This is a genomic window from Acidovorax sp. SUPP2825, assembly GCF_030158995.1.
Lineage (GTDB): Bacteria > Pseudomonadota > Gammaproteobacteria > Burkholderiales > Burkholderiaceae_C > Paracidovorax.
Map to the genome: position 1 here is coordinate 388,876 of NZ_BQXK01000002.1, position 105,867 is coordinate 494,742.

At 68.3% G+C, this 105,867-nt stretch carries 92 protein-coding genes and 1 riboswitch (1 of these 93 only partly in view); of the genes, 52 read left to right on the forward strand and 40 right to left on the reverse strand.

All coding sequences use genetic code 11. The annotated features are described in order from the left end of the window. Positions 1-448: the 3' portion of a ferredoxin--NADP reductase gene (locus AVAK2825_RS04345; RefSeq protein WP_272549805.1), read on the forward strand. Its footprint begins 326 nt before the window's first position; 448 of the gene's 774 nt are visible here — the last part of the coding sequence; the start codon falls outside the window, past its left edge; its stop codon occupies positions 446-448. 278 nt (positions 449-726) lie between these two features. Here AVAK2825_RS04345 and AVAK2825_RS04350 read toward each other — a convergent pair whose 3' ends face one another. Then, a complete protein-coding gene (locus AVAK2825_RS04350) occupies positions 727-1,530 on the reverse strand; it encodes an outer membrane lipoprotein (RefSeq protein WP_284394671.1) in 804 nt (267 codons plus the stop codon). A gap of 215 nt (positions 1,531-1,745) precedes the next feature. On the opposite strand from AVAK2825_RS04350, the gene AVAK2825_RS04355 reads away from it, so the two are divergent. Then, entirely contained in the window at positions 1,746-2,654 is a 909-nt protein-coding gene (locus tag AVAK2825_RS04355; protein ID WP_284394672.1) for a DUF72 domain-containing protein, read from the forward strand. A 37-nt stretch (positions 2,655-2,691) separates the two neighbouring features. Here AVAK2825_RS04355 and AVAK2825_RS04360 read toward each other — a convergent pair whose 3' ends face one another. The 4 genes from AVAK2825_RS04360 to metH form a co-directional block, all read right to left on the reverse strand. Continuing rightward, positions 2,692-3,612: a YihY/virulence factor BrkB family protein gene (locus AVAK2825_RS04360; protein ID WP_502870480.1), complete on the reverse strand. Its 921-nt coding sequence runs from the start codon at positions 3,610-3,612 to the stop codon at positions 2,692-2,694. A 66-nt stretch (positions 3,613-3,678) separates the two neighbouring features. Beyond that, positions 3,679-5,952: a phosphocholine-specific phospholipase C gene (locus AVAK2825_RS04365; RefSeq protein ID WP_284394673.1), complete on the reverse strand. Its 2,274-nt coding sequence runs from the start codon at positions 5,950-5,952 to the stop codon at positions 3,679-3,681. A 50-nt stretch (positions 5,953-6,002) separates the two neighbouring features. Then, a complete protein-coding gene (locus tag AVAK2825_RS04370; RefSeq protein ID WP_284394674.1) occupies positions 6,003-6,185 on the reverse strand; it encodes a hypothetical protein in 183 nt (60 codons plus the stop codon). Between the two features lie 87 nt (positions 6,186-6,272). Next, positions 6,273-9,029 (reverse strand): methionine synthase, encoded by a 2,757-nt coding sequence (metH, locus tag AVAK2825_RS04375; RefSeq protein WP_284394759.1) that lies wholly within the window; start codon positions 9,027-9,029, stop codon positions 6,273-6,275. An 11-nt stretch (positions 9,030-9,040) separates the two neighbouring features. Then, a riboswitch (S-adenosyl-L-homocysteine riboswitch) is annotated at positions 9,041-9,138 on the reverse strand. 114 nt (positions 9,139-9,252) lie between these two features. On the opposite strand from metH, the gene AVAK2825_RS04380 reads away from it, so the two are divergent. Further along, positions 9,253-10,092, forward strand: a complete 840-nt coding sequence (locus tag AVAK2825_RS04380) for a transporter substrate-binding domain-containing protein (protein WP_284394675.1) — start codon at positions 9,253-9,255, stop codon at positions 10,090-10,092. A 37-nt stretch (positions 10,093-10,129) separates the two neighbouring features. Here the strand turns inward: AVAK2825_RS04380 and AVAK2825_RS04385 are convergent, their stop codons facing one another. Continuing rightward, complete coding sequence (locus AVAK2825_RS04385) at positions 10,130-10,819, reverse strand: hypothetical protein (RefSeq protein WP_284394676.1); 690 nt, start codon at positions 10,817-10,819, stop codon at positions 10,130-10,132. A 344-nt stretch (positions 10,820-11,163) separates the two neighbouring features. On the opposite strand from AVAK2825_RS04385, the gene AVAK2825_RS04390 reads away from it, so the two are divergent. Together AVAK2825_RS04390 and AVAK2825_RS04395 are read left to right on the forward strand one after the other, a co-directional pair. Further along, a complete protein-coding gene (locus AVAK2825_RS04390) occupies positions 11,164-12,108 on the forward strand; it encodes a DMT family transporter (protein WP_284394677.1) in 945 nt (314 codons plus the stop codon). A gap of 159 nt (positions 12,109-12,267) precedes the next feature. Beyond that, positions 12,268-14,505 (forward strand): NADP-dependent isocitrate dehydrogenase, encoded by a 2,238-nt coding sequence (locus tag AVAK2825_RS04395; protein ID WP_284394678.1) that lies wholly within the window; start codon positions 12,268-12,270, stop codon positions 14,503-14,505. Positions 14,506-14,620: 115 nt separating this feature from the next. Here the strand turns inward: AVAK2825_RS04395 and AVAK2825_RS04400 are convergent, their stop codons facing one another. From AVAK2825_RS04400 to urtA, 9 genes are all read right to left on the reverse strand, one after another. Next, entirely contained in the window at positions 14,621-14,992 is a 372-nt protein-coding gene (locus tag AVAK2825_RS04400) for a hypothetical protein (protein ID WP_284394679.1), read from the reverse strand. A gap of 31 nt (positions 14,993-15,023) precedes the next feature. Continuing rightward, on the reverse strand, positions 15,024-15,509 hold the full coding sequence (locus AVAK2825_RS04405; protein WP_284394680.1) for a hypothetical protein: 486 nt from the start codon (positions 15,507-15,509) through the stop codon (positions 15,024-15,026). Positions 15,510-15,649: 140 nt separating this feature from the next. Continuing rightward, complete coding sequence (locus AVAK2825_RS04410) at positions 15,650-16,006, reverse strand: FmdB family zinc ribbon protein (protein WP_284394681.1); 357 nt, start codon at positions 16,004-16,006, stop codon at positions 15,650-15,652. A gap of 26 nt (positions 16,007-16,032) precedes the next feature. Beyond that, positions 16,033-17,259 carry a formamidase gene (fmdA, locus tag AVAK2825_RS04415; protein WP_272566030.1) on the reverse strand — a complete coding sequence of 409 codons (1,227 nt, stop codon included), beginning with the start codon at positions 17,257-17,259 and terminating at the stop codon, positions 16,033-16,035. A gap of 75 nt (positions 17,260-17,334) precedes the next feature. Beyond that, the gene (gene urtE, locus AVAK2825_RS04420; RefSeq protein ID WP_284394682.1) at positions 17,335-18,024 is read right to left on the reverse strand and encodes an urea ABC transporter ATP-binding subunit UrtE; all 690 of its coding nucleotides are present in this window, start codon (positions 18,022-18,024) and stop codon (positions 17,335-17,337) included. Positions 18,025-18,075: 51 nt separating this feature from the next. After that, positions 18,076-18,819 carry an urea ABC transporter ATP-binding protein UrtD gene (gene urtD, locus AVAK2825_RS04425; RefSeq protein WP_284394683.1) on the reverse strand — a complete coding sequence of 248 codons (744 nt, stop codon included), beginning with the start codon at positions 18,817-18,819 and terminating at the stop codon, positions 18,076-18,078. A 24-nt stretch (positions 18,820-18,843) separates the two neighbouring features. Then, a complete protein-coding gene (gene urtC / locus AVAK2825_RS04430) occupies positions 18,844-20,046 on the reverse strand; it encodes an urea ABC transporter permease subunit UrtC (RefSeq protein ID WP_284394684.1) in 1,203 nt (400 codons plus the stop codon). 49 nt (positions 20,047-20,095) lie between these two features. Next, positions 20,096-21,010, reverse strand: coding sequence for an urea ABC transporter permease subunit UrtB (gene urtB / locus AVAK2825_RS04435; RefSeq protein WP_284394685.1), 915 nt, complete (start codon positions 21,008-21,010; stop codon positions 20,096-20,098). Between the two features lie 204 nt (positions 21,011-21,214). Next, a complete protein-coding gene (gene urtA / locus AVAK2825_RS04440; RefSeq protein WP_272549824.1) occupies positions 21,215-22,480 on the reverse strand; it encodes an urea ABC transporter substrate-binding protein in 1,266 nt (421 codons plus the stop codon). A gap of 173 nt (positions 22,481-22,653) precedes the next feature. On the opposite strand from urtA, the gene AVAK2825_RS04445 reads away from it, so the two are divergent. From AVAK2825_RS04445 to AVAK2825_RS04455, 3 genes are all read left to right on the forward strand, one after another. After that, positions 22,654-26,091 carry a hybrid sensor histidine kinase/response regulator gene (locus AVAK2825_RS04445; RefSeq protein ID WP_284394686.1) on the forward strand — a complete coding sequence of 1,146 codons (3,438 nt, stop codon included), beginning with the start codon at positions 22,654-22,656 and terminating at the stop codon, positions 26,089-26,091. Continuing rightward, on the forward strand, positions 26,075-26,992 hold the full coding sequence (locus AVAK2825_RS04450) for a response regulator transcription factor (protein WP_284394687.1): 918 nt from the start codon (positions 26,075-26,077) through the stop codon (positions 26,990-26,992). Before AVAK2825_RS04445 ends, AVAK2825_RS04450 begins: the two co-directional genes overlap by 17 nt. 240 nt (positions 26,993-27,232) lie before the next feature. Further along, positions 27,233-27,778: a hypothetical protein gene (locus tag AVAK2825_RS04455; RefSeq protein WP_284394688.1), complete on the forward strand. Its 546-nt coding sequence runs from the start codon at positions 27,233-27,235 to the stop codon at positions 27,776-27,778. A 45-nt stretch (positions 27,779-27,823) separates the two neighbouring features. Here AVAK2825_RS04455 and AVAK2825_RS04460 read toward each other — a convergent pair whose 3' ends face one another. Both AVAK2825_RS04460 and AVAK2825_RS04465 read right to left on the reverse strand, forming a co-directional pair. Beyond that, positions 27,824-28,633: an alpha/beta fold hydrolase gene (locus AVAK2825_RS04460; protein ID WP_284394689.1), complete on the reverse strand. Its 810-nt coding sequence runs from the start codon at positions 28,631-28,633 to the stop codon at positions 27,824-27,826. 96 nt (positions 28,634-28,729) lie between these two features. Then, positions 28,730-29,635, reverse strand: coding sequence for a LysR family transcriptional regulator (locus AVAK2825_RS04465; RefSeq protein ID WP_284394690.1), 906 nt, complete (start codon positions 29,633-29,635; stop codon positions 28,730-28,732). Between the two features lie 126 nt (positions 29,636-29,761). Between AVAK2825_RS04465 and AVAK2825_RS04470 the strand changes: the two genes are divergently transcribed. The 3 genes from AVAK2825_RS04470 to AVAK2825_RS04480 all read left to right on the forward strand — a co-directional run bounded on the left by AVAK2825_RS04470 (position 29,762) and on the right by AVAK2825_RS04480 (position 31,852). After that, a complete protein-coding gene (locus AVAK2825_RS04470; RefSeq protein WP_284394691.1) occupies positions 29,762-30,202 on the forward strand; it encodes a DoxX family protein in 441 nt (146 codons plus the stop codon). A gap of 58 nt (positions 30,203-30,260) precedes the next feature. Beyond that, positions 30,261-31,085, forward strand: a complete 825-nt coding sequence (locus AVAK2825_RS04475; RefSeq protein WP_284394692.1) for a DODA-type extradiol aromatic ring-opening family dioxygenase — start codon at positions 30,261-30,263, stop codon at positions 31,083-31,085. A gap of 77 nt (positions 31,086-31,162) precedes the next feature. Next, positions 31,163-31,852, forward strand: a complete 690-nt coding sequence (locus tag AVAK2825_RS04480; RefSeq protein WP_284394693.1) for a hypothetical protein — start codon at positions 31,163-31,165, stop codon at positions 31,850-31,852. A gap of 17 nt (positions 31,853-31,869) precedes the next feature. Here the strand turns inward: AVAK2825_RS04480 and AVAK2825_RS04485 are convergent, their stop codons facing one another. Then, positions 31,870-32,346, reverse strand: a complete 477-nt coding sequence (locus AVAK2825_RS04485; protein WP_284394760.1) for a PACE efflux transporter — start codon at positions 32,344-32,346, stop codon at positions 31,870-31,872. A gap of 117 nt (positions 32,347-32,463) precedes the next feature. Here AVAK2825_RS04485 and AVAK2825_RS04490 point away from each other — a divergent pair, with 117 nt between their 5' ends. Then, positions 32,464-33,411: a LysR family transcriptional regulator gene (locus AVAK2825_RS04490; protein ID WP_284394694.1), complete on the forward strand. Its 948-nt coding sequence runs from the start codon at positions 32,464-32,466 to the stop codon at positions 33,409-33,411. Between the two features lie 60 nt (positions 33,412-33,471). On the opposite strand, the gene AVAK2825_RS04495 is transcribed toward AVAK2825_RS04490, so the two are convergent. Beyond that, complete coding sequence (locus AVAK2825_RS04495) at positions 33,472-34,290, reverse strand: fumarylacetoacetate hydrolase family protein (RefSeq protein WP_284394695.1); 819 nt, start codon at positions 34,288-34,290, stop codon at positions 33,472-33,474. A gap of 85 nt (positions 34,291-34,375) precedes the next feature. Here AVAK2825_RS04495 and AVAK2825_RS04500 point away from each other — a divergent pair, with 85 nt between their 5' ends. Further along, a complete protein-coding gene (locus AVAK2825_RS04500) occupies positions 34,376-35,302 on the forward strand; it encodes a PPK2 family polyphosphate kinase (RefSeq protein WP_284394696.1) in 927 nt (308 codons plus the stop codon). 166 nt (positions 35,303-35,468) lie between these two features. Next, positions 35,469-36,770, forward strand: a complete 1,302-nt coding sequence (locus AVAK2825_RS04505; RefSeq protein WP_284394697.1) for a Glu/Leu/Phe/Val family dehydrogenase — start codon at positions 35,469-35,471, stop codon at positions 36,768-36,770. A gap of 111 nt (positions 36,771-36,881) precedes the next feature. Here AVAK2825_RS04505 and AVAK2825_RS04510 read toward each other — a convergent pair whose 3' ends face one another. Further along, positions 36,882-38,006, reverse strand: coding sequence for a hypothetical protein (locus AVAK2825_RS04510; RefSeq protein ID WP_284394698.1), 1,125 nt, complete (start codon positions 38,004-38,006; stop codon positions 36,882-36,884). 227 nt (positions 38,007-38,233) lie between these two features. On the opposite strand from AVAK2825_RS04510, the gene AVAK2825_RS04515 reads away from it, so the two are divergent. Next, entirely contained in the window at positions 38,234-38,764 is a 531-nt protein-coding gene (locus AVAK2825_RS04515) for a GNAT family N-acetyltransferase (RefSeq protein WP_284394699.1), read from the forward strand. A 69-nt stretch (positions 38,765-38,833) separates the two neighbouring features. Here AVAK2825_RS04515 and AVAK2825_RS04520 read toward each other — a convergent pair whose 3' ends face one another. Continuing rightward, a complete protein-coding gene (locus AVAK2825_RS04520; protein ID WP_284394700.1) occupies positions 38,834-39,844 on the reverse strand; it encodes a LysR family transcriptional regulator in 1,011 nt (336 codons plus the stop codon). 180 nt (positions 39,845-40,024) lie between these two features. Here AVAK2825_RS04520 and AVAK2825_RS04525 point away from each other — a divergent pair, with 180 nt between their 5' ends. From AVAK2825_RS04525 to AVAK2825_RS04540, 4 genes are all read left to right on the forward strand, one after another. Further along, complete coding sequence (locus tag AVAK2825_RS04525; protein ID WP_284394701.1) at positions 40,025-40,927, forward strand: oxidoreductase; 903 nt, start codon at positions 40,025-40,027, stop codon at positions 40,925-40,927. A 583-nt stretch (positions 40,928-41,510) separates the two neighbouring features. Next, positions 41,511-42,569, forward strand: coding sequence for a SagB/ThcOx family dehydrogenase (locus AVAK2825_RS04530; RefSeq protein ID WP_284394702.1), 1,059 nt, complete (start codon positions 41,511-41,513; stop codon positions 42,567-42,569). Positions 42,570-42,572: 3 nt separating this feature from the next. After that, entirely contained in the window at positions 42,573-44,165 is a 1,593-nt protein-coding gene (locus tag AVAK2825_RS04535) for a carbamoyltransferase C-terminal domain-containing protein (RefSeq protein ID WP_284394703.1), read from the forward strand. Between the two features lies 1 nt (position 44,166). Further along, complete coding sequence (locus tag AVAK2825_RS04540; RefSeq protein ID WP_284394704.1) at positions 44,167-45,390, forward strand: MFS transporter; 1,224 nt, start codon at positions 44,167-44,169, stop codon at positions 45,388-45,390. A gap of 51 nt (positions 45,391-45,441) precedes the next feature. Here the strand turns inward: AVAK2825_RS04540 and AVAK2825_RS04545 are convergent, their stop codons facing one another. Further along, complete coding sequence (locus AVAK2825_RS04545) at positions 45,442-47,811, reverse strand: ATP-dependent DNA helicase (protein WP_284394705.1); 2,370 nt, start codon at positions 47,809-47,811, stop codon at positions 45,442-45,444. Then, positions 47,811-48,719, reverse strand: coding sequence for a hypothetical protein (locus tag AVAK2825_RS04550; protein ID WP_284394706.1), 909 nt, complete (start codon positions 48,717-48,719; stop codon positions 47,811-47,813). Before AVAK2825_RS04550 ends, AVAK2825_RS04545 begins: the two co-directional genes overlap by 1 nt. 204 nt (positions 48,720-48,923) lie before the next feature. Between AVAK2825_RS04550 and AVAK2825_RS04555 the strand changes: the two genes are divergently transcribed. Both AVAK2825_RS04555 and AVAK2825_RS04560 read left to right on the forward strand, forming a co-directional pair. After that, positions 48,924-50,156 (forward strand): serine hydrolase, encoded by a 1,233-nt coding sequence (locus tag AVAK2825_RS04555; protein WP_284394707.1) that lies wholly within the window; start codon positions 48,924-48,926, stop codon positions 50,154-50,156. After that, positions 50,038-51,210 carry a serine hydrolase gene (locus AVAK2825_RS04560; RefSeq protein WP_284394708.1) on the forward strand — a complete coding sequence of 391 codons (1,173 nt, stop codon included), beginning with the start codon at positions 50,038-50,040 and terminating at the stop codon, positions 51,208-51,210. Before AVAK2825_RS04555 ends, AVAK2825_RS04560 begins: the two co-directional genes overlap by 119 nt. A gap of 92 nt (positions 51,211-51,302) precedes the next feature. Here the strand turns inward: AVAK2825_RS04560 and AVAK2825_RS04565 are convergent, their stop codons facing one another. Together AVAK2825_RS04565 and recQ are read right to left on the reverse strand one after the other, a co-directional pair. Beyond that, on the reverse strand, positions 51,303-52,346 hold the full coding sequence (locus tag AVAK2825_RS04565; RefSeq protein WP_284394709.1) for a hypothetical protein: 1,044 nt from the start codon (positions 52,344-52,346) through the stop codon (positions 51,303-51,305). A gap of 7 nt (positions 52,347-52,353) precedes the next feature. Next, positions 52,354-54,225, reverse strand: a complete 1,872-nt coding sequence (gene recQ, locus AVAK2825_RS04570) for a DNA helicase RecQ (protein ID WP_284394710.1) — start codon at positions 54,223-54,225, stop codon at positions 52,354-52,356. A gap of 280 nt (positions 54,226-54,505) precedes the next feature. Here recQ and AVAK2825_RS04575 point away from each other — a divergent pair, with 280 nt between their 5' ends. From AVAK2825_RS04575 to AVAK2825_RS04595, 5 genes are all read left to right on the forward strand, one after another. Next, positions 54,506-55,477 (forward strand): Bug family tripartite tricarboxylate transporter substrate binding protein, encoded by a 972-nt coding sequence (locus AVAK2825_RS04575; RefSeq protein ID WP_284394711.1) that lies wholly within the window; start codon positions 54,506-54,508, stop codon positions 55,475-55,477. Between the two features lie 171 nt (positions 55,478-55,648). Next, positions 55,649-56,899, forward strand: a complete 1,251-nt coding sequence (locus AVAK2825_RS04580; RefSeq protein WP_284394712.1) for a CaiB/BaiF CoA transferase family protein — start codon at positions 55,649-55,651, stop codon at positions 56,897-56,899. Continuing rightward, positions 56,896-57,291 carry a cupin domain-containing protein gene (locus tag AVAK2825_RS04585; protein ID WP_284394713.1) on the forward strand — a complete coding sequence of 132 codons (396 nt, stop codon included), beginning with the start codon at positions 56,896-56,898 and terminating at the stop codon, positions 57,289-57,291. The genes AVAK2825_RS04580 and AVAK2825_RS04585 overlap by 4 nt, the downstream gene beginning before the upstream one ends. Beyond that, positions 57,288-58,451, forward strand: a complete 1,164-nt coding sequence (locus AVAK2825_RS04590; RefSeq protein WP_284394714.1) for an acyl-CoA dehydrogenase family protein — start codon at positions 57,288-57,290, stop codon at positions 58,449-58,451. Before AVAK2825_RS04585 ends, AVAK2825_RS04590 begins: the two co-directional genes overlap by 4 nt. Positions 58,452-58,503: 52 nt before the next feature. After that, positions 58,504-59,415: a LysR family transcriptional regulator gene (locus tag AVAK2825_RS04595; RefSeq protein ID WP_284394715.1), complete on the forward strand. Its 912-nt coding sequence runs from the start codon at positions 58,504-58,506 to the stop codon at positions 59,413-59,415. 70 nt (positions 59,416-59,485) lie between these two features. On the opposite strand, the gene AVAK2825_RS04600 is transcribed toward AVAK2825_RS04595, so the two are convergent. Next, the gene (locus AVAK2825_RS04600; RefSeq protein WP_284394716.1) at positions 59,486-60,322 is read right to left on the reverse strand and encodes a carbonic anhydrase; all 837 of its coding nucleotides are present in this window, start codon (positions 60,320-60,322) and stop codon (positions 59,486-59,488) included. A 181-nt stretch (positions 60,323-60,503) separates the two neighbouring features. Here AVAK2825_RS04600 and AVAK2825_RS04605 point away from each other — a divergent pair, with 181 nt between their 5' ends. From AVAK2825_RS04605 to AVAK2825_RS04635, 7 genes are all read left to right on the forward strand, one after another. Further along, complete coding sequence (locus tag AVAK2825_RS04605; RefSeq protein WP_284394717.1) at positions 60,504-61,568, forward strand: homocysteine S-methyltransferase family protein; 1,065 nt, start codon at positions 60,504-60,506, stop codon at positions 61,566-61,568. A 149-nt stretch (positions 61,569-61,717) separates the two neighbouring features. After that, positions 61,718-63,175, forward strand: coding sequence for a sensor histidine kinase (locus tag AVAK2825_RS04610; protein WP_284394718.1), 1,458 nt, complete (start codon positions 61,718-61,720; stop codon positions 63,173-63,175). Further along, the gene (locus AVAK2825_RS04615; RefSeq protein ID WP_284394719.1) at positions 63,160-64,548 is read left to right on the forward strand and encodes a sigma-54-dependent transcriptional regulator; all 1,389 of its coding nucleotides are present in this window, start codon (positions 63,160-63,162) and stop codon (positions 64,546-64,548) included. Before AVAK2825_RS04610 ends, AVAK2825_RS04615 begins: the two co-directional genes overlap by 16 nt. A gap of 151 nt (positions 64,549-64,699) precedes the next feature. Continuing rightward, positions 64,700-65,395, forward strand: a complete 696-nt coding sequence (locus AVAK2825_RS04620; RefSeq protein ID WP_284394720.1) for a hypothetical protein — start codon at positions 64,700-64,702, stop codon at positions 65,393-65,395. A 61-nt stretch (positions 65,396-65,456) separates the two neighbouring features. After that, positions 65,457-66,014, forward strand: a complete 558-nt coding sequence (locus AVAK2825_RS04625) for a hypothetical protein (protein ID WP_284394721.1) — start codon at positions 65,457-65,459, stop codon at positions 66,012-66,014. Between the two features lie 4 nt (positions 66,015-66,018). Continuing rightward, positions 66,019-67,350, forward strand: a complete 1,332-nt coding sequence (locus tag AVAK2825_RS04630) for an MFS transporter (RefSeq protein WP_284394722.1) — start codon at positions 66,019-66,021, stop codon at positions 67,348-67,350. A 162-nt stretch (positions 67,351-67,512) separates the two neighbouring features. Beyond that, positions 67,513-68,982, forward strand: a complete 1,470-nt coding sequence (locus AVAK2825_RS04635; RefSeq protein WP_284394723.1) for a methyl-accepting chemotaxis protein — start codon at positions 67,513-67,515, stop codon at positions 68,980-68,982. A 24-nt stretch (positions 68,983-69,006) separates the two neighbouring features. Here AVAK2825_RS04635 and AVAK2825_RS04640 read toward each other — a convergent pair whose 3' ends face one another. The 4 genes from AVAK2825_RS04640 to AVAK2825_RS04655 form a co-directional block, all read right to left on the reverse strand. Then, on the reverse strand, positions 69,007-69,330 hold the full coding sequence (locus AVAK2825_RS04640; protein WP_272566083.1) for a non-heme iron oxygenase ferredoxin subunit: 324 nt from the start codon (positions 69,328-69,330) through the stop codon (positions 69,007-69,009). Between the two features lie 13 nt (positions 69,331-69,343). Beyond that, entirely contained in the window at positions 69,344-69,835 is a 492-nt protein-coding gene (locus AVAK2825_RS04645; protein WP_272566084.1) for an aromatic-ring-hydroxylating dioxygenase subunit beta, read from the reverse strand. Positions 69,836-69,838: 3 nt separating this feature from the next. Next, positions 69,839-71,104 (reverse strand): aromatic ring-hydroxylating dioxygenase subunit alpha, encoded by a 1,266-nt coding sequence (locus AVAK2825_RS04650; RefSeq protein ID WP_284394724.1) that lies wholly within the window; start codon positions 71,102-71,104, stop codon positions 69,839-69,841. An 83-nt stretch (positions 71,105-71,187) separates the two neighbouring features. Continuing rightward, the gene (locus AVAK2825_RS04655) at positions 71,188-72,180 is read right to left on the reverse strand and encodes a 2Fe-2S iron-sulfur cluster-binding protein (RefSeq protein ID WP_284394725.1); all 993 of its coding nucleotides are present in this window, start codon (positions 72,178-72,180) and stop codon (positions 71,188-71,190) included. A gap of 113 nt (positions 72,181-72,293) precedes the next feature. Here AVAK2825_RS04655 and AVAK2825_RS04660 point away from each other — a divergent pair, with 113 nt between their 5' ends. Together AVAK2825_RS04660 and AVAK2825_RS04665 are read left to right on the forward strand one after the other, a co-directional pair. Beyond that, positions 72,294-73,205, forward strand: coding sequence for a LysR family transcriptional regulator (locus AVAK2825_RS04660; RefSeq protein ID WP_284394726.1), 912 nt, complete (start codon positions 72,294-72,296; stop codon positions 73,203-73,205). 345 nt (positions 73,206-73,550) lie between these two features. Beyond that, positions 73,551-75,533, forward strand: coding sequence for a P-loop NTPase family protein (locus AVAK2825_RS04665; RefSeq protein WP_284394727.1), 1,983 nt, complete (start codon positions 73,551-73,553; stop codon positions 75,531-75,533). A gap of 418 nt (positions 75,534-75,951) precedes the next feature. Here AVAK2825_RS04665 and AVAK2825_RS04670 read toward each other — a convergent pair whose 3' ends face one another. The 7 genes from AVAK2825_RS04670 to gtdA all read right to left on the reverse strand — a co-directional run bounded on the left by AVAK2825_RS04670 (position 75,952) and on the right by gtdA (position 82,649). Continuing rightward, positions 75,952-76,707 (reverse strand): OmpW/AlkL family protein, encoded by a 756-nt coding sequence (locus AVAK2825_RS04670; RefSeq protein WP_284394728.1) that lies wholly within the window; start codon positions 76,705-76,707, stop codon positions 75,952-75,954. Positions 76,708-76,792: 85 nt separating this feature from the next. After that, a complete protein-coding gene (locus AVAK2825_RS04675; RefSeq protein ID WP_284394729.1) occupies positions 76,793-77,521 on the reverse strand; it encodes an alpha/beta fold hydrolase in 729 nt (242 codons plus the stop codon). Between the two features lie 199 nt (positions 77,522-77,720). Continuing rightward, on the reverse strand, positions 77,721-78,731 hold the full coding sequence (locus AVAK2825_RS04680; protein ID WP_502870483.1) for an AraC-like ligand-binding domain-containing protein: 1,011 nt from the start codon (positions 78,729-78,731) through the stop codon (positions 77,721-77,723). Between the two features lie 53 nt (positions 78,732-78,784). Continuing rightward, complete coding sequence (locus tag AVAK2825_RS04685) at positions 78,785-80,110, reverse strand: MFS transporter (protein ID WP_284394730.1); 1,326 nt, start codon at positions 80,108-80,110, stop codon at positions 78,785-78,787. A gap of 61 nt (positions 80,111-80,171) precedes the next feature. Continuing rightward, complete coding sequence (gene maiA / locus AVAK2825_RS04690; RefSeq protein ID WP_284394731.1) at positions 80,172-80,816, reverse strand: maleylacetoacetate isomerase; 645 nt, start codon at positions 80,814-80,816, stop codon at positions 80,172-80,174. Between the two features lie 16 nt (positions 80,817-80,832). Beyond that, on the reverse strand, positions 80,833-81,531 hold the full coding sequence (locus tag AVAK2825_RS04695; protein WP_284394732.1) for a fumarylacetoacetate hydrolase family protein: 699 nt from the start codon (positions 81,529-81,531) through the stop codon (positions 80,833-80,835). A gap of 47 nt (positions 81,532-81,578) precedes the next feature. Then, complete coding sequence (gene gtdA, locus AVAK2825_RS04700) at positions 81,579-82,649, reverse strand: gentisate 1,2-dioxygenase (RefSeq protein WP_284394733.1); 1,071 nt, start codon at positions 82,647-82,649, stop codon at positions 81,579-81,581. Between the two features lie 163 nt (positions 82,650-82,812). On the opposite strand from gtdA, the gene AVAK2825_RS04705 reads away from it, so the two are divergent. Further along, positions 82,813-83,739: a LysR family transcriptional regulator gene (locus tag AVAK2825_RS04705; protein WP_284394734.1), complete on the forward strand. Its 927-nt coding sequence runs from the start codon at positions 82,813-82,815 to the stop codon at positions 83,737-83,739. Positions 83,740-83,827: 88 nt separating this feature from the next. Further along, positions 83,828-85,495 carry an acyl-CoA dehydrogenase family protein gene (locus AVAK2825_RS04710; protein ID WP_284394735.1) on the forward strand — a complete coding sequence of 556 codons (1,668 nt, stop codon included), beginning with the start codon at positions 83,828-83,830 and terminating at the stop codon, positions 85,493-85,495. A gap of 209 nt (positions 85,496-85,704) precedes the next feature. Here the strand turns inward: AVAK2825_RS04710 and AVAK2825_RS04715 are convergent, their stop codons facing one another. Beyond that, a complete protein-coding gene (locus AVAK2825_RS04715; protein ID WP_284394736.1) occupies positions 85,705-87,303 on the reverse strand; it encodes an NEL-type E3 ubiquitin ligase domain-containing protein in 1,599 nt (532 codons plus the stop codon). A 346-nt stretch (positions 87,304-87,649) separates the two neighbouring features. Here AVAK2825_RS04715 and AVAK2825_RS04720 point away from each other — a divergent pair, with 346 nt between their 5' ends. The 14 genes from AVAK2825_RS04720 to AVAK2825_RS04785 all read left to right on the forward strand — a co-directional run bounded on the left by AVAK2825_RS04720 (position 87,650) and on the right by AVAK2825_RS04785 (position 102,590). Then, on the forward strand, positions 87,650-88,858 hold the full coding sequence (locus AVAK2825_RS04720; RefSeq protein WP_284394762.1) for a threonine ammonia-lyase: 1,209 nt from the start codon (positions 87,650-87,652) through the stop codon (positions 88,856-88,858). 128 nt (positions 88,859-88,986) lie between these two features. Then, positions 88,987-90,588, forward strand: a complete 1,602-nt coding sequence (locus AVAK2825_RS04725) for an OpgD/OpgG family glucan biosynthesis protein (RefSeq protein WP_272566101.1) — start codon at positions 88,987-88,989, stop codon at positions 90,586-90,588. Between the two features lie 82 nt (positions 90,589-90,670). Next, positions 90,671-90,826 (forward strand): hypothetical protein, encoded by a 156-nt coding sequence (locus AVAK2825_RS04730; RefSeq protein ID WP_272549895.1) that lies wholly within the window; start codon positions 90,671-90,673, stop codon positions 90,824-90,826. Positions 90,827-90,902: 76 nt separating this feature from the next. Further along, positions 90,903-91,613 carry a 7-cyano-7-deazaguanine synthase QueC gene (gene queC, locus AVAK2825_RS04735; protein ID WP_284394737.1) on the forward strand — a complete coding sequence of 237 codons (711 nt, stop codon included), beginning with the start codon at positions 90,903-90,905 and terminating at the stop codon, positions 91,611-91,613. Positions 91,614-91,827: 214 nt separating this feature from the next. Next, positions 91,828-93,474 (forward strand): long-chain-fatty-acid--CoA ligase, encoded by a 1,647-nt coding sequence (locus AVAK2825_RS04740; protein ID WP_284394738.1) that lies wholly within the window; start codon positions 91,828-91,830, stop codon positions 93,472-93,474. Between the two features lie 112 nt (positions 93,475-93,586). Further along, a complete protein-coding gene (locus AVAK2825_RS04745) occupies positions 93,587-94,810 on the forward strand; it encodes an ABC transporter substrate-binding protein (RefSeq protein WP_284394739.1) in 1,224 nt (407 codons plus the stop codon). 36 nt (positions 94,811-94,846) lie between these two features. Beyond that, on the forward strand, positions 94,847-95,755 hold the full coding sequence (locus tag AVAK2825_RS04750) for an SMP-30/gluconolactonase/LRE family protein (protein ID WP_284394740.1): 909 nt from the start codon (positions 94,847-94,849) through the stop codon (positions 95,753-95,755). Continuing rightward, positions 95,752-96,507 (forward strand): SDR family NAD(P)-dependent oxidoreductase, encoded by a 756-nt coding sequence (locus AVAK2825_RS04755; RefSeq protein ID WP_272566107.1) that lies wholly within the window; start codon positions 95,752-95,754, stop codon positions 96,505-96,507. Before AVAK2825_RS04750 ends, AVAK2825_RS04755 begins: the two co-directional genes overlap by 4 nt. A 22-nt stretch (positions 96,508-96,529) precedes the next feature. Further along, a complete protein-coding gene (locus tag AVAK2825_RS04760) occupies positions 96,530-97,285 on the forward strand; it encodes an ABC transporter ATP-binding protein (RefSeq protein ID WP_284394741.1) in 756 nt (251 codons plus the stop codon). Then, positions 97,278-97,997, forward strand: a complete 720-nt coding sequence (locus AVAK2825_RS04765) for an ABC transporter ATP-binding protein (RefSeq protein ID WP_284394742.1) — start codon at positions 97,278-97,280, stop codon at positions 97,995-97,997. The genes AVAK2825_RS04760 and AVAK2825_RS04765 overlap by 8 nt, the downstream gene beginning before the upstream one ends. Positions 97,998-98,031: 34 nt before the next feature. Next, on the forward strand, positions 98,032-98,913 hold the full coding sequence (locus AVAK2825_RS04770; RefSeq protein WP_272566111.1) for a branched-chain amino acid ABC transporter permease: 882 nt from the start codon (positions 98,032-98,034) through the stop codon (positions 98,911-98,913). 8 nt (positions 98,914-98,921) lie between these two features. Beyond that, a complete protein-coding gene (locus AVAK2825_RS04775; RefSeq protein WP_284394743.1) occupies positions 98,922-99,878 on the forward strand; it encodes a branched-chain amino acid ABC transporter permease in 957 nt (318 codons plus the stop codon). Between the two features lie 9 nt (positions 99,879-99,887). After that, complete coding sequence (locus tag AVAK2825_RS04780) at positions 99,888-100,679, forward strand: SDR family NAD(P)-dependent oxidoreductase (RefSeq protein ID WP_284394744.1); 792 nt, start codon at positions 99,888-99,890, stop codon at positions 100,677-100,679. A gap of 207 nt (positions 100,680-100,886) precedes the next feature. Beyond that, positions 100,887-102,590 (forward strand): flavin-containing monooxygenase, encoded by a 1,704-nt coding sequence (locus AVAK2825_RS04785; RefSeq protein WP_284394745.1) that lies wholly within the window; start codon positions 100,887-100,889, stop codon positions 102,588-102,590. Positions 102,591-102,620: 30 nt separating this feature from the next. On the opposite strand, the gene AVAK2825_RS04790 is transcribed toward AVAK2825_RS04785, so the two are convergent. Next, positions 102,621-103,388, reverse strand: coding sequence for an IclR family transcriptional regulator (locus AVAK2825_RS04790; RefSeq protein ID WP_284394746.1), 768 nt, complete (start codon positions 103,386-103,388; stop codon positions 102,621-102,623). A gap of 218 nt (positions 103,389-103,606) precedes the next feature. On the opposite strand from AVAK2825_RS04790, the gene AVAK2825_RS04795 reads away from it, so the two are divergent. Next, entirely contained in the window at positions 103,607-104,404 is a 798-nt protein-coding gene (locus AVAK2825_RS04795) for an SDR family NAD(P)-dependent oxidoreductase (protein ID WP_284394747.1), read from the forward strand. Between the two features lie 179 nt (positions 104,405-104,583). On the opposite strand, the gene AVAK2825_RS04800 is transcribed toward AVAK2825_RS04795, so the two are convergent. Beyond that, the gene (locus AVAK2825_RS04800) at positions 104,584-105,732 is read right to left on the reverse strand and encodes a porin (protein WP_284394748.1); all 1,149 of its coding nucleotides are present in this window, start codon (positions 105,730-105,732) and stop codon (positions 104,584-104,586) included. Positions 105,733-105,867 lie beyond the last annotated feature (135 nt).

Sequence of the window (105,867 nt, forward strand, 5' to 3'; positions counted from 1 at the left end):
CCTGTATTTGATCTCCACGGGCACGGGCCTCGCGCCCTTCCTGTCGGTGATCCGCGACCCGGACACCTATGAGAAGTTCGAGGAAGTGGTGCTGGTGCACGGCGTGCGCCAGGTCAAGGAGCTGGCCTACCACGACTTCATCACCGAAACGCTGCCGCAGCACGAGTTCCTGGGCGAGACGGTGTCCAAGCAGCTCAAGTACTACCCCACGGTGACCCGCGAGCCGTTCCGCAACCAGGGCCGCATCAACGACCTGATCGAAAGCGGCAAGCTCTTCACCGACCTGGGCGTACCCCCGCTGGACCCGCTGGTGGACCGCGTCATGCTGTGCGGCAGCCCCGAGATGCTGGCGTCGCTCAAGGCCATCCTGGAGCACCGCGACTTCGAGGAAGGCAACACCACGAAGCCCGGCGACTTCGTGATCGAACGCGCGTTCGTCGAGAAATGAAGTGACGCGCCGGGCGCGGGTGGGCCCGGGATGGCAGAGGCCGGCCCTACCCGCGAGGCACCGGCTTCACGCAGTGCCGGCCCGTGGACAAAGCCACCCCTTCAATTGCTATTAAATTAATAGCATAATGCCCTAGTACTGATTGTGCTGGAGGCACAAAACACGGGATACCGCCCCGGTGGCCGGCGGCCCCGGAACCGCCGCCCCCAATGGCAACGGGCGGCCAAGGCCGCCCGTGGGACAGTGATGAGGCAAGGGGCCTGCGCAGGCCCCGCCGATCAGTAGCCGTTGTTGGCCACGCGCATCGACTGCGCGCCCTGCGTGTAGCCGGCCTGGCCCTGCGGCCGGTTGTCCACGCGGAAGCTGCGGCCCTCCACGCGCACCGGCGTGCCCTCGGCCACCGGCTGCGAGCGCGTGAAGGTGCGCACCGAGCCGTCATCCATGCGCACGCGCATCTGGTAGGCCGTGGTGGTGCGGGTGCGCTGCTCCACCGTGTGGCCCAGGTAGCCGCCGCCGACCGCGCCCAGCACGGTGGCCGCCGCGCGGCCCGAGCCCTTGCCCACCTGATTGCCCACGACGGCCCCCAGCACCCCACCCGCCACGGCACCCACGCCGGACGCGGGAGCGGCCTGCTGCACCGTCTGCACCGACTCGATGCGGCCGCAGGTGCTGCACACCGGCGCCTGGGCCGGCATGGCCACCGGCCGGCCGGCGTCCGCGGAGGCGTCGTACCCACCGCCCGACCCGCTGCCGTACTGCGGCGAGGCAGGGGCCCGGTTCACGATGTTCTGGGCCAGGGGCTGCGGCTGCCGTGCGGGCTGGGCGCCCGCCCGTTCATTGATGACTTCGGCCTCGGGCGTGCGCGTGGCACCGGGGGCCAGTTGCGCGACCTGCGCAGCAGACTCGGCGGGGGCGCTGCCGCCGCGCTGCTGCATGACCAGGGTGGCGCCCAATGCCAGCACGCTCACGCCCAGCGCACCCACGGCCGCCCACAGCCATTTGACGGAAGCGCCCCCGGCGGGAGCTGCGGAGGCGCCGAGCGCCGGCGCGAGGGAGGGATTGTTTCGGACGATGAGACCCATGGTGTTCTCCTTTTTCAGGTGTTTCGAAGGCAGGGTACACGCGGGTCCGCTTCACACGGCAGGGCGTTCTGTAAACGAAGTAAGTAGCTGTTTGCCCAAAGGGTTTGTGCGAATGCGCCTACCACCAGGCGCGCCGACAGGCGGTGGCGGGAATGTCGGCCACACACCACACTGGCGCCACGCATGCCATCCGGTGTGCGTGAGGAGGCACACAGATGGCTGCACAGATCCGCATCGGGGTGTCCGGCTGGCGCTATGCGCCCTGGCGGGGCGCGTTCTATCCAGAAGATCTGGTCCAGGCGAAGGAACTGGCTTTCGCATCGCACCAGTTTCCCGCGATCGAGCTGAACGGCTCGTTCTACGCGCTGCAGCGCCCGTCCAGCTACGCCCGGTGGGCGGCGGACACGCCCGAGGGCTTCGTGTTCACCGTCAAGGCGCCGCGCTACATCACCCACATCCTGCGGCTGCGCGAGGCGCGGGCGGCGGTGGCCAACTTCATGGCGTCGGGGTTGTTCGCGCTGGGCGCCAAGCTCGGTCCCATCCTGTGGCAATTGCCGCCGAGCCTGCCATTCGATGCGGCGCTGCTGGAGGACTTTCTCGCCCTGCTGCCGCACGATACCGACGCTGCCGCCACGCTCGCGCAGGCGCGGGAGGACCGCATGCACGGCCGCGAGCTGCTCCAGCCGTCCCGCCCCTGGCGCCTGCGCCATGCCCTGGAAGTGCGGCACGCCAGCTACCGCACGCCGGAGTGCATCGACCTCCTGCGACGCCACCGCGTGGCCCTGGTGGTGGCCGATACCGGCGGGCGATGGCCCGAACTGGGCGATGTGACGGCGGACTTCCTCTACCTGCGGCTGCACGGCGCGCAGCAGCTCTATGCCAGCGGCTACAGCGATGCGCAGATCGCGCAGTGGGGCGAACGCCTCCGCGCCTGGGCCCACGGCCAGGCACCGAAGGGGCTGGAGACGGCCGCGCCACCGGACACGGCACCGCGTCGGACCGGACGCGACGTGTTCTGCTTCTTCGACAACACCATGAAGATCCACGCGCCCGAGAACGCCCTGCGGCTCGCACGCTATCTGCAACTGGGCACGCACCTGCAGGCCGCCCCGCCCCGGGCCTGACACGGCGGCCCCGGTTTGCGAGTGCCCCTCGGCCGCCTCAGCGATGCCGGGCCGGCGGCCCTTCCAGGTTTTCCTCCCGCACCTCCTGGAAGGCCCGCGCGCAACTGGCGGAAAACAGCAGCACGGCCGACGAAAAGTAGATCCACATCAGCACCACCACCAGGGAGCCGGCAGCGCCATACGCCGACACCACCGCCGCGGTGGCCAGGTACAGGGCCAGCAGCTGCTTGCCCACGGTGAAGAGGATGGCGCCCACCACCGCCCCGAACACCAGGCAGATGAGCGGCGGCTTCTGCCCGCCGCCAATGCGCATCAGCCCCACGAACAGCAGCACGGCAATGCCGAAGGCGACCAATTCGTTCGCCAGCTGCAGCAGAGGGCCCGTGGCCATGGGCAGCCGCGCGCTGGCCCAGGTGGCCACCACGTGGATCACGGTGGACACCACCAGCGAGATCAGCAGCAGGAAACCGATGGCCAGCACATAGGCCAGCCCCCGCACCCGCAGCGACGCCATGCGCCACCACGCCTTCTGCTCCGGCACCGGGGTCGAATCCCGCGCCCACAGCCGCTCCAGCGCCGACTGCAGCTCCACGAACACGCCCGTGGCGCCGGACAGCAGCAGCACGAAGCCAACGATGGAAGCGATCCGCCCTTCCGACGGCGCCCGCGCGCTGGACAGCGCCAGTTGCACCACTTCGGCCACGCGGTCGCCCATGACGCCGCGCACCTGGCTGACCATGGTGCTTTCCAGGTAGGACTTGTCGATCCACCAGCCCAGCACCCCCACCAGCAGGAGCAGCACCGGCGCCAGGCTCAGCAGGCCGTAGAACGACATCGCCGCGCTCATGCGCAGGCCGTCCGCATCCAGCCAGAGATTGGCCGCCCGCACCAGCGGCATGATGGGGCTGGCGAGCGCTTTCGCGCGCTCGATCCATGGCGTGAGGAACGATGGGGACATGGCGCCCATTGCACACCAGGGCCGCGCGGCCAGGTGTCGGAACAGTTCGCCAGTCCGCCTGCAGCCTCAGCCAGCGTGGCCCATGGCAGGGTCGGACACCGAGTCCTTGCCGGTCTCGATGCGGCCGGCGAAGCGGCGCTGGAACGTGGGCGCCGCACTGCAGCGCACCACGAAGTCATACCAGTTGCCGCTGTCGCCCAGGGGCCAGGCGAGTTCCTCCACGCCGCCGGGCGCCACGCTGCGCGTCCAGGGCCCGTCGCCGCGATAGGCCCGTGCCTCGGCGGAGAACGTCATCGCGCTGCTGCTGCGGTTGTAGAGCTTGACCCGCACCTGCGGCGGCTCGCACAGCTCGTAGCAGACCTGCACCTCGGGGCCACCGGTGGCCCCCTGCTGCTGCAGGTCGCCGATGAATTCGCGGTGGTAGCCGTTGGGACCGAGCACCCACAGGTCGTACCGCCCGCCATCGGCTGCGGCGTTCCAGACGCCGCTCAGGGCCTTGCCGGCCTCCACGACGTAGCGCCGCGGAATGCGGTCGAGGTGGTTCTTGTCGTACACGTGGAACACCGCCGCCGCGGTGCCCGCTTTGCCGGTGTGGGCGAACAGCAAAGTGACCGTGCCGGCACCGGCGCTGGCCTGGGCCGTGGTGTGCAGCTCATAGGGCAGCGCCCGCGAGGGCCGCACGCCTTCGGCCTGCACCGGCAGGGCGGCATCGGCCGTGGCCTTGGGCTGGGGCAGCTTGGCAGCCTGGGCCTGCGCCGCCACCCGCGCGTCCACCGCGACCTTGTTGGTGCGGCCCGCGAGGGTCGGCAAGGTTTCGCTGTTGGGGTTGACGAAGTTGAAGCAGCTCGTCAGGTCGCCGCAGACCGCGCGGCGGTAGGGGCTGACCTGCGGCTCGGCCACGCCGAAGCGCTTTTCCAGGAACAGCAGGGTGGAGGTGTGGTCGAACACCTGCGAATTGACCCAGCCGCCCCGGCTCCAGGGCGACACCACCCACATCGGCACGCGCGGGCCCGGGCCGTAGGGCTTGCCGTCGGCCGCCGGCTGGCTCGGCGTGGCGGGCTGGAAATCGTGGTACTCCACCGCCACGTCGGCGGCGGGCAGCGTGCAGGCACCGGCCAGGCTGCCATCGGGATTGCGCGACGGTGCGGCGGGCGAAGGCAGGTGGTCGAAGAAGCCGTCGTTCTCGTCGTAGTTGATCAGCAGCACGGTCTTGCTCCAGACCTCGGGGTTGGCCGTGAGCGCGTCCAGCACCTCCTGCACGTACCAGCCGCCCTGTGCGGGGCTCGACGGCCCGGGGTGCTCGCTGTAGACCGAAGGCGGAATGATCCAAGACACCGCCGGCAGCGTGCCCTGGCGGATGTCCTCGCGGAACGTCTCCAGAAAGCCCTGCGGCATGGTGTTGCCGAAGCCCTTGGCCAACGGGCTCAGCGGATCGTCGATCCTGGCGTTGTAGAACGGCCCGGCCAGATCGACCGGCTGCGTGATGTCGGTCTTGGCGACGTAGATCGGCTTGCGGTCCGCGGGCATCTTCTCGATCTCGGCGCGCCAGTGGCGAAAGCCCATCATCTCGTTGCAGCCGAAGTTGTCGATCAGGCTCTGGTAGACCTTCCATTTCACGCCCGCTTTCTCCAGGCGGTCCGCGTAGGTGGTCCAGGTCCAGCCGTCGGTGGAGGCGCCGATGTCGTTGCCACCGTTGAACTGGTTGTTCAGGCCCGCGACACGGACCCTGGAGCCATCGATGGGGCTGACACCGTTCGGGCCGTTGGTGCCGGTCCAGTAGAAAAGCCGGTTGGCGATGGTGCCGGTGTGCATGCCGCAGTGGTAGTGGTCGCACAGCGTGAAGGCGTCGGCCAGCGCGCGCTGGAACGGCACCTCCGCCGTTTCGTAGTAGCCCATCGACAGAGGCAGCTTCGCGTCGGGCCACTGGGACATGCGCCCGTGGTCCCAGGCCGCCTGCGAGTCCAGCCAGGTGTGGGGCGTGCTGCCGGCGCGCTGCGCGTTGCCCTTGGCTTCGTCCAGGCGATAGGGCACATAGGTGCTGGGCGGCGACGTCTTGGTGTAGGTCTGGTAGAAAACGTTGCGGCCGTTGGGCGTCGGGATCGGGAAGCGGTCACCGAAGCCGCGCACGCCCTTGAAGGTGCCGAAGTACCCATCGAACGAGCGGTTCTCCATCATCAGCAGGACGACGTGCTGCACGTCCTGGATGGTGCCGGTGGCGTTGTGGGCCTCGATGGCCAGGGCGCGGCGGATGGCCGGCGGGAAGGCAGTGAGCGTGGCCGAAGCCGCGCCCACGCCGAGCGCGGTCGTGAGGAAATTGCGTTTGGAGGAATCGACGGTCATTTGGAGGAGTCTTTCTTGTCCGTGGGCGGGGTTCCGGGGGGCTACCCCGTTCAGGGCTTGGGCGCGCAGTGCGTGTCCGGACTGGCGCACGTGGCCGCCGCGGCGGGAACGGTGGCATCCGAGCCACCGCTGCCACCGCAGCCCGCCAGCAGCAGGGCAAGAAAGAGCGCGCTGGCGCCCGGCAACGGGCGGCCGATCAGAGGCAGCGGCGAGCGCTGCAGAGGGATGGTCATGGCGTGGGAAGAAGAGAAGGAATGAAGTCCTTCATTCTTCCCGCCGACTGTGGCGCCAGAGTGACGTCAGCGTGACGCTGCCGCCCGTCAGAGGTTGGGTGCGAGCAGGCGCTGCAGGATGCCTTCATCCATGCCGCGCCGCGTGGCCAGGTCGTGCACCTGGTCTTCGCCGATCTTGCCGACGTTGAAGTACTGGCTCTCGGGATGCCCGATGTAGAAGCCGCTCACGCTGGCGGCGGGCGTCATGGCCAGGCTTTCGGTGAGGCCCATGCCGATCTCGCCGCACTGCAGCACGCGGAACAGTTCGCTCTTGGCGCTGTGGTCCGGGCAGGCCGGGTAGCCGGGCGCGGGACGGATGCCCTGGTACTTCTCGGCGATCATGTCGTCGTTGCTCAACTGCTCGCCGGCCGCATAGCCCCACAGGTCGGTGCGCACGCGGTGGTGCAGGCATTCGGCAAAGGCTTCGGCCAGGCGGTCGGCCAGGCTCTTGAGCATGATGGCCGAATAGTCGTCCAGCGCATCGACGAAGGCCTGCTCTTTCTTCTCCACGCCCAGGCCCGCCGTGACGGCGAACAAGCCCGCGTAGTCGGCCACGCCGCTTTCCTTGGGCGCCACGAAGTCGGCCAGGCACCGGCTGGGCCGCGGCACGCCATCGATCACGTGCTTTTCGGTCTGCTGGCGCAGGCCGTACCAGGTCATGGCGACCTCGGTGCGCGATTCGTCGGTGTAGAACTCGATGTCGTCGCCCACGCTGTTGGCGGGGTACAGCGCCAGCACGCCGCTGGCGCTCAGCCAGCGGCCCTCCACCAGCCGGCGCAGCATGGCCTTGCCGTCGGCGAAGACGCGCGTGGCCTGCTCGCCCACCACCTCGTCGGTCAGGATCGCAGGGTACGGGCCGGCCAGGTCCCAGGTCTGGAAGAACGGGCCCCAGTCGATGTACCGGGCCAGTTCGTTGAGGTCGAAGTTCTTGAACATGCGCCGCCCCAGCAGGCGCGGCGTGGCCGGGCGGTAGGCCGACCAGTCAATGGGCGTGCGGTTGGCGCGGGCCTTCGCCAGCGGCCACAGGGGCGTCTGCTTCTTGTTGGCGTGCTGGGTGCGCACCTTGTCGTAGTCGGCGTTCAGCTCCTGCACGTAGTGGTCGGCGCCGTCGCCCAGCAGGCTCTGCGCCACGCTCACGCTGCGCGACGCATCGGGCACGTAGACCACGGGGCCTTCGTAATGCGGCGCGATCTTGACGGCGGTGTGCACGCGGCTGGTGGTGGCCCCGCCGATGAGCAGCGGGATCTTCTTGATGCGAAAGTGCTCGTCCTTCTGCATCTCGCCGGCCACGTATTGCATCTCTTCCAGGCTGGGCGTGATCAGGCCCGACAGGCCCACGATGTCCGCGCCCTCGACCTTGGCGCGCGCCAGGATCTCGTGGCACGGCACCATCACGCCCATGTTCACCACCTCGAAGTTGTTGCACTGCAGGACCACGGTGACGATGTTCTTGCCGATGTCGTGCACGTCGCCCTTCACGGTGGCGATGATGATCTTTCCCTTGCTGCGCACGTCGCGGCCGGCCAGTTCGTCCTGGCGTTTTTCTTCCTCGATGTAGGGGATCAGGTGGGCCACGGCGGACTTCATCACCCGGGCGCTCTTGACCACCTGCGGCAGGAACATCTTGCCCGCACCGAACAGGTCGCCCACCACGTTCATGCCGTCCATGAGCGGGCCTTCGATCACGTGCAGCGGCCGCCCGCCCTTGGCGACGATGGCCTGGTAGGCCTCTTCGGTGTCTTCGACGATGAAGTCGGTGATGCCGTGCACCAGCGCGTGCGACAGGCGTTCGCCCACGGTCTTCGGGTGCTCGGGCGTGCCGCGCCATTCGAGCCGCTTGCTTTCGTCCTTGGCACCGCTGCGGGCCGTCTCGGCCACCTCGACCAGGCGTTCGCCGGCATCGGGGCGGCGGTTGAGCACCACGTCTTCCACGCGATCGCGCAAGGTGGGTTCCAGGTCGTCGTACACGCCGACCATGCCCGCGTTGACGATGCCCATGTCCATGCCGGCCTGGATGGCGTGGTACAGGAACACGGTGTGGATGGCCTCGCGCACCGGGTCGTTGCCGCGGAAGCTGAAGCTCACGTTCGACACGCCGCCCGAGACCTTGGCGCCCGGCAGGTTCTGCTTGATCCAGCGCACGGCCTCGATGAAATCGACCGCGTAGTTGTTGTGCTCTTCGATGCCGGTGGCCACCGCAAAGATGTTGGGGTCGAAGATGATGTCCTCGGGCGGAAAGCCCACCTCATCGACCAGCACGCGGTAGGCCCGCTCGCAGATCTCGATCTTGCGCTCGTAGGTGTCGGCCTGACCCACCTCGTCGAAGGCCATCACCACGGCGGCGGCGCCGTAACGCTTCACGAGGCGCGCCTCGTGCTTGAACTTCTCCACGCCCTCTTTCATGGAGATGGAGTTGACGATGCCCTTGCCCTGGATGCAACGCAGGCCGGCCTCGATCACGTCCCACTTGGAGGAGTCCACCATGATCGGCACGCGCGCGATGTCGGGCTCGGAGGCGATCAGCTGCAGGAAGCGCACCATGGCCGCCTTGCTGTCGAGCATGGCCTCGTCCATGTTGATGTCGATGACCTGCGCGCCGTTCTCCACCTGCTGGCGTGCAACGGCCAGGGCCTCTTCGTACTGGCCGTTCAGGATCATGCGGGCGAAGGCCTTGGAGCCGGTGACGTTGGTGCGCTCGCCGATGTTGACGAACAGCGTGCCCTCGCCGATGGAAACCGGTTCGAGGCCCGAGAGCTTCATGGGAGGCGGGATAAGGGGGGCGGACATCAGGCTCACCTGCGCAATCGGTAGTTGGGAACAGGCGAGCGTCGTTGGACAGTGGGGCCATCGCCGCCCGAGCCTGACGCCTGGTTGAGCCGGTTGATCGGCAGGCGCTGCAACGCTCCTCGGGGGCGGCCGGATTTTACGCGCCCTGCGACCGGGCCCTCACCGCGCCCCGCCTCCCGAGCGGGTTCTCCGGACAGCGGCATGGAAAGTGCTTGGCCGCTTCCCAGGAAGGAGCCCTCCCATGCAATCGCCCTTCGATGGTGCAACGCCCAGCCTGTGGGCCGGTGAGATTCTGCAACGCCGCCGCCTGGTGTGCGGCTCCATTCTGGCCCTGGGCCTGTCGGGCCCGCTGGCGGCCGCCGAACATCGCGATCAGCTGGAACGCATCCGATCCGCCCGGGTCCTTCGCGTGGCGGTCCCGCAGGACTTCCCACCGTTCGGCTTTCCGCAGGGCAGCGAGTTGGCGGGCTTCGACATTTCCATCGCCAAGATGCTTTCGATGCACCTGGGCGTGTCGCCGCAGATGGTGCCGGTGCCCAGCGGGGACCGGCTGGCGGCACTGCTGGAAGACCGCGTCGACATCATCATCTCCAGCCTGGGCAAGACGCCCGAGCGCGAGAAAAGCATCGACTTCTCCAGTGTCTACGCCCCGACCTACCTCGGTGTCTTCAGCCAGCAGAAATTGAGCCGCGACGAATTGCTGAAACTTCCAGCCCCGGTCGTCGGAGCGGCGGAAAACAGCCTCGAGGAATCCCTGGTCCGGGCATTCCTGCCGACCGCAAAAATCCAGGGGTTCAAAGGCAGCGCCGCGTTGCTGGACGCCTATGCCGCAGGCCATTTCGAATTCTTCGCGGGTGGCAACGTGCTGGTGGAATCCATCAAGGATGTCGGTTTGCGGACCCGTGTGCACCAAGTGGCGCTCCTCAAAGAGAGCCCATGCTACATCGGCCTTCGGCAAAACGAGGCACGGCTGAAGGACGAGATCAACCGCTTTCTCGCCAACATCCGTTCGTCAGGCGCCCTCATGGTCAACGCCATGAAATGGTTCCGACAGAGCTTCTCGGCCGATATGTTCAAGTGAGCAGCACCGGAAACAACGCCCACCGCCACCCTCTGATTCAGCGCACCGGCAAGAACTGCAGGAAAGAACCGCCCACCAGCCCCTGCACATAGGTGATGGCGGCGCGACGGTACTTTTCGGTGGCCACCGCCGACAGCAGGTCGAGCCGTCCGATGATCTTGCCGAACTCGCGCTCGAAGCTCAGGTTGCGCCCCTGCGGACCGATCTCGTCGGCCAGCAGCAGCGGCTGGCCCGCCGCGGTGCGGCGCTGAGAAAGCATCCACACGGCGATCTCCACGTTGCGCGCCGCGTTGTACAGGTGCTGGGCATCCAGGCTGTCGAGCAGGAAGAACTCGATCTTTCCGTCGTGCGCGGTGATCAGCATGTCTGCCGTGGCGTAGATGAACGCCGCCACGCGGTCGCCCGCGAATTCGGGCGCCAGGGCCGCGGCCATCGCCGCGATGTCGCGCCGCCCCTGCAAGGGCGCCCAGACCCCGCCCTTCTCGATGGTGGTGCGGACCTGCTCCATGGCCTGCTCGCGGCCCACGGCGCTGGTCTTGCGCCATTCGGCAGGGTTGCGGCGGTAAAGCTTGTCCATCAGCCGGTAGAGACTGTCCAGGTTCTCGCGCATGGCCAGCGTCGCCATGCGATTCACGTCGGACTGCCCCAATTCGCTGCCATTCGCAGACGCGCCTTTGACCTCGCCATGGGGCGCAGGCGGGCTGCTGCAGCCGGACAGGGCCACCATCGCGCAACAGGATAGGAGGAGCGGAACGAAAGTCGATCGCATGGCGCCGCATTATCGACAAGGCTGGAAAGCACCCGAGGGTTCCTGAAACTGCCGAGGCATTCCTTGCGTATCTGCACCGGCCTCGCAGGATCGCCTGGGCAGGGCACCGACTGTCGGCAGTTGCCGCCCACAGGGCTGGATGTCCACGGTCACTGCGGTTTTGGATAGTCATCGGACAATAAGGCGCAAATAGAGCCAAACGAGGCCGCATTCCGCCAAGGCAGGATATTTTCACGCCGAGTTGTCGTACAACTTGTGCAAAATTCACCTTTTTGGGGCACCACCCCGTCTGGAAAGAAGCCATGTCGCCCCCCATCTCCCCCTTAGCGCAACGCAGGAACGTCTTCCTGTTGGCGTTGTTTTGCTGCCTGCTCTGGGGCAGTTCGTACCCTGCGATCAAGAATGGCTACGCCCTGTTCGGCATCGACAGCAGCGACACCCCGTCCAAACTCGTGTTCGCCGGCTGGCGCTTCGCCCTGGCGGGCCTGGCGCTGCTGGCCTGGGTGGCCGCCAGCGGCCGGCAGATCGGCGGCTGGCCGGCCCGGGCCTGGGGCCAATTGGCGCTGCTGGGCCTGTTGCAGACCACGCTGCAGTACATCTTCTTCTACATCGGCGTGGCGAACACGACGGGGGTGAAGGCCTCGATCATGAACGCCACCGGCACCTTCTTCAGCGTGCTGCTGGCGCATTTCCTGTACCACAACGACCGCATCAGCCATGCCAAGGCCTGGGGCTGCATCGTGGGCTTCGCCGGGGTCATGGCGGTCAACCTCGGCGCCGGGTTGGCCGGGACGCTGAGCGACTTCGAGTTCGCCCTGCTGGGCGAGGGTTTCGTGGTGATCGCCGCCCTGGTGCTGGCGCTGGGCGGCGTCTACGGCAAGCGCATTTCCCAGGGGATGGATCCCATCGTGATGACCGCTTACCAGTTGACCATCGGCGGCCTGGTGCTGCTGGCGCTCGGCTATGCCACGGGCGGCGCGCTGGGCGAGGTGACCTGGGCCTCGTCGTCGCTGCTGGCCTATCTGGTGGTGCTGTCGTCCCTGGCGATCTCGATCTGGAGCCTGCTGCTCAAGCACAACCGGGTGAGCCTCATCACCGCGTTCAACTTCATGGTGCCCGTGTTCGGCACGCTGCTGTCGGCCTGGTTCCTGGAAGAAAGCCTGCTCGAATGGCGCAACGCGGTGGCCCTGGTGCTGGTGTGCGGCGGCATCTGGCTGGTTACGCGGGTAGCGGCACCGCGCGCGTGAGCCTGCAGCAGCGCGTCGAGCGGGCACCCCTTTCATGCCCATGATCGGGCGCGTGGGCACCCGCCCCGAACGGCGCTGAGGGGCATCTGTGCCGACTGCCTTCAGAAAGCGCGAAAATCACCGGCTGATCTGTCACCCCTTCCCAAGGAACGCAAGCGAATGAGCACGACGCAACCGACCATCATCTACACGCTGACCGACGAAGCCCCCGCCCTGGCGACCGCCGCCTTTCTGCCGATCGTGCGGACCTTCGCGGCCCCAGCGGGCATCCACGTGGAGACCAGCGACATCTCGGTCGCCGGCCGCATCCTGGGCCAGTTTCCCGAGCGCCTGACCGAGGCACAGCGCGTGCCCGACAACCTGGCCGCCCTGGGCAAGTTGACGCTCTCGCCTGACGCCAACATCATCAAGCTGCCCAACATCAGCGCATCGGTATCGCAGCTGGTGGCGGCCATCAAGGAACTACAGGGCAAGGGCTATGCGATTCCCGACTACCCCGAAAATCCGACGACCGACGAAGAAAAGGACATCCGCGCCCGCTACAACAAGTGCATCGGCAGCGCGGTGAACCCGGTCCTGCGCGAAGGCAACTCCGACCGCCGCGCACCCAAGGCCGTCAAGGAATACGCCCGCAAGAACCCGCACAGCATGGCCGAATGGAGCCAGGCATCGCGCTCGCACGTCTCGCACATGCACCACGGCGACTTCTACCACGGCGAAAAGTCGATCACGCTCGACAAGGCGCGCGACGTGAAGATGGAACTGGTCGGCAAGAGCGGCAAGACCACGGTGCTCAAGCCCAAGGTGTCGCTGAAGGACGGCGAGATCATCGACAGCATGTTCATGAGCAAGACAGCCCTGCTCGAGTTCTACGAAAAGGAGATCGAGGACGCGCACAAGACCGGCGTGATGTTCTCGCTGCACGTCAAGGCGACGATGATGAAGGTGTCGCACCCGATCGTCTTCGGCCACGCCGTGCGCATCTTCTACAAGGAAGCCTTCGCCAAGCATGCGCAGCTGTTCGAAGAACTGGGCGTGAACGTTAACAACGGCATGGTCGATCTGTACAACAAGATCGCCACGCTGCCCCAGAGCAAGCAGGACGAGATCAAGCGCGACCTGCACGCCTGCCACGAAAACCGCCCCGAGCTGGCGATGGTCGATTCGGCCAAGGGCATCACCAACTTCCACTCGCCCAACGACGTGATCGTCGATGCCTCGATGCCCGCCATGATCCGCAACGGCGGCAAGATGTGGGGCGCCGACGGCCGCCTGAAGGACACCAAGGCGGTGATCCCCGAGAGCACCTTCGCCCGCATCTACCAGGAGATCATCAACTTCTGCAAATGGCATGGTGCCTTCGACCCCAAGACCATGGGCACCGTGCCCAACGTGGGCCTGATGGCCCAGCAGGCCGAAGAGTACGGTTCGCACGACAAGACGTTCGAAGTGCCTGAAGCCGGCGTGGCCAACATCGTCGATCTGGCCACGGGCGAAGTGCTGCTGAGCCAGAACGTGGAAGAAGGCGACATCTGGCGCATGTGCCAGGTGAAGGACGCGCCGATCCGCGACTGGGTGAAGCTGGCTGTGACCCGCGCCCGCAACTCCGGCATGCCCGCCGTGTTCTGGCTGGACCCGTACCGCCCGCACGAGAACGAGGTCATCAAGAAGGTGAAAACCTACCTGAAGGACCACGACACGACCGGCTTGGACATCCAGATCATGAGCCAGGTGCGCGCAATGCGCTACACGCTGGAGCGCGTGATCCGCGGCCTGGACACGATCAGCGTCACCGGCAACATCCTGCGCGACTACCTGACCGACCTGTTCCCCATCATGGAACTGGGCACCAGCGCCAAGATGCTGTCCGTCGTGCCCCTGATGGCCGGCGGCGGCATGTACGAAACGGGCGCTGGTGGCTCGGCGCCCAAGCACGTGCAGCAACTGGTGGAAGAAAACCACCTGCGCTGGGATTCGCTGGGCGAGTTCCTGGCCCTGGCCGTCAGCCTGGAAGACCTGGGCCTGAAGACCGGCAACCAGCAAGCCACCCTGCTGGCCAGGACGCTGGACACCGCCACCGGCAAGCTGCTGGACAACAACAAGAACCCCAGCCCCAAGACCGGCCAGCTGGACAACCGCGGCAGCCAGTTCTACCTGGCCCTGTACTGGGCCCAGGAACTGGCCGCACAGACCGAGGACAAGGCACTGGCCGCCAAGTTCGCGGGCCTGGCGAAGACGCTGGCCGACAACGAGCAGAAGATCGTCGGTGAACTGGCGGACGTGCAGGGCAAGCCGGCAGACATCGGCGGATACTACCTGCCCGACCCGAAGAAGACCGAGGCCGTGATGCGCCCCAGCGCCACGCTGAACGCGGCGCTGGCTGCCGTGACCGCCTGATCCAGCGCGAAAACGCCGGCCCTTGCGCACGGGCCGGCCACCTGCCCCTGAAGCGCCTGCCCACTGCGATGCGGGCAGGCGCTTTTTTTATCTTGGCCGCCGGATCGGGCCGCCTCTAACGGGGGACGAACAGCAGCTGTCCCTCGGGCGTCGGCCGATAGCTGAAGCGTCCGTCGAGCACCACCTTGCCGCGGATGCGCGCCACCCAGGTGTAGTCGCCCACGCGGGTGCCCGCGTTGCCGAAATCGCTGGGATAGTGCACGGTGCCAGCCCGCTCGCCGCCCCCTTGGGGCTCGGCGGTCGCGGTGGTCGTCTTCCCGTCCGGCATGGTCACGGTGAACTCCACACGCGGTTGGCGGGTCGCCATCTTGTCGCTCACGCTCAGCCCGATGGCCGGGCGCGCGGTGTACAGAACGCTCTGGGCGAAAGCCGGGGCCGCTGTGGCCAAGACCGCCATGCATGCAGCGCTGCGAAAAGAAAATGCCATCTGTGCTCCTTTGTCTTTCTGAGTGAGCGGTTCAATCGCCGCACCGCACCGCCCGAAGTGGCGCAACGGAGGCCGGCTCCCAGGGCGCGCGGCCGATCTGCGTGCCGCCACCCCAACCGTACTCGAAGGGTTCGCCCTGCGGCGACGTGCCGAACGCACTGATGCGCCCTTTGCCCACGTCCAAACCCCAGGCCTGCTCCAGGCGCGTGATCTCCAGCGGCGTCCCCGGCGGCAGCGTGCGGACCCGCTGCAGGCCGTGAAAGCGGTCGTTCGCCGTATCGCGCGGATGCGGTGAGAGCACGAGCGTCGGCGCATCGCGCACCTGGTAGAGGCCGGATTCCTGCAGCAGCACCACACGGGCCGGCACACGCAGCGGCAGGCATCCGCTGGAAGCCAGATCATGACGGCCTTCACAGCCGGCCAGTGCCGCGAGAAGCAGCAGCCACGCCAGTCCAGCCCGGCGGCCGCAAGCCGACAGGCGCCAGGGCTCAACCCACCTTGCCACACGATTTGCCATGGGCGAAATGTGTCGCAACAGGCACCGGCCAGGGGTAAGACAACAGCGCAGCTGCGCTTTCTGTGGGCCGCGGCCCCCGTCGTTTTGGTCATGCGTGGGCCATGGGGCGGCACCCCACGGCTCGCCTACGTCCCGGTCACCTAGTGGCTGATCATCCAGGGCCGCTTGGACGGAAACGCCTTCGCTCCGTTCGCCGCCGTCACCGTGGCGCTGCGCTTGCCAGAGCCGCAGCAGCCGCACCCCGCCGGATGGCGCATCCGGCCGTAACTGCCTTCGTCACCGTTGCGGGAGGAGCGCGGCGCATGCTGTGCTCGCTCGTTGGTGTCGAAAGCACGGCGCTGCTCCGGGCTCACGCAGGCCAGCCGGGGGGCGCTGGCGAAGACGCGGGGGGAGGCGGCGCTGCATTGGGGGCAAGCCGCGGGTTCGTTGCGCAGCGCCAGGCTGCGCAGGGCATCGAAGCCGCCACACGTGGCGCACTGGTAGTCGTAGGTGGGCATGGCGCGGGGTCCTGTCGTGGCGGGAATCAGACGAGGTCGGGCGACAGCGGCATGTCGATGCTGCCGTCCAGCATCTTCACCGGGCCGCTGGCGTTCGGGTTGATGTCGAACTCGAAGATCTGCGTCGGCAGCCACAGCGTGGCGCAGGCGTTGGGCACATCGACCACGCCGCTGATGTGGCCCTGCACCGGGGCCGTTCCCAGGATCGAATACGCCTGGGCGCCGCTGTAGCCGAACTTCTTCAGGTACTCGATCGCGTTCAGGCAGGCCTGGCGGTAGGCCACGTTCACGTCCAGGTAGTACTGCTTGCCCGCCTCGTCGACTGAGATGCCTTCGAAGATCAAATAATCGTTGTAGGTCGGCACGATGGGGCTGGGCTTGAAGATGGGGTTCTTGATGCCGTACTTCGCCATGCCGCCCTTGATGAGCGTGACCTTCATGTGCACCCAGCCGGCCATTTCGATCGCGCCGCAGAACGTGATTTCGCCGTCGCCCTGGCTGAAATGCAGGTCGCCCACCGAGAGGCCCGCGCCGTCGACATAGACCGGGAAGAACACTTTCGATCCGCGCGACAAGTCCTTGATGTCGCAGTTGCCGCCGTGCTCGCGCGGCGGCACGGTGCGCGCGCCTTCGGCCGCGGCCTTGGCCTTGGCCTCGCCGGTCAGGCGGCCCATGTGGGCGGTGCCGGCCGAGGGGGGGTTGGCCAGGCCGGCGGTGGGATCGGTGTCGATGAGCTTTTGCTCACGCTCGTTCCAGAGGTCGAGCATTTTCTTGTCGGGCAGGCAGCCGATGAGGCCGGGGTGGATCAGGCCGGCGAAGTTGACGCCCGGGATGTGGCGCGAGCTGGTGAACATGCCCTTGAAATCCCAGATCGATTTCTGCGCCTCGGGGAAATGCTCGGTCAGGAAGCCGCCGCCGTTCTTCTTGGAGAAGAAGCCGTTGAAACCCCACAGGCTGTCCTGCTTGGCGCCGATGTCCAGCAGGTCCACCACCAGCAGGTCGCCCGGCTCCGCGCCCTTGACGCCCACTGGGCCCGAAAGGTAGTGCACCGTGGTCAGGTCGATGTCGCGCACGTCGTCGGCGCTGTCGTTGTTCTTGATGAAGCCGCCGGTCCAGTCGAACGTTTCCAGAATGAAATCGTCGCCCGGGTTCACCCAGCAGGCCATCGGAATGTCCGGGTGCCAGCGGTTGTGAATGTTCTCGTTCTGGGTCGGCGATTGGCTCAGATCGACGTGGATGAGGGTTTCAGCCATGGCGTGCTCCTGGAAGGTGAAGGGAAGAGAAGGCGAGAGGGGAAGGAACGGAAATCCGTCGCGGACCGTGCCCGGTCACACGGACAGGTAGGCCTTGATGCGCTGCTGGTCGGTGTCGGCGCGGGCGGTTTCATGCACCAGGCGGCCGCCTTCGATCACGAAGAGGCGGTCGGCCACGTCCAGGGCGAACGAAAGCACCTGCTCGCTCACCACGATGGTGATCTGCCGCAGCTTGCGGATCTCGTTGAGGGCGCGGGCAATGTCCTTGATGATCGAAGGCTGGATGCCCTCGGTGGGCTCGTCCAGCAGCAGCACCTTGGGATCGGTCACCAGCGCACGGGCGATGGCCAGCTGCTGCTGCTGCCCGCCCGAAAGATTGCCGCCCTTGCGACGGCGCATGTCCCACAGCACGGGGAACAGCGCATAGATTTCCTCGGGGATCTGGCGGGTCTTCGAGTTCTCCAGGCCGGTCTGGATGTTTTCCTCCACCGTCAGCGTGGGGAAGATCATGCGGCCCTGCGGCACGTAGGCGATGCCTTTGGCCACGCGCCGGAAGCTCTCGTCCCGCGTCACCTCCTGGCCGGCCACGCTGATGCAGCCGCTCTTGACCGGCATCACGCCCATGAGGCTTTTGAACAGCGTGGTCTTGCCCATGCCGTTGCGGCCCATGATGGCCACGGTTTCATTGGCGCGGCCCTCGAACGAGATGCCGTGCAGCGCTTCGCTCTGCCCATAGGCGACGTGCAGATCTGTGACTTTCAGCATGGATTGAGGCTCCAGAAAACTCAGGGCATGGGCAAAGGACAGCGGCGCGTCTCAGTGGCCGAGGTACACGGCGATCACCTTGGGGTCGTTCTGGACCTTGTCCATCGACCCTTCGGCCAGGATCTTTCCCTGGTGCATCACGGTGACCTTGTGCGCGATGCGCTTGACGAACTCCATGTCGTGCTCGATCACGATCACCGCGCGGTTCTTGCAGATGCGCTGCAGCAGCTCGGCCGTGAGCTCGCGCTCGCGCGCGCTCATGCCGGCGATGGGCTCGTCCAGCATCAGCAGCTCGGGCTCCTGCATCAGCAGCATGCCGATCTCCAGCCATTGCTTCTGGCCGTGCGAGAGCAGGCCGGCCTCGGTGGCGAGCAGCCCGCCCAGGCCGATGTCGTCGGCCACGTCCTGCACCCGCTCCTTCACCGCACTGGTGCAGCGAAAGGCCAGCGCGCCGAACACGGTGCGCCCGGTGGGATAGGACACCTCCAGGTTCTGAAAGACCGACAGGTTCTCGTAGATGGATGGCGTCTGGAACTTGCGGCCGATGCCCAGCCGCACACGCTTGTGCTCGGCCATGTGCGTCAACTCCTCGTTCTTGAACTTGATGCTGCCGCTGGTGGCGCGCGTCTTGCCGCAGATCAGGTCCAGCAGCGTGGTCTTGCCCGCGCCGTTGGGGCCGATGATCACGCGCAGCTCGTTCCTGTCCACGTACAGCGTGAGGGTGTCGATGGCCTTGAAGCCGTCGAACGAGACGGTCAGGTCTTCCACGGCCAGGGCGAAGTCGGTGTTGCTCATGGGAGGTGCTCCGGTTGCGTGCGCTCAGGCGCTCTGGCGGCGGGTGCCTTCGGGCAGGCCGGGCTCGCGCGCCGCCGGCTCGGTATCCGCCGCGGTGCTGCGTGCCGCAGCGGCGTGCGGAGCGGGCACCGCCGCCTGGCGCAGGGCCTCGCGGCGGCCCTTCCACCAGGGCACGATGCGGCTTTCCCACAGGCCGGCCAGCCCCAGCGGGAAGGCCATGGTCACGCCGATGAACAGCCCCGCCATGAGGAACAGCCACAGGTCGGGAAAGCTCTCCGAGAAGTACGTCTTGCCCGCATTCACCAGCAGCGTGCCGTACACCGCGCCCACCAGGCTCATGCGCCCCCCCACGGCGGCGTAGATCACCATCTCGATGGACGGCACGATGCCCACGAAGCTGGGCGACATGAAACCCACCTGCAGCGTGAACAGCGCACCGCCGATGCCTGAGAGCGCCGCCGCCAGGCAGAAGGTGAAGACCTTGAAATTGGCCACGTCGTAGCCCGAGAAGCGCACGCGGTCTTCCTTGTCGCGCATGGCCAGCAGCAGCGTGCCCAGCTTGCTGGTCTGGATGAAGCGGCACAGCACGATGGACAGCACCAAAAGTGCCACGCACACGTAGTACAGGATGTACTTGGCGCTGTCGGTGCGCGTGTCCCATCCCCAAAGGGTTTTCAGGTCGGTCATGCCATTCACGCCGCCCGTGTAGCCCTGCTGGCCGATGATGAGCACCGTGCAGATCAGCGCCACCGCCTGCGTGATGATGGCGAAGTAGACCCCGCCCACGCGGCGCTTGAACATGGCGAAGCTCACGATCCAGGCCAGCAGCGTGGGCACCACGATCACGGCCGCCAGCGCGAACGGCAGGCTCTTGAAAGGCACCCAGAAGGCGGGCAGCTCGGTGATCTGGTTCCAGTCCATGAAGTCGGGGATGCCGGGCGTGGACTGGATCCTGGTGCTCACGGGGTCGGAGGCTTCGAGCTTGAGGAACATCGCCATGGCATAGCCGCCCAGACCGAAGAACACGCCCTGCCCCAGGCTGAGCACGCCGCCATAGCCCCACACCATCACCAGGCCGATGGCCACGAAGGCATACGTGAGGTACTTGCCCACGAGGTTCAGCCGGAAGATGTCCAGGGCGAGCGGCAGCACCACGGCCAGCAGCACCGTGAGCAGCACCAGGCTGGCCAACTGGTAGCGCAGGATCCAGGCTTTGAGGGCATTCATGGGACGACTCCGGTGGGTGCAGGGTGGGGGCAAAGCAGTGGGCGCGCGCTCAGCGGCGCACCTTCGAGGCGAACAGGCCCTGCGGCCGCACCATCAGGATCAGCACGATCAGCGACAGCGTGATCACCTTGGCCATGGAGCCGGCTAGGAAGAACTCGGTGATCGACTGCGTCTGCGCGATGCCGAAGGCCGACACCACCGTGCCCAGCAGGCTCGCCGCGCCGCCGAAGGTGACGACGAGGAACGCATCGACGATGTAGAGCGAGCCCGAGGTGGGCCCCGTGGAGCCGATGGTGGTGAACGCGGCGCCCGCCACCCCCGCGATACCGCAGCCGATGGCGAAGGTGAGTCGGTCGGTCTTCTTCGTATCGATGCCGATGGCGTTGGCCATCACCCGGTTGCTGACCGTGGCGCGGACACGCAGGCCCCAGCGGCTCCTGTGCAGCGCGAGCAGCACGCCCGCCGTCACCACCAGCGTGAGCGCCAGCACGAACAGGCCGTTGATGGGAATGTCCAGCCCCTCGGCGGGCGCCCACGATCCGAGCAGCCAGTCAGGCAGGGTCGGGCTCACTTCCTTGGGGCCGATGAAGGTGCGAAAGCATTGCTGCAGCCCCAGGCTGATGCCCCAGGTGGCCAGCAGGGTGTCGAGTGGGCGCTTGTACAGGTGGCGGATCAGGCCCCACTCCACCAGCCAGCCCGCGATGAACGCGAAGCCGAAGGCCGCGGCGATGGCCAGCGGGAAATAGAACGGCATCCACTGCGGCGCGTGCGTGGACGCGAGCGTGGAGCCCAGGTAGATGGTGTAGGCGCCGATGGTCATGAACTCGCCGTGCGCCATGTTGATGACGCCCATCTGGCCGAAGATGATCGCCAGCCCCAGGCCCATGAGCAGCAGCACGGCGAACAGGCTCAGGCCGGCGAAGCCCTGCATCAGGCCGATGTTCATCATTTCGGAAAAGGTCATGGTGCAGCTCCTGCGTGCAAGCCCATCAAAGAAAAAAGCCCGATGCGGCAGTGCCGCCCTCACAACGGTCCGCACCAGGCGCGGGACTGACGACCGGCGCGGCCTCATGCCGGGGACACCGAGGAAGGGCCGCCCCGCACCGAAGGTGTCGTCCCCCTCCCGCGTAGCGAGAGAGGGGAAGGCGCTCAGCGCCTCAGGGGGTGGTCACTGATACCCCTTGGGGAAGGGATCGGGCTTGATGAGTTCGGGCGATTCGGCCACCACCTTGAACGTGGCGTCCGGCAGCCCCTGCGCGATGCGGGACTTGCTCCACAGGTGGTGGTTGGCGTCCACCTTCACGTAGCCCTCGGGCGCGGTCTTGAGTTCGATGCCCGGCGATGCGGCCACCACCTTGTCCACGTCGAAGCTCTTGGCCTTCTCGACGGCGGCCTTCCACAGCCAGGGACCCAGGTAGCCCGCCTGCGTGACGTCGCCGATCACCGCATTGGGGCCGTACTTGGCCTTGAAGGCGGCCACGAACTTCTTGTTGTTCTCGTTGTCCAGCGACTGGAAGTACTTCATCGACGAATAGAAGCCCGCGAAGTTCTCGCCGCCCACGCCGGTCATCTCGTCCTCGGTGACCGACAGCGTCACCAGCAGCTGCTTGTCGCCCGTGATGCCCGCCGCCTTGAGCGCCTTGTAGAACGCCACGTTGGAGCCGCCCACCACGGCGACGAACAGGCAGTCGGGCTTTTGCACCTTGATCTTGTTCATGAGCGAGCCGAAGTTGGTGCTGCCCAGCGGGTAGTACTCCTCGCCCACGACCTTGCCCTTCTGGAAGTTCTCCACGTGCTTGCGTGCGATCTTCATCGAGGTGCGCGGCCAGATGTAGTCCGAGCCGATCAGGAAGAAGGTCTTGGCCTTCTTCTCGGTCTTGGCCCACTCCAGGCTGTACAGGATCTGCTGCGTGGCCTCCTGGCCGGTGTAGATCACGTTCTTGGACTGCTCCAGGCCCTCGTAGAACGTGGGGTAGTACAGCAGGCCGTTCTCCTTCTCGAACACGGGCAGCACGGCCTTGCGCGATGCGCTGGTCCAGCAGCCGAACACGGCTGCGCAGTGGTCGTTGATGAGCAGCTTCTTGGACTTTTCGGCGAAGGTGGGCCAGTCGGAGGCGCCGTCTTCCTTGATGACCTTGATCTTGCGGCCCAGCACGCCGCCCATGGCGTTGATCTGGTCGATGGCGAGCTGCTCGGCCTGGATCGATCCCGTCTCCGAGATGGCCATGGTGCCGGTCGCCGAATGCAGCTGGCCCACGGTGACCTCGGTGTCCGTCACCGCCAGCTTGGTGGTGTTGACCTGCGCCGTGGGCTGCGCGAAGGACCATGCGGGCAGGCCCGCCACCGAGGCGGCCCCCATGGCCTGCAGCAGCCGGCGGCGGCCCGCATCCGCGGCCAGGAGGGGGGAGACATTCGGATCGAGGGGGTGCTTCATGGGAGCGCTCCTTGCAACAGGCAATACGGGGTGGTTGGACGGCGTCGGTGGTTCCGCGCTGGGGCCAAGATTAGGGACAACCCTGCTGCGCGCCCATACGTCAATTGACGTAGCCGCCCACCCGGCCCCGGCGCACGGCGCGGACAAGAACGTTTCTTGCATGCAGGCCCGGCATGGCCCCGATCGCACCGCCCACCCCCCAGACCGCGCCGCAGACCATCTTTCGGTTCCGCCGCGAATACAACGCCTGGGTGGCCGACGAGACGATGGAGGACTACGCGCTGCGCTACACGCCCAAGGGCTTTCGGCGCTGGAGCGAATGGCGCGTGGCCAACACGGCGTTCGGCTCGCTGTCGTTCCTGGCGCTCGAAGCCATCGGCGGCGCCATCGCGCTCAACTACGGCTTCGCCAATGCGATGTGGGCCATCCTCGCGGTGGGCGTGCTGATCTTTCTCACCGGCCTGCCGATCGCCTACTGCGCGGCGCGCTACGGGCTGGACATGGACCTGCTCACGCGCGGCGCGGGCTTCGGCTACCTGGGCTCCACCATCACCTCGCTGATCTACGCGGTGTTCACCTTCATCTTCTTCGCGCTGGAGGCCGCCATCATGGCGCTGGCACTGCAGATGGTGGTGGACTGGCCGCTGCAGTGGTGCTATGTGCTGTCGTCCCTCGTGATCCTGCCGCTGGCCATGCGCGGCATCACGCTCATCTCCCGGCTGCAGGCGTGGACGCAGCCGCTGTGGCTCTTCCTGCTGCTGCTGCCCTTCGTGTGGATCGCGCTCGCGCAGCCGCAGCTGTACCGCGACTTCGCAGGGCTGTCGGGCCTCAAGAGCGGCAGCAGCCAGTTCGATCCGCTCATGTTCGGTGCCGCGGCGGCGGTGATCTTCTCCCTGGTGGTGCAGATCGGCGAGCAGGTGGACATCCTGCGCTTTCTGCCCGAGCGCACCGCCGCCAACCGCTGGCGCTGGTGGGGCGCGGTGCTGGTGGCCGGCCCGGGCTGGATCGTGATGGGCATGCTCAAGATGGCGGGCGGCGCGTTCCTCGCCTTCGCCGCGCTGCAGTTCGAGGTGGGTACCCACCGCGCGGCCGAGCCCACGCAGATGTTCCTGGCCGGCTTTCAGCAGGTCATGCAGGCGCTGGGGCTGCCGGGCCTGGCCGTGGCGGTCACGGTGGTGTTCGTGGTGGTCTCGCAGGTGAAGATCAACGTGACCAATGCGTATGCGGGCTCGCTCGCCTGGTCCAATTTCTTCGCCCGCATCACGCGCAGCCACCCGGGGCGCGTGGTGTGGCTGGTGTTCAACGTGGGCATCGCCACGCTCCTGATGACGCTGGGCGTGTTCGGCGCGCTGGAGAAGGTGCTGGCCGTGTACAGCAACGTGGCCATCGCCTGGGTGGGCGCGCTGGTGGCCGATCTCGTCATCAACAAGCCGCTGGGCCTGTCGCCCCGGGGCATCGAGTTCCGGCGGGCGCACCTGTACGACTTCAACCCAGTGGGCCTGGGGGCCATGGTGCTGGCGGCCGCCGTGGCCTGCTGCGCCTATGCCGGCCTGCTGGGCGACCATGCGGCCGCGTTCTCGCCCTTCATCGCGCTGGCGCTGTCGATGGCGCTGTCGCCGCTGCTGGCCTGGGCCACCGGCGGGCGCTACTACCTAGCCCGCATGCCGGACACGCTGTGGAAGCCCGGAGAGTCCGTGCGCTGCGCCGTGTGCGAGAACCCGTTCGAGTCCGAAGACATGGCCCGCTGCCCGGCCTACGGCGCGCCCATCTGCTCGCTGTGCTGCTCGCTCGAATCGCGCTGCCACGACCGCTGCAAGACCGGCTCGCGCGCGGCCGACCAGTTGCGCGCGGTGGCCGCGCTGCTGCTGCCGCGCACCTGGGCGGCCCGCGTGAACTTCCGCCTCGGCCAGTACCTGATGGTGCTGGTGTCGCTGTGCGCGGTGATGGCGTTCCTGGTGGGCGTGGTCTATGTGCAGGAGGGGCTGGAGACACCGGCCCAGTTCCTGCGCACCCCGTTCCTGAAGGTGTTCGCCCTGCTGTCCCTGCTGGCGGCCGTGTGCGCCTGGTGGGTGGTGCTCAGCACCGACAGCCGGCGCATGGCGCAGGACGAGTCCGAGCGGCAGACGCAGCTGCTGCTGCAGGAGATCGAAGCCCATAAGCGCACCGATGCCGAGCTGCAGGCCGCCAAGGACCGGGCCGAATCCGCCAGCATGGCCAAGACGCGCTACGTGGCCGGCATGACGCACGAGCTGCGCTCGCCGCTCAACAGCATCCTCGGCTACACGCAGATCCTGCTCAAGAACCCCGAGACCGACGGCTGGATGCGCGAGACGCTTTCCACCATGCAGCACAGCGGCCAGCACATGCACGCGCTGATCGACGGCTCGCTCGAGCTGGCCCGCATCGAGGCGGGCCGGCTGAGGCTGGACCTGGCGCCGCTGCCGCTGGCCGAGCTGATCCGCAACGTCGAAGGCATGCTGCGCCCGCAGGCCGAGGCCCGGGGCCTGGCCTTCGTGGTGGAGACGCTGGGCACCGTGCCGGACTGGATCCGGGCCGATGGAAAGCGGCTGCGCCAGATCCTCATCAACCTGCTGTCCAACGCCGTGCGCTTCACCCAGCAGGGCGAGGTGCGGCTGCGCCTGGACTTTCGCCCGCACGTCTCGCGCATCGAGGTGATCGATACCGGCATCGGCATCGAGCCGCAGGACCTGGAGCGCATCTTCCTGCCGTTCGAGCGCGGCAGCGCCGGGCGCCGCGCGAGCGAGGCGGGCACGGGCCTGGGCCTCACCATCACGCACCTGCTCACCGAACTCATGGGCGGCCAGCTCACCGTGGCCAGCCGGCACGGCCAGGGCAGCACCTTCACCGTGCGGCTGTACCTGCCCGGCATCTCCCCCGACCCGGCCTGGCGCCCCACGCACGCCGTGGCCCTGCGGCCCGTCATCGGCCACATCGCACCGCGCCGCACGCTGCTGGTGGTAGACGACCAGCCGCTGCAGCGCCAGCTGCTGGCCGGGCTGCTGGTGCCGCTGGGATTCACCGTGCGCGAGGCCGCCAGCGGCCGCGAATGCCTGGAGATCGTGCGGCAGGCGCCCCCCGACCTCGTGCTGCTGGACATCACCATGGACGACCTCGACGGCTGGCAGACGGCCGCCCTGCTGCGGGCGCTGCGCCCGGCGGCGGCACTGCCGATCGTCTTCGTCTCGGCCAACCAGTTCGACAACGAGCCCGCTCGGCTGGCCGCCGCCCAGTGCCAGGGTTTCGTGGGCAAGCCCATCATCGAATCGGAACTGCTGCAGGCCCTGCAGGCCGCCCTGCAGCTGGAATGGGTGCACGACAACACGCCGGCCAAGGCCTCTGCCTCGCAGGGCTCGCCACCCGCCAGCCCCGCGCCGCCGCCCCACACCCTGCCCGCCGACCTGCGCGAAGACCTGAACCGCCTGGCGCGGCAGGGCCAGGCCGCCGCCGTGCGCGAGCGGCTGCGCAGCGCACGCGACGGTCTGCCCGGGCATGCCGCCGCGCTGGCGCAGCTGCAGGCCTGCGCGGACCGCTTCGACTTCGACGCCCTGGCCCACCTACTGCGAGAACCCGAACATGACGAACTCCCCTGACAGCGCGCAGGCCGCCGCCCCGCGCCGCGTCATCCTGGTGGTGGACGATGCACTGGACACCCTGCGCATGCTGTGCGATGCGCTGGCAGGCGAAGGCTATGCCGTGCTGGCCGCGCGCGATGCCGAAGAGGCCATCGAGCGCTTCGAGGTCACCGTGCCCGACGGCGTGCTGCTCGATGCGGTGATGCCCGGCACCGACGGCTTCGCGCTGTGCCGCCGCATCAAGGCCACGCCGCCGTGGGCGCACGTGCCCATCGTCTTCATGACCGGGCTGTCGGAGACCGAGCAGATCCTGCGCGGCTTTGCCAGCGGCGGCGTGGACTATGTGGTCAAGCCCCTGCGCATTCCCGAGGTGATGGCCCGCCTGGCCACCCACGTGGCCAACGCGCAGGCCGCCCGGCTGGCGCGCGAGGCCGTGGACGTGGCGGGCCTGGGCGTGGTCGTGCTCGATGGCCAGGACCGCATCGCCTGGCGCTCGCCGCAGGCCACGCGCTGGCTGGAGGCCGCCTTCGGCGGGCACGGCGACGCCACTGCGGGCGACCCCGCGCGCTGGCTGGCGCAGGCTCAGCGGCAGGGCGAAGCCAGCACGCCCCTGCCCGGCGGCCTCCAGCTGCAGGCCCGCCACCTGGGCGCGAGCGGCCTGGCCGAGTCGATGCTGCTGCTCAGCCAGGGCCCGGCCGCAGGCGCCGCCGCGCCGCGGTTGCCGCCCGTGGCGCTGACCCCGCGAGAGACCGAGGTGCTGTCGTGGCTCGCCAAGGGCAAGACCAACCGCGACATCGCCGACATCCTCGGCATGAGTCCGCGCACGGTGAACAAGCACCTGGAGCACATCTTTGAAAAGCTCGGCGTGGAAACGCGCACCGCCGCGGCGGCGCTGGCGGGGCAGCTGCTGCAGGACTAGGTTCGGGCCACGGCGCCCTTCGACATCGCGCGCCTCGCTCCCTGCGTGGCCGAGGCCAGTTCCTTGTTGACCGGTCAGCGCGTCATCGGGACCGTTCTCCAGCATGATGAGCGCAAGCGTTCTGCCGGCACGAAAGCTATAGTTTGTACGGCGCAACGGAGCCCTGCTTCGCAAAACTTTCTTGCGGTGAATCCGAAACCTGGGTGCCGTCAAAACATGGCTGATCACACGAGAAACTGAATGAGACTGCGCTTTCCTCGCTGGCGTGACGGCCAAAGGCCGATCACCTTGTTTGCAGTTCTGACCATGGCGTTCTTCTATGCCATTGTTGTTCTGCGAAGTGAATGGGGACCTGCCACTGCAGGCTGTGGTGTGGTTGTTTTCGCGGTCTCGGCCTTGCTGTCGTGGAGAAGCTGGCTTGTGGCCCAAGAGGAGGTGGAGATCACCACCAACAGAACACTGGTCATTCACAGGCGGGGTTGGTCTGGAAAATCAACAAAGTCGACGTACGCGCTCGATGACTTTGGCGCAATTCGTTCCTACCTGACAACGGGTGCTCGCCGCATCAACCGGCTCGAACTCGTGACGCTTTCAGGCCGTGAAGCCCTTCTGCTTGCCTCGCGCATACCTGCGGCCGAGGCAGGCTTTTGGCGTGTTAACGCGGAAAATTTGGAGAATCCCGAAATGCTGAAGCTTCGAACCGAACTGGGAAGCAGATGGGGCTTCGTGGACCATGGATTTCAAGGACCGAAGTGGGTGGGAGCCATCATCAAAGGATGCGAATAGCGTTCGCTCCACCGGACCGAAATCACGCGTCGCGTCACCTCCGCTTCATATCTCGCCCAAAAACCGCCTCAGCAAGTCCGTGACGGCATCGGGGCACTCCAGGGACGGCAGATGCGCCACGCCGTGCAACGCAATCCCCTTTGCATTCGGCATCTGTTCTGCGGCCATCTGGGCGCGCTGCTGAACGTGGGGGAAATCCAGGTCTCCCCAGACCACCCGGGCAGGCAATCGAATCTCCGCGAGCCGGCCGTACACCGGCACGTTGTCTGTCTCTCCGCCCCGGAGCCTGTTCGCGATGGCGATCGCATTCATCGCCAGGAACAGCTTTCTCGCGTCGCCCCCCACCCTGAGTTCGGGCGACAGGGGGCCATCCAGCCAGAGGCGTGCCTTGATCTGGTTCAGTGCCTCCCAGTCCCGCGCCTGCTCCGCGAGTTGCTGCGCTCGCAGCAGGCTTTCGATCTCGGGGGGATACGCCGGCGCCGGGGCGCCGCTGAGCGAGGGGTCGATCAGAAAGAGGCCCCGCACCCTGGACGGATGCGCCAACGCCATCTCCAGCGCGATGCGGCCGCCCTGGGAGCAGGCCACCACGACAGCCGGTTCCGTCACGCCCAGACCCTCCAGAACGGCCAGCCCATCCGCCATTGATGACGAATCGGCCGTGCGCAGGGGCGAGTCACCGAATCCGGGGCGGTCATAGGCCATCACCCGGCAGGTGCCGGCCAGTGCGCCCATCTGGGCCGCCCACATGCGCCTGTCGCACACCGCAGCGTGGAGGAACACGACGGGCAGGCCTTGCCCCATGGCCTGCAACGACAGCCGCGATCCTTGCGACGGGAGGGTCCTCGTTTCTGTCATCGCGCTCTCCAGGTGATCGCATGGCGTTGGAATGGGCTGCCTTGGGTGGTGGGATCTCCGGCGGCGGCTGTGCGCATTGTCATCGGTGCGCGAGCGTCAGGGCGGCAATGGCGCCCCACCCAGGCGCTCGGCCAGAAAGTCGATGAAGCTGCGCAGCTTGAGCGGCATCTGCCGCCGGCTGGCATAGACGGCATACAGCGTGCCCACGAACTCCGTATCGCCCGGCAGCTGCTCCAGCCGCCCGCTGGCCAGGTCGTCGTCCACCAGCCATGCGGGCAGGAAGGCCGCGCCCATGCCGGCCACCACGGCGTGGTAGCTCAGGGTGCTGTCACTGGACTTCATCACGGCGTCGATGTGCCGGTGCATGCCTTCCTGCAGGGCATTCTTGAGGCGCTCGAGCTGCACGTAATTGGGCATGACCATCGGGATGGGCCGGGGCGCGCCGGCCGAATCAACGCCCCCGTCGGGGCCGGGCTGGAAGCCGGGCGCCGCGACCAGATGGAACGCCATCTGGCACAGGGGCCGCGCGATCAGCTGGGGCGCGGGCTCGGCGGTCATGCGCAGCGCCACGTCGAACCCCTCCGAGACGAGGTCCACCATGCGGTTGTCCAGGTGCAGGTCCAGCCGCACCTCGGGGCATGCCCGGCGGTAGTCGGCCAGCAGCCGGGCAAAGCGCGGGGTGGCACACCACACCGGGGCGCTGATGCGCAACTCGCCCCGCGGCCGGTTCTGCCCGTGGCCCACCGAGGCCGCGGCGGCGTCGAGCAGTTCCAGCGCCTGCCGGCCCTGCTCGTAGAAGGCCGTGCCGGCCTCCGTCAGGCTCATGCTGCGGCTCGTGCGGTGCAGCAGGCGCGCGCCCAGCGTGCGTTCCAGCCGGGCGATGTGCTTGCTCACCATGGGCGGCGCCATGCCCAGGCGGTCCGCAGCGGCACTGAAGCTGCCGGCTTCGACGATCGCCTGGAACACGCGCAGGCCGGTCAGTTCCAGGTCTGCAGGGTTCATGGTTGCCAAAAAAGGAAAGGATGCCATCACTCTAACGCCATCGATTTCCTTTGGGGGAAATCTTAAATTGCTTCCAGTCCCATTCCTTTTCATCGCCACGCGCTGTGGCCCCTTTGGAGAACCGCCATGCCCGCCACCCCGTATTCGCCCACCGCCGCCACCCCGTCCGCGGGCCGGGCGCTGCGCATCGGCCTCTGGATCGCCCAGGTGCTGGTCGCCGCGGTGTTCTGCGCCTCGGGCGTCGTGAAGCTGACCACGCCCATTCCTGAACTGAGCGCGATGATGCCGTGGACGGGGCAGTACCCCGTCGCCTTCGTGCGGGCCATCGGGCTGATCGACATCGCGGGCGGCCTGGGCATCCTGCTGCCCGCGCTGACGCGCATCCTGCCCCGGCTGACCGTGCTGGCGGCCCTGTGCTGCGTGGTGCTGCAGGGGCTCGCCATCGCCTTTCACCTGAGCCGGGGCGAGGCGATGGTGGTGCCGCTCAACCTCGTGCTGCTGGCGCTGTGCACCTTCGTGCTGTGGGGCCGCGCCCGGCGCGCGCCGATTCGCCCGCGCGGCGCCTGACACCCTCGCTGGCGCCTTTCGCCCTTGACCGCACCACCCACCCCCACGGACCACCGCCATGCACCCGCCCTCCTCCCCCCTGCCCACCTATTTCCTGTCGCACGGCGGCGGCCCCTGGCCGTACGTGCCCGAGATGCGCCGCACCATGCACACGCTGGAGCAGTCGCTGCAGGACATCCCGCGCCAGATCGCCACCCGCCCGCAGGCCGTGCTGGTGGTGTCCGGCCACTGGGAGGACGAGGCCTTCGCCGTGATGTCCAGCCCCCGGCCGCCGATGGTGTACGACTACCACGGCTTTCCGCCCCACACCTACGAGGTGCGCTACCCGGCGCCGGGCGCGCCCGCCCTGGCGCAGCGGGTCTCGGCCCTCATCGGGGCCGCCGGCCTGCCCAGCCGGCTCGATGCCGAGCGGGGCTTCGACCACGGCACCTTCGCGCCGCTGCAGGTGATGTACCCGGCCGCCGACGTGCCGGTGATCCAGGTGTCGCTGCAGCGCGATCTGGACCCGGCCCAGCACCTGGCGCTCGGCCGCGCACTGGCGCCGCTGCGCCATGAAGGCGTGCTGATCGTCGGCAGCGGGCTGAGCTACCACAACCTGCGCCGCTTCGGCGAGGCCGGGCGGGCGCCTTCGGTGGCGTTCGACCAATGGCTGCAGGACGCGCTGGTGCACGCGGATCCGGCCGACCGGCCCGCGCGGCTGATGGGCTGGGAAAGCGCGCCGGCGGCCCGCATCGCCCACCCGCGCGAGGACCACCTGATTCCGCTCATGGTCGCGGCTGGCGCGGCCGAGGCCGAACGGGCCGACTGCGTGTACCACGAGGAAGGCGTGTACGGCGGCGTGACGGCGTCGAGCTTTCGCTTCGGCGCCGGCGCGGCACATTGAAACGCCCGGCAACGCCTGGCCAGGGCGCTTCGGGCATCATGGGCAGCCTCTTTCACTGCACGCTGCCGCGCCACGCCATGAAGCCCATTCCCGCCCCTGCACGCCTGTCCCCGCTCTTCGTGGCGGCCACCCTGATCCTGGGCGCCGGCGCGGCCACGGCCCAGACAGCCCCAGCCGCAGCGCCCACGGCGGCATCCCCCGCCGCAGCACCCGCCCAGACCGTGCGCCTGCGCGGCACCATCGAAGCCGCCACGCCCACGTCGCTCACCGTCAAGGAACGCGGCGGGCAGACGGTCACGCTGGCGCTTTTGCCCACGCTGGTGGTGCAGGAGGTCTATCCGATCGCGCTGGCGGACATCCAGCCGGGCAGCTTCATCGGCACGGCCGCCCTGCCCCAGGCGGACGGCACCCAGCGCGCCATCGCCGTCACGGTGTTCCCCGAATCCGCGCGCGGGGCCGGCGAGGGCCACCGCCCGTTCGACCTGCAGCCCCAGAGCACCATGACCAACGCCACCGTGGCCGACGTGGCGGGCGTGTCCGATGCCGCCGGCGGGGCCGCCAAGGGCCGCACGCTGAAGCTCACCTACCAGGGTGGCGAGAAGACCGTCATCGTGCCGCCTGGCGCGCCGGTGGTGACCTTCCGCGGCGGCGACCGCAGCCTGCTGGTGCCGGGCGCCAGCGTGTCGCTCACCGCGCAGGAGGTGAACGGCACCCCCACGGCCATGCGCATCAACGCCGGACGCAACGGCTTTGCGCTGCCTTACTGAATCACTGAATCACTGAATCACTGAATCACGGTCTGGGTGGTGGCCTTCGTGGTGGCCTGAACGCCGGACGGTCCCGCCTGGGCCGATGCCGGCAGGCCGAAGATGCGGTCGAAGCCCCAGTTGAAGACGAAGGTGTAGCAAAGAAAGAAGGCGATCAGCCCCAGGTCCATCACGAAGGCCTGCCACAGGCTGACCTTGAACCACCAGGCGAACAGCGGCACCAGGGTGAAGACCAGGCCGCCCTCGAACCCGATGGCATGGGCGATGCGGCGCGCCGTGCTGCGCCCGCGCACCGGCTGGCGCGCCTCCCAGCGCTCGAACGCCCAGTTGAACACGAGGTTCCACACCACCGCGATGGCCGAGGCGGCCACCGCGACCACGCCCGAATGCCCCGGCCCCTGCCCCGTCAGCCACGCCAGCGCCGCCGTGGCGGCCACGATGGCGATCAGCTCGTACAGGGTGACGTAGAGAACGCGGCGCGGCAGGCCTTGCAGGCCGGTGGGGCGGTGGGTAGCGGGGGCGGTTTGCGTGGACATGGGACCACTGTATGTGTGCTCGGCTGATACATAAAGTCAGCTTGTTTCAGTTTTATTGATAGATACTCCGGCCCCATGGCGTTTTCTTCCGACAGCGTGCAGGTGTTTCTGGCCGTGCTGGACCAAGGCTCGTTCTCGGCCGCGGCGCGGGCCCTGTCGCGCGTGCCCTCGGCCGTGAGCATGACCATCGCCCACCTCGAAGCCGAGCTGGCCGTGCCGCTGTTCGACCGCACCGGCCGCGAGCCCCGCCCCACCGCCGCGGCCCGTGCGCTGGAGCCCCAGGCGCGGCTGCTGGCGGCGCAGCTCAAGCAGCTGAACGCGCAGGCGCTGGCCCTCACCCAGGGGCTGGAGGAGCGCCTGACCCTGGCCATCGCGCCCGAGCTGCTGGCCGCCCACTGGCGCAGCCCGCTGGCGGCGCTGGCAGAGGAGCACCCGCTGCTGCAGGTCGAGGTGCTGGCCGCGCCGCAGGCCGATGCGCTGGCGCTGCTGCACGCCGGGCGGGCGCAGCTGGCGCTGGTGTTCGAGCGGCCCAGCATGGACGGGCGCGAGGGTTTCCAGGAGGTGGGCAGCGAAACCCTGGTCGCCGTGATGGCGCCGGGCCACCCCGTGCTGGCCGCCGCGCGGGCCGCGGCCGCGGAGCGCGGCGAGCCCCCGGACGCCGCCCTGCTGCGCGAGGAGCACCTGACCACCACGCGCCAGATCGTCGTGGCCAGCCGCGACCTGGCGCAGACCGATCCGCGCTTCGTGTTCGCGCGCCATCACTGGCGCACCGACAACCACCTGGCCGCGCTGGGCCTGATTGAGGCGGGCCTGGGTTGGGGCTGGCAGCCGCGCGCGCTGGTGCAGCCGCGCATCGCGGCGGGCTCGCTGGTGGAGATGCCCTTCGAGAACCTGAGCAACGGCGTCGCGCTGTGGGTGGACGTGGTGTGGTCCAAGGAGCGCCCGCTGGGCCTGGGCGCACGGCGCTTCGTGGAGCTGATCGACGGGCAGGCCGCGCGACCTTTGAGCCAAAACAGGCCCTAGCACATATTCCACTATGGCATATTGCTATTTATTTAATAGCACAACACTCCGAGGTACCGGCTACAGCTGCACGCTCGCGGTGCCGATGCCGTCGAACGCCACCTCCACCGCATCGCCCAGGCGGGCGTTCAGCCGACCGGCCCAGTTGCCGGTGGTGACCACCGTGCCGGCCGGCAGGGTGCCGAAGTGCTGCGTGGCATGGCGCAGCCACGCGGCCAGCAGCCAGGCGGGATCGCCCAGCGAATGCGTGCCCTGGCGCTCCACCGCGTCTTGGCCCGTGATGCGCACCCTGCAGCGCTGCTGCGCCCAGTCGGGCGGCGCGCCGGCGTCGAACGGCACCCAGTCGCCCAGCACCAGCGCGCCGTGCGACTGCTGGTCGGCCAGCGTGAGCAGGCCGGCCACCGCGCCGTCCTGGGCCCAGCGCGTTTCCACGATCTCGATCGACACGGCCATCGCGTCGACCAGGTGCGCGCCCTCGCCGTCGGCCAGCCGGGCCGCGGTGGCGGCATCCACCGCCTGGCCCAGCCGCAGGGCGATCTCGGCCTCGATGCCGCGCAGCGCGAACGGCCAGGCCTGCGCCTGGGCCGGATGGGCCCACACGCCCGCTTCGGGCAGCGGGGCGTGGGTGAGCACGATCGCGCGGTCCGCACCGCCGGACTTCCAGTACCGGGGCACGCCGGTGGACCACCAGCCCAGCGCCTGCGCCACGGCGCCCTGCACGGCATAGGCGGCATCGGCGTCCGGCAGGGCCGCCGACAGCGGCTGCGCGTCGGCGGGCACGGCGGTGGCGCGCGCCTGCAGCAGGGCCTGGGCGACCGCGGCAACCCCGGCAACCGGAGGGGAGGAATCGGCGGAATTCACGGCGGGGTCGACGGACATGGAAGGCTTTCTCGTTCAGGGGCTCGGGCGATGATTGTGCGGCCCGCGCGACACTATGGACTTTCCCACCCCACCAGGACCCGCCATGGCCGCCAAAGCCCCCGCCCCCGCTCCCCTGACCCCCGACGAGATCGCCCGGCGCCTGGCGCCATGGCAGCCCGCGCCGGCCCACGCGGAGCCGGACGGCAAGGCCGCGAAGGCCGAGGCCAAGGCAGCGGCGAAAGACGGCCCCCTGCCCGCCCTGGACCTGGCCCGCTTCGACCCCGCGGCCAAGCCCTTCTCGCAGGGCGACAAGGCCAGCGACAAGGCGCGCGTCGAGGCCCTGGCCCTCGAACTGGACACCCTGCAGGACCTGCTGTACGCCGACAAGCGCTACAAGCTCCTGGTGATCCTGCAGGGCACCGACACCTCCGGCAAGGACGGCACGGTGCGCGGGGTGTTCGGCCGCATGAGCGCGCTGGGCGTGCACGCCGTGGGCTGGAAGGCGCCCACCGACACCGAGCGCGCCCACGACTACCTCTGGCGCATCCACCAGCAGGTGCCCGGCGCGGGCGAGCTGACCGTGTTCAACCGCAGCCACTATGAAGACGTGCTGGTGCCCGTGGTGAACGGCTGGATCACACCCGAGCAGCACCGCCAGCGGCTGGCGCACATCAACGACTTCGAACGCCTGCTGACCGAAACCGGCACCGTGGTGGTGAAGTTCATGCTGCACATCAGCCGGGACGAGCAGCGCAAGCGCCTGCAGGAGCGCCTGGACGACCCGGCCAAGCACTGGAAATTCGACCTGGGCGACATCGCCGCGCGCAAGCAGTGGGACGACTACCAGCGCGCCTACGCCACCCTGCTGGCCGCCACGCACACGCCGTGGGCCCCCTGGACCATCGTGCCCGCCGACTCCAAGACCCACCGCAACCTCATGATCGCCACCGTGCTGCGCGAGGTGCTGGCCCGGCTCGGCCTGCGCTACCCCGAAGGCGATCCCGCGCTGGCGGGCATCCAGGTGGAATGAGCCGCGCGACCGCCCGTCGGCCGGCCCTTGAAAAACGGCGTTGCGACCCGTTGCCCAGATTATGCATTCGGCGCATAAACCTGTAACACTCCGGCCTTGGACAGTTGCCGGGGGCAGGCATAAGCTCCGTTGTCTGAACTGATCCCTCCTTCAAGGAAACCCCCTCATGTCGAACACCAACGGCACCCGCACCCAGCACGAACTGCCCTCCTACCTCCAGGCCGACGACCTCGGCCCGTGGGGCAACTACCTGCAGCAGGTGGACCGCGTCACGCCCTACCTGGGCAACCTGGCGCGCTGGGTGGAAACGCTCAAGCGCCCCAAGCGCATCCTGATCGTGGACGTGCCGATCGAGCTGGACAACGGCACCATCGCCCACTTCGAGGGCTACCGCGTGCAGCACAACCTGAGCCGCGGTCCCGGCAAGGGCGGCGTGCGCTTCCACCAGGACGTCACGCTGTCCGAGGTGATGGCCCTGTCGGCCTGGATGTCGGTCAAGAACGCGGCCGTGAACGTGCCCTACGGCGGTGCCAAGGGCGGCATCCGCGTCGATCCCAAGAAGCTGTCGCGCGGCGAGCTGGAGCGCCTGACGCGCCGCTACACCAGCGAGATCGGCCTGCTCATCGGCCCTTCCAAGGACATCCCCGCCCCTGACGTGAACACCAACGGCCAGGTCATGGCCTGGATGATGGACACGTACTCCATGAACACCGGCGCCACCGCCACGGGCGTGGTCACCGGCAAGCCGGTGGACCTGGGCGGCTCGCTCGGCCGCGTCGAGGCCACCGGCCGCGGCGTGTACACCGTGGGCGTGGAAGCCGCCAAGCTGACGGGTCTGCCGCTGGAAGGCGCGCGCATCGCGGTGCAGGGCTTCGGCAACGTGGGCGGCATCGCCGGCAAGCTGTTCGCCGAAGCGGGCGCCAAGGTCGTGGCCGTGCAGGACCACACCGGCACCATCTTCCACCAGGGCGGCCTGGACGTGCCCGCCCTGCTGGAGCACGTCAAGAAGACGGGCGGCGTGGGCGGCTTCGCCGGCGCCGATGCGATCGCCAAGGAAGACTTCTGGGGCGTGGACTGCGAGATCCTCATCCCCGCCGCGCTGGAAGGCCAGATCACCAAGCACAACGCCGGCCAGATCAAGGCCAAGCTCGTGATCGAAGGCGCCAACGGCCCCACGACCACCGAGGCCGATGACATCCTGCACGACAAGGGCGTGCTGGTGCTGCCCGACGTGATCGCCAACGCCGGCGGCGTGACGGTGAGCTACTTCGAATGGGTGCAGGATTTCTCCAGCTTCTTCTGGAGCGAGGACGAGATCAACGCCCGCCTCGTGCGCATCATGCAGGAGGCCTTCGCCGGCATCTGGCACGTGGCGCAGGAACACAAGGTGAGCCTGCGCACGGCCACCTTCATCGTGGCGTGCCAGCGCATCCTGCACGCCCGCGAAATGCGCGGTCTGTACCCCTGACCCGCCCTTGCCCGAGGAGGGTCCGCCCGGCCTACCCGGCCGGCGCCCTTCCCTGGAATGGACCGCCAGCGCCCCACCGGGCCTGGCGGTTTTTTCATGCCCGTACGCCGGTCAGGGCGGCGGGCCGGAGCCCTGCGGCGCATCGCCCGCCGGCCGCGCCGCACCAGCCTCGAACACCCGCAGCGCCACGCAAAACGGCTGCACGCAGGGGGCCCGGCCCGCGTAGGGGCAGCCCGCCGTGTCGCACGCCTCGCCCTGCCCGCTGCGCCCGGTCTCTTCGTCCTCGGGGCGCCAGCCGCTGGCCTGCAGCGCGGCCATCTGCAGCCAGGGATCGGAGCGCTGCAGGGCCAGCATGTCCCGCCCGTACACCACGGCCGCCGCCTGGGCGTGCGGCGCCAGGTCCAGGGCCAGCAGGGCGCTGGTGCGGCTGGCCGCCGCGCCCTCGCCCGACTGCAGCACCAGCGCGAACAGCCCCGACTGCAGCGCCTGCGGGCGGCCCGCGAAGACGAGCGGCGGCGAGGCTTCGCCGGGCACCGCCGGGCCGGCACCCGCCGACGCGGGCGCCCCCCCTGCCGCGCCCACCGACGGCTGCTGCTGCAGCCACGCCGCCGGCACCCGCAGCGTGAGGGCGTAGCCGCGCGGGCCATCGGCCGTTTCCACCACGCCCTGGCGCGCCAGCCAGGTCTGCAGGGGCGGCAGATCGTCCGCCGCGCCCTGCGCCAGGGCCGCGGGCCACGGCTGCGCCACGGCGACCTGCTGCGGCCGCCCCGTGGGCGCCGTGAGTTGCTGCAGCAGCGCGCCGAGCATCTGGCGCAACGGGGCGCCGACGCCACTGGTGGGCCAGGGCAGGCCCTGCACGGCGGCCGCGCCCGGTGCCGGTGCGGCACCGGCAAGCCCAGCGGCGGGCGCTGCCGTGGCGGGAGCGCCCGGCCCCGGGACGGCCACACGGGCGGCGGATGCCGCGCCCGCCGGCCCGGTCGCCGCGCCCTCCAGGCTCTGGCGGGCCTGCGGAGAAATGCTGACGCGGTCGGCGAGCGCAGGCAGGGGCGGGCGCTGCGCCGTGGGGGGCAGAGGCAACGCGCCGGGCACCGGGGTGCCGCCATCGGCACCGCCCGCCGCGGGCACCCCCGAGGCATCGACGCCGAGCAAGGTGTTCTGCCGCTGCAGCGCCGCTTCGGCCAGCACGCGCGCCACCGGGGCAAGCGGAGCGCGGGGCGGATCGATGGAGGCGGACATGGCGTGGAGCGGGGTGAGGGGTCAGGGGTGGGGGTTCGGTCGGCGGGGTGGGACGGTGCGTTCGCGGAACTGTGCACCGATTCTGGCGGTTCGCCAACCCGCCGCCACCGCGCAGGTTGGTATAACGGAACGCATCCCCGCACCGGATCGTGCGCCCGCCCCCGGAAGCCGCCGCAACGGCCCGGCCCCCGGCCCTTCTCGGCCGCCCCGCTTGACCCATGCCCTCCATGCCCCCCGACCTCGACGCCCTGCAGTTGCGCCCCCTCACCCCCGCCGACGCCGCGCCGTTCGCCGCCCTGCGGCTGCGCGGGCTGCGGGAATGCCCGCAGGCGTTCTCGTCCAGCTACGAGGAAGAGGCCGCCACGCCCCTGGCCGACTTCGAACGCCGCCTGCAGCCTCAGCCCGGCCGGGCCGTGCTGGGCGCCTTCGACGGCGGCACGCTCGTCGCCACCGTGGGCATCAAGCGCGAAGACATGCGCCAGCTCTCGCACAAGGCGTTCCTCTGGGGCATGTACGTGGCGCCCGAAGCGCGGCGCCGGTCCGTGGGGCGGCGCCTGCTGCGCCATGCCCTGGAATACGCCGTCGATCCGCTGGGCGTGCGCCAGGTCAACCTGGGGGTGACCGCGTCGAACACGGCGGCGGTGGCGCTGTACCGGGCGCTGGGCTTCGTGGCCTATGGCGTCGAGCGGGAGTACCTCTGCGTCGATGGCCAGTACCACGACGAAATCCTGATGGCGTGCCGGCTGCGCCGCGGCTGACACGGGCGCAGCGCAGGCACACGCCGCGGCGATGCGCGCGGCACCGAGGAGCAGGGCCCGCCTTGCGCGTCACCCCGAGCGGGTCGGCGCCTGGGCGGCAGCGGCTTTGTGGCTTTTCTTCAGCGCCTTCGCGTGCGCCGCGCTGGCCCCCGCCAACTCCTGCGGGCTCAGGCCGAACGCCGGGTTGTCCGCCAGCATGTCCACCGCCAGGTCGATGAAGGCGCGCACCCGCGCCGGCTGGGCCGCACGGCTACCGTAATAGACGTACAGGCCCAGGTGGTGCGCGACCACATCGGTCAGCACCGGCACCAGCCGGCCGCTGCGCACCAGCGGCGCGGCGGTGGTGCCCACCAGCTGTCCGATCGCGTGGCCGCCCAGCACGGCGCGCGCCTCCAGCTCAATGTCGTTGACGCAGAACGCCGGCGCGACGGCGTGGGCCACGATCTCTTCGCCCACGCGGAACTCCCACGGCATGGGCTTGCCCGTGGCGGGGTGGCGAAAACCGCTGCAGCGGTGCCCAGCCAGGTCTTCGATGCGCAACGGCACGCCATGGCGCGCCAGGTACTCCGGCGTGGCGCACACCACCAGCTGCAGCGCCATCAAGCGCCGCGCGACGACCCCGCCCTCGGGCGGGTAGCCGGAGCGAAAGCCCACATCCACCCGGTCCTCCACCCAGTTGCCGATGCGGTCGTCCAACTGCACATCGGGCTCCACCTGCGGATAGCGGCGGCAGAACGCGTCCACCACGGGCCAGATGACCTCCAGCATCATCGACCGCGGCGCGGTGACGCGCAGCGGCCCGGCGATCTCCTCACGCCCGCGCCGCGCGCCGTGCACCGCCCGCTGCAAGGTGGCCAGCCCGGGCTGCGCGGCATCGAGAAACCGGCGGCCCTCCTCCGTCAGGCTGAGGCTGCGCGTGGTGCGGTGGAACAGCCGCACGCCCAGGTGCGCCTCCAGCTGTGCCAGCGCCAGGCTGGCCGCCTGCGGCGTGACGCCCTGTGCCGAGGCCGCCTGGCGCAGGCTGCCGAGTTCGGCGGCTTTCGCGAAGGTGGCGATGGCCCGCAGCTCGTTGATGGCCATGGCATTTCCCCTTGATTGACGGTCGATTGACCGTCGATTGACAAGTATCACTTGCGTATGAATCGAGTGATTATGGGCTAGTGCAATGGCAATGGTGTGCCTAAAGTCCCACCCACGGCAGCCGGATCGACCGGCCTGCCAGACCGAGCAGACCGCCAATAGAAACCCGAGGACCTTTCCATGACCGCCACCGCTTCCATTGCCACTTCCGCTTCCACCTCCGCTTCGTCGTCTTCCCATCCCCGCGTCTGGCTGATCACCGGCGCCTCACGCGGCATCGGTGCCCGCATCGCAGAGGCCGCGCTGGCCCGGGGCGATGCCGTGGTGGCCACCTCGCGCAACGCGCCGTCCGTCACCCAGCGGCTGGGCACGCACGACGCACTGCTGGCCGTGTCCCTGGACGTGACCGACGAGGCACAGGCCCGCCAGGCGGTGGGCGCCGCGCTGGAGCGCTTCGGCCGGATCGACGTGCTGGTCAACAACGCGGGCTACGGCCTGCTGGGCGCGGTGGAAGAGGCCACCGCCGACGAGGTGCGCAGCCTCTACGACACCAACGTGTTCGGCCTGCTGAACGTGACCCGTGCCGTGCTGCCCACCCTGCGCGCGCAACGCGCCGGCCACGTGATCAACATCTCGTCGCTGGGCGGGGTGCAATCGAGTGCGGGTTTCGGCGTGTATTGCTCGACCAAGTTCGCGGTCGAGGGTCTGACCGAAGCCCTGCATGCCGAGCTGGCACCGCTGGGCATCCACGCCACGGTGGTGGAGCCGGGCTACTTTCGCACCGAATTCCTCGACACGGCGTCGCTGGCGATCTCGCCCCGGGTCGTGCAGGACTACGCCGCCAGCGCCGGCGCCGTGCGCGAGGCGGCCCGCCGCATCAACCTGAACCAGCCCGGCGACCCCGTGCGCCTGGCCCAGGCCATCCTGCAACTGGTGGACAGCCCCGCGCCGCCCCTGCGCCTGCCGCTGGGCACCGACACGCTGCAGGCCATTGCCGACAAGCTCGCGTTCGTGCAGGCGGAAACCGCCCAGTGGTGCGCGCTGGCCGCGTCCACGGACTTCCCGGCGAACGCAGCCGCATGACCCCGGCGGCGCGGCACCCCTCGCGGAAGCCGCGCCACCGTCGCGCCGCGCTCTGTTTCGATGCGCAGGCATGCAAGATCGATTCAGTCAAATGCTACAAATTAAATAGCAACATGCCTTAGTGGAATATGCGCTAGAGGCCGATTGGAGACCAAACTCTCTGCCACTCACCGTCCGGCTACAGGTGCGGCACCACGGCTTCCGCCATCGTAGGCCCTGTTTATCGACGCACTATCATTTTTTATTAGCCCACTGGATTGGGGGAAGCAATTCATAAAAAATGCAAATAATTATATTAAATAAAATTTATATAGAAAATTATTTCTTCGCAGATAAGTTATTTTTATTTTGTTGATGTTTCTCATATTACCTTTCCAGACACCTATTTGGTGGCAATATTGTTCTGTCGCAATTTCGCGGCGTTTTAAATCTTAAGGATCATCATATGAAGAAAATTCAAATTGAATCGCCATTGAAATGCCAATCCAATGACGCATATCGAGACCACGCGATCAGAAAATAATTAACTCAGCAATGGGTGAACTTGTGTTCACCCATTTCAATAAATTCTCCAATTACAGTTATGAAGTGGCTGCAGCCTTCTCACTTTCTAAAAATAGATGCGGGAAAATTGATTTTTTGGGACTATGAAAAACATCAACAATTCGAAATAACACCCAAGCATCTTAATCGCCTGCTTGAATTTTCAACGGGGGCCTTTGTCAAAAAAACGCAGGTTGACGAAGATATTTCCAATGCAGAGGTATTAGTTGATGCCTTTCGGGAGCAAAAATGGTCTTGGGATTGGCTGTCTCATATTTTTCATTATGGCACCCAGCACCCCCTAGCGCCAGAATCAATGCAGTCGCCCACAAGTTCACACGAATATGCAGCTTCATACTTGGATTTCTGCGCCTCTATTCGTGATGCCATGCCGCCGGTCGAAATCATCAAAGGAGGCACCCGATTTGCCCTACCGGATTTCGAATTAAAAGAACTGAATAGTGCAAATCTGTGGGAATCTTTGCTCAGCAGGCGGACCTGCAGGGATTTCGATAGCAAGCCCGTGTCTCTCAGAAAGATTTCAACGTTACTCTACTGCGCCTTTGGTGATATCAAGGCAGACGAAAATATGGAAAATCTATCTGTCTATGGATACAAGCGGACTTCGCCAGCTGCTGGGGGATTGCAATGCACCGAACCCTATCTATGGGCAATCAATATCGAAGGCTTGCCTAGTGGCATATACCACTACCTGTCGAAAAGACACGAATTAGAGTTCATCAAGGCACTTCCAGAGGAACCGATAGGCACTTACTTATGCCATCAAGATTGGGCTAACGACATGGCTTTCGCCATTGTGATGACCTCACGATTCGACAAGATGTGGTGGAAATATCCGCACTCCCGAGCCTACCGCCCGATGTTGATGGAAGTGGGCCACCTCTCCCAAACCCTGAATCTATTGATCACAGCCATGGAATTGAAGCCTTGGCTTACCGGTTATTTTCACGACCGGGAGCTTGCGGAAATTCTGGAGTGTTCTGCGGATATCGAACATCCAATTTTGGTCGTGGGCGGAGGCACAGGCAGTGGAAACAGTGTGGATAGAATAACCCGCAAGATAACAGGGGGAGTTTAGTTGATGACATCCATTAAGGATTTATGTATATTAGGCATAAAACCCGGTCATGACGGCACAGCCGCTCTGATTGAAAATGGCGAGCTAATCTATTCCCTAGAATCGGAAAAAGACAATGGCCGCCGATACAGCGATTTTTCCGGAGACACGCTGTTGAAATTGATGCTCACTGGAGAAAAACAGCCCAATGTGCTGGCTTATGGCGGTTGGAGCAAAGGCTCAGATCCTGAAGGTTTTTCGATTGAAGCTGGGTATTCGAACACCGATGGTGTCATATCAAAAGCGGTAACGATCTGGGGCCAACCCGCGACTTATTTCAGCTCTAGTCACGCCCGCTCCCATTTGATGTGCGGCTATGGGCTTTCGCCATGGGAACAGGGGCGGGCATGTTATGTTCTTCTTTGGGAAGGTTATCTCGGCGCGTGGTACTTCATCGACGAGAACGTGCAAATCAAGAAAATCGGCGATGTCATGACTTATCCGGGGGTACGTTACGCGTTCCTTTTCGGGCTCGCAGACGCTGAATTCAAATTGAAGCCTGGACTCGTCAGACTCAGCGATGCGGGCAAGCTGATGGCCATCGCAGCTTATGCCCAGCCCAGCGGGGTAGACCTTGAGGGTCAGGAACTCATCAGTCGAATTCTTTCCACTGGCGATATTAGAAACACGCTAGATAAAGAAAAACTCAAAAATAGCAAATATTATAATTGCGGCGTTACGAGTCAAAAATTTTCCAATGTGGCCCGATTATTATCCGATACCATCTATTCGAAGTTTGAAGAGGCGGCGCGATCTGCAATAAAACTGTATGGAAAACATCCACTCATCATTTCAGGGGGATGCGGCCTCAACTGTGAATGGAATTCAAAATGGGTAGACAGCCAGTTATTCGAGGATTTTTTCATTCCGCCGTGCGTGAATGACAGTGGCTCGGCCATCGGAACGGCGATCGATGCGCAACATTTCCTCAGTGGCCATGCAAAAGTCAAGTGGAACGTTTACGCCGGAGAATCTCCCTACGATGACAATCCCGATCTCAGCGGTTGGGACATCTTCGATTACGCTGCGCCTGCATTTGCCAAGTTGCTCGCAAATGGGGCTGTTCTAGGATGGATGCGCGGTCGCTATGAAATGGGACCTCGCGCACTGGGGGCGCGATCCATACTGGCATCCCCTTCAACCAAAAACATGCTGGCAAAGCTCAACAAAATCAAAAAGCGGGAAGCCTACCGTCCAATTGCACCAATATGCCTAGCCAACGACATGCAGGAGTATTTCGGCTCCTCCGTCCCCAGCCCGTACATGCTGCATTTCAGGAATGTCAATTCCGACAAAATTCCAGCCGTCACCCATGTAGACAATTCGGCCAGACCTCAGTCGATCACGCCAGAAAATAATGCCGATATATTTGAATTATTAGTGGAATTCAAAAAATACACTGGCCTGGGAGTGCTATGCAACACCTCACTGAATTTTAACGGAGGAGGTTTTTTAAACCGACTTAGTGATCTGATTCATTTCGCAAAAGAACATGGCCTAGACGGCTTTGTTTTTGAGAACAGAATTTTTACTCCAAAACCCAAAAATATTCCCTAACATGCAAAAAAATCACCAATCCAAGTATTGGTTTTTGCTGTGCATTCAGACATTGGCAGGCTTTGCTTCCTGGATAGATATTTTTTTAATCTTTTCAGTGGCCTCTTTTATTTGGAAGTCGTCCCCTTCTGAAGTTGCATTGGTCGCGGCCCTCTATGGCTTACCTAGTTTAATCATTGGCCCTATCTTTGGCGCATTTCTTGACCGAAGCGACCCCCGAAAGTTGATGCTCTTGGGCACGATTTTCCGCACCTTTTTCACTGTTCTCATTGCCGTTGCCCCGTCATTTTGGATCTTTGCTATTTTGGTGCTGGCAAAAGGTTTGGCCAATCTGGCTTATTGGCCATCTAGCGCCGTTATCACGAACCAAGTTATCCACCAAAATGTTCGCACCCGCTATTTTTCAAGCTTGAGCGCCTTGGATCAATTGGCCAAAATCGCCACCCCGGCATTGGCAGGTTTGCTCATTCTGGCAGTGCCAGCCCAACGGGTCTTTTTCGTATCTGCAGCTTCGACTGGTATCTGCATGTTGGTACTACCGCGCTTGTTCAAGGGCATCGACTTTCCAATCAAGGAAAATATCCGTGGCGTCAGAAATCTCGCGATGAATCTCATCGACGGCTTCAAATCATTCAGCAGCCTCCCTCCCGCTTTATTGATTAGTATGTGCTTGACAATCGGGGCTTCACTGGCCTTGGCAATCTACGACCCCCATTTGGCTTCTTTTGTCAGATCAAAGGGATTCGACACCACCGTTTTTTCCCTCATCGTTTCGAGCACTGCGGCAGGGGCAATCACTGCGGCATTCTTGGTACGGTTTCTTTTGAAGAACAAGGAGGCAGGATTTCTTATCCGCCATGGCATTGTTATTTTTTCGCTCGCCATCGTTTCTTCGGCAGTTATTATTAAAGTGGCGCCACACCATTTGAATAATCTGTCCTTCGCGGCGCTTTGGTTTACCAACGGTTTCGGTTATGAATTATTCACCATCGGCGCGAGTGTCAATATTCAGAACCTGTGCCCCCAGCATTTGCTGGGGCGGGTAAGCACCTCCTTGAGGAGTGTGTCTACCTTCGCGATCGTGTCGGCCCCGTCTCTTGGTGCTTTGCTTATTGCACATGGAGGGACTGAAATACCGTTCATCGCAGCCGCTGCCATCTCGGTGATGCTGTTGGCACTGGTGTTCATGTCAAACCGCTGGAATCGCCCTTTTTTTCGCTACTAATTTAATAGCAACATGCCCTAGTGGAATATGTGCTGAAGGCCGATTGGAGACCTAACCCTCCACAGCCCACCAAGCCGGAAGCAGCCGCTGCACCTCGGCCCGAGCGAAGCGGTCGTCGATGAGGTGCACCACGCCCTCGTCGCTGGGCGAGCGGATCACGCGGCCGGCCGCCTGCACCACCTTCTGCAGCCCCGGGTAGAGGTAGGTGTAGTCGTAGCCCGCGCCGAAGAGGGCGTGCATGCGCTGGCGGATCTGCTCGTTCACCGGGTTCATCTGCGGCAGCCCGAGCGTGGACAGGAACGCGCCGATCAGGCGCCGGCCCGGCAGGTCGATGCCCTCGGAGAACGCGCCGCCCAGCACGGCGAAGCCGATGCCCTCGCCGCCCTCGGTGAAGCGCGCCAGGAACTCGCGCTGCCCGGCTTCCTGCATGCGGCGCGACTGCAGCCAGTGCGGCACCTGTGGGTGGCGCCGCGCGAACGCCTCGGCCACCTGCTGCAGGTATTCGTAGCTGCTGAAGAACGCCAGGTAGTTGCCCGGCCGATCAGCGAACTGCCGCGCCATCAGGTCGGCGATCGGCACGAGCGAGGCGGACCGGTCCGGGTAGCGCGTGGAGATGTGGCGGGCCACGGCCACGCGCAGCTGGGCAGCCTGGAAGGGCGAGGCCACGTCCACGCCGGCATGGCCGGCCGGCAGGCCGAGCAGGTCGGCGTAGTAGCGCGCCGGCTGCAGCGTGGCGGAAAACAGCGTGCTGGTGTGCGCCGCCGCGAAGCGCGGCGCCAGGAACGGCGCCGGCACCACGTTGCGCAGGCAGACCACCGAGCTGCCGGGCGCGCCGCCGGGGGCGCGGGTTACATCCACCATCGAATGCGTGTCCAGGCACTCGGCCAGCCGCTGGGTGTGCAGCAGCTCCAGGTAGAAGGCCTGCAGCGCCGGGTCCATCTGCTCGGGGTGTTCAGCGAAGTGGTCGGCCAGGGCGCTGCCGCACTGCTGCAGCGCGGCCAGCAGCGCCGCGGGGAAGGCCTCGTGCACGGCGTAGGCCCCCGGCTGCGCCTTGTCCAGCGCCACCCAGGCACGGCGCACCTTGTCGAGCGCCTTCTTCACCGCCGGCACGCGGGCGGCGGTGGCCGAATGCCGCGCCTGGTAGAGCGAATCGGGCAGCAGTTCGGCCGTGTACATGCGGCGGCCGCGCTCCACGAGGTTGTGCGCCTCGTCCACCAGCACCGCCACGCGCCACTGGTTGGCCTGGGCCAGGCCGTGCAGCAGCGCGCCGGCATCGAAGTAGTAGTGGTAGTCGCCCACGACCACGTCGGCCCAGCGGGCGAGTTCCTGGCCCAGGTAGTAGGGGCATACGCCGTGGGCCAGGGCGGCATCGCGCACGTGGGCCTGGTCCAGCAGGGGCCGGTCGCCGCCGCCCGTCGTGGGCGAAAGCGCTGCCGCGCGCGCGGCCGGCAGGCGGTCGTAGAAGCCCCGGGCCAGCGGGCACGACTCGCCGTGGCAGGCCTGTCCGGGATGCTCGCAGGCCTTGTCGCGCGCGATCAGCTCCAGCACGCGCAGTGGCAGGCGGCCGGCAGGCGCCGGGGCCTGTGCACCATCGCCCCCCGGCGCAGCGGCCGGGTCTGCCACCGGCTGCGCCGCGGCGATGCGGGCCAGCGCATCCAGCGCCACCTGCCGGCCCGAGGTCTTGGCGGTGAGGAAGAACACCTTGTCCAACCGCTCGCCCGGCGCCGCCTTGAGCAGCGGGAACAGCGTGCCCACCGTCTTGCCGATGCCGGTGGGCGCCTGCGCCAGCAGGCAGCGCCCGGCGGTGGCGCTGCGGTACACGGCCTCGGCCAGGGGCCGCTGCCCGGTGCGAAAGCCTCCGAACGGAAACACCGCCGCGCGCAGCGCCGCATCGCGCGTGGCGCGGTAGGCCGCCTCCTGCTCGGCCCAGCCGAGAAAGCGCTCGCACTGCGCCTCGAAGTGGACGCGCAGGGCGTCGGCCGTGCAGGGCTCGACCAGCACCGTCTCCTGCTGGCTGCCGATGTCGAAGTACACCAGCGCCACGTCGATCCGCGCGAGCTGCCGCGCCTGGCACAGCAGCCACCCATAGACCCTGGCCTGCGCCCAGTGCAGCGCGCGGTGCGAGTCGGGCTGCCGGTCCAGCCGGCCCTTGAAGGTCTTGACCTCGTCCAGCCGGCCCGCGGCGGGATCGAACCCGTCGGCCCGGCCCCGCACATGCAGGTGGCGGTAGTGGCCCTCCAGCGCCACCTCGCTCTCGTAGCCCGGGCCGGCGCCCGCGCCCCGGCCCGCCATGCGCCGCTGGGCCACGGTGGCATGGCCGGCGATGCCTTCGAGCGCGGTGGGCGCGGGGGTGAAGCGCAGGTCCAGATCGCCCTGCTTGGCCGTGAACTCGCACAGCTCGCGCACGGCCACGGTGTACATCAGGCCGTGCCCTCGCAGGGGCCTGGCGCCGGGCCCTGGACCGCATTCCGCGAAAGGTCGGCATCCTCCAGGCCGGCCAGCCCCTCGCCCAGCAGCCCCTGCGCCGGCTCGCCCTCGCTGCGCAGCGGCGTGGCCTTGCACAGCGCCATCCAGACGGCGAACGGCAGGCTGCAGCCCGCGTGGCGGGCGGGGCGCAGCAGCTCGAACCGGCCGTGGTCGATCTCGCCGTGCAGCACCCACACGCCGAACGGCTCGGGAATCTCCTCGGGCGCGGCCACGCCGGCCGGGAACACGTAGTAGCACTCCTCGCACAGCCACTGGTAGGCCTGCCGCTTGGCGCCGTGCCGCAGGTCGGACAGCAGGTCGGCGCGGCTGGCCTTCACCTCGTGCACCATGGGCTGCAGGTAGGCGGGCACGGTGGTGTTGCGCACCGAGAACAGATCGGGCCGCGCCATGCGCCATACCTGGGCGGCGGCGCGGGCCGGGGGCGCATCGGCCTCGTCGTCGGCCCAGAGCCGCCCCGGTGCCGCGGCGCGGCCCGCCACCGGCGCTGCGGCGGGCCATTCGGCGGCCAGGGCCACCTCCGGGGGCGCCGGCTCGATGGCGGCGCGCAGCGACAGCTCGCGCCAGACGATGCGGCCGGCGCCCAGCAGGTGCTCGGCAAAGCGCTGGGCCAGCCGGTCGTGCGCGCTCAGGGCCCGCAGGCCGCGCTGGCGGGCCTCGGCCAGCCACTGGATGCCCGCGTCCGTCAGGCGCAGCACCGCGTGGCCCTCGGGCGCGGTGTGCAGCGCGACCATGCGCGCCGCCAGCAGGTCGATCTCCAGCGCGTCCTGGCAGGGCCAGCCGGCCGAACGCCAGATCTGCATCAGGCGGGTGCGGTGGGAACGGGTGAGCGTGGGCTCGGGCATGGTGGGGAGGCGGTGGGGGGCCGGGTGCGAAGGTGCGTGCGAGGGTGGGGGTGCGCGAAGGCACTGATTATAAAAACAGTGTCCACCACCTGCCATGCGCTCCTGTCCCACACCCACGCCGCACGGGGTGTTACGCCGCCGGGCCGGGGGCCGGTGTACCTTGGCGGCTTCGCATTCCTTCCCGGTTGTCCCCACACGCCACGCATGCCCTCTACCGCCTTCGCACGCTTGCGCCCCATCGCCCTGGCCTGGACCGCAGGGGCGGCACTGATGCTGCCGCCGCCCGCACTCGCCACGCCGCCCGACCCTTCGCCCCCGGCGACCACCCCTGCGCCGCCCTGGGCCAAGGCCCTGCAGCGCGAGCTGGACCGCGTCGCCGCGCACAGCAGCGCGGCCTTCGGCGTGCACGTGCGCGACCTGGACACGGGGCAGTCCTTCTCCTTTCACGGCGAGGAGCGCTGGTACCTGGCCTCGTCCATCAAGGTGCCGGTGGCCATCGCCGTGCTGCGCGGCGTGGAGCGCGGCGACTACACGCTGGACACGCCGCTCACCCTGCGCGCCACCGACTACGTGGACGGCGCCGGGCCCGCCAAGAACCAGCCGGTGGGCGCGGCGCTGAGCGTGCGCTGGCTGCTGGAGCAGATGATCGTGTACAGCGACAACACCGCCAGCGACATGCTGATCGACCTCGTCGGCCTGCGCGAGGTGAACGCGCTGGTGCAGTCGGTGGTGCCGGGCGGCTTCGAGCGCATCACGCACCTGGCGGACGTGCGGCGCCAGGCCTACGCCCAGCTCACGCCCGAAGCCGTGCACCTGTCGGGGCGCGACTTCATCGCGCTCCACCAGCAGCGCACCGATGCCGATGTGAAGGCCACCCTTGCACGCCTGCTGCGGGTGCCGGCCGATGGCCTTCGGCCCCTGTCGGTGGGCGAGGCCTACGAGGCCTACTACGCCAGTGGGCTCAACTCCGGGCGGCTCGATGCGTACGCCGAACTGCTCGCGCAGCTGGTGGAAGGCAAGCTCCTGGAGCCGCGCCACACGGCCTACCTGCTGGGCGTGATGGAGCGGGTGAAGACCGGCCCGAACCGCATCAAGGCCGGACTACCCACCCGTGCGCGCTTCGCCCACAAGACCGGCACGCAGCGCGCCCGAACATGCGACTCGGGCCTCGTGACGGTACCGCGCCTGCCGACAGACCGGCGCGTGATCGTGGTGGCCTGCACGCGCGGCGAACTGTCCACGGCCCGGTCCGACCGCACGCTTCGGCAGGTCGGCATCGCCCTCTGCCAGTCGGGCCTGTTGTCGGATGGAAAACCCCATGAAACTCCCTGCCAAACCGTGCCGAGCCGCGCCGCGGCCCCTTACGGCACCGCGGGCCCGGGGGGCCACGCTGGCCCTGCTGGTCCTGGCGCTGGCGTGGACGACGACCCGCCCTGAGCCCGCCCACGCCGCGCCCGCCTGGGCCGATGCGCTGCGCCAGCAGGTGGAACGCATCGAACAGGCCACGCCCGGCCAACTGGGCCTGTACGTCAAGCGGCTCGACAACGGCGAGACCTTCGCGCATGCGGCCGACCGGCCCTGGTACCTGGCCTCGTCGGTCAAGCTGCCCGTGGCGATCGCCGTGCTGCAGGAGGCCGAGGCCGGCCGCCTGCGCCTGGACCAGCAACTCGTGGTGCAGGCGCGCGACAAAGTCGACGGCTCGGGCGCCGTGGTCTGGCAGCCCGAAGGCACGCGCCACAGCGTGCAATCGCTGCTGCAGCGCATGCTGATGGAGAGCGACAACACGGCCGCCAACATGCTCATCCGCGCCATGGGCGAAGACACGCTGAACCAGCGCGCGCAGGCCCTGCTGGGCGGCCGCGGCGTGGGCCGCATCACCAACTTCACCGAGGTGCGCTACCAGGTCTATGCCGAGGCCCACCCCGACGCGCGCCGGCTCTCCAACATGGACCTGGTGCGCATCGCAGGCGCCCCCGTGGGCCCCAAGCGCCTGCAGGCGCTCGCCCGCACGCTCGGCGTGGCGCCCTCCGCGCTGCGCGTGCAGACCCTGGACGAGGCCTACGACCGCTACTACCGCACGAACCACAACACCGCCACGCTGGAGGGCTACGGCGCCATGCTGGAAAAGCTGGTGCGCGGCCAGCTCGTCTCGCCGGCGCACCAGCAACTGCTCTACAAGGACCTGAAGTTCGACACCTACGACGCCTACCGCCTGGAGGCCGGCCTGCCGCGCACCGTGCGGTTCATCCACAAGACCGGCACGCAGCTGCACCGGGCCTGCCACATGGGCGTGATCGACCCGCAGGACAACGGCCGCAACGCCATCGTGGTGGCCGCCTGCGCCGAGGGGCTGGACGAGATGAAGGAGGCCGGCAAGGCCTTCGAACAGGTGGGCCGCGCGATCACGCAGACGATGCTGCAGGACCGGATACCGGCCAAGGGCCGCGGCACGCCTGCGGACCCCCAGGCGGGAAGCAGGCCGCCGCTCTAAGCCGACTGCAGCCGCGCGGCGCGCTCTGCGGTTGCGTGGCACGCTGTGATCCCATCGCCGTTGTGATCCAACAGCTTCCTCTGTGCAATGGCTTATGGGGTGGTGGATGAACGGGGTGTCAATCGGCTGAGCGGGTACTGCCGTGCTTGGATGCCTGCTTGGCACTGAATCAGACGGTCTCTCTCGGCGGTGGCCCGCGTCGGTTCCACCGCGAGAGTGATCAGCGCGTAGCGGTGGGGTACGAGGCCTTTGCCTGGCCAGGTATCCACCGCGCCGTATCCCGCAAAACACGCAGAAGCGCCGCGTGCGGCACGGGCCGCACGAACGGTGGGGTACGAACCTGCCACCACTGCCAGCACAGCGGGAGCAGATGGTCTTTCGGAAAACACCTGCCGTCCGGCATCCCAGGCCAACTGGTAGGCGGACACCTTGTCGGGCACGTCGTCATCACGGGAGACAAACATGGAGAGGTACACAGGTGCGTCGCCTGGCGCCGCCATGACTTGGGAAACATAGGGGCCTTGCGGTTCGCTGCGCGACCACGCCCTCTTCAGAGCACCCCGAGAGGCTACGTACAGCGTGTGGCGGCGCTTGGGGTGGTCGAACCCGGCCATCTGCGTGACCAGCAAAGCGCTCGCACCAGCGGGGTTGCCCGGCTCCAGCGGCACGGCACTCGCCGCCGCAGTGACCGTACTTTCCTCCTCTCCGGTGGACCAGACGCGGGGCCCGGTGGTGTTTGCCAGAAACGGCGCAGCCCCCGGCTTCGGAACGTCCAGCGGCCGCGCGGGCGCTGCGAAAGCAGGCCAATCGAGCGCTGCGCTATCCCGCTTGGAGACGAGCGCCCGGCCTGTGGCGAAGGCACCCCGGGCATGCTCTGCGCTGGACAACAGGCGAACCTCGAAACGACAAGGCCCGCCGCTGCATGCGTAGAGGGAAAGTTCATAGGCCTGCCGCTCCTTCTCAAGCACGGCCTGTCCATGCACCGGAAAAGACTCCAGCACTTGGCTGGACCGAACGTCCTGCGCGAATGCCACGCCCGCTCCCAACGCCACGATCAGAAAGCACGCCAGAACCCAAGCCGCACGGCAGGCCATGCGCAGCAGCGATGGGCAGGACACCGCAGGCATCGTCAGCAAGACGGCATCAATGGGCTTCGTCCCCCTGCCCGCAAACCCGCAGCACCTCGGCCCCATACGCCTCCATCTTCTTGGCGCCCATGCCGCTGATGCCCTGCAGATCGTCCAGCGTGGACGGGTTGCGTTCGGCGATCGCGGCCAGCGTGGCGTCGTGGAAGATCACGTAGGCGGGCAGGTTGTGCTCGCGCGCGACCTCGGCGCGCCAGGCCTTGAGGTTGATGAAGCGCACCTGCGCGTCCGGCCCCAGGTTGGCCGCGGCGGCCGGCGGGGCGGCGCTGCGGCGCGTGCGCCGGGCCGGCGTGGCGGCCGTGGATTCGCGCAGCTGCACCGGCGTCTGGCCCTTGAGCACCGGGCGCGAGCCGTCGGTGAGGCTGAGCGTGTCGAAGCTGTGGCCGCTCTCCAGCATCACCTTGTGCAGGCCCACGGCGCCGGTGGCCAGCAGCTGGCGCAGCACGCCGCGCAACTGCGCCTCGGAGTAGTCCTTGCCCAGGCCGAAGGTGGAGAGCTGGTCGTGGCCGAACTGCTTGACCTTTTCGGTGTCCTTGCCGCGCACGATGTCCATGATGTGCCCGGTGCCGAAGGTCAGGCCGCTGGCCTCGTGCACGCGGTAGATGGTGGACAGCAGTTTGCGCGCGGCATCCGTGCCGTCCCACACCGCGGGCGGGCTGATGCAGTTGTCGCAGTTGCCGCAGGGCTCGGACGGCTCGCCGAAATAGCCCAGCAGCCGCACGCGCCGGCAATCGGTGGCCTCGGCCAGGGCCAGCAGCGCGTCGAGCTTGCCGCGCATGACCTGCTTGAATTCCTCGCCCGCCGGGCTTTCGTCGATCATGCGGCGCTGGTTCACCACGTCCTGCAGGCCGTAGGCCATCCAGGCATCGGCCGGCAGGCCGTCGCGGCCGGCGCGGCCGGTTTCCTGGTAGTAGCCCTCGATGTTCTTGGGCATGTCCACGTGCGCGACGAAGCGCACGTCGGGCTTGTCGATGCCCATGCCGAAGGCGATGGTGGCCACCATCACGATGCCCTCCTCGCGCAGGAAGCGGTCCTGGTTCTGCTGGCGCACCTCGGGCGGCAGACCCGCGTGGTAGGGCAGCGATTTGAGGCCCGCATCCACCAGCGCGGCGGACATCTCTTCCACCCGCTTTCTCGACTGGCAATAGACCACGCCCGCGTCTTCGGGGTGTTCGCGCTCGATGAAGCGCAGGAGCTGCGCGAGCGGCTCCTTCTTTTCTTCGATGCGGTAGCGGATGTTGGGCCGGTCGAAGCTGCTGACGAAGTGCTGCGCGCCTTCGAGCTGCAGCCGCTCGACGATGTCAGCCCGCGTGAGCGCATCGGCCGTGGCGGTGAGCGCGATGCGCGGCACGCCGGCATACCGCTCGTGCAGCACGGTCAGCGCACGGTACTCGGGGCGGAAGTCGTGGCCCCACTGGCTCACGCAATGCGCCTCGTCGATGGCGAACATCGACAGTTGCCCGCGCTGGTGCAGGCCGTCCAGCAGCTCCAGGAATCGCGGCGTGGTCAGCCGCTCGGGCGCGGCGTAGAGCATGGTGATGTCGCCGCGCGCCACGCGCCGCTCCAGGTCCTGCGTCTGCTGCCAGTCGAGCGTGGAATTGAGGTAGGCCGCATCGACGCCCGCCTCGTGCAGCGCGCCCACCTGGTCGTGCATGAGCGCGATGAGCGGCGAGACGACGATGGCCACGCCCTGCCCCGCATCGCGCCGCACGATGGCCGGCACCTGGTAGCACAGCGACTTGCCGCCGCCCGTGGGCATGAGCACCAGCGCATCGCCGCCGGCGATCACGTGCTCGACGATGGCCTGCTGGGGGCCGCGGAACTGGTCATAGCCAAAGACGTCGTGCAGAACGAAATGCGCGGGGGACAAAGTCGAATACTCTCTTTTTGATAGCAGATCGCCCTAGTGGAATATGTACTAGAGGCCGATTGAATAGGAATTCCCCGGCCCCGCCGCGCCAGGCGGCCCACCGGGAAAGGCGCTTATTGTGCGCCGGCCCCGCGCAACCCCCGCCGGCCCGCAGCCCCCAACGATTCGCAACGCGAATGGATCGCTCCGATTATTCAATTGGACGCGAATCGCTGTGCCGGACAAGATGCCTTCAGCCCCGGCACAGGGGCATGGCCTACCGACCCAGGAGACAAACGACATGAAGCATTTCATCCCGGCCCTGCTGGCAGCCTGCGGCCTGGCCGCCGCCGTGGCGCCCGCACGGGCCCAGCAGCCGCCGTACCCCAACGCCCCCATCACCCTGATCGTGCCGTTCGCGGCCGGCAGCGGCACGGACTCGGTCGCGCGCACGGTGGGACAAAAGCTCGCCGAGCGCCTGAAGCAGCCGGTGCTGGTGGACAACAAGCCCGGCGCCAACGCGCAGGTGGCCGCGCAGATCGCGGCCAAGGCCAAGCCGGATGGCTACACGCTGTTCATGACGACCAACACGTCGCACTCGGCCAACCCGGCGCTCTACAGCCACCTGAAGTACGACCCCATCAAGGACTTCACGCCCGTGGCGCGGGTGGGCGAACTGCCCTTCGCGCTGGCGGTGCACCCCGGCGTGCCGGCGAAGACGCTGGCCGAGCTGATCGACTACGCGCGCGCCAACCCGGGCAAGCTGAGCTACGCCACGCCCAACAGCACCTCGCTGGTGGCGATGGAGAGCATCAAGCACATCGCCCAGGTGGATGTGCTGAGCATCCCCTACAAGTCCAGCCCCCAGGCCATGACGGACCTGGTGGGCGGGCAGGTGCAGGTCTACGTGGCCGACCTGGGTTCGGGCAAGAGCATGCTCACCAGCGACAAGGTGCGCACGCTGGGCATCACCACCACACAGCCCTCGCCCCTGCTGCCGGGCGTGCCGCCGATCGGGCAGACGGTGAAGGGCTTCGACCTCACGTCGTGGAACGGCATCTTCGGGCCGGCCGGCATGCCGCCGGCCATCGTGAACCGCCTGAACACGGAGCTGCAGGCCGTGCTGGCCGAAAAGGACACGCAGGACAAGCTCGCGCAGATCGGCTTCCAGGTGTGGCCCAGCAAGACGCCGCAGGAATTCGCGACCTACGTGGCCGACCAGCTGGCCCACTGGCGCACGCTGATCCAGCAGGCCCGCATCCAGCCCGAATGAACGGCATCCCCCTGAGCGGCGTTGCCGCTTCCCCCTTGCTCTCGCATCGCTGCGCGCTGCGGGAAGGGGGACGACGCCAGCGCGGCGGGGCGGCCCTTGCGCCGCGTCTGCTCGCGCGGGCCGCACCGGTGGCACCGGCCGCTGCCCCTGTCAGACGTTCTGGAGAATGGCATGACCGACGACACGCATAGCACTTCACGCACCGGCCCCCTGGCGGGCGTGCGGATCCTGGACCTGACCTCGGTCATCATGGGCCCGTTCGCCACGCAGATCCTCGCCCAGCTGGGCGCGGAGGTCATCAAGGTGGAGACGCCCGATGGCGACAACATGCGCCATGTGGGCCCCATGCGCCACCCCGGCATGGGCCACATCTTCCTGCATGCCAACGCGGGCAAGCGCAGCATCGCGCTGGACCTCAAGCACCCGGAGGGCCGCGAAGCCGCGTTGCGGCTGGCCGAGCGCTGCGACGTGCTCATCAGCAACGTGCGCCCGCAGGCGCTGGCGCGGCTGGGCCTGGACCCGGCCAGTGTGGCTGCGCGCAACCCGCGCCTCATCCACGTGAGCTGCTGCGGCTTCGACCAGGAGGGCCCCGACGCGGCCCGCCCCGCCTACGACGACCTGATCCAGGGCGCCACCGGCATCCCGTGGCTGATGCAGCAGTACGGCGCGCCCGAGCCGGCCTATGCGCCGACCACGCTGTCGGACCGCGTGACCGGGCTGCATGCGGTGTACGCGGTGACGGCGGCGCTCTATGCCCGCGAGAAGACGGGCCAGGGCCAGGCCATCGTCGTGCCCATGTTCGAGGCCATGGCGCAATTCATCCTGGGCGACCACATGGCGGGGCTCACGTTCGATCCGCCGCGCGGCGACCCGGGCTACGCGCGGCTGCTGACGGCCCACCGCAAGCCCTACGCCACGGCCGACGGCATGCTGTGTGTGCTGATCTACAACGACAAGCACTGGCGCAGCTTCTTCGCGGCCATCGGCGAGGCGCAGGGCCTGGCGCAGGACCCGCGCTTTGCCACCCACAGCGCGCGCGCCGCGCACATCGATGCGGTGTATGCCGAGGTGGCGCGCATCCTGCGCACGCGCACCACGGCGGATTGGCAGGCGTTGCTCGACGCGGCCGACGTGCCGAACATGCCGATGAACTCGCCGGCCGACCTGCTGACCGACGCGCAACTGCGCTCGACCGGCTTCCTGCACGACAGCGTGCACCCCACCGAAGGGCCGATGCACGCCATGGCCCACCCCACGCGCTGGTCGGCCACGCCACCGGCGCGCACGCAAGCCCCGGCGCCGCAGTTGGGCGAACACACGCGGGCCCTGCTGAGCGAAGCCGGCTACAGCCCCGCCCACATCGAGACCCTGTTGACCCAAGGCGCCTGCCGGGCCGCCATCACCGGAGTAAGCACCCCATGAACCCCACCCCGCCCCGCTATCTGGTGCGCGCCGCCCAGGTGCCCAGCTACCAGCCCGCCAACCACCACCACACGTTCAACCAGCGCCTCATCGGGCCCGAGACGGTGGGCGCCGAGCAGATGGAGGTGTTGCTGGGCACGCTGCACAAGGGCGGCGGCGCCCTGCCCCATGCCCATCCGGGCATCGAGCAGTCGTGCTACCTGCTCGAAGGCACGGCCCGCGCCGAAGTGGCGGGCGAGGCCTTCGACATGGTGCCGGGCGACATATGCTTTTTCCCCGCCGACCAGATGCATGTCTTCACCGTGACCAGCGATACGCCCGTGAAGCTGCTGGTGATCTACAGCCCGCCCTACGGCGAGTCGCCCGACAAAGTGATCCGGCCCGCCGCATGAACTTCGACCTCTCTCCCGAACACGCCCAGATCCGGGACGCCATCGAGCGCGTGTGCGCCCCGTTCGATGCCGACTACTGGCTGCGCCGCGACCAAGAAGGCGGCTTTCCGGAGGACTTCCACCGCGCGCTGGCCGACGCCGGCTGGCTGGGCATCGCCATGCCCGAGGCCTATGGCGGCGCCGGCCTGGGAATCCGCGAGGCCGCGCTGATGATGCACACCATCTCCGCCACGGGCGCGGGGCTGTCCGGCGCCTCCGCGGTGCACATGAACATCTTCGGCCTGCACCCCGTCGTGGTGTTCGGCACCGAGGCGCAGAAGGCCCGCTGGCTGCCGCCGCTGATCGCGGGCCGCGACAAGGCCTGCTTCGGCGTGACCGAACCCAACACCGGGCTGAACACGCTCCAGCTCAAGACCCGCGCGGTGCGGGAGGGCGACCATTACGTAGTGCACGGCCAGAAGGTCTGGATCAGCACCGCGCAGGTGGCCAACAAGATCCTGCTGCTGGCGCGCACCACGCCGGTGGAGCAATGCCGCGGCACCGAGGGCCTGAGCCTGTTCTACACCGACCTGGACCGCAGCACCGTCGAGGTGCGCGAGATCGACAAGCTGGGGCGCAAATGCGTGGATTCGAACCAGGTGTTCATCGACGGCCTGCGCATTCCGGTGGAAGACCGCGTGGGCGAGGAAGGCCAGGGCTTCCAGTACATCCTGCACGGCCTGAACCCCGAGCGCATCCTGATCGCCAGCGAGGCCGTGGGCCTGGGCCGCGCGGCGCTGGCGCGCGCCGCGGGGTATGCCAGGGAGCGCGAGGTGTTCGGCCGCCCCATCGGCCAGAACCAGGGCATCCAGCACCCGCTGGCCCTGTCGTGGATGGAGCTGGAGGCCGCGCACCTCATGGTGCAGAAAGCCGCATGGCTGTACGACCAGCACCTGCCGTGCGCGGCCGAGGCCAACGCCGCCAAGTACCTGGCGGCCGAGGCCGGCTACCACGCCTGCGAGCGCGCCATCTTCACCCACGGCGGCATGGGCTACGCCAAGGAATACCACGTGGAGCGCTACCTGCGCGAGTCGTGGATACCGCGCCTGGCGCCGGTGAGCCCGCAGCTCATCCTGTGCTTCATCGCCGAGAAGGTGCTGGGCCTGCCGAAATCCTATTGAACGGCCGCAAGCCCCTTTTGGCGCTGCGGGCCGCGCTGGCATCATCGCCGCCATGAAACTGCACCTCCTGCGCTACTTCGCCGTGCTGGCCGAGGAACTGCACTTCGGCCGGGCCGCCGAGCGGCTGGCCATCACGCAGCCGCCGCTCAGTTCGGGCATCAAGGCGCTGGAGGACGAACTGGGCGTGCGGCTGTTCGAGCGCACCAGCAAGCAGGTGGCGCTCACGCCCGCCGGCCACGCCTACTTGGCCGAAGTGCGCGTGGCGCTCGACCGCGTGGCCCGCGCCGGCGAGACGGCCCGCGCCGTGGCCGCGGGGCAGCGCGGCCGGCTGGACATCGGCTTCACCGGCTCCATGGTGTACCGCGACATGCCCGCCATCGTGCGCGCCTTCGGCGAGCGCGCGCCGGGCATCGAGGTCAACCTGCGCGAGATGTCCTCGGGCGAGCAGCTCGAAGCCCTGCTGCACCGGCAGTTGCATGCCGGCTTCATCAATGCCAGCGTCGTGCCCACGCCCCTGCGCAGCCTGCCGCTGGCCGAGGACCATTTCGTGGCCTGCCTGCCGCAGGACCACACACTGGCGGGCCAGGCAGAAGTCGACCTGCGAAGCCTCGCCGACGAGACCTTCGTGATGTTCGCGCGCGACGTGGCGCCGGCCAACCACGACAACGTCATCGCCCTCTTCCACCGTGCCGGCATCCACCCCCACACGCGCCATGCCACCCGGCAGTGGCTCACCGTGGTGGCACTGGTGGCCATGCGCATGGGCGTGGCCCTGGTGCCGGCCTCGATGGCGCAGGCGGCCGTCCAGGGGGTGCGGTTCGTGCCGATTGCCCGTCTGCACCACCCCACGGTGGGTGTGCTGGCGTGGCATGGAGAAGCAGTGACCCCGGCGCTGCAAACCTTTCTGGACGTGGCCGCAACCGCAGCCCGGAGCAGCCCCCGGCCGGAAAACCCGGGCCGCTGATGGCCGGGCCCCACGGCGAGAGGAAGGCAAGCGGGCCCGCGAGCAAAGCACCGCCGCCGTGCAGCCCTCTTCAGCGGCTCTTCAGCAGGAACCGGCGGTGCAGCGGCTGCAGCGGGCGGGCATTGAACGGGTAGACGCGCTCGAACGCATCGATCTGCGCCGCGGAGACCTGCAGGGGCGCGCTCAGGACCACCCAGTCCACGGTTTCGGTGCAAGGCGGGGTGGTGAGCGATCCTTCGTAGCGGAAGAAGCGGCGGTGCTTTTGTGGCGGAAGAAAGTCGCTGGCCTTGATCGAAGCATGGGCCACCGCCTGGGTCTGGCCCTTGTCCCGGGGCATGGCATCGAGCACCCGCTGGAACACGGGGTTGCTCTTGCCCGTTTCGAAGAAGATCCCCAGCACGCCCAGCGTTCCGTCGGGGCCCTGGTGAACGATGTGCGCCTCCATTGGAAAGCGCCGGCCATTCAGCAGATGCTCGCTGGGGTGGTGGAAATGGATCTGCAGCGCCTCGTACTGGCGGCCACCGGTGCGCATCGTGCCGCCGCCGGGAAGGTCGAGCTGGATGGAGTGCCCGGTGTTGCGCACCGCCATCGGCACCGAACGGTAGTTCAGCAGCAAGGGCCCCAGATCGGCCGCGACCGCCTGCCGAAGGTCGACGGGGCTGTTTTGCTGCCCACTGCCGCACAGCGCGTTTTCCTTGGCCAGGTCCGCCCAATGCTCGGCGCCTGCAGGGCCGGTGTAGCCCCATTCATGGCCGTCGTGCGGCGCGGTCTCGTGCGACTCGACCGGCGCTGCAGCGGGCAGCTCCGGGGTCTGCGCCCCAGAGGCGGCGGCCCACACCGCGGCAACGCACAGGCAAAGGGGCCGGATCCGGCGAAGAAGCGAGGGCAAGGCAGTGGGTGAGGGCATTTTTCGCCTCCATGGAACGAGGAAGGGGCGGGCCGGGCGACAGGCCAGCGAACGACGCCCGCCTGGCGGCGGCCCGCATCGCGGCAAAAACTGCGAGTCACTCATATTACCTATTAATACATTTTTATAGAACAACAGCGGCGGCGGCGTGGCCGGCATGCAGCGTTCTTACAATTCAGCCATGCAACAGATTACCTATACCCGCGGACAGAAGCTACCCGACATCCTGGCCCGCCGCATCGCCATCCTCGACGGCGCCATGGGCACCATGATCCAGCGCTTCAAGCTGGGCGAGGCCCAGTACCGCGGCGAGGGCTACAGCGGCCCGGACGGCGCGGGCGACCGGTTCAAGGACTTTCCGCGTGACGTGAAGGGCAACAACGAGCTGCTGAGCCTCACACGCCCCGACGTGATCCGCGACATCCACGAGCGCTATCTGGCCGCCGGCGCGGACCTGATCGAGACCAACACCTTCGGCGCCACGACCATCGCGCAGGAGGACTACAAGATGGCCGATCTCGCGCGCGAGATGAACCTGAAATCGGCGCAGCTGGCCCGTGCCGCCTGCGACAAATACTCAACGCCCGACAAGCCCCGCTTCGTGGCCGGCGCCCTGGGCCCCACGCCCAAGACGGCCAGCATCAGCCCCGACGTGAACGACCCGGGCGCACGCAACGTCGATTTCGAGCAATTGCGCGCGGCCTACTACGAGCAGACCGAGGCCCTGGTCGAAGGCGGCTCCGACGTGCTGCTGGTCGAGACCATCTTCGACACGCTCAACGCCAAGGCGGCCCTCTTCGCCATCGACGAGTTCTTCGAGAAAAGCGGCGAGCGCCTGCCGCTCATCATCAGCGGCACGGTGACCGACGCCTCCGGCAGGATTCTCTCGGGCCAGACGGTGACGGCCTTCTGGCACAGCGTGCGCCACGCCCGCCCGCTGGCCATCGGCCTGAACTGCGCTTTGGGCGCCACCTTGATGCGCCCCTACATCCAGGAGCTGAACCGGGTGGCGGAAGACACCTTCATCAGCTGCTACCCCAATGCGGGCCTGCCCAACCCGATGAGCGACACGGGGTTCGACGAGACGCCCGAGGTCACCAGCCGGCTGGTGCATGAATTCGCCGCCGAAGGGCTGGTCAACATCGTGGGCGGCTGCTGCGGAACCACGCCGGACCACATCGCGGCCATCGGCCAGGCCGTGGCGCCCGTGCCGGCACGCAAGCTGTTCTACCCCGAGGCCGCCTGATCCCAATGGGGCCGGATCGGCCCCATTCGAAGCCCCTGGCCCCGGCACGGGCCGCGGCCACCACCGGGCGATGCAAGACACGCCGCTTTCCTACCGGGCGGCCGCGTGTTCGCCCTTACGATCCGCCGTCCTCACTCCGATGGGCTACCGTGCGGTCTTTGCGCATCCAACTGCTTCTTTTCTGGGCCTTTCTGCTGGCCGCCTGTGCCCTGGTCGCGGCCATCATCGTGGTGCTCTACCAGACGGGCTCGGGCGCCCAGGTGGCGTCCAGCCGGGCACGCGCCACGCAGGCCTGCGAGGACATCGCCAGGCGCTACGCCAAGTCGGTGCCCACCGTGCCGGCCGACAGCCCCCAGACCGACCTGCTGCGCGTGCTGCTGCACGTGGTGCTGCTGGAAGTGCCGCAGGTGGAAGGCGGCGTGTGGCGCGCCGGCAGCGGCATGCTGGCCTACGCCTACCCCACCTATGAAGGCAGCGGCGTCAAGATCGACGTGCCGGCCGCCGAGCAGCCGCTCATCGTCGAGTTGGCCAAGCAGGCCGGCAGCACCGGCCAGCCCATCGTGAATCTGGTGCGCGGCAGCCGCGAGGTGCTGGTGGTCGCGGCCTGCCCCCTGGCCGCGCACCCCGGCACCGCGGTGTGGACCATGACACGCGCCCACGCCGGCGCCATCGCCGCACAGGACACCCTGCGCACCGGCATCGCGGTGCTGGCGCTGCTGGTGGTGGGATCGGGTGCCTGGCTGGGCTGGATGCTGCTGCGCGGCCTGCGCCAGGTGCGGCGCCTGGAAGGCGCGCTGGCGCAGGCCCAGGGCGACGCCGTGCCGCACCTGGAGCGCACCGGCATCCGCGAGCTGGACCGCATCGTCGACGGCTTCAACGCGTTCGGCACCCGCCTGGAAGACGCCCGGGCACGGCTGAAGGAGGCCCTGGCCCAGCGCCACCGCGACCTGCGCCTGACCGCCCTGGGCCGCATGACGGCCTCGGTCGCGCACGAGATCCGCAACCCCATCGCCGCCATGCGCCTGAAGGCGGACAACGCCCTGGCCGCGCCGCCGGCCCGCCATGCCGACGCGCTGGCGTCCATCGTCACGCAGATCGACCGTTTGGAGGGCCTGGTGCAAAGCCTGCTCTCGCTGGTGCAGCCGCTCAACCTCAGCCCCTGCACCGTGCCGCTCGGCCCCTGGCTGCAGGAACGGCTGGACACCGCCCGCCCGGGTTCGCAAGCCCGCGGCGTGCGGCTGGCGCTGCGCGGCGAGGCGCCCGCCGACGCCGTGTTCGACCCCGTGCACGCGGCGCGCGCCATCGACAACCTGCTGGACAACGCCGTGCGCCATGCGCCGGCCGGCGGCGAGGCCGTGCTGTCGGCGCAGGTGGATGCGGCGCGCACCCTGTGCACGCTGACGGTGGAGGACGACGGCCCCGGCGTGCCCGAAGACCTGCGGGCACAACTGTTCGAGCCCTTCGCCACCGGCCGCGCCGACGGCAACGGCCTGGGGCTGGCCCTGGCGCGCGAAGTGGCGCTGGCCCATGGCGGCGACCTGCACTACGCGCCCCGCGAGGGCGGCGGCGCCCGTTTCATCCTGGAGCTGCCATGGCGCGCCTCTTAGTCGTCGATGACGACGCGGCCTTCCGCGAATCGCTGGTCGAAACCCTGCAGAGCCTGGGCCACGAAGTGCACGGCGCCGGTGGCGGGGCCGAGGCGCTGCGCCGGGTGGAGAGCCACCGCTACAGCGCCATCTTCCTGGACCAGCGCATGCCCGGCATGGACGGGCTGCAAACGCTGGAGGCGCTGGCCGCGCGCATGGCCCGGCTGCCGCCCGTGCTGGTGCTCACCGCCTACGCCAGCGGCTCGGGCACCATCGAGGCCATGCGCCTGGGGGCGTTCGACCACCTGACCAAGCCCGTGAGCCGCGCGGCGGTCGTGGAGGTGCTGGAGCGCGCCCTGCGCTCCGAGGCCGACGCCGGTGCCACGGCCGCTGCGCCCGCACCGCCGCCCGATGCGCAAGAGGACGGCGAACTCATCGGCATCAGCGAAGCCATGCGCGAGGTGCACAAGCGCATCGGCATGGCCGCCGCGAGCGACGCCCCAGTGCTGATCGAGGGCGAGACCGGCACCGGCAAGGAGCTGGTGGCGCGGGCCCTGCACCGGCATTCCACGCGCGCGGCGGGTCCGTTCGTGGCGGTGAACTGCGCGGCGATTCCGAAGGAACTGCTGGAAAGCGAGCTGTTCGGCCATGTGAAGGGCGCCTTCACCGGCGCGGCCACCGAGCGGCCCGGGTGCTTTCGCGCAGCCGATGGCGGGGTGCTGCTGCTCGACGAGATCGGTGACATGGCGCCGGAGGTGCAGGCCAAGCTGCTGCGCGCGCTGCAGGAGGGCGAAGTCACGCCGTTGGGCAGCCACCGGCCCGTGAAGGTGAACGTGCGCGTGCTGGCCGCCACGCACCGCGACCTCGCGGCGGCCGTGCACGAAGGGCGGTTTCGCGAAGACCTGCGCTACCGGCTGGATGTGCTGCACATCGTGCTGCCGCCGCTGCGCGAGCGCCTGGCCGACATCGTGCCGCTGGCCGAGCATTTCCTGCGCGGCGCCGCGGCGCCACAACCCGCCAAACGGCTGTCGGCTGGCGCGGCGCGTGCGCTGCTGGACCACGCCTGGCCGGGCAACGTGCGCGAACTGCGCAATGCCATGGAGCGCTGCCATGCCCTGCAGCGCGGCCCGGTGGTGGGGGCCGCCGACCTGGGGCTGCAGCCATCGCCAACCCCGCCCGATGACCCCGGCCACAGCCACCGCGCCGGGGCGGGCGACGCCTTGCCCGCCGCCTGGCTGGAGGGATCGCTGCCCCAGGCCATCGAGCAGTTGGAGCGGCGGATGCTGGCACACGCGCTCGCGCAGGCCCAGGGCAACCGCTCGCTCGCGGCCCGGCGGTTGGGCATTCACCGCCAGTTGCTCTACAGCAAGCTCACGCAATACGGCATCGAATGACCGCCGGCCTGTCGCAAAAGCAGACAACCTGTCGCCGTTCCACCCACTGCGCGTGGTCACCATCGCACGCAAGTGATTGATTCATAAGGAATTCAGCCTTGGCACGCGTCTTGAGTGAGAAAGCGCACCACCACTCGAAAGGATGACTTTCATGACGCTCCACCCCTTGCTCCGCACCAGCCTGATGGCCGCCGCCCTCGCCGCCGCCAGCGCCCACGCACAGCTGCCCCCACCCCCGCCCGGCGGGCCGGGCCCCCTGGCCCAGGCCCCTGCCGCCGAGCAGTCCGCGACCGCGAGCGGCCGGCTGCAGCGCTGGCTGCCCAACCCGAACGGCGAAGCGGACGGCCTGCTGCTGCAGGACGGCACGCAGATCGCCTTCCCGCCCCACCTGTCGGAGTCCCTCACCGCGTGGCTGCGCCCCGGCGACCCGTTGGAAGTGACCGGCTGGCACCGTCCCGATGCCCCCGTGCTGCGCGCCGAGACCTTCCAGTCGCAGGGCCGCACGGTGCAGGACACGCCGCCCACCCCCGGCCAGCGCCCCCCGCCCCCCCCGCGCGAAGCCCTGACAGCCCTGCAGGCCAATGGCCGCGTGGCCCAGGTGCTGTTCAACAGCCGCGGCGATGCGCATGGCCTGCTGCTGGAAGACGGCGTCGTCGTGCGCTTTCCGCCCCACATGGGCACGTCGGTCGCGGCGCTGCTCAAGCCCGGCGCCACCGTTGCGGTGCGCGGCTGGGGCACCCGCAACGCGCTGGGCACCGGCATGGAAGCGGCGCAGATGGGCGCCACGCCGGACACCCTGCAGGACATGCTGGGCGGCCCGATCGGCGCCCCAGCGCTGCGCCCGTAAAGCCGCCGCCCGGCCCGCTTCATACACCCGTTTCTTCTTTCCTCACCCATTCGGAGACACCATGAGCAAACCCCAGGAAATGATCGACGTCTGGTCCCTCGAAGGCCAGTTCCAGCATGCCCTTTACAGCCCGCGCGGCGACGTCGAGGGCGTGATGATCGACGTGGACGGCGTGCCTGCGCAGTTCGTGTTCGGCAAGCACGACGACCGTGCGGCCCAGTCCTTCGAGGCCCTGCGCGCCGGCCAGACGGTGGTCGTCGATGGCACCGTGGCGCCACCGCCTCCCCATGGCGAGGCCGCGCACGAGGTCTATGCGTTCGAGCGGCTGGTGTCCATCGACGGCCAGGCGTTCGCGCCGGACGACGCACCGCGCGAGGTGAAAGGCCATGTGGCGCGCCTGCACCACGCCCGGCACGGCGAGCCCAACGGCGTGGTGCTGGACACGGGTGATTTCATCCACACGCGACCCGACGGCTTTGCCCGGCTGCACCTGAAGCCGGGCGATGCGGTGACGGCCGAGGGCCCCGCACGGCCCTTGCGCGGCAGCACCGGTGCCCACGTGATCGAGGCGCACACCGTCAACGGCCACGCCGTGCCGGGCAAACCCGCCAAGCCGTAACGCCATGACCGCCGCGCACACCGCCCCCGGCGCGCTTTCCGCGCCCACCCCGGCCGTACCGCCGCCCGCCCGCACGGGCGTTGCGGCCGGGGCTTCCCTGACCGCCCTGGCCTGGATGGCGTTCTTCATGGCGGACGTGCGCGACGGGCTCGGTCCGTTCCTCGCCACCTACCTGCAGACCCAGCGCATCGACCAGACGATGATCGGCATCGTGCTGTCTGCCGGGGGGCTGGCCGCCATGGCGGCCACGCCGCTGGCCGGCGCCCTCGCGGACCGTACGCGCGCCAAGCGGGCGCTGGTGGCGGTCTGCGCGCTGGCGGTGCTGGGCGCCAGCGCCGTCGCCTTCCTGACCCGGTCGCCCAGCCTGCTCGTGCTGTCGCAGGTGCTCACCGGCGCTGCCGGCGCCGTGCTGGCGGCCGCACTGGCCGCGCTTACGCTCGGGCTGGCGCGCAGCGCCGGCCTGCGCCACCAGACCGGCCGCAACGAGGCCTACAGCCATGCCGGCAACATCGTGTCCGCGCTGGGGGCCGCGGCCTTTGCGCACTGGATGGGCGCGCCCTGGATGCTCGTCGTCATGACCGCCATGGCCGTGGGTGCGCTGGCGTGCCTGCGGGCGATCCGGCCGGGCGACATCGACCATGTGGCTGCGCGCGGCGCCGAAGCCGACGGTGCCAAGCCTGCTCTCTCCTCCCACCCCGAAGCCGTGGCACCCGAAGGTTTTCGCGCGTTTCTGGGCCACCGCGCGCTGTGGTGCTTCGGGCTGGCCTGTGCGCTCTTTCATCTGGGCAATGCGTCCATGCTGCCGCTGCTCAACCAGCGGCTCGCCGCCACGGTGCCCGACTCCTCCCCGCTGCTGTGGACGGGCGTTGCCATCGTGGTCGCCCAACTCACCATGGTGCCGGTGGCCCTGTGGGTGTCGCGCAGCCGGCGGTGGGACCTGCAGGTGTTCGTCTACATCGCCATCCTGGCGCTCCCCGTGCGGGGCGTCATCGCCTGGGCCATCCCCGATGCCTGGGCCAACATTCCGGTGCAGGTGCTCGATGGTCTGGCGGCCGGCGCGCTGGGCGTGGCCACTCCGCTGATGGTGGAACGGTACGTGCGCGGCAGCGGCCGCTACAACACCGCGCTGGGGCTGGTGATGACGCTGCAAGGCGTGGGCGCAGCACTGAGCCCCGCCGTTGCCAACAGCGTGGTCGGAGCGCAGGGGCATTTCGGCCTCGCGTTCGCCGTGCTGGCGGGATGTGCGGTGCTGGCCTTGCCCGTCTTCTGGCTGGCGCAGCGGGCTGCCGGCCACAGCGGCCCGGCGCCTGCACAACCGCCGGCCTTGCCTGCCTGAGCAGAAAGGCCACGCCACACCTTTTCGGTTGACGCCTGAGGGCCCGCTGCGTTACAACATGTTTCCCGCCGCGTCCTGATTGCTGGTTCCGATTCTCGGGAGCAACCCCATGCGTTGCCTGCCCCGCGGCCTGTCCCAATGAAACTGCAGGGAGCATTCCGCATGGCACGAGGCGAAGGCATCCACGACATCTCCATGGGCGCGCATGACGCCCTGCATGCGATCGGCCGCCGGGCCGACGCCCTCCTGCTGGGCATCGTCGCCCTGGGCTGGGGTATCGCCCTCTGGATCGGCGTGGTACACGGCCGGCCCGGCACCGCCGCGCTCTGGGGCCTGGGGCTGACGGGCCTGGCCGCTCTGGCCTACCTGCTGGCACGCGGCACGCTGCTCAGCCGCCTGGCCATGGTGGTGGCCGGCATGGGCATGGTGGCGCTGCACATCCAGCTCAGCCTGGGCGCCACCGAAATGCACTTCGGCGTCTTCGTGTTCCTGGCCTTCCTGCTGGCCTACCGCGACTGGCGGCCCATCCTCTTCGCGGCGGGGCTGATCGCCGTGCACCACATCGCGTTCGACCGGCTGCAACTGGCGGGGCTGCCGATCTATTGCCTGACCGAGCCCGACTTCGGCCGCATCCTCATCCATGCCAGCTTCGTGGTGGTGCAGACCGCGGTGGAAGTCGCCATCGCCATGCGCACGCGGGCCGATGCCATCGAGTCGGCCGAGCTGCAGCAGCTGTGCCGCCTGCAGCCGAACGGCCAGCTTTCGCTGGACGTGGGCCATGTGGCCGTGCGCAGCGCGGCGGCCCGGGCGCTGCAGGGCGCCTTGGGGCGCCTCAACGGCGTGGTGGCGGACGTGCATCAGGCTGCGGCCGGCCTGGCGTCGGCCTCGGGCGAGATCGCCTCCGGCAACCGCGACCTGAGCCAGCGCACCGAGCGCACCGCCTCACACCTGCAGGAGGCCGCCGCGTCCATGGAGCAGCTGGACGGCGTGGTGCGCCACAGCGTGCAGGAGGCCGTGGCCGCGCGCCGCCTGACGCAGGAGGCCACGCAACTGGCCGAACGATGCGGCGGCGTGGTGACGGAGGTGGTGGCCACCATGGAGGGCATCCATTCCAGCGCCGGCCGCATTGCCGACATCGTGGGCGTGATCGACGGCATCGCCTTCCAGACCAACATATTGGCGCTGAACGCGGCCGTGGAAGCCGCCCGTGCCGGCGAGCAGGGCCGGGGCTTCGCCGTGGTGGCCAGCGAGGTGCGGGCCCTGGCCGGGCGCAGCGCCGAGGCCGCGCGCGAGGTGCGCACGCTGATCGCCGCCTCGGTGGCGCAGGCCGAGCGCGGCAGCACGCTGGCGGCCGACGCGGGCCGCAACATGCAGAACGTGGTCGATTGCGCACGGCGCGCCTCGCAGGTGGTGGGCACCATCAGCACATCGGTCGAAGGCCAGTCCAGCGATCTGGGCCGCGTGAGCACGTCGGTCACCGAACTCGACCACATGACCCAGCAGAACGCCGCGCTGGTCGAACAGTCCTCCGCCGCGGCGGCCAGCCTGCTGGAGCATGCCGGCCGGCTGAAAAGCGTGGTGGAGGGGTTCCAGTTCCAGACGCCGCGCGGCACGCTGGCGGCGCCCGCCTGAGACGGCGGCGCATGCCGCCTCGCGTCAGGCGAGCTTGAGGTACACCGTTCCCTGCTCCACACGGACGGGGTAGCTGCGCAGGCCCTGGGTGAGCGGCGCGCACAGCGCGCTGCCGTCCCGCACGTCGAAGCGGCCCTGATGCAGCGGGCACTCGATTTCGTGCCCCTCCAGGAAACCGTCGCACAGCCGCGCATTGCCGTGCGTGCACAGGTTGTCGGTGGCGAACACCTCGCCATCCACGGTGTAGAGCGCCACGTCGCGTCCCTCGACGGTCACGCCCACCACGTCGTCCTCGGGCAGGTCGGCGCGCGCGGTCGCCTCGGTCCATCCGGTGTCGATTGCTGGCATGGTGTGTCTCCTCTCAGATGGGGTAGATGATGGAATTCGGGATCATTTCGCTGTCGTAGATGCACTCCTTGCGGGCGAAGCGCAGGCCTTCGGGCGTGCGCACCACCACGTCCAGGTAGCGCCCGACGTTGAACACCGTGGAAGGCTCCGAGAGCTTGGTGCGAAAGACGGCGTAGTTCGCCTCGCACGCCCAGCGGCCCTCCCCGGCCCGGCGAACGATCGGCGCGCCGATCACGTGGCGCTGGTAATACGGGTCGTGGAACAGCGTCTCGCGGATGCCGTAGACGCGGTCCTTGAGCATGCCCTGGCTGTCGAACGACAGCGTGGCCAGCGGCAGGCCGCGCTCGTGGTTCTCGCGCGGCTGCAGGCGGTAGAGGCAGTCTTCGGTGAAGAAGCCGGGCCACCGGTCCCACTGCGCTGCGTCGAGCGCGGCGGCGTAGTCGGCATAGAGCTGCTGCAGGGCGAAGTAGTCGGCGAATTCGATCGCGGTGGATTGGGCGTCCATGGTTCAGTCCTCCTTTTCCATCACGCCGCGCCAGTACTCGTACATGCCGCGGATCAGCGTCTCGGTGACCATGTGGTCGGTGTCTCCTACCTCCCGGCCGCCCAGCTCCACCAGCGCACGATGGAAAGGTTTTTGCTCGAAGCCCTGTTGCGAGAACTCGATCACCTCGCCATCGTCGGCCGAGACGAAGCCCGCCGGCCCGAACAGGTTGGCCTGGCGCAGGCGGCGCTCGGTCATCTCGTCGGTGTCGTCCTCGAAGCCGAAATGCGTCCATTCGAAATCGAAGGCATCGTGCCCCACGGGCTGGATGTGGCGCGTGGAGACACTGTTGACCTGCTGCTGCAGGATCACGCTGGGGAACAGCGTGGTCATCACCGCCGTGGGCCCGCCCCACCAGGGCTCGGGCACGATGTCGAGAAAGCGCGGGTCTTCCAGCTGCATGCCGGCCTTGAAGCTGGAGACGTTGGACACGTCGGACTGCTTCTTGGCCTCGCCGCGCGTGGACACCATGGCCGCGTGGCGGTGGCGCGCATCCATCTTCAGCTCCGACTTGTTGTCAGCCCGCCAGAGCCCGAAGGTCACGAACCAGGTGTGCAGCAGGCCGGGGTGGTAGGGGTCCTTGATGTTCTCCTGCATCAGCTTCCAGTTGCCCGGAATGCGCTGGCGGTTGTAGCCCAGGATCTTGAGCTTGCGGCCGTTGAACAGGCGGTCGAAGTAACCCAGGATCACCGGCCCGAGGAAATCCTCCAGCGACTCCACGCCGTGGTCGAACGAGGCGAAGACCACGCCGCCGCGCGTGGCCACCTTGAGCCGTGTCAGGCCGTTTTCCTCCAGCTTGAAATCCGCCGGCATCCCGCCGTGGACCTTGCCGTCCTGCTTGACACCGCGCCGGAAAGGCACGCCCTGCAGCGCGCCGTCGAGCTTGTAGTTCCACTGGTGGTAGGGGCAGACGAACTCCTTGCGGTTGCCATGGCGCTCCCGGCAAAACCGCATGCCGCGGTGCGCGCACACGTTCTCCACCACGTGCAGTTGCAGGTCCTCGCCACGCACCAGGATGACCGAGCGCTCGCCGATGGCCGTGCGCTTGAAGTCGCCCGGGTTCGGCACCTCGGCCTCCAGGCCCACGTAGCACCAGTGGCCGCGGTAGAAGAACCGCTCCAGTTCGCGGCGGTAGATGTCCTCGCTGGTGTAGGCCGCGAAGGGCACGCGGTGCGTGCCGGGGCTTTCCCAGGTCGGATGCAATGGGAAGACGGGATGGGGCGTACTCATGGCGTTGTCTCCTTGGGGCTTGTGATGGGGCGTTGCGAATCAAGAGAAGGAAGGGCGCGCAGGGAGGGGCACTGGCCCCTGCCTCACGGCGTGCTGGCGTAGAAGGCATCCGCGTAGAGGTGCTCGGCGGCGACGCCACGCTGGCGCGCCAGCAGCGACACGGCCTCCACCATGGGCGGCGATCCGCACAGGTAGGCGCGCCAGCCTTCCAGCGTGGGCCAGTCCTGCGCGATCGCGTCGGTGACCAGGCCCGTGCGCTGGCCCGGCGCCGCATCGGCCGCGGCCACCACGGCATGCACCTGCAATTGCGGATGGCGCTGCTGCAGATCTTTCAACCACGGCAGGCCGTAGACATCGCGCGCTGATCGGGCGCCGGCATAGACGTGGATGGGGTTGGGCATGCCCGACTCCAGCGCACCACGCACGATGGAGAGGATGGGCGCCAGCCCCGTGCCACCCGCCACGCAGAGCATGGGACCTTCGTACTTGCGGCGCAGGTAGGCAGAACCCAGCGGCCCGCTCACGCGCACCGCATCGCCCACGGCCAGCAGGTTAGCCACATGGGTGGACACCTGACCGCCCTCGACCAGCCGCACGTGGAATTCGAGTTCGTCATCGTGCGGCAACCCGGCCATCGAATACGGCCGCACCAGGCCCGGGCCGAACTGCAACTGCGCGTACTGCCCCGGCGAGAAGTCCAGCGGCTTGGCCGGCTTGAGGCGCAGGCGGCGGATGTCGTGCGTGAGCGTTTCCACCGCCGTCACCGTGGCCTTGAGCGTGCGGGCGGTGTGCACAACCACCTCGTCGGGCTCGGGGATCTCGATGGTGCAGGACTCGCTCAGCACCGTCTGGCAGGCCATCACGTATTGCCCCTCGCCACCGCCCAGCGGCGGCATGCGCAGCGCCTGGCCCGCATCGATCACCTCGCCCGAGAGCACCTTGCAGCGGCAGGTGCCGCAGCGCCCGGCCATGCAGCTGTAGGAAACGGGAATCTGGTGCTCGCGCAGCACTTCCAGCAGGTTGGCGCCCGGCGCCACGGGCAGCACGCGGCCCAGCGGCTCGATATGCAGTTCCATCGGGTTGTCTCATTCACTGTCGTTGTTATGGCCCCGATCATTCCTGTGATCCGATAATCAGCCAATAGAATGGCGTGAATACACCGCATCACCCTGATGAATAAAGGTGCCCCGTGGAACTGGAAGACATCGATCTGAATTTGCTGGTGGTCTTTCAGCAGCTGCTGGTGACGCGCAAGGTATCGCAGGCCGCGGAAAACCTCGGCCTGACGCAACCCGCGGTGAGCAACGCGCTGGCGCGGCTGCGCCGCCTGCTGGGCGACGAGCTTTTTTTGCGCACGGCCCAGGGCATGCAGCCCACGCCCTATGCCGACCAGTTGGCGGAGTCGGTGTCGTACGCGCTGGCCATGATCCACGGCGCCCTCAACCACAAGCTGGGGTTCGATCCCGCCACCAGCCGGCGCGTGTTCAAGGTAGGCATGACGGACATCGGCGAGATCTATTTCCTGCCCCGCCTGCTGGAGCGGCTGGCCCAGGTGGCACCGGGCGTACGCCTGACCACCGTGCGCAATTCAGCCACCGACCTGAAGGACGCCATGGAAGCCGGCAAAGTGGACCTGGCCGTTGGCCTGCTGCCGCAGCTCAAGGCCGGCTTCTTCCAGCGCCGGCTGTTCCGCCAGCCCTACGTGTGCCTGTTCCGCGAAGGCCACCCGCTGCACAAGCGCCGCAGCATCGCACTGGCGGATTTTTCCAAGGCGGAGCACGTGGTGGTCGTCTCCGAAGGCACGGGCCACGGCAAGGTGGACGAACTGCTGGAGCGCATGGGCGTGGCCCGCGACGTGCGGCTCACCGTGCCGCATTTCGTCGCCATCGGCCACATCCTGCAGGCCACGCAAATGGTCGCCACCGTGCCCGAGAAAATGGCCCAGAGCATGGCCGAGCCTTTCGGTCTGGCCTATGTTCCCCACCCGGCCAAGCTGCCACAGGTGGCGATCAATCTGTTCTGGCATACGAAGTACCACCGGGATCCGGGGAACCAGTGGCTGCGGGGGGTGTTGGTGGAGATGTTTGCGGAAGGGGAGTGAGGGTGTGCATGGCATGTCTGCATGACTTAGCCACCACGTTTCCCGACATATTGCTGCGGCGACGCTTGTCTGCCTGGAGCAGAGCGGCGCGATGTCGCCTACAGGCTGAAAGCCGCCATTCGACAGTGACGGCCGAATCGGCAGCTCCCGCATGAGAGCAGTCGATGAGATCGCCATCACGTCGCTCATCGATTCTCACAACGAGAGGGGGTGTTGACAGGAACTTGGTGGAGATCTGTATCAGGCTGTGGGCTTGCATATCATCCTGCCCAGAGAACTCGGTGACGTTTTGTCGCCGCAGGCTCATCAATAGCGTGAAGTCCACTAACACGTGAGGGAGAAGAAATGGCCCATCTACTCAATGTCAAAGAAGAAATACGCGCAAACGTCGCACGCAACTCATTAGCGGGGGAAGTCTGCAACGCGCTCGATGGCCTTTTCACGATCGAGTTTTTCAAGACGCATGCCGCAAATGGCAAGAATCACGTAGTGCTGCACTGCAAGCCTACTAGGACTATTTCCGATTCCCTTCTATTGGATCGCGAGGTGCTCGGGTTGGCAATCAATGTCAAGGAGCTTCAGGTTCGTACGCTGCACGCCGCACGGGATCTAATTGCGGAGAGCGCAGGGCGTCTCGATCCTGCGTTCATGATCATCGTCCACGCAGACGCCTCGGGAGATGAAAAGCTCCGTAACTGGGGACGCGAGTTGGGATACAAGATCATTCCCATTTTTCGCCCATCCGCCGGAGCAATCCCACCGACGGAATCACTTCGCCGGAACCTCGCTCGTGATCTGTTTGCTTACGACCCGTTTTCGCTAACCGGTCCGGTGCTCTCCGATACGGACTTTTTTGGCCGCCGAAATACAGCTATTGAGACGCTGCGACAGCTTCAGAGCGGTCGAATCATCTCAATCTTTGGAGTTCGGAAACTTGGGAAAACCTCCCTGATAAATCGAATCGTTGCAGCGGCGCGGGAAAGTGGCGATCCCAGGGTCGCCATGATTGACTGCTCTGTTGATGGCTTCAATAAGCTGTCCGCAGGAGATGCACTTAAGGCCATCGCGAAAGTGGCGAAGATGGCCTCCACACGCGGCTACGCACACATCACAGAGGCCCTAAAGCGCAGCGATAAGGAATTGGTTCCGGTTTTCGACGACCTATGGTCTACGAAAGACCCTAAACCGTTGGCATTGATCTTTGACGAGATTGACTACATTACTCCCGCATCGCCCACACGACCCATTTGGCGACAGGAATTCAACCAATTCTGGCGGGAATTTAGGGTTGTCTATCAAGAAGCGCAGCGCATGGGATTTCCTCTTTCAGTACTGGTATCCGGTGTGTCGTCTCAAGCTTTTAGAGTGGAAAGTTTCGACGGCATTGAGAATTCCGTTCTCCACTTCGTACCTGAGGGCTATCTCGCGCCGTTCGCCCGCCACTCTTCAAAACAGATGATTAAGGATCTGTGCAAAAGATGCGGATTGGTCTTGGCGGACCAGGATCAAGATCTTGTGGCCGAGACTTGCGCCGATTTTCCCTATTGGATTCGACTTGCAGGGTCGTACTTGCATCACGCTGTGGATATCCAGGGGCGACCTCGCACACTTGAGACCGAGCTAGTGGCAAGCCTGCTCAAAGACTTTGTAGACGCGGAAGGCGTCGATGTAGCCAAGGTAGCTCTTGAGGATCTGCGACGAAAGACTGCGGAGCCAATCGAATTGTTGAAACGGGCCGCGGCAACTACGCATCTCCCGCTCATTGAAGGAAAACTTCTTCTTAGATATGGCCTTGCTACCCAAACGCCCGCTGGCGTGTCCGTCACAAGTGCCATGATCAAGGCCGGGCTTTCCGCCCTTGGAGATGTCGACCCTCAAGCACAACGGTCACTCGAACTTGAGGATGCGAGCACCACGCTAGCGCTGGCGCCTCAAGAGTGGGCAGAGGAACTCTCTGTTATTAACAGAAGGCGAAACTTAATGGAACGCAAGCTTCGAGAGTTCATCCATTTCTCGCTGAAGTTTGCGGCCAAGGCTGGAGAAAACTGGGTAGATGCGGTTCTCAGAGCTCTTCCCGAGAAGCAGCGAATCGAACTAGCGTCTTTGTCCGGAGACGCGCTGTTAAACAAGTTGTATTGGCGCGAACTTGGTGTGGTCATACTGAAACATTGGCCGCACTTCGAGAAAGTTCTTGGCGACAAGCGCCGGTTTGAATCGGCGATGGACCTTCTCAATGATCGCCCTGATGCCCACGCAAAGGCTGTAGACGCGGCAGACATTGCCTTGCATCGCCGAGAACTTCAATGGCTCGAAGAACGACTGGCGTAGCTGCAAGTCGACGACGCTGCACGCCACACCAGACAGTCTGCAACGGTCGATGGTGTCGGCCGGATTCTGACCGCGGCGGTCCTATGAGACAGACATTGCCAATCACGGTTATCGCTGCAGACCAGCCTGCCCATGTGAAGGGCCGGATCTAGGCTGACTGCTACCGTTTGCAACAGGCCCGCCACTGATAGCTATCCACAAAAAGCCGCCGCGCGCCACTTATTCATTGAAGGGCGGCACGTGCTGCACAGCCGTCCTTAACGACGGCAGCTTCAGGCTGGTTGCGGTCAGTCGCTAAGGCCTTGGCGAACGGTGGCTCCCGCTGCCAAGCAGTCTTTCAAAAGCGATCACCGACGTATCGGAGCCTCCCCCCGATACGCCTTGTCCACCGGCTCACCCGAACCAACACAAGCCCCCCTCAAAACCGATAACTCACCCCCGCCGTCACCACCAACGGATCCAGCCGCACCTTCGCATGTGCGGGCGCTCCGCCCAGTGCCGGCAGCGTGCCGGTCGCAGTGGTCTTGAGCCAGATCTTCTTGGCATCGACAAAGAAGCTCCAGCGTACATCCAGTGGCACCTCGAAGCCGGCCTGCAGCACGGGGCCGATGCCGTTCTTCACGTGCAGGTCCGACACGAAGCCGTCGCGGGATTCCAGCACCAGCGTGTAGTTGATGCCGGCGCCGATGTAGGGCCGCACGGGGCCGCCATCCCACAGCTGGCGGCGCACGGACAGCACGGCGGGGCCGTACTTCACCTTGCCGAGCGTGCCTGCGCCAGCCAGGGCGCCGGTGCCCTTGAGCGCGGTGGTGGGCGGCAGGCCCAGGGCGAGTTCGGCGCTCCAGCCCGGGTGAAAGTCGTAGATGGCGCCGAAGCCGATGCTGTCGTTGGAATCGGCCTTGGCGCTGGCGCCCGGCACGATCTGCCCGCCGGCCCGCACTTCGGCCGAGGTGCTGAAGCCGATGTGCGCGGAGCCGGCGTAGATGCGCCAGGGCGACGACGACGCATCCGGCGATGCCGGGGTCTGTGCCTGTGCGGGCAGTGCCGCGATGAGGCTGCCGACAGCGGCTGCCACGGCCAAAACAGCGGCGGCCTCGCGTGCCCTGGCGCGCGAGCAAGCGGTCCGCGCCGAGAAAGAGCTCGCGGTGATGTGGTGGTGTGCAATGCCTTGCATGGTGTCGTCTCCTGGATTGATTTGTCTGTGTCTTCGCTTCGCTTTTGCCGTGCTGCGGTGTTGGCGCCGCAGCGGCGCCTGCCGATCAGTTCCGGCCGGCCCGCTCGATGCCGCGCGCGAAGCCTTCGGGGTCGGTGAACAGCGCCTCGTGGCTGCCGCCCGCCTCCACGTAGCGGAACAGGCCCAGCCGTTCCGACAGGCGCGGGTGCCAGGGCAGGCTGTGGGGCAGCGCGGTGTCTTCGCGGCAGTTCAGGTACGACTTGCCCAGCGCCAGCGCGGCGGTGGGCTGCGACAGGGCGATGGGGTCGGTCAGGCAGCGCAGCGGCTGCGGGTGCAGCCGGGCATAGGTGCTGCGTGCCAGATCGGCATCGGCGTCGTTGATGAAGCATTCGCGCCAGACCTCGAAGGGCAGTTGCACGCCGCCGCCGCCAGCGGCCGCAAGGCCCTCGAACATGGCGCGGTAGTGCGGGGGTGCCATGTCGCACAGGGCTTCGCCGGGCAGCGGCACGAAGGCGTTCACATAGACCAGCCGCCGGATGCGCTCGGGCACGCGGTCGGCGGCGCCGGACAACAGCATGCCGCCGTAGCTGTGGCCGACAAGCCGCACTTCGCGCAGGTCGTTCGATGCGAGGAACTGCACCAGCCCGTCGATCGCATCCTGCAGGCCCAGCGGGGCCGTGCCGTCGCCGGGGCGGTTGCCCGGCAGCGTGGGGCAGTGCACGGTGTAGCCGCGTGCGCGCAGATGCTCCGCGGTGGCTTGCAGCGTGTCGCCCGTGTGCCAGGCGCCGTGGACCAGGACGTAGGTGTCCGCCATGTCGTTGTCTCCTTGTGATGTGGGAGACCCATGGTGTCGCGCCTGCCGGGCCATGGATGGCCGATGCGTGCCAGCGTGGCGGACGCTGGGTGCCGTGCGGCTCGCCTTTAACCGGCGCCGGCCGTTGGCTCCGCCTCGCCGTGCTCTGGCACTGTCTGCGGCGCCCCTTGCCTGGTTGCCCGGCTGAATCCAGGCCGTGTCAGTGTGGACTGTCGAAGGCTTGCGTTGGCGCGCAGCGCTCCTGCGCGGGGGTTCTGCCGCACCACTGGCGGCAGGCGCGCGCGAAGTGCGACGGGTCCAGGAAGCCCGCGCGCCGGCCGATCTCGGCCACCGTCAGGTGCCGGTGCGAGGGCGCATGCAGCATGCGCTGCGCCACCGCCATGCGCTCGCGCATGAGCAGCAGCGCGAAGGTGCTGCCGCCCGCCGACAGGGCGCGGTGCAGGGTGCGCAGCGACACGCCCACGTCATCGGCCACATTGGCGGCGGTGAGGCCGTGCTCGCCAAAGCGCTGGCGCACGCAATGCTCGATGCGCTGCAGCAGGCCGGGGCGCGGCGCTTCGGGGGCGGCGCCGCAGGCCAGCGACAACAGGCCGCCCAGGTGTTCGGCCTGCAGCGTGCCCAGGCGGGCGGGCTGTTCGGCGCGCAACTGGGTCACATAGGCGCTCAGCACCCGGCCCCATCCGGCGGCGCCGTCCACACGCCGGCCCAGCCAGCGGTCGGCGGCGGGCAGCCAGGTGTCCAGCCAGCCGATGGGGATCTGGATGGAGACGGTGTCTACCGCCTCAGGGAACTCCAGCAGGTAGCGGCGGCGCGAATCGATCAGTGCCAGGTCGCCGGGCAGCAGGCGCGCGGCGCCGGCATCGTCCTGCGCGACGTGGCAGGGCGACGACTCCTTGCAGAGCAGGTAATAGAAGTTGTCGCCCCCGCTGCGGCGGATGCCCTGCAAGGTGCGGCGCACGCGCTGCGCGCTGCCGCTCACGCGGTTGACGCGCAGGCCGCCGCAGGGCATGGAGGCGAGCGTGGCCGAGAAGGCCTGGCGCTGGCCGGGCTCCACCTCCATGTCGAGGAAGCAGTCGCAGACCGCGCCGACCCAGTAGTCCGCCCGCTGAGCGGCAGGAACGGCATCGGTGCTCCACGTGCGGATGGCGCATTCCATGGCCTGCCTGTCGCCGGTCGGCTCCGACTGCATTGCTATGCTTTTGGATGCCATGGTGCGCTCTCCCTGTGCGCTGCGGGCCGTTTTGGCTTGAATGGGCGCTCGGCTCAGGCGTCCCTGCGCACACGCCCGAGCAGCAGCACCGCCGCGGCCGCCAGCACCGCGGGCACGGCGGCCACCAGGATGATGGACGCGGGCGTCCAGGCTGCGGCCAGCAGGGCGCCGCCTGCCAGCGGCCCGACGATGGCGCCGATGCGGCCCACGCCCAGCGCCCAGCCCACGCCGGTCGCGCGGATGTGGGTGGGGTAGATGGCCGCGGCCAGCGCGTTGCAGCCGATCTGCGCGCCCACCACGCCGAAGCCCGACAGCGCCGCGCCGGCCAGCAGCCCCGTGAGGTTCTGCCCGCTGAAGGCGATCAGCGCGATGAAGCCGGCCGAGGCGGCATAGGCCGCGCCCAGCACGGTGTAGGCGCTGAAGCGGTCGATGAGCCGCCCCAGCGCGAGTGCGCCGACCACGCCACCCAGGTTGAGCATGGCGGTGGAGAGAATGGCTTTCTCCAGCGGCAGGCCGGCGCTTTTGAGCAGCGTGGGCAGCCAGTTGACCAGGAAGTACATGACCAGCAGGTTCATGAAGAACGCCAGCCACAGCAGCACCGTGGTGGGCAGGCGGCCATGGCGGAACAGCGCGAACACCGAGAAGCCCGCCTGCACGCCCGCGGCCTCGCCGCGCAGCCCGGCCATCACCGTGGCCGGGTCTTCGCCCGGGTAGGCGCTCTTGACGATGGGCTCGTAGCGCGCGGGCGCGGCGCCGCTGGCGGCCAGGTAGCGCAGCGATTCGGGCAGCAGCGCGGCCAGCACCGGCAGCAGCAGCAGGGGCAGCACGCCGCCCAGCACGAACACCGAATGCCAGTCGAAATGCGCGATGAGCCAGCTGGAGATCAGCCCGCCCAGCGTGGAGCCCAGCGGAAAGCCGCAGAACATCACCGTGACCAGCGTGGCGCGCAGGCGCTGCGGCGCATATTCGCTGGTCAGGGCGATGATGTTGGGCATGGCCGCGCCCAGGCCCACGCCGGTGATGAAGCGGTAGGCCAGCAGCTCGTTCATGTTGGTGGCCCAGGCCGTGAGCAGCGCGAACAGGCCGAAGATGAAGGTGGACAGCAGGATGATCTTCTTGCGGCCCCAGCGGTCGGCGGCCGGGCTGAGCAGGAAGGCGCCGGCCATGAGGCCGAAGAGGCCGGCCGCGAAGATGGGCCCGAACTCCGAGGGCTTGAGCCCCCAGTCTTCCGCGATGCGCGGAGCCACGTAGGCGATGGACTGGGTATCGAAGCCGTCGAGCATGGCGACGATGGCGCACAGCAGCGTCACGCGCAGCTGCAGCGGCCCGAAGGCGGCACGGTCTGCCGCCGGAATGCCGGCGGCCATGGATGGGGTCATTTTGTCTCTCTCCGTCTTGTAGGGATGGGGGTGGCTCATGGGCCGGGGACCACAGGAAAAATCAAGGCTGGTAGTCGGGCTGCTCCTGTGGTCGGGCCGCGATGAAGGCGGGGTGCCGTTCGGCGTGCGCGTACACGGCCATGGCACGCGCATGGGGTTGGAGGTCGCAGCCTGCGCGCAGCGCGTTGGCCACCTGGGGCACCAGGCACACGTCGGCCAGCGTGGGCTGGTCGCCAAAGCACCAGGGACCGCTTTCATCACCGTGCCTGGCCAGCAGCCGCTCCACAGCCTCGAAGCCCTCGGCCGCCCAGTGGGCGTACCACGCGTCCTTCTGCGCCGCGCTCAAGCCCAGCGGCCCTTGCAGGTACTTCAGGATGCGCAGGTTGTTGACCGGGTGCATGTCGCAGGCGATGACATGGGCCAGCTCCAGCACGCGGGCACGCAGCCGGGGCTCCAGCGGGATCAGGCGCGGCTCGGGGTGGCGCTGGTCCAGGTAGTCGAGGATGGCCATGGACTGGCCCAGGGCGAAGTCGCCGTCCACCAGCAGGGGAACGGCCCGCGATGGATTGAGTGCCGCATAGCCTGGCGCGCGGTGCTCGCCGGTGCGGATGTTCACCCCGTGGTAGTCGGCGGGCAGCCCTTTGAGGGCCAGCGCGATGCGCACCCGGTACGACGTGGAGCTGTTGAAGAAGCTGTAGAGCTGCACGGCGGGCTCCATGGCGTCAGACCACGTCCGCCCGCAGCTCGCCCAGGCGCTCCACGCCCACGACCATGCGGTCGCCGCGCACCACCGGGCCCACGCCTTCGGGGGTGCCGGTGTAGATCAGGTCGCCCGGCTCCAGGCGGAACCAGGTGGAGAGGTCAGCGATGGTCTCGGCCACCGACCAGATCAGGTGCGACACATCGCTGCGCTGGCGGTCCGCACCGTTCACGGTGAGCCAGATGCCGGCCTGCTCGAAGTGGCCCACGTCGCTGGCGCGGTGGATGGGCCCGATGGGCGCGGAGGCATCGAAGGCCTTGCCGATCTCCCAGGGCCGGCCCATCTGGCGCATTTCCATCTGCCGGTCGCGGCGGGTCATGTCCAGGCCCACGGCATAGCCCCAGGCGTGCTGCAGCGCGTTCTCGCGGGCGATGTCGCTGCCCGCTTTGCCGATGGCGACCACCAACTCGGCCTCGTAGTGGAAGTTGTCGGTGCGCGAGGGGTACGGCAAGCGCAGCGTCTCGCCATGGGCCACGGGGATCACGGCATCGGCCGGCTTGCAGAAGAAGAAGGGCGGCTCGCGGTCGGGATCGAACCCCATCTCGCGGGCGTGGGCCGCGTAGTTGCGGCCCACGCAGTAGACGCGGCGCACGGCGAAGGCATTGCCGCTGCCTGCAACGGGCACGGCAACGGAGGGAGGAGCGGGAAACACGAAGGCCATGGAGATGTCTTTCAAACGGGGATTGAAGATTCAGGATGCGCAGCGGCTCACAGGCGCTCTTCGCGCAGCAGGCCCAGGGCGGCCTGCACCGGGCGGTCGGAATAGCTGAACAGCACCGCGTCCTGCGTCGCGGCCAGTTGCACGGGCGCCCATGAGGGGGCGACGAAGGTGTCGCGCGGGCCGAACTGGAAGGTGCGTTCGCCGATGCGCGCCGTGCCCTGGCCCTCGACCACGCTGAACACGGTCGCGTCGGTGGTGCGGTAGGTGCGGCCCTGGAAGCCGGCCGGCAGGAACTGCATGAACGTGGCCATGGTGGGCATGGGCCACCCCCCGGTGGCGGGGTTCACGTAGCGCAGCTTGACGCCGTCCCAGGCGTCCAGCTCGCCCTGGCGGAACAGCCGGTCCAGCGCCTCGCGGCTGCGCTCGTAGGGGTAGCTGAAGAGGGGCGAGGTCGAGCCCTCCACCGCGCGGTGGCGCACCGGCACCATGTTGTGGCCGAAGGCAGCGAAGCTGTGCCCCTCGGCCCGGCTCACGGGCTGCACCGCCTCGGGGTAGTTTTCCGCGAAGCCCGCATCCAGGTGGCCGATGAGGGGAATGTCGAGCCCGTCGAGCCAGACCACGGGCTCGCCGCCGTCCACCACCGCCGGGTTGCCGTGGTCGTGCCAGGTCCACGAGGGGGTGATGATGAAATCGCCCGGGTGCATGGTGGTGCGCTCGCCGTTGACGGCCGTGTAGGCACCCTGCCCTTCCACGATGAAGCGCAGCGCCGACTGCGTGTGGCGGTGGCTGGGCGCGACCTCGCCGGGCAGGATCAGTTGCAGCCCCGCGTACAGCGTGGAGGTGATGCTGGCGCGGCCGGGCAGGCCGGGGTTTTCCAGGATGAGCACGCGGCGCACGGCCTCCTCGGCGCTGATGACCTCTCCCGCCTGCATGACGAGCGGGCGCACGTCCTCGTATTTCCAGAAGGCGGGTACGGCCCGCGGGCGGGGTTCGCGCGGCACCAGGCTGTGCAGCGACTCCCAGAGCGGGGCCATGCCATGGCGGGCGATGTGGTCGTAGTAGGCCTGCCGGTCGGCGGATGCGGCGGCAGGCGGCGATGCCAGGGTGGGCGTATCCATGCGTTGTCTCCTGTGTCTGCGGCCAGCCATGCCAAAGCACTCGAATGCGCGCTGCCAGCCGGTCCATGGGGCGGATTATTCGAACCCGTCGATAGTCCGTAAAATCATTTATTGGTCTTATCCATAATCTTTTGGATATACCTTCAACCCACCCACCGACCCCATGGACTGGACCCACCGCCTGCGCCCGCGCCTGCGACAGCTGCAGATGCTTTTGAGCCTGGCGCAGACCGGCAACATGAGCCAGTCAGCGCAGTTGCTCCACACCGCGCAGCCCGCGCTCTCCAAGTGGCTCAAGGAACTGGAGGAGGACCTGGGCATGGTGCTGTTCGAGCGCCATGCGCGCGGGCTCAAGCCCACGCCCCAGGGCGAGGCGCTGATCGCCCATGCCCGGCGCATCGAGGCCCACCTGGACAGCGCCCGCGACGACATGCAGGCCCTGCGCGACGGCGGCAGCGGGCTGGTGGCGGTGGGCACCTCGGGCGCGTCGGCGTCCGACGTGGTGCCCATGGCCGTGCTGCGCTTGCTGGAGTGGCTGCCGCGCGCACAGATCCGGCTGGCCGAAAGCACCATGAACGTGCTCATGCAGCAACTGGCCCATGGCGAGCTGGACGTGGTGGTGGGCCGCTCCGCGCCCGAACTGCACGACACGCACATCCACACCGAGATGCTGTACATGGAGCCCATCCACCTGGTGGCACGCCCGCAGCACCCGCTGCTGCGGCAGGAGCGCGCGCTGGAATGGAGCGATCTCATGGCCTACCGCTGGCTCGTCTGGCCGCGCGGCACGCCGATCCGCAATGCGCTGGAGGGCGCGCTGGCAACCGCCGGGCATGCGCTGCCGCAGGGCAGCGTGGAATCCAACTCCGTCACGCTCAACCTCACGCTGCTGGGCCACAGCGACATGATCGGCATGGCCTCGCACCGCGCGGCGCTGCGGTTTTCCCACATGGGCGCGCTGCGCGTGCTGCCAGTGCGGCTGTCGGGCTTCGGCTCGGTGTCGATGTACTGGCGCGAGAACACCACCGACCGGGTGGCCGTGGCCAGCATGCTGCGCGCCCTGCGCGAGGCTGCTGCACCCGCCTCCTGACCGCACGCCAGGGCGTGCAGGCCCGTGCCAATGGGGGCACCATGGCGGCCTGGGCGCACGGTGCGCCCCCACGCGCAGGAGACAACCCATGGCCCAGGCCACCCACGCAGTTTTCAACCAGTTTTCCGAACGCACCGACTACGACCTGCTCGCCACCGATGCCGCGCTGCAGGACGGGCTGCATCGCACGGGTGCGCAAGGCGCCCTGCCCGCCCTGGGCGCCTACGCACGGCAGCTCGGCACGGCCGCGACAGGGGCCCTGGCCGAACAGGCCAACCGCCACACGCCGCAACTGCACCGCTTCGACAACCGGGGCCGGCGCATCGACCGGGTCGAGTTCCACCCCGCGTGGGACGCGCTCATGGCGCTCTACCGCGCGCAGGGCCTGGTCTCCATGCCCTTCGACAGCGACCGGCCCGGCCGATGGGCAGCCTGGGCCGCGGGCTTTTACCTGCATGGCCAGGTCGAGCAGGGCACCCTGTGCCCCGCCACCATGACGCAGGCCGCGATCCCGCTGCTGCGCAAGGAGCCCGCGCTTTGGGCGCAGCTGGCGGACAAGCTCCACAGCCGCACCCACGACCCGCGCGACCGGCCCGCGCAGGAAAAATCCAGCGTCTGGCTGGGCATGGGCATGACCGAAAAGCAGGGCGGCTCCGACGTGCGCGCCAACACCACCGTGGCCACGCCCGTCGGCGCGGGCGGGCGCGGCGGCGAATACCGGCTGCACGGCCACAAGTGGTTCTTCTCCACCCCGCAGAGCGACGCGCACCTGGTGGTGGCGCGCACCGGCGAGGGCGGCCCCTTCGCCTGCTTCTACGTGCCGCGCTGGCGGCCCGACGGCACGCTCAACGCGGTGCACGTGCAGCGCCTGAAGGACAAGGTGGGCAACCGCAGCAACGCCAGCGGCGAGGTGGAATTCGACGGCGCCTGGGGCCTGCTGATGGGCGAGGAAGGCCGCGGCATCCCCACGATCATCGAGATGGCGACCACCACGCGCATGAACTGCGTGGCCGGCAGCGCCGCCATCCTGCGCCAGGCCACCGTGCAGGCCATCGCCTATGCCCGCCAGCGCCATGCCTTCGGCCGGGCCCTGGCCGAGCAGCCGCTGATGCGCGCCGTGCTGGCCGACCTGGCGCTGGAGAGCGAGGCCGCGCTGGCGCTGCTGATGCGCCTGGCCGAGGCCTTCGAACGCGACGATGACGGCACCGCCAGCGCGGCCGACCGCGCCTGGAAGCGCGTGATGACGCCTGCGGCCAAGTTCTGGGTCTGCAAGCGCGGCGTGGGGCTGGCCGGCGAGGCCATGGAGGTCTTCGGCGGCAACGGCTACGTGCAGGACGGCGTGATGGCGCGCCTCTTTCTCGAATCGCCCGTCAACTCGATCTGGGAAGGCTCGGGCAACGTGATGTGCCTGGACGTGCTGCGCGCCCTGACGCGAGAGCCCCAGACCGCGTCGGCGCTGCTGCAGGACTTCGCCGACGCCGCGGCCGGCGAGCCGCGCATCCTCGACGCGCTCCGGCCGCTCCAAGGCCTGCTCGCCCTCCCGCCCGAACAGCTGGAGCCCCTGGGCCGCCAGCTCGTGCAGCGCCTGGTGCTGGTGGCGCAAGCCTGCCTGCTGCGCCGCCATGCGCCGCAGGCGGTGGCGGATGCGTTCATTGCCACCCGGCTGGAGGACGGCGGCGCAGGCCGCGTCGTGGGCGCCATCGACACCCGAGCGATGGACACCGGGGCGATTCTGGAACGGGCGTTTCCGGCGTGAACCAGCCGGCGGCGCCCCACGCGTTGTCACGCGGCATTCGCGCGTCCGTCTGGCATCGCTCCGGCCATCGTTTTGCTATCAATTAAATAGCATCACAGGCATGCAATCTCCCGGCATGCAGCGGTTTTCGCTGAAAACGGGCTCGGACGCGCCTGCCACAGTGGGCGAGGGCCGCCTGCGGTCGTTTCAACCACCGCCAGAGAGCACGCTCACCCCGGCACGCCGCCCCAGCGCTGCAGCAGCAACGCGTCCTCGGCAGCGCGCTGGCGTTGCATGAACTCGGCGGCGGCCTCGTTGTAGGCCACGCGCTCCTGCACGTGGGCATCGCCATCGCGTGGCAGATCGCGGTCATGGAACGGGTCTTCGTCGAAAGCCGCTTCGAGTGCGGCGAACGGCTCGCGATGCAGGTGCCGCATGCCGACGCGCCAGGTTTCGTTGGACAGCAGGTAGGCCGTGAGCTGCCGGTCGTCGCCTTCGGCGTCCATTACCCCCGCGGCCAGGGCCGACAGGTCGCCGGGCGTCAGCACGCTTTGCGTGGCATAGGTCATTTCGGAAGGCACGCTGCCCGGCAGCACCAGCAGGGCCTTCAGGCTGACCTTGGCGTGCAGCATGGTTTCCAGGGGTTCCCTGCGCAACTGCCGCTCCATCTCCTCGGGAATGCCGGGTGTTTCCAGCGCCTGGTGGATGAAGTGGTGCACGGCCGTCTCCAACGCTCCCAGGCGGAACTGCTGCCGCGCCCAGCCGTCCAAGCCCGCCGCGTCGATGCGGCCCTCTTGCACCGCCTGGGCCATCTGGTGGTTGCGCACCGCGAGCACGATGGCGGAAAAGCCTTCGGCCACGTTGTCGCCGCACGATCCGAGCGCGTTCTCGGCCATGGCCAGCACCCTCGCCCGGAGCGGACCGTCGCGGGCGATGGCCCGAATCACCTGCGCCCCTTCCTGCAGGAGGGTGGCGCCCGGCCCGTGGGCTTTCTGCAGCGCCGGGGTGGACGGCAGCCTTCGCTCCAGCAAATGGGCGAACGCGGGCGCGTTTTCCTCCCCATCGAAGGCCTCCTGGGCTTCCAGCCAGAGCGAGAAGGGCTCCCGCAGTTCGGATCGAAGGTGGGGTGGCGTGGCTTTGTGCAGGGCCCCGGCACCGATCGCCCGGTAACCCCGCTCCGCCAGGGCCACGATGCCCTCCCGGGACAGCCGTGCGGCATGGTCCGGCGTGAGCGTGGCGCCGTTCTCGCAATGGGTCTGCAAGGCACGTTCGGCCGCATCGCGCAGGGGCTGCGCGAGCGATTCGTCACCGATCACCCGCAGGAGCTGGTTGAACGCCGCGCGGTACTCCGGCCCCCGCATGCGGCCCTCCCCGTCGCGGACCGCCACCCCACCATCGAGCGGAGCGCAGGCCCGCAGCAGGGACAGGACCCGCTGGCCGGCCTGGGCCAGGCGGCCGGCATCGTGGCGGATCTCGCGGCGGGCCCGCAGTTGCGCCTTCATTACCGACATCCACAGGTTCATCTCCGGGGAGGGCGCCTGCAGGTCGGGATGCTTTCGCCAGCGCGCTTCCAGGGTTTGCGCGAGAAGCGCGCGCTGCGCGGGGGCCAGAGCCTTGGCGTGCAGATACTGGGCGGCGGCAGGCGCTTGCAGCCAGTCCGCCCAGGCCGGCAAGGGCACGGCTGGCGCCTCGGCCGCCGGGCCCGGGGCGGACGCTGCGGCCGGCGGCACGGGCGTGGCTGGTGCGCCGTGCGCGGCCCCGCCTGCGGCGGGCGCGGGCGGGATTCCCAGCAACTCCCCCAGCGTGCGCCGCACGGGGGGCGCGGGCATCGGCGCGGCGGCGGTGGCCCCCGGTGCCGAAGGGGCCCGCGCCGCCATGGCCCCCAGGGGCATTCCCAGCAGCGATCCGAGCGTGTGCCTCTCCGGCGGGGCGACCGGCGCGGTAGCGTGATCGGCCGGCCTCTGCGGTGGCAGCGCGGCCGGCACGGACAGCGCACGGGAAGGGCCGGACAGGGGCATGGCGCATCGCGGAGTGAAGAACGCCGACATGCTGCCCCAGGCCCGAACCCGAGGCTGCCTGCAGCCCGAAGGGGGTGTGCTGGAGGCGAACCGGCGGGCCGGCGCCGCCGGTGGGTTGACGTTGTCATGGCCGGCGCGCGGTCCGGCACGCGCCACAATGGCGGCCATGCTCACGCTCCAAACCATCCAGGATGCCGCCGCCCGCCTGCGCGGCCATGTGCTCGACACGCCGTGCGTGGAATCCAAGACGCTCTCGCAGATCGTGGGCGCCCAGGTGTTCCTCAAGTTCGAGAACCTGCAGTTCACCGCCTCCTTCAAGGAGCGCGGCGCCTGCAACAAGCTCAGCCAGCTGTCGCCCGAAGAGCAGCAGCGCGGCGTGATCGCGATGAGCGCCGGCAACCACGCCCAGGGCGTGGCCTACCACGCGCAGCGCCTGGGCCTGCGCGCCGTGATCGTGATGCCGCGCTTCACGCCGGGCGTGAAGGTGGAGCGCACGCGCGGCTTCGGCGCCGAGGTGGTGCTGCACGGCGACACGCTGGAGGAAGCCCGCGCCCACGCCTATGCATTGGCCGAAGAGCGCGGCCTGACCTTCGTGCACCCCTACGACGACGAGGCCGTGGCCGCCGGCCAGGGCACGCTGGGCCTGGAGATGCTGCAGGCCGTGCCGGACCTGGACACCCTGGTCATCGCGGTGGGCGGCGGCGGCCTGATCTCCGGCGTGGCGACGGCCGCCAAGGCGATCCGCCCCGGCATCGAGATCGTGGGCGTGCAGACCGCGCGCTTTCCGGCCATGGTCAACGCCATCAAGGGCACGCAGCATCCGCAGGGCACCTCCACCATCGCCGAGGGCATCGCCGTGGGCACGCCGGGCACGCTCACCCGCGAAGTGATCGCGCGGCTGGTGGACGACCTGGTGCTGGTGCAGGAGGGCGACATCGAGCAGGCCGTGCTCATGCTGCTGGAAATCGAAAAGACGCTGGTCGAGGGCGCCGGCGCCGCGGGCCTGGCGGCGCTCGTGCGCTACCCGGAACGCTTTCAGGGCAAGAAGGTGGGCCTGGTGCTGTGCGGGGGCAACATCGACCCGCTGCTGCTGGCCGCCATCATCGAGCGCGGCATGGTGCGCTCCGGGCGGCTGGCCCGCATCAAGGTCAGCGCGCGCGACATTCCGGGCGTGCTGGCCCGCATCACCGCCACCGTGGCCGAAGCCGGCGCCAACATCGAGGAGGTGCATCACCAGCGGGCCTTCACCATGCTGGCCGCCCAGAACGTGGAGATCGAACTCGTGCTGCAGACGCGCGGCAAGGCGCACGTGCAGCAGGTGCTGGAGCAATTGCGCGCAGCCCACATGGAGGCCGACCTGATCTGAGGCCCAGAAAGGCGTCCGCTCCGGGCCGCGGGTTTTTTGTAGGAGAAACGCGTTTTTTTGCCGAAATTCCCCGCCGAATACACGGCGTTGCATGGGATGGCGCACGGTTTTCGGCACACTGCTGGCCCATGCAGCAACCAAAACGACGCCATTTCCTGCGCACCCTCGGCCGAGGCGCCGCCCTGGCCTCGGCCGGGACCCTCGGCCTGAACTGGACCCAGGCCTTCGCCACGCTCAAGCCCCTGGGCAAGCCGCAGCCCTTCGATTTCGCCGCCCTCAAGGGCCAGGCCCGCGCCCTCGCAGCCAAGGCTTACGAGCCGTACCAGGGCACCCTGCCCCCCTCGGTCACGTCGCTCGACTGGGACCAGTACCAGTCCATGCAGTTCCGGCCCGACCACTCCCTTTGGGCCGACGAGAAGCTGCGCTTCCAGGCCAAATTCTTCCACCTGGGCCTGTTCTTCAAGAAGCCCGTGCACATGTACGAACTGGCCAACGGCCAGGCGCAGGAGCTGGCCTATGACCCGGCCATGTTCGACTATGGCAAGAGCGGCCTCAAGGCCGGCGACCTGCCCGCCGACCTGGGCTTTGCGGGCTTTCGCCTGAACTTCCACACCGACCCCGTGCGCGACGTGGCGGCCTTCCTGGGCGCCAGCTACTTCCGCGCCGTGGGCGGCGAGTGGCAGTACGGCCTGTCGGCGCGGGGCCTGGCCATCGACACCGGCATGCAGCGGCCGGAAGAGTTTCCGGACTTCACCGCGTTCTACCTGGAACGGCCGGCCCCGGGCTCCAACACCGTGGTGGTGCTCGCCCTGCTCGACTCCCCCAGCGTGGCCGGTGCCTACCGCTTCGCAATCACCCCGGGCGACACGCAGGTGATGGAGATCGACGCCGCGCTGTACCCGCGCAAGGAAATCGAACGCATCGGCATCGCCCCCTGCACCAGCATGTTCCAGCACGGCGAGAACGACCACCGCATGGCCAACGACTGGCGCCCGGAAATCCACGACTCCGACGGCCTGTCCATGTGGCGCGGCAACGGCGAATGGGTGTGGCGCCCGCTCACCAATCCGCCGAACCTGCAGTTCAACGCCTTTGCCGACCAGAACCCGCGCGGGTTCGGCCTGCTGCAGCGCGACCGCAACTTCGACCACTACCAGGACGATGGCGTGTTCTACGAGCGCCGGCCCTCGCTGTGGGTGGAGCCCAAGGCCGACTGGGGCGCGGGCTCGATCCAGCTGGTGGAGATTCCCACCATCGACGAGACCTTCGACAACATCGTGGCGTTCTGGAACCCCGAGCGCAAGCCGAAGGCGGGCGAAGAGCTGCTGGTGGGCTACCGCCTGTACTGGGGCGCGCACCCACCGGCCCGGCCCGCGCTGGCCAGCTGCGTGGCCACACGCACGGGCCTGGGCGGCGTGGTGGGCCAGCCGCGCAAGTATTTTTCGTGGCGCTTCGCGGTCGACTTCGCGGGCGAGAACCTCGTGGCGCTCGGCCGCGATGCCAAGGTGGAACCCGTGATCACGGTGAGCCGCGGCAAGGTCGAGATCACGTCGGCCCGCCCCCTGGACGCCGTGAACGGCTGGCGCGCGATGTTCGACATCCGGCCCGAGGACGACAGCACCGAACCCATCACCATCCGCCTGTTCCTGCGCGTGGGCAAGGAGCCCATCACCGAAACGTGGCTCTACCAGTGGGTGCCGCCGGCCCCTGCGGACCGCAAGCTGGTGTGACACCCGTCGAAACCCTGTGGCGGCCGCCCGGCGGCTGCCGCTAGAATTTCATCACTTTTTGAGGCAGCCACCAGGAGAACCCATGGCCCACGACACGACCACCACCCCGCACGTTGGCGAACACCACCATGCCCCCGATGGCGTCGAAGCCGTGGTTCCGCTGATGCCCATCGTGCTGCCCGTGGTGGGCGGCGTGCTGATGTTCCTGCTGGCCTTCATCGCCATCTACATGGCCTGAGCGCCGGCCCCTCCCCCTTCGCAGAGCCCCGCGCCGCGGGGCTTTTTTACGCCCACGTCCTTCAAAGGAACACACCATGAGAGCCGGCCACGCCCTGGTCCTTTTTTCCGGTGGACAAGACTCCACCACCTGCCTGGCCTGGGCTCTGACCCACTTCGAGCGGGTGGAAACCATCGGCTTCGACTACGGCCAGCGGCACCACGTGGAGCTTCAGGCACGGCAGGACGTGCTGGCCGCGCTGCGCGCCGAGTTCCCGCGATGGGCCGGCCGCATGGGAGAGGACCACATGGTCGATCTCGCGGTGCTGGGCCAGATCAGCGACACCGCGCTCACGCGCGACACCGCCATCCAGATGACCGAGGCCGGGCTGCCCAACACCTTCGTGCCCGGCCGCAACCTGCTTTTCTTCCAGCTCGCCGCCGCGGTGGGCTACCGGCGCGGGCTGCACACGCTGGTGGGCGGCATGTGCGAGACCGATTTCTCGGGTTACCCCGACTGCCGCGACGACACGCTCAAGGCCTTGCAGGTGGCGGTGTCCCTCGGCATGGGGCAGCGCTTCACCTTCGAGACGCCGCTCATGTGGATCGACAAGGCCGCCACCTGGGAGATGGCGCGCCAGTTGGGCGGCGATGCGCTGGTGGACCTGATCGTCCAGCGCTCCCACACCTGCTACCACGGGGTGCGCGACACGCTGCACGCCTGGGGTTACGGCTGCGGCACCTGCCCGGCATGCGAACTGCGCCGCGCAGGCTACTTTCAGTGGACGGGGCTGCCGCCAGGCCCTTGACGACTGCGGAGATGCGCCACCTTCCGGCCGTCTCCGCACATTCCCTGTGTCCCCACCCGGCGTCGAATGCCTCGCGACGCAAGGGTTTTCACCCAGCGCGCGGGCGTTGTTGGTCCGGAGTCGTTCTGCTAGCATCAATTCACTTACCGGCCGGCATGTAAAAAATAGATCGCTCATGGAATCAGGGCGACGCCGCAGAGAAAGAGGAAGACAAATGCAGGGTTTGATGCAATCCGGAGCACTGCTCATCTCCACGTTGCTGGAGCACGCGGCTCGCCACCACGGCGACGTGGAGATCGTCTCCCACGTCGACGCGCACACCAGCCTGCGCACCAGCTGGGGCGAGGTCGGCCGCCGCGCGTGGCGCCTGGCCAGCGCCCTGCACGCCCGCGGTCTGCCGCAGGGCGCGCGGGTCGGCACGCTGGCCTGGAACACGCACCGGCACCTGGAGCTGTACTACGCGGTCTCGGGCATGGGCGCCATCCTGCACACCGTGAACCCGCGCCTGTTCCCCGAGCAGATCAGCTACATCGTCAACCACGCGGCCGACGAGTACCTGTGCTTCGACCCGGACTTCGCGCCGCTCGTGGCCCAGATCGCGCCGCACCTGCCCTCCGTCAGGGCCTACGTGGCCCTGTGCCGGCGCGACCAGTTGCCGGCGGTGGACCTGCCCGCACCGCTGCTGTGCTACGAAGACCTGGTGGACGCGGGCGACGCCGCTTTCGCCTGGCCCGCGCTGGACGAGAACACCGCCTCGTCGCTGTGCTACACCTCGGGCACCACCGGCCATCCCAAGGGCGTGCTGTACAGCCACCGCTCGACGGTGCTGCATTCGTGGACCGCCTGCGCCACGGACGGCCTGGGGCTGGGCGCGCGCGACAGCGTGCTGCTGGCCGTGCCCATGTTCCACGTGAACGCCTGGGGCATTCCGTATGCGAGCGCCATGAGCGGCGCCAAGCTCGTGCTGCCCGGCCCCAACCTCTCGGGCGAGCGCCTCTTCGCGCTGCTGCGCGACGAACAGTGCACGCTTTCGTTGGGCGTGCCCACGGTGTGGCTGGGCTTCTTCCAGCATGCCGAGGCGTTGCCCGCCGCCGAGCGCGCGGCGCTGCGGCTGCAACGCGTGGTGGTGGGCGGATCGGCCGCGCCGCGCGCCATCATCGAGAAGTTCGACCGGCTCTTCGGTGCGTTCGTGATCCAGGCCTGGGGCATGACGGAGACCAGCCCGCTGGCCACCATCGGCAACCTGCTGCCCCGGCATGCCGACCTGCCCGCCGAAGGGCGCCACGCCGTGCAGGCCCGCCAGGGCCGCGCCATCTTCGGCGTGGAGATCGCGGTGTTCGATGCCGAGGGGCGCCAGCGCGCGCAGGAAGACCGCACCCCCGGCGACCTCAAGGTGCGCGGGCCCTGGGTGGTGTCGGCCTACTACGGCCAGGAGCAGGGCGCGGCCCTGGATGCGGACGGCTGGTTCGCCACGGGCGACGTGGCGCTGATCGACGCCGAGGGCTACGTGCAGATCACCGACCGCTCCAAGGACGTGATCAAGTCCGGCGGCGAATGGATCTCCTCCATCGACCTGGAGAACCTGGCCGTGGGCCACCCCAAGGTCCAGGAGGCCGCGGTGATTGGCGCATACCACAGCAAGTGGCAGGAGCGCCCCCTGCTCATCGTGGTGCCCAAGGCGGGCGAGTCGGTGAGCGGCGCGGAGATCCTCGACTTCATGAAGGACCGCATCGCTCGCTGGTGGATGCCTGACGACGTGGTGTTCATCGACGCGCTGCCCCACACCGCCACCGGCAAGCTGCAAAAGACGCGGCTGCGCGAGCTGTTCCGCGACCACCGCCTGCCCACCGACGCGGCCTGACTCCACGCCCCGCGGCCCCTGCCGGCCGCTGGCATCGCACACCCCGCGGACGGCGGGGCCCTGGATGCATCCGTCCCGACCGAAGACACGCACACACCAAGGAGACACACCCATGCCATTGCCCAGCTCCCGCCTTGCCCTTGCCGCCCTGGCCCTCGCCTGCGGCGTAGCGGCCCATGCCCAGATCAGCGACGATGTGGTGCGCATCGGTGTCATGGCCGACCAGACCGGCCCCTACTCGGGCAACGGCGGCCCCGGCTCCACGCTGGCCGTGCGCATGGCCGCGGAGGACTTCGGCGGCGCCGTGCTCGGCAAGCCCGTCGAGGTGGTCGTGGCCGACGACCAGAACAAGCCCGACGTGGGCTTGAACATCGCCCGCAAGTGGCTCGACACCGAGAAGGTGGACACCATTGTCGGCGGCTCGGCCTCGTCGATCGCGCTGGGCATCTCCAGCCTGCTCAAGGAACGCAAGAAGCCCTACCTGATCGCGGGCACGGTGAGCGCGGAGCTGACCAACAAGTCCTGCTCGCCGATGAACTTCCAGTTCCTCACCGACACCTATGCGCTGCCCAAGGCCGGCGTGCAGAGCCTGATGAAGCAGGGCATCAAGAGCTTCTATTTCATCACCGTGGATTACGCCTTCGGCCAGGCCTATCAGGACGATGCGACGCGCTTCATCCAGGCCGCCGGCGGCAAGGTGGTGGGCTCGGTCAAGCACCCGCTGGGCGCCACCGATTTCTCGTCGTACCTGCTGCAGGCGCAATCCAGCGGCGCGCAGGCCATCGTGATCCTGAACGCAGGGCTCGATCTGTCGAACGCGCTCAAGCAGGCCGCGGAATACAAGATCACGCGCGGCGGCCAGGTGGTGACGGTGTTCGGCATGACGATCAACAGCGTCTCGGCCATGGGACTGGACGTGGCCCAGGGCCTGCAGCTGACGCTGCCGTTCTACTGGGACCGCGACGAGGCCTCGCGCGCCTGGGCCAAGCGCTTCATGGCGCGCAACAAGGGCGTGGTGCCCACCTACATCCACGCGGGCGCCTACAGCGCCGCCTGGCACTACCTGCAGGCCGTGAAGGCCGCGGGCACCGACGACGGCGCCAAGGTCGCGGCCAAGATGCGCGAGCTGCCCATCAACGACTTCTTCTCCAAGGACGTGAAGATCCGCGAGGACGGCCAGGCGCTGCGCACGGTGTACGCCATACAGGTCAAGAAGCCCTCCGAGTCCAAGGGCCCCAACGACTTCTACACGGTGCGCGGCGAGATCCCGCCCGAGCAGACCTGGCGCCCGCTGTCCGAGAGCAGCTGCGACTACATCAAGGCCGCCGCCAAGTAGGCCCGCGCCCGGCCGATACGCAGCCCGAGTCCTTCCATGGCCCTTCGCATCGACATCCTGGCCCCGCAGCGGGACCTGCTGGGCGAATGCCCACTGTGGGACCCACGCACCCAGTCGCTCTACTGGATCGACGGGCGCGCCGGCATCGTGCGGCGCCACACGCCGGCCACCGGGGCCGGCGTGCAGTGGCAACTGCCCCAGCACATCGGCGCCATCGCGCTGTGCGACAGCGGCCGGCTGCTGCTGGCGCTGGAGGACGACTTCCAGTACCTGGACCCGGACACGGGCACCCTCTCGCCCCTGGGCGTGCGGGTGGCGCACGGCGCCGACCGGATGCGCCTGAACGACGGCCGCACCGACCGCAACGGGCGCTTCGTGGTCGGATCGATGACGCTGGGCCGCATGGCGCCCGAGGGCGCGCTCTACCAGCTCGGCACGCACGCCGTGCGCACGCTGGACACGGGCATCCACGTGGCCAACGGCACCTGCTTCAGCCCCGACGGGCGCTGGCTGTACTTTGCCGACAGCCCCACCCACCAGGTGCGCCGCTACGCCTACGACCCCGCCACGGGCGACATCGGCCCGGCCGAAGTGCTGGTGGACACGCGCGCGCTGGGCTCCGTGCCCGACGGCGCCACCGTGGACGCCGAGGGCTGCCTGTGGGTGGCGCTAGTGCAGAACGGCCAGCTCGCACGCTTCACGCCCGACGGGCGGCTGGAGCGCCGCATCCAGCTGCCCGTGACCTTCGTGACCTGCCCCTGCTTCGGTGGCCCCGGGCTGGACGTGATCTACCTCACCTCCATCCGCGACAGCGGCAACCTGCTGCGCAGCGATCACCCGGACGCGGGCGCCGTGTTCGCCATCCAAGGCACGGGCGTGCGCGGGCTGGAGGAAGCCCGCTTCGCCGACCTCCCCTTTCACCATTCGACAAGGATCCCCCAATGACCACCCGACGTTTCGAAGGCAAGGTTGCCCTCATCACCGGCGGTGCGCGCGGCATCGGCCGTGCCATCGCCGATGCCATGGCGGCCGAAGGCGCCGCCGTCGGCATCCTGGACCGCGCCGAGGACATGGCGCACGAAGCCGCCGAGCAGTTGCAGGCGCAGGGGCTTCAGGCCATGGCCTTCGGCGGCGACGTGGCGCGCCGCGCGAGCTTCAGCGACGCCGTGGGTGCGCTCAAGGAGCGCTTCGGCCGCCTGGACGTGCTCGTGAACAACGCCATCTGGGTGCGCTACGGCCCCATCGACGCCATCACGCCCGAGATGCTCGATCGCATGGTGGGCACGGGCTTCAACTCGGTGGTCTGGGGCATCCAGGTGGGTGCCGAGGCCATGGAGGCCGGCGGCAGCATCGTCAACATCGCCTCGTCGGCCGCCTTTCTGGGCCTGCCCGAGGGCATGCTGTACTGCGGCGTGAAGGCCGGCGTGCTGGGGCTGACCCGCTCGGCCGCCGTGGACCTGGGACCGCGCGGCATCCGCGTCAACGCCATCTGCCCGGGCTCGGTGCTCACCGAGGGCGTGAAGATCAACGTCGATGCCGAAAAGGCCAAGCTGCGCATCGCCAAGACGCCGATGAAGCGCCTGGGCGAGGTGGAAGACATCGCCAAGGCCGCATGCTTCCTGGCCTCGGACGACGCCAGCTTCGTGACCGGCGAGTCGCTGCTCGTGGACGGCGGCGTCACCCATGCCTTCCTCTGAGCCGCCCAACGGCCGCCCCGCCATGGACGCCCCCTTCATCCTCGAAGCCCGCCAGCTCAGCCGGCAGTTCCGTGGCTTCTACGCCGTCAAGGACGTGGACCTGCGGGTGCGCCGGCACTCGGTCCACGCCCTCATCGGGCCCAACGGCGCAGGCAAGACGACCTGCTTCAACCTGCTCACCACCTTCCTGCGGCCCTCCTCGGGCACGGTGGTCTTCAACGGCCGCGACATCTCGCGCAGCGACCCCGCCTCCGTGGCCATGGCGGGCCTGGTGCGATCGTTCCAGATCTCGGCCGTCTTTGGACAGATGACGGTGCTGGAGAACGTGCGCGTGGCGCTGCAGAAGCGCCACGGCGGCACCTTCGCCTTCTGGCGCAATGTGAAGGTCCTGCGCACGCTGGACGCGCGGGCGCTGGAGCTGCTGGAACGCGTGGGCCTCACGCGCTGGCGCGACACGCCCGCCGGCGAACTGCCCTACGGGCGCAAGCGCGCGCTGGAGCTGGCCACCACCATCGCCATGGAGCCCGAGATGATCCTGCTGGACGAGCCCATGGCGGGCCTGGGCCACGAGGACATCGGCCCGGTGGTGGCGCTGATCCGCGAAGCCGCGCGCGGGCGCACGGTGCTCATGGTCGAGCACAACATGAAGGTCATCGCCGAGCTGTGCGACCGCGTGACCGTGCTGCAGGCCGGCCAGGTGCTGGCCGAGGGCAGCTATGACGAGGTCTCGCGCGACCCGCGCGTCATCGAAGCCTACGTAGGAGGTGCCCATGCCTGAGACCCCCGACACGCAGCCCCTGCTGCAGGTGCGCGGCCTGCGCGGCTGGTACGGCGAAACCCTGGCGCTGCAAGGCATCGACCTGGACGTGAACGAAGGCGAGGTGGTGTGCCTGCTGGGGCGCAACGGCGCCGGCAAGACCACCACGCTGCGCGCCATCATGGGACTGCTGGGCCGGCGCGAGGGCGGAATCACGCTGCGCGGCCAACCCACCGAGGGCCTGCCGCCCGAGGCCATCGCGCGCCTGGGCGCGGCCTACTGCCCCGAGGAGCGCGGCATCTTCGCCAGCCTCTCGACCGAAGAGAACCTGCTGCTGCCGCCGGTGCTGCTGCCCGGCGGCCTGAGCGTGGCCGAGATCTACACGCTGTTCCCCAACCTGCAGCAGCGCAGGCACAGCCCGGGCACGCGGCTGTCGGGCGGAGAGCAGCAGATGCTGGCCATCGCACGCATCCTGCGAACGGGCGCCAAGCTGCTGCTGCTGGACGAACCCACCGAGGGCCTGGCGCCGGTGATCGTCGAGCGCATCGGCGCCACCATCCGCATGCTGCGCGAGCGCGGCTTCACCGTGCTGCTGGTGGAGCAGAACTTCCGCTTCGCCTGCGCGCTGGCCGACCGCTTCTACGTGATCGAGGAAGGCGAGGTGGCAGGCCACTTCCGCCGCGACGAGCTCGACACGCAGCGCGAACACATCGAGTCGCTTCTGGGCCTGTGAGCCCTTCTTCACCCAACGCAGGACGGACAACACGATGGACGGGCTATTCGGAATCCCCTGGGCTGCACTGATCGGCCAGCTTCTGGTCGGGCTCATCAACGGCGCCTTCTATGCCCTGATGAGCCTGGGGCTGTCGATCATCTTCGGGCTGCTGCACGTGGTCAATTTCGCCCACGGCGCGCAGTACATGCTGGGCGCTTTCGTGGCGTGGGGGCTGCTCGAATACCTGGGCATCGGCTACTGGCCGGCGCTCGTCATCGCGCCGCTGGTGGTGGCGGGCTTCGGGGTCGTGTTCGAGCGCCTGATGCTGCGCCGGCTGTATGCGCTGGACCATGTGTACGCGCTGCTGCTGACCTTCGGCGTGGCGCTGCTCATGGAGGGTGCCTTCCGCCTGCAGTTCGGCGTGAGCGGCCAACCCTACCCCAACCCGCTGACGGGCGGCATCGACGTGGGCGTGACCTTCCTGCCGCTGTACCGCGTGTGGGTGATCGCCGCGGCGCTGGCGGTCTGCCTGGGCACCTGGTTCTTCATCGAGAAGACCAAGCTGGGCGCGTACCTGCGCGCGGCCAACGAGAACGCCCCGCTGGTGCGCACCTTTGGCATCAACGTGCCGCGCATGCTCATGCTCACCTACGGGCTGGGCGTGGGCCTGGCGGGCCTGAGCGGCGTGATGGCCGCGCCGATCTACCAGGTGAGCCCGCTGATGGGCTCGAACCTGATCATCGTCGTGTTCGCGGTGGTGGTGATCGGCGGCATGGGCTCCATCCTGGGCTCCATCGTCACCGGCTTCGCGCTGGGCGCCATCGAGGGCCTGACCAAGGTCTTCTATCCCGATGGCGCGGGGGTGGTCATCTTCGTGGTGATGATCCTCGTGCTCGCCGTCCGTCCCCATGGCCTCTTCGGCCGTGCCCATTAGGAGTCGCCATGGACCTGCTGAGTCGACGCACCCACACCGCGCTGCTGCTGGCCGCCCTGGCCTGCCTGGCCGCCGCGCCGTTCGTGGTGTACCCCATGTTCCTCATGAAGCTGATGTGCTTCGCGCTGCTGGCGGCATCGGTCAACCTGCTGGTCGGCTACGTCGGCCTGCTGTCGTTCGGCCACGCCATGTTCTACGGCACGGCCGGCTACATCACCGCGCACGCGGTCAAGGTCTGGGGTTGGGAGGGCCTGAGCGGCATCGCCCTGGGCGCGGCCGCGGCCGCGGTGCTGGGCCTGCTGACGGGGTTGCTGGCCATCCGCCGCCAGGGCATCTACTTCTCGATGATCACGCTGGCCTTCGCGCAGCTGGTGTACTTCATGGCGCTGCGCCTGCCGTTCACGGGTGGCGAGGACGGCATCCAGAACATCCCGCGCCCGACCGTGCTGGGTCTGTTCTCGCTGGAGAACACGCTGGTGCTGTACTACTTCGTCACGGTGCTCATCGGCGGCGCGTTCTGGCTGATCCACCGGCTGGTGCACTCGCCCTTCGGGCAGGTGCTGCGCGCCATCCGCGACAACGAGCCGCGCGCCCAGAGCCTGGGCTACCGCGTCAACCGCTACAAGCTGCTGGCCTTCGTGCTGTCGGCCGCCATCGCGGGCTTCGCGGGCTCGCTCAAGGCCCTGGTGTTCCAGCTCGCCTCGCTGACCGACGTGCACTGGGCCACCTCGGGCGAGGCCCTGCTCATCTGCATCGTGGGCGGCATGCAGACGCTGCTGGGCCCGGTGGTGGGCGCCATGGTCATCGTGACCATGGAGAACTACCTGGCCTCGTTCGCCGAGTGGGTGCTGATCCTGCAGGGCGTGGTGTTCGTCATCGTGGTCATGGTGTTCCGCAAGGGCATCGTCGGCCAGTTCCAGGCCTATCTCGCCAGCCGCCGCCAGCGCGGCGCGGCACCGCTGTAGGAAGACCCCATGCCAGCCCATGCACTTCCCCCCAACTGGCCCGCCACGCCCGGGCTGCTGGCCGGCCGCCTGGCCCTTGTCACGGGTGCGGCCAGCGGCATCGGCCGCGCGGTGGCCGTGGCCTTCGCCCAGGCCGGCGCGCGCGTCATCGTGACCGACCTGCAGGCCGAGCGCTGCGCGGACACGCTGCGCGACGTGCGCGCCGCCGGCACCGAGGGCTGGGCCTGGGCGCTCGACGTGTCCAGCGCCCAGGCCTGCCATGACCTCGCCGTGCAGGTGACGCAGTCGATCGGCGACGTGGACACGCTGGTCAACAACGCGGGGGTGATCATCCGCGAGGGCATCGACAGCCCGCGCGCCGCCGAGAACCTGCGCCGCACGATGGACGTGAACCTCTTCGGCGTGTTCCACACGGTGCACGCCTGGTTGCCCGCGCTGCGGCGCACGCGCGGCTGCATCATCAACGTGGCCTCGGGCGCGGCCTTCATCGCGCAGGGCGGTGCGCTGGGCTACTCGCCCTCGAAGGCGGCGGTGAAGATGTTCACGCAGACCCTGGCGCTCGATCTCGCGCCCGATGGCATCCGCGTCAACGCGCTGGCGCCGGGCGTGATCGACACACCGATGACCGAGGCCACGCGCGCCAACCCCGAGCGGCTCGCGCGCTTCATGCAGCGCATCCCCGCCGGCCGCCTGGGCCAGCCGCACGAGCTGGCGGGGCCGGCGGTGTTCCTGGCCTCGGACATGGCGAGCTTCGTCAACGGCGTGACGCTGCCGGTGGACGGCGGCACGCTGGCCGTCTGAGGCAGGCGTGCACGGGCCGCGCGGGCACCCGGAAATCATGGATGTGATGTTGCAGGCCCCACCCGCGCATTTGCTTGATGCGCGCACGGCGCGAACGCATCATTTCCCGCAGGACAGGCCGCACGCGCCAGCGCAGCGCCGGTGGCGACCTGACCCCATCTGAAACCATCCGCGGCACGGACCATGCCGCGCCCCAGAGGAGACAACATGACAACGCAAACCCTGCACGGGAACGCCAACGCTCCCACCCCGCCCCAGCGCATCGAGGTGGCCATCGTCGGCGCGGGCTTCGGCGGCATGTACGCCGTGTACAAGTTCCGGGAAATGGGCCTGAAGATCCAGGGCTTCGAGGCTGGCAGCGACGTGGGCGGCGTGTGGTACTGGAACCGCTACCCCGGCGCTCGCGTGGACCTGCCCAGCATCGACTACAGCTTCTCCTTCTCGCCCGAGATCGAGCAGGAGTGGACCTGGTCGGAGCAGTTCGCTGCCCAGCCCGAGTTGCTGCGCTACATCAACTTCGTGGCCGACCGGCTCGACCTGCGCCGGCACATCCAGTTCAACACGCGCGTGACCAGCGCCGTGTGGAACGAAGAACGCCAGCTGTGGACGGTGAAGACCGACCGCGGGGCCGTCTACGAAGCCACCTACTGCATCATGGCCACCGGCCCGCTGTCCATCCCCAAGGACCCCGAGATCCCCGGCCTGGAGCGCTTCAAGGGCCGCCTGCTGCGCGCGGCCAGGTGGCCGCACGAACCCGTGCGCTTCGAAGGCCTGCGCGTGGGCGTGATCGGCACCGGATCCACCGGCATCCAGATCGTGCAGGAGGTCGGCAAGGAGGCGGGCGAGCTGTTCGTCTTCCAGCGCACGCCCAGCTTCACCATGCCCATGCGCAACGAAGACCTCACGCCCGAGTACATGGCCGAGGTCAGGCGCCACTACGCCGGCATCCGCGAGTCCGCGCGCAACAGCGCCGTGGGCGGCGTGCGCCCGCAATCCACCCGCGCGTTTTTCAGCGTGACGCCCCGCCAGCGCCAGCAACTGCTGGAAGATGCCTGGAAGAGCGGTGGCCTGGCCATGCTCGGCACCTTCTGCGACCTGATGACCAACGCCGAAGCCAACGAGCATGTGGCGCAATTCGTGCGCGGCAAGATCGGCGAGGTCGTGAAGGACCCGGTGACGGCCGAGCGGCTCAAGCCGCGCGGCTACCCCATCTTCGCCCGCCGTCCCTGCCTCGACTCCAGCTACTACGAGACCTACAACCGCCCCAACGTGCACCTGGTGGACCTGCTGAACGATCCGATCGTGGAGATCACCGAGAAGGGCGTTCGCACGCAGTCCGGAGAGGTCGAGCTGGACATGCTCATCCTGGCCACCGGCTACGACGGCCTGACGGGCGCGCTGCTGGCCTTCGACGTGGTCGGGCGCGACGGCCGCACCGTCAACGGCAAGTGGCAGGACGGCGCGCGCTCCTACCTGGGCCTGATGATGGAGGGCTTCCCCAACCTCTTCATGACCACCGGCCCCAACGGCCCCGCCGCGCTGGCCAACATCATCCGCATCAGCGAGAACGACGTGGACTGGATCGCCGCCGCCATGCAGCACATGCAGCGCCAGGGCCTGGCCACCATCGAGCCCACAGCCCAGGCCGAGCAGGGCTGGATGGACCTGGTCTACACGCTGTCGCAGCGCTCGCTGCTGCTCAAGGCCAAGACCTGGTACGTGGGCGCCAACGTGAAGGACAAGCCGCAGGGCCTCACGCTGTTCACCGGAGGCTTCGCCAAGTACCGCGAGCACTGCGCGGCCGCCGCGCAGGACGGCTACCGCAACTTCACCTTCCAGCGCCCAACCCTTGCGCGGCCGGCGCCGTACACGGGCCAGGAAGCCCCGGCCGAAGCAGCGGTGGCGGGCTGACCGCCCGCGCCGCCCTGCCCGATGCGTGCGCTACGCGTGGCCCGGCCCGGGCTGCGGCTGCTCCAGCTGCAGGGCCAGCCGCCGCATGAGCGCGGTGTAGCGCGCCCGGTGGGGCCGCATGCGCTCGATGGTGCCACCCATGCCCAGCACCACGAGGCGGCCCTGCACACGCCAGGGCATCACCACGCCGATGGTGGCGCCACCCAGCAGCGGCAGGTTCTCCAGGTAGAGCGCCTTGCGCAGACGGGCGCCGGCCACCTCGGGGGCGATGGTCTCCAGCGGCACCCGGTCTTCGCGCCCTTGCACGGCAATGTTGGCGCGGTGCACGAGCTTTTCCACCTCTGCATCGGTGCGGTCGGTGAGCAGCAGCCAGCCCACGGCCGAACGGGTCAGCGGGCGCAGGCTGCCCTCGTCAGTGTGAAAGCGGATGGCATGCGTGGACTGGATGACGCGGATGTACTGCACGTAGATGTCGTTGAGCATGGCGATGGACACCGTCTCGCCCGTGGCGCCGTGCAGGTCGTGCATCAGTTCGAAGATGCGGCCCTGCCCGAACAGCGCCTGCGAGATCCAGTCGCCCAGCGAAGTGACCCGCGGCGTGGGGAAGTACAGGCGCTCGGTGCGGTCATAGCGCAGGTAGCCCATGGCGATGAGGTTCTTGAGCAGCACCGTGGTGCTCGACTGGGGGTAGCCCAGCGCCTCGCTGATGCGCTTGAGCGGCAGGGGCGTGCGCACCTGCGCGAAGTATTCCAGCACCTGCAGCACCCGGGTGGCGGACTTCACCGTACTGGCGGGCATGGGAAAGCTCCGGAGACGACGCGGCGGGTGCATGGCATGGCCGGCCCATTGTGCGGCCCCGCGCCACCGCCGGCAGCCCTGCGCGCGACACGGGCCCAGGCCCGCGCGGCATACCGCTTTCCTTCCGGCAAGCCTTCATTCCAACCCTTGAACGCCATGGCACACCTTCCTTTCCCTTCCATCGGCCAGCCCGGCGTCACCACGCCAGCGGAGGCCGCATGAACCGATGCATCATCACCGGCGCCGCGCGGGGCATCGGCCGCGCCATCGCACTGCGTCTGGCGCGGGACGCGGCGCCCCACGGCGGCGCCCGCATCGCGCTGGCGGACCAACATCTGGCCGAGCTGGAACCCCTGGCGGCCGAGATCCGGCAACTGGGCGGCACCGCGCTCGTTCTGGGCGGCGACCTGGCCGACGCGGCCTTTCCGGCCCGCCTGTGCGCGCAGGCCGTGAGCGCCTTCGGGGGCCTGGACGCCGTGGTCAGCAACGCGGGTTTCGCGGCACCGGGCCCCCTGGCCACGTACGACCCCGCCACCTGGGACCGCGCCTTCGCCGTCAACACGCGCGCGCCGCTGCTGCTGGCCCAGGCCGCCTACCCGGCGCTGAAAGCCGCGCGTGGCACCGTGCTGTTCATCACATCGATCTCGGGCAGCCATGCCACGCCGCCGCTGGGCGCCTACAGCGCCAGCAAGGCCGCCGCGCTCATGCTGATGCGCCAGATGGCCGCCGAGTGGGGCCCTGAGGGCATCCGCGTGAACGCGCTCTCGCCCGGGCTGACGCTCACGCCGGGCACGGCTGCGGCCTATGCCGATCCCGAGGCCCGCAAGCTGCGCGAGGCGCGCGTGCCCCTGCGGCGACTGGCCAAAGCCGATGACATGGCAAGCGTGGCCGCCTTCCTGCTGGGCCCCGACGCGGCCTACGTGCATGGCGCCGAATTGCTGGTGGACGGCGGCCTGGCGCACACGCTCATGGGCTCGCTGCCCATGGGCGGCTGGGGCCGGCCCGCCGCCGGCTGAAACGCCTGCGGGCCCGGTGCGCAGGCCCGTCGAGCCTGCGCACCGCGCCTTCCAGAGCTTGGTACCCGGCAGCCGACCCGCGCTGCAACGCGGCCGGTGCCCTTGGACTGCTGCTGCTCCGCGCGCCATCACGTCAGGCCCCGTCCCCACCAGGGTAGGCCTGCCCGCGACCGCGGGTTTCAGAAGGCGTGGCGCACGCCCACGTGCACGGCATCGCTGTTGCCGCCGTCGCCGAGACCGGCCTGCGACGTCGCGCCCGTCAGCGCGTAGCCTGCACCGTTGCGGTTCTTCACCTTGCCGTAATCCGCATACAGCGTGGTGCGCTTGGACAGGGCATACAGATAGGCCACGCCGAACTGCGTGGCATCGCGGTTCAGCGGGCCGCGGTCATCCACCTTGACGACCTGCGCGAGCACCGTGCTGGCCCCGAACGGTACCGCCACGCCCAGGGAGGCGCTGCGGTCGTCCTGCCCGGCGTAGTAGCCCACGGTCGGAATGCCCGCCAACTGCACATTGCCATCGAGTGCGGCATGCACGGCCGGGCTGAGGTCGGCGCCGGGGTTCTTGAACGTCGCGAACGAGCCGAACAGCTTGAAGCCGCCGAAGTTGTAGGCCAGGCTGGAGTTGAGCCAGCGCACCGTGCTCAGGTCCGTGGGATGGCGCAAGGTGGTGTACGCCACCGCGCCGCTGAGCGCCTGGCCAGAATAGAACAACGCGACGGCGGCCTGGTTGGCGGCCTGGGTGCCGCCCGTGGCACTGGTGCGCTCGCCGAAGGAATACGAGAGCTTGCCGATGAATCCGGACAGCGAGGGCGACTGGTACCAGACCGTGTTGTTCGCGCGGCCCGTGGCCGGCTGGATGCCCTGCAGGTTGCCGGCGCCGCCCAACCCGAAGGCATCGCCCACGGCCTGCGCCTCGGAGCTGATCGTGGTCACCGTACGGCCCAGCCGCACCTCGCCGAAGTCGCCCGTGAGGCTGACCAGGGAACCTCGGCCGAAGAACTTGGCGCCTGCGCCCTGGTTCTGCCCCGAGCCACCCGTGTCGGAGTTGATGCCCGCTTCCAGCCAGAAATTGGCACGCAGCCCGCCGCCCAGGTCTTCGGAGCCCCGGAAACCGAACCGTGATCCATTCATGTGCCCGCTGTCCAGCTTGGTGATGCGCCCGCCCGCGCCGGAGGCATAGGCGATGCTGGTGTCGATCAGTCCATAAAGGGTCACGCTGGATGCGGCGGCGGCTATGCCGCCCGCGGGCGTGGTGATCTGGCGCAGCTCTTCTTTCTGCGCCTGTTGCGCCCACGCCGGCGCTTGGCCACAGGCCCAGGCGGCCATGGCGCCCACTAGAGCGTGTTATGAACTTTGCTCCGTGAGAGCGAAGCCAAGGGTAGAGTTTGCAGATGCCCCGCAAGCCCTACCCAACAGACGTCAGCGATGAAGAATGGAGCTTCGCTGCGCCTTACCTGACCC

Bases quoted from the DNA above. Each gene is read 5' to 3' on its own strand.
- AVAK2825_RS04350 (WP_284394671.1), bottom strand. From the start codon at position 1,530: ATGGGTCTCATCGTCCGAAACAATCCCTCCCTCGCGCCGGCGCTCGGC.
- AVAK2825_RS04355 (WP_284394672.1), top strand. From the start codon at position 1,746: ATGGCTGCACAGATCCGCATCGGGGTGTCCGGCTGGCGCTATGCGCCC.
- AVAK2825_RS04360 (WP_502870480.1), bottom strand. From the start codon at position 3,612: ATGTCCCCATCGTTCCTCACGCCATGGATCGAGCGCGCGAAAGCGCTC.
- AVAK2825_RS04365 (WP_284394673.1), bottom strand. From the start codon at position 5,952: ATGACCGTCGATTCCTCCAAACGCAATTTCCTCACGACCGCGCTCGGC.
- AVAK2825_RS04370 (WP_284394674.1), bottom strand. From the start codon at position 6,185: ATGACCATCCCTCTGCAGCGCTCGCCGCTGCCTCTGATCGGCCGCCCG.
- AVAK2825_RS04380 (WP_284394675.1), top strand. From the start codon at position 9,253: ATGCAATCGCCCTTCGATGGTGCAACGCCCAGCCTGTGGGCCGGTGAG.
- AVAK2825_RS04385 (WP_284394676.1), bottom strand. From the start codon at position 10,819: ATGGTGGCCCTGTCCGGCTGCAGCAGCCCGCCTGCGCCCCATGGCGAG.
- AVAK2825_RS04390 (WP_284394677.1), top strand. From the start codon at position 11,164: ATGTCGCCCCCCATCTCCCCCTTAGCGCAACGCAGGAACGTCTTCCTG.
- AVAK2825_RS04395 (WP_284394678.1), top strand. From the start codon at position 12,268: ATGAGCACGACGCAACCGACCATCATCTACACGCTGACCGACGAAGCC.
- AVAK2825_RS04400 (WP_284394679.1), bottom strand. From the start codon at position 14,992: ATGGCATTTTCTTTTCGCAGCGCTGCATGCATGGCGGTCTTGGCCACA.
- AVAK2825_RS04405 (WP_284394680.1), bottom strand. From the start codon at position 15,509: ATGGCAAATCGTGTGGCAAGGTGGGTTGAGCCCTGGCGCCTGTCGGCT.
- AVAK2825_RS04410 (WP_284394681.1), bottom strand. From the start codon at position 16,006: ATGCCCACCTACGACTACCAGTGCGCCACGTGTGGCGGCTTCGATGCC.
- fmdA (WP_272566030.1), bottom strand. From the start codon at position 17,259: ATGGCTGAAACCCTCATCCACGTCGATCTGAGCCAATCGCCGACCCAG.
- urtE (WP_284394682.1), bottom strand. From the start codon at position 18,024: ATGCTGAAAGTCACAGATCTGCACGTCGCCTATGGGCAGAGCGAAGCG.
- urtD (WP_284394683.1), bottom strand. From the start codon at position 18,819: ATGAGCAACACCGACTTCGCCCTGGCCGTGGAAGACCTGACCGTCTCG.
- urtC (WP_284394684.1), bottom strand. From the start codon at position 20,046: ATGAATGCCCTCAAAGCCTGGATCCTGCGCTACCAGTTGGCCAGCCTG.
- urtB (WP_284394685.1), bottom strand. From the start codon at position 21,010: ATGACCTTTTCCGAAATGATGAACATCGGCCTGATGCAGGGCTTCGCC.
- urtA (WP_272549824.1), bottom strand. From the start codon at position 22,480: ATGAAGCACCCCCTCGATCCGAATGTCTCCCCCCTCCTGGCCGCGGAT.
- AVAK2825_RS04445 (WP_284394686.1), top strand. From the start codon at position 22,654: ATGGCCCCGATCGCACCGCCCACCCCCCAGACCGCGCCGCAGACCATC.
- AVAK2825_RS04450 (WP_284394687.1), top strand. From the start codon at position 26,075: ATGACGAACTCCCCTGACAGCGCGCAGGCCGCCGCCCCGCGCCGCGTC.
- AVAK2825_RS04455 (WP_284394688.1), top strand. From the start codon at position 27,233: ATGAGACTGCGCTTTCCTCGCTGGCGTGACGGCCAAAGGCCGATCACC.
- AVAK2825_RS04460 (WP_284394689.1), bottom strand. From the start codon at position 28,633: ATGACAGAAACGAGGACCCTCCCGTCGCAAGGATCGCGGCTGTCGTTG.
- AVAK2825_RS04465 (WP_284394690.1), bottom strand. From the start codon at position 29,635: ATGAACCCTGCAGACCTGGAACTGACCGGCCTGCGCGTGTTCCAGGCG.
- AVAK2825_RS04470 (WP_284394691.1), top strand. From the start codon at position 29,762: ATGCCCGCCACCCCGTATTCGCCCACCGCCGCCACCCCGTCCGCGGGC.
- AVAK2825_RS04475 (WP_284394692.1), top strand. From the start codon at position 30,261: ATGCACCCGCCCTCCTCCCCCCTGCCCACCTATTTCCTGTCGCACGGC.
- AVAK2825_RS04480 (WP_284394693.1), top strand. From the start codon at position 31,163: ATGAAGCCCATTCCCGCCCCTGCACGCCTGTCCCCGCTCTTCGTGGCG.
- AVAK2825_RS04490 (WP_284394694.1), top strand. From the start codon at position 32,464: ATGGCGTTTTCTTCCGACAGCGTGCAGGTGTTTCTGGCCGTGCTGGAC.
- AVAK2825_RS04495 (WP_284394695.1), bottom strand. From the start codon at position 34,290: ATGTCCGTCGACCCCGCCGTGAATTCCGCCGATTCCTCCCCTCCGGTT.
- AVAK2825_RS04500 (WP_284394696.1), top strand. From the start codon at position 34,376: ATGGCCGCCAAAGCCCCCGCCCCCGCTCCCCTGACCCCCGACGAGATC.
- AVAK2825_RS04505 (WP_284394697.1), top strand. From the start codon at position 35,469: ATGTCGAACACCAACGGCACCCGCACCCAGCACGAACTGCCCTCCTAC.
- AVAK2825_RS04510 (WP_284394698.1), bottom strand. From the start codon at position 38,006: ATGTCCGCCTCCATCGATCCGCCCCGCGCTCCGCTTGCCCCGGTGGCG.
- AVAK2825_RS04515 (WP_284394699.1), top strand. From the start codon at position 38,234: ATGCCCCCCGACCTCGACGCCCTGCAGTTGCGCCCCCTCACCCCCGCC.
- AVAK2825_RS04520 (WP_284394700.1), bottom strand. From the start codon at position 39,844: ATGGCCATCAACGAGCTGCGGGCCATCGCCACCTTCGCGAAAGCCGCC.
- AVAK2825_RS04525 (WP_284394701.1), top strand. From the start codon at position 40,025: ATGACCGCCACCGCTTCCATTGCCACTTCCGCTTCCACCTCCGCTTCG.
- AVAK2825_RS04530 (WP_284394702.1), top strand. From the start codon at position 41,511: ATGAAGTGGCTGCAGCCTTCTCACTTTCTAAAAATAGATGCGGGAAAA.
- AVAK2825_RS04535 (WP_284394703.1), top strand. From the start codon at position 42,573: ATGACATCCATTAAGGATTTATGTATATTAGGCATAAAACCCGGTCAT.
- AVAK2825_RS04540 (WP_284394704.1), top strand. From the start codon at position 44,167: ATGCAAAAAAATCACCAATCCAAGTATTGGTTTTTGCTGTGCATTCAG.
- AVAK2825_RS04545 (WP_284394705.1), bottom strand. From the start codon at position 47,811: ATGTACACCGTGGCCGTGCGCGAGCTGTGCGAGTTCACGGCCAAGCAG.
- AVAK2825_RS04550 (WP_284394706.1), bottom strand. From the start codon at position 48,719: ATGCCCGAGCCCACGCTCACCCGTTCCCACCGCACCCGCCTGATGCAG.
- AVAK2825_RS04555 (WP_284394707.1), top strand. From the start codon at position 48,924: ATGCCCTCTACCGCCTTCGCACGCTTGCGCCCCATCGCCCTGGCCTGG.
- AVAK2825_RS04560 (WP_284394708.1), top strand. From the start codon at position 50,038: ATGAAACTCCCTGCCAAACCGTGCCGAGCCGCGCCGCGGCCCCTTACG.
- AVAK2825_RS04575 (WP_284394711.1), top strand. From the start codon at position 54,506: ATGAAGCATTTCATCCCGGCCCTGCTGGCAGCCTGCGGCCTGGCCGCC.
- AVAK2825_RS04580 (WP_284394712.1), top strand. From the start codon at position 55,649: ATGACCGACGACACGCATAGCACTTCACGCACCGGCCCCCTGGCGGGC.
- AVAK2825_RS04585 (WP_284394713.1), top strand. From the start codon at position 56,896: ATGAACCCCACCCCGCCCCGCTATCTGGTGCGCGCCGCCCAGGTGCCC.
- AVAK2825_RS04590 (WP_284394714.1), top strand. From the start codon at position 57,288: ATGAACTTCGACCTCTCTCCCGAACACGCCCAGATCCGGGACGCCATC.
- AVAK2825_RS04595 (WP_284394715.1), top strand. From the start codon at position 58,504: ATGAAACTGCACCTCCTGCGCTACTTCGCCGTGCTGGCCGAGGAACTG.
- AVAK2825_RS04600 (WP_284394716.1), bottom strand. From the start codon at position 60,322: ATGCCCTCACCCACTGCCTTGCCCTCGCTTCTTCGCCGGATCCGGCCC.
- AVAK2825_RS04605 (WP_284394717.1), top strand. From the start codon at position 60,504: ATGCAACAGATTACCTATACCCGCGGACAGAAGCTACCCGACATCCTG.
- AVAK2825_RS04615 (WP_284394719.1), top strand. From the start codon at position 63,160: ATGGCGCGCCTCTTAGTCGTCGATGACGACGCGGCCTTCCGCGAATCG.
- AVAK2825_RS04620 (WP_284394720.1), top strand. From the start codon at position 64,700: ATGACGCTCCACCCCTTGCTCCGCACCAGCCTGATGGCCGCCGCCCTC.
- AVAK2825_RS04625 (WP_284394721.1), top strand. From the start codon at position 65,457: ATGAGCAAACCCCAGGAAATGATCGACGTCTGGTCCCTCGAAGGCCAG.
- AVAK2825_RS04630 (WP_284394722.1), top strand. From the start codon at position 66,019: ATGACCGCCGCGCACACCGCCCCCGGCGCGCTTTCCGCGCCCACCCCG.
- AVAK2825_RS04635 (WP_284394723.1), top strand. From the start codon at position 67,513: ATGGCACGAGGCGAAGGCATCCACGACATCTCCATGGGCGCGCATGAC.
- AVAK2825_RS04640 (WP_272566083.1), bottom strand. From the start codon at position 69,330: ATGCCAGCAATCGACACCGGATGGACCGAGGCGACCGCGCGCGCCGAC.
- AVAK2825_RS04645 (WP_272566084.1), bottom strand. From the start codon at position 69,835: ATGGACGCCCAATCCACCGCGATCGAATTCGCCGACTACTTCGCCCTG.
- AVAK2825_RS04650 (WP_284394724.1), bottom strand. From the start codon at position 71,104: ATGAGTACGCCCCATCCCGTCTTCCCATTGCATCCGACCTGGGAAAGC.
- AVAK2825_RS04655 (WP_284394725.1), bottom strand. From the start codon at position 72,180: ATGGAACTGCATATCGAGCCGCTGGGCCGCGTGCTGCCCGTGGCGCCG.
- AVAK2825_RS04665 (WP_284394727.1), top strand. From the start codon at position 73,551: ATGGCCCATCTACTCAATGTCAAAGAAGAAATACGCGCAAACGTCGCA.
- AVAK2825_RS04670 (WP_284394728.1), bottom strand. From the start codon at position 76,707: ATGCAAGGCATTGCACACCACCACATCACCGCGAGCTCTTTCTCGGCG.
- AVAK2825_RS04675 (WP_284394729.1), bottom strand. From the start codon at position 77,521: ATGGCGGACACCTACGTCCTGGTCCACGGCGCCTGGCACACGGGCGAC.
- AVAK2825_RS04680 (WP_502870483.1), bottom strand. From the start codon at position 78,731: ATGGCATCCAAAAGCATAGCAATGCAGTCGGAGCCGACCGGCGACAGG.
- AVAK2825_RS04685 (WP_284394730.1), bottom strand. From the start codon at position 80,110: ATGACCCCATCCATGGCCGCCGGCATTCCGGCGGCAGACCGTGCCGCC.
- AVAK2825_RS04695 (WP_284394732.1), bottom strand. From the start codon at position 81,531: ATGGCCTTCGTGTTTCCCGCTCCTCCCTCCGTTGCCGTGCCCGTTGCA.
- gtdA (WP_284394733.1), bottom strand. From the start codon at position 82,649: ATGGATACGCCCACCCTGGCATCGCCGCCTGCCGCCGCATCCGCCGAC.
- AVAK2825_RS04705 (WP_284394734.1), top strand. From the start codon at position 82,813: ATGGACTGGACCCACCGCCTGCGCCCGCGCCTGCGACAGCTGCAGATG.
- AVAK2825_RS04710 (WP_284394735.1), top strand. From the start codon at position 83,828: ATGGCCCAGGCCACCCACGCAGTTTTCAACCAGTTTTCCGAACGCACC.
- AVAK2825_RS04715 (WP_284394736.1), bottom strand. From the start codon at position 87,303: ATGCCCGCGCCCCCCGTGCGGCGCACGCTGGGGGAGTTGCTGGGAATC.
- AVAK2825_RS04720 (WP_284394762.1), top strand. From the start codon at position 87,650: ATGGCGGCCATGCTCACGCTCCAAACCATCCAGGATGCCGCCGCCCGC.
- AVAK2825_RS04725 (WP_272566101.1), top strand. From the start codon at position 88,987: ATGCAGCAACCAAAACGACGCCATTTCCTGCGCACCCTCGGCCGAGGC.
- AVAK2825_RS04730 (WP_272549895.1), top strand. From the start codon at position 90,671: ATGGCCCACGACACGACCACCACCCCGCACGTTGGCGAACACCACCAT.
- queC (WP_284394737.1), top strand. From the start codon at position 90,903: ATGAGAGCCGGCCACGCCCTGGTCCTTTTTTCCGGTGGACAAGACTCC.
- AVAK2825_RS04740 (WP_284394738.1), top strand. From the start codon at position 91,828: ATGCAGGGTTTGATGCAATCCGGAGCACTGCTCATCTCCACGTTGCTG.
- AVAK2825_RS04745 (WP_284394739.1), top strand. From the start codon at position 93,587: ATGCCATTGCCCAGCTCCCGCCTTGCCCTTGCCGCCCTGGCCCTCGCC.
- AVAK2825_RS04750 (WP_284394740.1), top strand. From the start codon at position 94,847: ATGGCCCTTCGCATCGACATCCTGGCCCCGCAGCGGGACCTGCTGGGC.
- AVAK2825_RS04755 (WP_272566107.1), top strand. From the start codon at position 95,752: ATGACCACCCGACGTTTCGAAGGCAAGGTTGCCCTCATCACCGGCGGT.
- AVAK2825_RS04760 (WP_284394741.1), top strand. From the start codon at position 96,530: ATGGACGCCCCCTTCATCCTCGAAGCCCGCCAGCTCAGCCGGCAGTTC.
- AVAK2825_RS04765 (WP_284394742.1), top strand. From the start codon at position 97,278: ATGCCTGAGACCCCCGACACGCAGCCCCTGCTGCAGGTGCGCGGCCTG.
- AVAK2825_RS04770 (WP_272566111.1), top strand. From the start codon at position 98,032: ATGGACGGGCTATTCGGAATCCCCTGGGCTGCACTGATCGGCCAGCTT.
- AVAK2825_RS04775 (WP_284394743.1), top strand. From the start codon at position 98,922: ATGGACCTGCTGAGTCGACGCACCCACACCGCGCTGCTGCTGGCCGCC.
- AVAK2825_RS04780 (WP_284394744.1), top strand. From the start codon at position 99,888: ATGCCAGCCCATGCACTTCCCCCCAACTGGCCCGCCACGCCCGGGCTG.
- AVAK2825_RS04785 (WP_284394745.1), top strand. From the start codon at position 100,887: ATGACAACGCAAACCCTGCACGGGAACGCCAACGCTCCCACCCCGCCC.
- AVAK2825_RS04790 (WP_284394746.1), bottom strand. From the start codon at position 103,388: ATGCCCGCCAGTACGGTGAAGTCCGCCACCCGGGTGCTGCAGGTGCTG.
- AVAK2825_RS04795 (WP_284394747.1), top strand. From the start codon at position 103,607: ATGAACCGATGCATCATCACCGGCGCCGCGCGGGGCATCGGCCGCGCC.
- AVAK2825_RS04800 (WP_284394748.1), bottom strand. From the start codon at position 105,732: ATGGCCGCCTGGGCCTGTGGCCAAGCGCCGGCGTGGGCGCAACAGGCG.